This window comes from Allobosea sp. 10L422 (assembly GCF_056395345.1).
This window is the reverse complement of the sequence record NZ_JBFTJI010000011.1, coordinates 57672-169687: the sequence shown is the minus strand read 5'-3', so window position 1 is coordinate 169687 and position 112016 is coordinate 57672. Positions and strand designations below refer to the sequence as shown.

Below are 112016 nucleotides of genomic sequence, written 5' to 3'. Positions count from 1 at the left end.
AGCGTCAAGAAGGAAGGCACGCTGGTCGAGATCACGTTCCCGCCCCAACGCGTGCTCGCGAGCTGAGGCCGCCGCCCGGCTCCCACGTCGACCTCTCAGGCGCGCGACGACGCCTGAGGGATCCATTGTGCACTGCACTTTCCACAATCTGTCCGGAGTGATATCGAGCTGGAGCGCGACCCCACGGAAGGCTGACGGAGCCGTTCCCGAGAGCGAGGATACCCACGCGTCGCATCATGCGCGTCCGGCAACTGACCCTCACACAGTCTGCGCTCGCAGCGATCGGGCTTGTGCTCGCCTGCTCCATGATGCTGGGAGCGAGCCTGCTCTGGCATCATTACGGCGCGCTCAGCAGCAGCGCCCGCACGCTCGCCCGCCTCGACGCCTTTCGGGTGGTGCTCGATGCCGCCTACCATGTCTCGGCCGAGCGAGGCCCAACCAATTCGGCTCTCGGGCGCGAGCCGACGGAGCCGGACCCGGTGCGAGAGCGGCTGCGAGCCTTCCGAACGTCGAGCGACGCCGCGATCGCGCGGATCCCGGCTTCGCTCGCTCCCGATGTCGCGCCTATGCGCGCGCAACTCGACGGCGCTCGCGGGCAGGTCGACGCTCTGCTGGCGCGTCCGCTGACGCAACGTGACCACGATGCCGTGGAAAAGGCGATCTTCTCGATGTTCGCCGTTTACGACGCGACCCACCCGCTCACCAATGCCGCGATGGACAAGCTTCTGGCAGGCGATTCAGCGCTGATCGGCCAGGCTCTGGTGGCCTATATGCTCGGCGAGCTTCGCGACTATGCCGGCCGTCTGGGCTCCTATCTGGTCATTTCGATCGTGCGCGGCGAACCGCTGGCCGGCCCGTCGCAAGCCGCCTTCGACCAGGTGCGCGGCCGCGTCCTCGAGCTGTGGCGGCTCACCAGCTCGCAAACCAGCACGCGTGCGGCTCCGCTTGTCGCTCAGGCTCATCAGGCCACCGAAGAGCTCTTCTTCAACCAGGGAATACGGTTGCTCGACGACACGCGGCAGCAGCTCGACGCGGGCCGATATCGCGGAACGCCGGAATCCTTCACCGATGTGCTCGTGCCGAGCTTCCAGCCTATCGGGCAATTGCGCGACCGCTTCATCGCTGCTGTCGCCGACCGCTTCAATGCAACCTATCGCCATGCCCGGGCGGATTTCATCGTTGCGGCCATCGGCATGGCGCTGGTGGTCGCGGTCGAACTGGCGCTGCTGTTCGTCAGCCGGCGCTTCCTTTTCCGGCCGCTCATGCTTGCGCGCGCCCGCGTCGTCGATTTGGCGAACGGCAGGTTGCACCAACCCGCCGCGCCGGGCCAGCTGCGCAGCGAGATGCGGGACCTGTTCCAGGCGCTGGAAACCCTGCGTCGGCGGCTGATCGAACGCGAGCAGCTCGACACCGAAAGACTGCGGCTGACGGCCCGCCTCCGGCGCCAGGCCGACACCGACGGGCTGACCGGCGTCATGAACCGCGGCGCCCTCGAAAGACTCGTCGAGCGAATCGCTCGTACATCCAAAAAGGACCGGCAGATCGGGCTCATCTTGCTCGACATCGATCACTTCAAGGCTATCAACGACGAGCTCGGCCACATTGCCGGCGACGCCGCCCTGCGGGCGCTCGCCCAGCGCCTACAGGACGGACTGCGCGAGGAGGACGTCATCGCCCGCTTTGGCGGGGAGGAGTTCGCCGTCCTCGTCCTGGATGGCAGCGCGGCCGATCCCGACATGCTCGTCGAGCTGGCCGAGCGGCTTCGGCGTCTGATCGAAGCCGAGCCCGTTCTGCTCGATACCGGCGCGGAGGTCGCGATCACCGCGAGCATCGGCATCGCCGCCGCCAGCGTCGGGCCGGAGATGTGGCCGGAGTTGCTGGAGGCTGCCGATGCCGCGCTCTACCGCGCGAAGCGGGAAGGCCGCAACCGCGTGGCGACGGCGGGCTGACCCCCTCCGGTTACAGCAGGGTGCCGGTCAGGATCGCGGCAGCGACGCCGAAATAGATGACTAGGCCGGTAACGTCGACGAGCGTCGCCACGAAAGGCGCCGAGGCGCTGGCGGGGTCGAAGCCCAGCCGCTTCAGCGCGAAGGGCAGCATCGAGCCGGCAAGCGAGCCGAAGGTGACGATGCCGACCAGTGCGCCGCCCACCGTCGCGGCGACCAGCATCCAGTGCGGCCCGTAATCGTAGAGACCGAGCCACTGCCACACCATGATCCGAACCACGCCGATCACGCCGAGAATGGCGCCGAGCGTGAGACCGGTCGGCAATTCGCGTAGCGCAATCCGCCACCAATCCTTCAGCGTGACCTCGCGCAGCGCTAGCGCGCGGATGATCAGCGAGGTCGCCTGCGAGCCGGAATTGCCGCCCGAACTCATGATCAGCGGGATGAACAGCGTCAGCACGATCGCCTTCTCGAGCTCGCCCTCGAAATACTGCATGACCGAGGCGGTCAGCATCTCGCCGACCAGCAGGATCGAGAGCCAGCCCGCGCGCTTGCGGATCATCGAGAGGAAGCTGATCTCGTTATATGGCTGGTCGAGCGCCTCCATGCCGCCGAGCTTCTGCACGTCCTCGGTCGTCTCGGCGATCATCGCGTCGATGACGTCGTCGAAGGTAACGATGCCGATGATGTGCTCGTCCGCATCGACGACCGGAACGGAGAGCAGGTCGTATTTCGTGATGAGCCGCGCCACGTCCTCGCGATCGACCTCGGGCGCGACGGTGATCGGCTTGTGCGCCGGGACGACCGACTCGACCGGCGCCTCGGGATCGCCGGCGATCAGGCGCCGCAGCGAGACCGCGCGCACCAGCTTGCGCGTCACCGAATCGAGCACGTAGATCGCGTAGACCGTCTCGCGCGAGCGCTCGACGCGGCGGATATGATCGAGCGTTTGCTGCACCGACCAGTTGCTGGGCACGCTGACGAACTCGGTCGTCATGATCGAGCCGGCACTGTGCTCGGGATAGGCCAGCAGCTTCTTGAGATCGGAGCGGGTCTGGCGGTCGATGCGGCCGCTCAAACGCTGACGTGTCTCCTCGTCGAACTCCTGGAAGACGTCGGCCGCGCGGTCCGCCGACATGGCGGAGAGCAGCGCACCGGCGCGCTCGTCCGCCAGCATCGCCAACGCTTCGGCCGCAGCGGTAAATTCGGGCTGATCGAGCACCTCGACGGCGCGGTCGAAAGGCAGTTCCGCCAGGACATGGGCGATCGTCGCCTCGTCCTGTTCGTTCAGCGTCTCGACGATGTCGGCGACGTGCTCTTGCGCCAGCGTCTGGGCCAGCGTCACGGCGAGGAGGTCCGTCGTGGCGACAGTATCATTCATGGCTCTATTCCTTGCGATCGGGCCGTCAGGGCCGGATCGCAGGCGAGCCGGGTAACCCGGTCAGGCGCGCGAGGCGGCGGCAGACGGCTTCGACTGTCGGCTGGGACTGTCGCTTGGCATCGGGTCGGGGTTTCCTGTGAGCAGCCGGCCGCGAAGGCCGGAAGCAGGAGGCCAATGCACCCGCCAAACGCCTGCGTCAAACGGTTTTTTCGATGCCGCGACCGAGGCATCCCGCATTGGCGCGACGCCAGCGTGCGCCTAAGGTCGCTGCGACGGAATCGGCCTGCTCGCCGGATCAGGTCGCCCGCACGCCATCTCTCACCGGAATCCCGCCGATGTCCCTGACGATCTACGGTTGCTATCGTTCACGCGCGACGCGCGTCATCTGGCTCGCCAACGAGCTTGGCCTGCCCTTCACGCATGTGCCGGTTATCCAGGCCTATCGCGTGCCGGATCAGAACGCACCCGGCGTGCCGCTGCACACCCGCAGCGCCGAGTTCCTGAAGATCAATCCGAACGGCCACATCCCGAGCATCGACGATGACGGCTTCAAGCTGCACGAATCGCTGGCGATCAATCTCTATCTCGCGCGCAAGCATGGCGGGCCCCTGGCACCGCAGAACGCACAGGAGGAAGGCCTCGCGGTGATGTGGTCGCTCTGGGCGGCGACGGAGTGCGAGACCCATGCGCTCAACCTGCAGTTCCACCTTGCCGCCTATCCGCCGGAGAAGCGCAGGCCGGAGCTGGTCGAGGCGGCCCTTGCCGCCCTGCCCGGCCCCTTCGCGGTGCTCGACAAGACGCTGGCCGAAGGCAACGGCTATGTCATGGGCGGCCGCTTCACCGTTGCCGATATCAATGTCGCGGAGATCATCCGCTATGCGAAGCCGGCGACGCAGCTCTTCGACGCCGCGCCGCGCGTCAAGGCCTGGCTCGATGCCTGCCAGGCGCGGCCGGCCTTCAAGGCGATGTGGCAGGCGCGCGACGCCGAAGCCGCCTGAGACAGGAAACGGGTGGAGCACGAGCCGGGGCGAGCCTATCGCTCCGGCTCGTTCCTTTTTCAGCAGGTTCGCCATGTCCGCCTCCCCCGCCGCGCAGCCTGCCATGGATCTCAGCGACTGGCTGCTGCTCCTGCTGCTCTCGCTGCTGTGGGGAGGCGCCTTCTTCTTCGGCAAGATCGCCGTCGCCGAATGGCCGCCGCTGGCCGTGGTGCTTGCGCGCGTCGGCATGGCTGCAGCGGCGCTGCTTCTGGTCGTCCGGATTTCGGGATTGTCGATGCGTGTCGGCAGGCCGATGTGGCTCGCCTTCTTCGGCATGGGCTTGCTCAACAATCTCATTCCGTTCGGGCTGATCTTCTGGGGACAGACCCAGATCGCCAGCGGCCTCGCCTCGATCCTCAACGCCACGACGCCGCTCTTCGGCGTCGTCGTCGCCCATCTCTTGGGCCAGGACGAGAAGGCAACGGGGCTCAAGCTCGCCGGCGTGGGCGCCGGCATCGTCGGTGTCGCGATCCTGATGGGCCCCGATGCGATCGGGGGGCTCTCGGGAGCGCTGCTGCCGCAACTCGCCTGCCTCGCCGCCGCCCTGTCCTATGCCTTCGCGGGCCTGTTCGGCCGGCGCTTCCGCAGCCTGCCGCCATTGGTCACGGCCGCCGGTCAGGTCAGCGCGACCACGCTGATGACCATTCCGCTGGTGATCCTCTTCGACCCGCCCTGGCTGCTGCCCGCACCACGCGCCGAGGTCATGTTCTCGCTTATTGGGCTCGCGCTGCTCTCGACGGCTCTCGCCTATGTCATCTTCTTCCGGATCATGCGCCGCGCCGGCGGCACCAACGCCATGCTGGTGACGTTCCTGATCCCGGTCAGCGCCATTCTGCTGGGTTCGCTGTTCCTCGGCGAGGCACTGCAGCCGCGGCACTTCCTGGGGATGGCGGCCATCTTCGCCGGGCTTGCCCTGATCGACGGCAGGCTGTTTCGCATGAGGCGCACGCGGCCGGCATGAGCCCGAAGAGTTTATTGCCAAAAAATTATGAATTACGGTAGGGTCGACTTGTCGGCTGGAGGCGCTAAGGGCACGTGCCACTGACAGAGATATCGCGGGAAGCGATACTGGGGAACAGGGGACGGCCATGGATGTGCGGCAACTGCGATGTTTCATCGCGGTCGCGGAAGAGCTGCATTTTGGCCGCGCGGCCGAGCGGCTCGGCGTCGCGCCTCCTGCCCTGTCGCGCCAGATCAGCGCTCTCGAGGACGAGCTCGGCGTCAGCCTGCTGACACGGACCACCCGCCAGGTCGCGATGACCCGCGCCGGCTTGATCATGCTCGAGGAGGCCAAGGGCATCCTCGTCAAGATGGAGCACGCTTCCCGCGCCGTGCGCGAGGCCTCGCTCGCCTCGGGCAAGGTCCTGCGCGTCGGAGCGATCGACGCGGCCTCCTCCAGCTTCGTCCCGGAAGCGCTGGTGGCCTTCCGGGCCCGCTTCCCGGGCATCGAGATCAAGTTCGTCGAGGCGATGACGGCCGCACTCGTGCAAATGCTCGAGTCCGGCAAGCTAGACCTCGCGCTGACCCGTCCGCCGCGCAAGCCGACGGACTGCGCCTTCGAGATCCTGCGGGTGGAGCGCCCGCTCGTGGTGCTCAACGAGGCCCATCCGCTCGCCGCCCGCGAACACCTGACGATGCTCGATCTCGTCGGCGAGCCCTTCGTGGTGCCGTCCAAGCGCATCCGGCCCTACGCCTATGATCTGGTCATGGCTTATTTCGAAAGCGTCGGCGCGGTGCCGAACGTCACCATCGAGGCGACCGAGAAGCCGGCGATGATGTCCGCGGTGGCGGCCGGGCTCGGCATGGCGCTGGCGCCGGACTGGGTCTCGCGCCTCTCCTTCCCCGGCGTGACGATGCGGCGTCTGCGCGGCGCATTGCTCGATCCGCCACCGCCGGGCGCACTGGTCGGCGTCGCCTGGCGTCCCCAGCAGAAATTGCCTGCACGCGACGATTTCCTTGCGATCCTGCGGGAAAGCGTGACCTTGCTCGACGAGCGCCACAGCGTCCTCACCCCTTCCCCCAAAACGCAGAAGCGGAACACCCGCCCCGGATCGCCAGTCGGAGGAGCCTGATGAGTCTCAATCAGATAGAACGGGCGCAGGGTTTGCGCATAAGATCGACGCAGGATTTGGCCGGCGGCCTGTTCATGGTGGTGCTGGCGATCGGTGCCTACATCTTCGCCTGGGATCTTCCGGTCGGCACGCTGCGCCAGCTCGGTCCCGGCATGCTGCCGAAAGCCTTCGCGGCCATCTGCGGCGCGCTCGGCATCATGCTGGCCGTCGCCTCGCTGCGCTACAACGGCGAGAGCCTCTCGGGCTGGTCCTGGAAGGGCATCTTCTTCGCGCTCGGCGGCGCCTGCCTGTTCGGGCTGACCATCCGCGGCTTCGAGTTCGGCCCGATCCAGATCCCGGCACTCGGCCTGCTCGTCTCCGGGCCGCTACTCATCTTTTTCTCAGGGCTGGCGGCAGATGACCGCAAGTTCAAGGAGCTGCTGATCTTCGCGTTGGCGATGTCGGCCGCCTGCATTCTTCTCTTCAAATACGCGTTGAGCCTGCCGATCCCGCTCGCGCCCTGGCTACTGGGTATCTGAGCGATGATGGATACGCTTGCCCATCTTTCGCTCGGCTTCGGCGTCGCGCTGACGCTCAAGAACATCGCTCTCTGCTTCGTCGGCTGCCTTGTCGGCACACTGATCGGCGTCCTACCCGGCGTCGGGCCGATCGCGACGATCTCGATCCTGCTGCCGATCACCTTCGGCCTCGATCCCACCGGCGCGCTGATCATGCTCGCGGGCATCTACTACGGCGCGCAGTATGGTGGCTCGACCACCGCGATCCTTGTCAATATCCCGGGCGAGGCGACCTCGGTCGTTACCACACTCGACGGCCACCAGATGGCCAAGCAGGGGCGTGCGGGCGTCGCGCTGGGCACCGCGGCGCTCGGCTCCTTCTTCGCCGGCTGCGTCGCGACCCTGTTCATCGCTGCGCTCGGCGCGCCACTGACCAAGATGGCGCTGCTCTTCGGCCCGGCGGAGTATTTCTCGCTGATGGTGATGGGCCTGTGCTTCGCGGTGGTTCTGGCGCGCGGCTCGATCCTGAAGGCCTTCTGCATGATCATGCTTGGCCTGCTGTTCTCGACCGTCGGCACCGATCTCGAGACGGGGCAGGAACGCCTGACCTTCGGCATACCGGCGCTCTCCGACGGCATCGACTTCTCGGTGCTCGCGATGGGCGTGTTCGGCTTCGCGGAAGTGCTGCGCAACCTCGAGAGCCCCGAGGCGCGCGACGTCGTCAAAAACAAGATCGGCCGGCTGCTGCCGGGCTGGGAGGACATCAAGCAATCGGCGGCGCCGGTACTGCGCGGTACCTTCATCGGCGGCATCCTCGGCATCCTGCCGGGCAATGGCGCCGTACTCGGCCCCTTCGCCAGCTATACCGTCGAGAAGAAGATCGCCAAGGATCCCTCGCGCTTCGGCAAGGGCGCGATCGAGGGCGTGGCGGGGCCGGAATCGGCCAACAATGCCGGCGCCCAGACCGCCTTCATCCCGCTGCTCACCCTCGGCATCCCGCCGAATGCGGTGATGGCGCTGATGGTCGGCGCGATGACGATCCACGGCATCATTCCCGGCCCGCAGGTCATGACCCGCAACCCCGAATTGTTCTGGGGCATGGTCGCCTCGATGTGGGTCGGCAACCTCATGCTGCTCATCATCAACCTGCCGCTCGTCGGCATGTGGGTGAAGCTGCTGCAGGTGCCATACCGGCTGATGTTCCCGGCGATCCTGATCTTCTGCTGCATTGGCATCTACTCGGTGAACAACCAGCCGCTCGACGTCGCCTTCACGGCGCTGTTCGGCCTGTTCGGCTACCTGCTGATCAAGCTCGGCTTCGAGCCCGCCCCGATGCTGCTCGGCTTCGTGCTGGGCAAGCTGATGGAGGAGAAGCTACGGCAGGCGCTGATCATCTCGCGCGGCTCGTTCTACACCTTCATCGACTATCAGAACCGGCCGATCTCGCTCGGCCTGCTGATCGTCGCCGTCCTCGTGCTCGCGATCGCTCTGCTGCCTGCGATCTCGAAGAAGCGCGACGAAGTCTTCACCGAATGACGGGGTTGCCGCCCCGGCGCCAACCCCATCAATTTCATTTCAAGCAATCTCTGGGAGGAATGCTGATGAAGAAGTTCGTTCTCGGCCTCGTCGCGGCAGCGGCGCTGGCCTTTACCGGCAGCGCGCAGGCGCAGGGCTATCCGACGAAGCCGATTACCATGATCGTGCCCTTCGCGGCCGGCGGCCCGACCGACATCATCGCCCGCATCGTCGCCGACCACATGTCCAAGACGCTCGGCCAGCAGATCGTCATCGAGAACGTCGCAGGCGCCGGCGGCACGACCGGCATCGCGCGCGCCGTGACGGCCGCGCCCGATGGCTACACCATCGCGATGGGCCATCTCGGCACCTTCTCGGCGGCGCCCGCCACCTATCCCGGACTGAAATACGACCCAATCAACGGCATGCAGACGATCGGGCTCGCCGGCGGCACGCCGATCCTGATCGTGGCGCGGAAGAGCTTCGAGCCGAAGGACCTCAAGGCGTTCGCCGACTATGTGAAGGCGAACCCGGACAAGGTGAACGAAGCCCATGCCGGGCTCGGCTCGGTTTCCTGGACCACCTGCACCCTGCTCAAGGGCGTCCTCGGTACGCCGAAGATCAACGCCGTCGCCTATCGCGGCACGGGTCCTGCCCTGAACGACCTCGTCTCCGGCCAGGTCGACTTCATGTGCGACCAGATCGTCTCCGTTGCCGAGCAGGTCCGCGCCAACACCATCAAGGCCTATGCCGTCGCCTCGGCCCAGCGCTCGCCGGCCCTGCCCGATGTTCCCACCACCAAGGAAGCCGGCCTGCCCGACTACCAGATCGAAGCCTGGAACGGCATCGCCGGCCCGAAGGGCATGCCGAAGGAGGCCGTGGACAAGCTGGTCGACGCGCTGAACAAGGCGCTCAACGACGAAGGCACCAAGAAGCGCCTGCTCGACCTCGGCACCGTTCTGCCGACGGCTGAGGAGCGCACCCCGGCCGGCTTCGCCACGCTGATCAAGCGCGATGCCGACAAGTTGACGCCTGCTCTCTCGGCCGCCCCGAAGCAGTGAGGCCAACCCAGTTCGATCGTCTTCGCGGCGGGCCTCGTGCCCGCCGTTTTCATTTTGAGCGATAATCTGCGCCCGATGGGCGAACCCGCCGCCTTCCGCAATGAACTGACAAGTCATTGCTGCGGCTCATCTTCTCGCCGACGATCGCAAACGTTAACATCTCGTGACCCCATTTTTGGGGAACTGTTTCGGCTTGCTGCAGTTTTCCTTCCCGAAGTTCACTTCGAAAGGAGAAAGCCATGATCAAGAAGCTCGCTCTTGTTGCCGCGTTGACCATTACGCCTGCCGTTGCCTTCGCCCAGAGCCAGCCTTCGGGCGGTGCGGTCGGTGGCGCGACCAGCGGTGCGGCGGCCGGTGCGGTTGGCGGCGCTGTGGTCGGCGGCCCGGTGGGCGCTGTCGTCGGCGGCGTCGGCGGCGCCGTGGTCGGCGCGATCGTCGGCGATGCTGCCGAGCCCCGCTTCCGCACCTATGTCGTCGAGCAGCGCGTTCCGTCCTATAGCTATGCCGAGCCGGTGGCTGTCGGCACCGTCCTGCCGGCGCAGGGCGTCGTCTATCACCGCGTACCGGCCGAGTACGGAGCGTCCGCCTCGCGCTACAACTACACGGTGGTGAACGATCGCACCCTGATCGTCGARCCGCAGACGCGCCGCGTGGTCCAGATCATCCAGTGACGCCAGTCTCTACGGAATGGCCCGCCTCGGCGGGCCATTCTCGCTTTTGTGATCGCCGCGGCACGGAACTGCCGCAGAAGGCGCGCATTCTGGCTTTGGGGCTAGGCAGTTATCGGAGGTCGATCATGATCAAGCGGATTCTGTTGGCTGCGGCTTTTGCAGCCATTCCCGCAACCGTTTTCGCACAAAGCATGGGGCCTATCATCCGCGACCCCGCAAGCGGCGGCTTCACTCATGACCCGGCCCTTGTCGGCACCGAGACGAACATGATGCCGTTCGACGTCTTCGCGCCACCTCTTCGGCGGGATCCCGCCGGCGGCACGATGATCAACGACGACGCAGGCTTCCGGAACTATGTGACGGCGCAGCATATGCGGTCATATCGCTATGGCGAACCGGTCGTGATCGGCACGGTGCTACCGGCGCGCGGCATGGTCTATCGCAATGTGCCCGCGGCATATGGCGCACCCGGCTATCACTACACGATCGTGAACGGCGAAGCCGTCGTCGTCGAGCCGCGCACCCGCCGCGTGGTCGAAATCATCGAATGACGCTGGATTGCCGCGCGTCCGGCCGGACGCGATGACGGCGATCAATCCATTGTTGTCGCATCGATTCCGAAAAGTGACGTCCACTTTTCGCCCGGTGCGAAGGCCGGAAAGGCCCTTGCCCGTGGCGGCATGGGCCTTCCCGGTGCTCAGCGCGTACCGAACATGCGATCGCCTGCATCCCCGAGACCCGGCACGATGTAGCCGTGATCGTTGAGGCGCTCATCGATCGCGGCGGTCCAGATTCGGACATCGGGGTGCGCGCTGCGCAGATGAGCGATGCCTTCGGGCGCCGCCAGCAGACAGACGAACCGCAGATCCCGGGCGCCCCGCTCCTTCAGACGCTCCACCGCCGCCACGGCGGAATTGGCGGTCGCGAGCATCGGGTCCATCACCACGATCATGCGGTCTGCGATGTCGGATGGAGCCTTGAAATAATACTCGACCGCCTGGAGCGTATCGGGATCGCGGTAGAGGCCGATATGGGCGACGCGCGCGGCCGGCACCAGCTCCAGCATGCCGTCCAGGAAGCCGACGCCCGCCCGCAGGATCGGCGCGAAAACCATCTTCTTGCCAGAGATGACCGGCTGCATCGACTTCTGCAGCGGCGTCTCGATCTCGATCATCTCGGTCGGGAGATCGCGCGTCACCTCATAGCAGAGCAGCATGCCGATCTCATTGAGAAGCTGGCGGAAGCTCTTGGTGGAGCGGTCCTTCTCGCGCATCAGCGTCAGCTTGTGGCGGACGAGCGGGTGATCAACGACGGTGACGCCGTCCTGGCTCGAAGTCATACGCCGGCTACCCCTTTTTCTCTCGAAACTCTGCTCGTCAAAATACCGTGCCATCGCTGACAATGGTCAAGGGCGGACCGCCATCCACACGCTTTTCACGCGCGATCCGCCGGCCGGCAGCCCAGGTACCACCTTCGAGCACCTTGGCGAGCGGCAAATCCTCGCGTGAGCGGCCGAGGCGCTTGCGGATCAAGAGTCCGATTTCGTCGAGCAGCGCCACCGTCAAAGCTCGCCATTCGACGACCAGCGGCGAGGAAACCTCATGCGCCTTCGCCCGATCCGCCTCGTCCTTGAGCGCGATCACGCCGCTATCCAGAAAGAGCCCGCCATTGCGGTATTCGGGCAGGCCGGTGAGATCGTCAATGTCGATGACGGCGATGCCGGCCCATTGCAGCGGTTCGATCAGCGAGTAGGTCAGCCATTGCGACAATTTGTGGAAAGGCACGAGCCCTTCCGTGACCTCGCCCGGCGCGATCAGGGGATGGCGCCAGGTATCGCCGAGCGCAACACCAGCGAGCGTCAGGCGCGAGGGCCAGATGCCGCCGAAGGTCGCGAGCACCTCGCCGAGCATATGCGCAGCTCGCAGCGTGCCGGTGTCGGCGGCAGCTGCGAAACGGCCGAAGAGTTCGCCGGGGCGCGACAGGCCCTGTCGCTCCAGCTCTTCGCCGAGGCGGTTGAGCAGAGCGGCCCGCCCCTCCAGCGCCAAGAGCGGATTGTCCGGACCCACCTGAAAACCTTGTGCCAGCGTCGCCGCATCGAGCCGCTTCAGCCCTGCGGCGTCGGCGCGAAGCGGATCGGCAGGATCGCTGGAGAACAGGCCGGCGGCGAACATGTCGAGCGAAGCCAGCGCCAGCCCCTCGGACCGGCCGATCTCGCGGCCCGTAGCAGGATCGCGGTAGCGCCAGTCGGGGCCCGCACCGGCATCGAGCAGGACGCTGACCACGGCAAGATCATAGGCAGCGCGGCCGCGAGCGGCGGAGTCCGCGAAGCCGGCGGCCTGATCGAGCCGTTGCCAGCGATCATCGCCCGCGACGACGAAGTGGCGCCAGCGCGCATGGAAGGGGATTTCGAGCGTGGGATAGTTCGCCCGGATTGTCTCAAGCACATAGTCGGCGCAGGCTTCCAGCCGCTCGGTCTGGACGCTGAAATGCAGCAGCTGGCCGGCAAGCCCGAGCTCCAGCATCTCCCGCGCGCGCTCGCGGACGGCAGCAGGTTTCAACAGGGCGCGGAACGCCTCGGTATCGCGGTCGGGCATCGTCAACTCGGGTAGATGCGGGGCAGGATCAGAACTTCTCGAGGCCACGGCCGACGGTGGCCTTGAGCGCATTGTCGCCGGGTGTGCCGTCCGGCGAATAATAGCCCGCAGCCTTCTTGGCCTCGATCTCGACCGATGCGTCGGGCGGGATCAGCTCAGGCGGGATCGCGACGCGCTCGCCGATGGTGATGCCGCTCTCGACCATGGCGTCATATTTCATGTTCGACATGGACATCAGCCGGTCGATATGGGTGACGCCGAGCCAGTGCAGCACATCCGGCATGAGCTGCTGGAAGCGGGCATCCTGCACGCCGGCGACGCATTCGGTGCGCTCGAAATAGGTCGCGGCGGAATCGCCGCCCTCCTGGCGCTTGCGCGCGTTGTAGACGAGGAACTTGGTGACTTCGCCGAGCGCCCGGCCCTCCTTGCGGTTGTAGACGATCAGGCCGACGCCGCCGCTCTGCGCTTCCCGCACGCATTCCTCGATGCCGTGGATGAGATAGGGCCGGCAGGTGCAGATGTCCGAACCGAAGACGTCTGAACCGTTGCACTCGTCATGGACGCGGCAGGCGATGCGCTTCTTTGGGTCGGCGAGCGCGGAGACCTCGCCCATGACATAGGCGGTGATCGAGCCGATCGGCGGCAGGAAGACCTTGAGGTCCGGCCGCGTCACCAGCTCGGGATACATGCCGCCGGTCTGCTCGAAAAGCGTGCGCCGCAACTCGTTCTCGGTGGCGCCGAAGCGCTCGGCGATGCCCGGCAGATACCAGACCGGATCGACCGCGATCTTGGTGACGGAGATGTCGCCCGACGGATGCAGGATGTTGCCGTCTGCGGCGAGGCGATGCGCGCCCATGGCGGCGAGAATCTCGGGCAGGTTGAGCCTGGCCTTGGTGATCGCGATCGAGGGGCGGATGTCGATGCCCTCCCCGATCAGCTTGCCGAAATCCTTCGCCACGGTATGGCCGAAGGGATCGAGCGAAACGATCTTCTTCGGATCGGCCCATTGCGGCTGCGGCGAAATCTCGGCCGTCGGATAGGTGTTGGTCAGGTCCGGGCGCTGCGAGGGGTTCATCGCACGGGCCGAGATCGCCAGCGCGCGGTAGACCGAATAGGAGCCGCCATGGGCGCCGATGACGTTGCGGTCGGCCGGGTTGGTGGTCGAGGCGATGATCGGGCCGCGCTCGGCGGCGGTGGGGGCGCCCCACCGGATCGGGAAGCGCACGGCAGCGCTGCCGGGCTCGGGATGGGAGGTCAGCCTGATATGGCCGTTACGGTTCGGCGCGTTCATCGCAGGTCTCGCCCTGAAACAGGAAGGGCCCCGGGACGGGAGCGTCCGGGGCCCTCTGGACCTCAAGAAGTCTGTACCAGCGCGTGGACGCCGTCAATCGCCTTAGAAAACAGCGAGATAGCGCAGCAGAGAGATGATGCCGATCACAATGACGATGATCTGCACGACATTCTTGATCTGCCCGTCGAGCGGCAGCATCCGCACGAGATAGAGCACAAGGCCGATCACGAGAACGGTGATCAGCAGCGAAATCAGAATGGACATGCTTTCAGCCCTTTATCTCGGCCGGTGGCCGGCCCCCCGGGAGCCCTGCCGCGACGGATTCGCGACCTGTCAGCCCCGCCGAGAGAACGTTGCAGGGTGGGAATAGGTTCCGGTGCGGGGTTTGCCGGCGAAGGAGACGGGGCGGTTTCCGAATGAACGCGGGGCCGCAAACGAAGACCCCTCTCCCGGATGGGAGAGGGGTAGGGGTGAGGGAAGGACGGAAAACCAGTCCGGCACGGAACCAACCGCAGCTGCGGAGAGGGCAAGGGCGACCGACGGCAGGCCCTCACCCCTACCGCGCCTTATCCTGCGATGCGGTCGAAATCCGCCACGGCTCGTGTCGCCTGACGGAGTTGGTTGAGCAGCTTCAGGCGGTTGGCACGCTGGGCCGGATCGGGATCGTTGACCGTGACCTTGTCGAAGAAGGCATCGACCGCCGGGCGCAGTTCCGCCAGCGCGGCCATCGCGCCCTCATAGTCTTCGGCGGCGACGGCAGCCTCGGCCTTCGGCGTCGCCTGCGCCAGCGCGACGGCGAGCGCCTTCTCCTCGATCAGGCCGGCTTCTGCAATCAACTGCAATTCGGGCGCCGCGGAAAAAGCGCCCTCCCCGTCCTTCTTCTCCTCGGCCTTGAGGATGTTGGCGGCGCGCTTGTAGCCCGCGAGGAGGTTCTTCCCGTCCTCGGTGTCGAGGAAGCGGCCGAGCGCGGCGACGCGGCGGGTGATGAGGAGCAGGTCGTCGTTGTCTGACGGGCCGTCGCCGATCACCGCATCGACAAGGTCATGCCGCGCGCCGCGGTCGCGGAGCATGATTTTCAAACGGTCGTGGAAGAAGGAGAGGAGATCATAGGTTTCACTCCAATACCAACGAGATCCTGCCCATTTGATGTAGGTCTCGATGCCCACCGCACGGGCTCGAGCACTTTTAAAAGAGTGCAAAGCTTCTTCCGCGTCCAGCTCTACCAGCTTTGCAGCGAGAGCTTCTAGTTCGGCAGTCTTCTCCGAAACACCAGCAACCATCTTGCTGGTGCGAAGCGGATTGAGGACTGGCATAAGCCCCAGCCGCACCCCGTTCTCAACCACCAGCCGGATCACGCCCAGCGCCGCGCGACGCAGCGCATAGGGGTCCTTGCTGCCGGTCGGCTTCTCGTCGATGGCCCAGAAGCCCACCAGCGTGTCGAGCTTGTCGGCCAGCGCCACCGCAACCGAAACCGGATCGCTCGGCACACGGTCGGACGGGCCGAGCGGCTTGTAGTGCTCCTCGACCGCAGCGGCGACCGAAGCGTCCTCGCCCTGCAGCTCGGCATATTTCCGGCCCATCAGGCCCTGCAATTCCGGGAACTCGCCGACCATCTCGGTCGGTAAATCGGCCTTGGCGAGCTTGGCGGCGCGCTCGGCCTTCCCCGGGTCGGCGCCGACGATCGGCGCCAACTCCTTCGCCAGCGCGGCGATGCGCTGGACGCGCTCGCCCTGCGTGCCGAGCTTGGCGTGGAAGACGACGCCGAGCTTGTCGAGCTTGGCCATGCGCTGGTCGAGCGGTTTTGCGAGATCGAGCCCGAGCTTTTCGGCGCTCTCCTTGAAGGTGTCGAGGTCGGGCAGCGAGCCGCGATCGGTCTGCCAGAAATAGGCGGCGTCCGAGAGGCGCGCGCGGACGACGCGGCCATTGCCCGCGGTGATCGCCGCGCCGCCGTCGCTGGCGAGGAGGTTCGAGACCAGGATGAAGCGATTGGCGAGATCGCCTGTCGCCGGGTCGCGCAGCACGAAGCATTTCTGGTTGGCGCGGATGGTGGCGCGGATCGCTTCGCCGGGGATGTCGAGGAAGCGCTCCTCGAAGGAGCCCATCAGCACGACCGGCCATTCGACGAGGCCGGCGACCTCCTCCAACAGCCCCTCGTCCTCGACGAGRTCSAGCCCYTGCGCGAAGGCGAGGTTGCGGGCGTCGGTRAGGATGATYTCCTTGCGCCGGTCGGCATCGAGCACGACCTTSGCCTTCTCCAGCGAGGTCACGTAATCGTCGAGACGCTTCACCGTGATCGGGCCGGGCGCATGGAAGCGGTGGCCGTAGGTCGTGTTGCCGGAGACGATGCCGTCGACCTCGAAGGGCACCACCTCCGGGTCCTCGGTCTCGGCGCCGAAGGTGCAGAGGATGGAGTGCAGCGGGCGCACCCAGCGCAGGCTGGCGCCGGCCGCCGAAGCCTTGCCCCAGCGCATCGATTTCGGCCAGGGGAAGGCGCGGATCACGGCGGGGACGATCTCGGCGATGGCCTGAACCGTTTCCTGGCCGGGCTTCTCGATGATCGCGACGTAGCTGTCGCCCTTCTTCGGATCGCTGACGATGGTCGCTTGGTCGAGCGAGGCAAGGCCGGCAGCCTTGAGGAAGCCCTGCACGGCGGCATCGGGCGCGCCGACGCGCGGGCCCTTGCGCTCCTCGCGCACGTCGCGGCCGCGCACCGGCAATCCGGCGATATGCAGCGCGAGACGGCGCGGCGTGACGAAGGCCTTGGCGCCCTCATAGACGAGGCCGCGCTCGACCAGCGCATCGGTGACGAGCTTCTTGAGGTCCTCACCGGCCTTGCGCTGCATGCGCGCCGGGATTTCCTCGGAGAAGAGTTCGAGCAGGAGATCGGGCATCAGATTGCTCCCCCGCCGGCGGTCTTCAGCCAGGCCGCGCCGCAGGCCTTGGCGAGCTCGCGCACGCGCAGGATGTAGCTCTGCCGCTCGGTGACCGAGATCACGCCGCGCGCATCGAGCAGGTTGAAGATGTGGCTGGCCTTGATGCACTGATCATAGGCCGGCAGGGCAAGTTGGTGGCGAGGCTGGTTGTCGCCAGACGCCGGCTCACCGGCAGCGAGCAGCGCCTTGCACTCGGTTTCGGCGTCCGTGAAATGCTGGAACAGCATCGCGGTGTTGGCGTGCTCGAAATTATGCCGCGAATATTCCTGCTCGGCTTGCAGGAAAACGTCGCCATAGGAGATGCGGTCCTCGCCATCGAGGCCGTTGAAGTTGAGGTCGTAGACGTTCTCGACGCCCTGGACAAACATCGCCAGGCGTTCGAGACCATAGGTCAACTCGCCCGCGACCGGCGCGCATTCCACGCCCGCGACCTGCTGGAAATAGGTGAACTGGCTGACTTCCATGCCGTCGCACCAGCACTCCCAGCCGAGCCCCCAGGCGCCCAATGTCGGGCTCTCCCAGTCGTCCTCGACAAAGCGCACGTCATGCAGGCCGAGATCGACGCCGATCGCCCTAAGCGAGTCGAGATAGAGCTGCTGCAGATCCGGCGGCGACGGCTTCAGGATGACCTGGAACTGGTAGTAATGCTGCAGCCGGTTGGGGTTCTCGCCGTAGCGGCCGTCCTTTGGGCGGCGCGAGGGCTGGACATAGGCCGCCTTCCACGGCTTCGGCCCGAGCGCGCGCAAAGTCGTCGCCGGGTGGAAGGTGCCGGCGCCGACCTCCATGTCGTACGGCTGCAGCACCACGCAACCTCGCTCGGCCCAGAAGCGCTGCAAGGTCAGCAGCAGCCCCTGGAAGGAGCGGGTCGGGTCCATCGCCGGGGAAGAAGCCGGGATGCTGGAAAGCGAATGTGGCGCGGGGGCGGACAAGATGCCTGCAACCTTCCGATAACAAGGGAATTGCGGGGTGATTAGGGTTCGGACCGATCAGGGTCAAGCGCAGGCCGGAACCGCAGCCGGACAGATTTCGTTCATAACCCGTCTGCTAACCACGAGACGCCGCATGATCAGCAATGTTCGGGGGCGAGCATTGGATCGATGAGCAGCGGCTGAATAATGAAGGAGTTATAGCCCATGTTGACAACCCGCATCATTGCCGCCGCCTTTGGCGCGGCAACCTTGCTCGGTGCCGCCATGAGCAGCGCCCCCGCTTCCGCTGTTCCGATTTCGGCTGGCACGGCGTTGGGCTCAGGCGCCGAGACCGGTCTCGTCCAGCAGGCCTGGCACCAAGGCCGCCCGCATTACGGCCCGGGCCGACCGCATGTCCGTCGCTGCTGGACCGAATCCCGCCGCGTCTGGAATGGCCGCCGCTGGATCGTGCGCCAGCAGCGCATCTGCCGCTAAGACGGCCAACCGCCTCGATGAAGGCAAGCTGAACGGCGCGGTTTCGCGCCGTTCAGGTGTGACGGCCTAGCTTCGCACAAGGGACGACAAGTCAGCCATCGGCACGGCCGGCGGCAATCGATGGAGAACACGATGTTCCGGACAACGCTTCTCGCCGCTGCCGTGACAGGCGCGCTCGGCGGCTTCGCCATGATGGCCGCCCCGGCCTCGGCAGCACCGGTCGCCGCTCCCGCCGGCCAGACGGCGCAGGCCGGCCAGGGCCTGATCGAGCAGGCTCAATATTACTATCGCGGCCCGCGCCGGAATTATGGCCCGCGCCCCTATTATCGTCCGCGCTGCTTCTGGTCGGAACGGCGGGTGTGGAACGGCTGGCGCTGGGTGGTCCGCCCGGTGCGGGTCTGCCGCTGAGGTTGACGCATTGCAGCCATGATTCGCGGCTCAATGAAGGCTCGCTGAACGGCGCGGTTTCGCGCCGTTCAGGTTAAGGGGGATAGTTTCCCCTCCCATGGACGGCGTTGGTCAGCGCAAGGCGAGACCGTCGACGCCATCGCACGGAGGATATCATGTTCAAGACGATGCTTTTCTCCGCCGTGACGGCCGGCGCGCTGGGCATTGCAGCCCTCACCGCCGCCCCGGCTTCCGCGGCGCCGGTCGCGGCTGCGCCGAAGGTCGATCTCGCAGGCGGCATGGTGCAACAGGCGCAGTACTATTACGGCCCGCGCCGCTATTATGGCCCGCCGCGCCCCTATTACGGCCCGCCGCGCTACTACGGCCCGCGCCGCTATTACGGTCCGCGCTATTACGCGCCGCCGCCTCCGCCGCCGATCTTCGCGCCGCCGCCGCGCTACTACTGGTAAGAGTCGAGGCGCGCCCGCCCACGATGCACGGCCTCGCTCTCGGCCGTGAACCGGCCATCAGGTTCATTGATCACGAAAGCCGGCAGCAGCTCTGCCGGCTTTCTGCTGTTCAGCACCGCCGTGACGATAACGCGAATCGCTGGCTTGTCGGCGACGCCGTAGACCGGCCGGATCGCGACGGCACCGAAGCCGGAGGCGAGGCCGGCGAGCAGATCGGGCAGCGCCTCGGCCCGATGGATGATCGCGAGCAGGCCGCCCGGCTTCAGAGCCCGCCGCGCGGCACGTAGCCAGGGCCCAAGATCGCTCTCCGCCACATGGGCCGCCCGGCGGTTGGCAGTCGGCGAGGCACGCGTCCCGCCCTGCGGATAGAAAGGCGGGTTCATCGCGACCGCGTCGCAGGAAGCCGGCTTCAGTCCCGCCACTTGCAGTTCGGCCGCCGGCGCTGTGACGTCTGCCGCGATGACAATCCCGCGATCTGCCATGCCATTCAATGCCAAGTTCTGCGTCGCCAGAGCCGCCAGTTCCGGGTCGCGCTCCAGCAATGCGATCCGCAATGCCGGCCGCAGCAGCGCAGCCGCGAGCGCCACCGTCCCGACGCCCGCGCCGATATCGAGGAGCGTTCCGCCATCGAGCACGGGCAGCGCAGCCGCGAGCAGGATGGCGTCGGTGCCGGCGCGGTGGCCCTTGCGCGGCTGGCGCAGGCGAAGCCGGCCGTCGAGCAGCCGATCCTCGACGATTTCACCCAACGCAAACGGCGTCTCCACCTCACTCATTGCGCAGCTCGGCTCCGTAGCCGGCTTCGACCAGAAGGGCCCGCGCCCGGCGCTTATCCGCCTCGCGCACAAGGAGCCGGCGTGGAAAGGCGCCGGTCATGCCCTCGAGGGCGCTGATATGCTGGTCTGCGATCAGGCAATCGAGCCCGGCCGATTCCAGCAGGGCCTCGACGGCGCCGAGCAGGATGAGGTCGTTGGTGCGCATGAGTTCGTGCATCGCCCCATGGAGCCCAACCCGCCCCCTTCGCGCAAGCTGCGGCGTCGCGACGGTTTGCAGGGGCTGGCGTCCCATGCAACGGTTGTGGCATGGCTGGCGCGCGTCGTGCCGGCGCAGGGATCGGACTCGGAGTGCTTCTGTGGGTGTCGTCGTCTCCCTTGAGGAACGGGAATCGAATCAGGCGAGCATCGAGCCGCTGGTCGCGTTGACGCGTGCCGATGTGGAGCGGGTCAATGCGATGATCCTGTCGCGCACCGGCTCCGAGGTCACGATGATCCCGGAGGTCGCGAACCACCTGATCTCCTCCGGCGGCAAGCGCCTGCGGCCGATGCTGACGCTCGCCATGGCCGATCTCTGTGGCTATCGGGGCGAAGGCCATGTCAAGCTCGCGGCTTCCGTCGAGTTCATGCACACCGCGACGCTGCTGCACGACGATGTCGTCGACGAGAGCGACATGCGGCGCGGCAAGCTCGCCGCCCGCATGCTCTGGGGCAACGAAGCCAGCGTGCTGGTCGGCGATTTCCTGCTGGGCCAGGCCTTCAAGATGATGGTCGAGGTCGGCTCACTGCGGGCGCTCGATATTCTCTCCACGGCCGCGGCGGTCATCGCCGAGGGCGAGGTTCTGCAACTCTCCGTCGCCAAGAACACCGAGACGACCGAGGACGAGTATCTCTCGGTGATCCGCGGCAAGACGGCCGAGCTCTTCGCCGCCGCCTGCGAAGTCGGCCCGGTGATCGCCAATTCCTCGAAGGCGGACGCCGCCGCCTGCCGCAGCTACGGGCTCAATCTCGGCATTGCCTTCCAGCTCATCGACGACGCGCTCGACTATGGCGGCGTCGCGGCGAAGCTCGGCAAGAACACCGGCGATGATTTCCGCGAGGGCAAGATCACCCTGCCCGTCGTGCTCTCCTTCCGCCGCGGCGACGAGACAGAGCGCGCCTTCTGGAAGCGCACGCTTCAGGACGGCGAGATCCGCGAGGGCGACCTGGAAGAAGCACGGGCGATCATGCGCCGGCACAAAGCACTCGACGACACCATCGCGCGCGCCGAGCATTATGCCCGCATGGCCAAGGATGCGCTTGGCCTGTTCCCAGCCTCGCCGATGAAGCAGGCGCTCAACGCCGCTGTCGATTTCTGCGTGGCGCGGGCGCACTGAGGCGGCATAGGTCCGGGCCTTGACCCGTCCCTCTCAGAAACCAGCCTTTTTCTGGGAGAGTTGCTCGGGGCAAGCCCGAGCATGACGGACGACGTCAGCGCAGCAGAGTCGGCTTCGCCCACCAGCCCGGCTGTGTCTTTGCCAACGCTCGTGACGCATCGGCGCTAGCCCTGCAATCGTCGAACAGGGCGAAGCAAGTCGCGCCGGAGCCGGACATGCGCGCCACTCGGCAGCCCGGCAATTCCGCTAGCCGCTCGAGAACGAGGTCGATCACGGGTGCGACATGCCTCGCCGGAGCCGCCAGATCGTTATCGGAAGCTGCGAGCGCGTGGTGGAACGCCCCTGTCGACACAGAATCAGGCGCGGTGCGCGAGACCGCGATCTTTTGCCCCGGTGTCAGGCCCAGAGCGCGGAACACCGCGGCCGTCTCGACCGGAACGCCCGGGTTGACCAGCACAGCGAAGAGTGGCGGCAGGCGGAGCACCGGCCCAAGCCTCTCACCGATGCCGGCCATCAGCCGCGCCCGCGATTCGAGGCAGACCGGCACGTCGGCGCCGATCTTTGCCGCGATGTCCAGCAGGACCTGATCGGTTTGAGCGATGCCGTTCAGCCGCGCGACGAGGCGCAACGCCGCGGCCGCGTCAGCCGAGCCGCCACCGATCCCCGAAGCGACAGGCAGTCGCTTGACGAGATGGAAGCGCCCCAGACGCAGGCCTGGACGGGCGGTCGCGAGCGTCCGCGCAGCACGCAGGACGAGGTTGTCGTCCGCGTCAGACAGCCCCGCCGCGCGCGGGCCGGTGATCGACAGAGATAGCGGCGCATCCGGCTCCAACGTGAGCTCGTCACCAACCCCGGCGAAGGCAACCAGGCTTTCGAGCTCGTGATAGCCGTCCGCGCGCCGGCCCAGGACCCGCAGGTCGAGATTGACCTTGGCGCGCGCACGCGTCGTCAGCGGTAGAGCCACGGCCGCTCCCGGTTCAGCCCGGCGACGGGATCGGCGTCAGCCGCCGTCCTTCTTGGCGTCGTCGGTCACGTTGGCGGACGGGCCTTCCAGCCCGTGCTCGATCTTGCGTTGGATCTTCTCGAGATCCTCCGGCTCGGGCTTGAGATCGCGCGCGTGATTCCACTGGAACTTCGCCTCGAGCTGGCGGCCGGTGCGCCAATAAACATCGCCGAGATGGTCGTTGATCACCGGGTCCGAGGGGCGCAGCTCAGCCGCGCGCTCGATCTCGCGCGCGGCATCCTCATAGCGCCCGAGCCGGTAATAGGCCCAGCCGAGCGAGTCGATGATGTAGCCGTCGCGCGGACGCAGCTCCACGGCGCGGCGCAGCATGCCCAGTGCCTCGTCGAGCTTCAGATGCTTGTCGACCAGCGAATAGCCGAGATAGTTCAACACCAGCGCGCGCTCGCGGCCGAGCGGATCGGGCAGGAGTTCAAGAGCCTTGCGCAGATCGGCCTCGGCCTCCGGCCAACGGTTGATGCGTTCCCGGGCGATGCCGCGGAAATAGTACAGATCCCAGTTGGCGCGGCCGGGGGACGCGAGCTTGTCGATGGCCTTGTCGTAGGCGGCGGCCGCCTCGGCGAACTGCTTGCGCGAGCGATAGATGTTGCCGAGCGCCGCGAGCGCATCGACATCGTCCGGCCGCTCGGCGATGACCTTCTCCAGGTGCTTCACCGCCTCATCGGGCTTGCCTAGGTTCTCCAGCGCGAGGCCCGCCTGGATCTCGGCGTTGGACCGCAGCGGCGAGGAGGCCGGCATCTTGTCATAGACCGCGACCGCGTCCTCGGGCTGGCGAGCCCGCTCGAGGATGTCGCCCAGCGTCAGGATGGCGAGGTCATGGCCGGGATCCAGGTAGATCGCCATGCGCAGATAGAGAAGCGCTGCGGCTTCGTCGCCCTGCCGGTTGCCCGCGCTGGCGAGCCCGTAGAGAACTTCGGCCGCGCCCTGCTGCGCGGTCTGGATCTGACGCGGCGGTGCCTCCTTCTTCGACACCAGCGACATGCCTTCGCGGATGATCGGATGATTCGGCAGCAGCCGGTCGAACTCGGCGTAAGTGACTGCCGCGCCGGCAAAATCGCCGCTGCGGGCCTGGAAGCGCGCCCAGAGGTCGACGAGGCGCAACGTGGTCTTCTCGGCGTCGTAGGCGGCCTTCAGCCGCTTTTCGGCCTCGGCCTTGCGCCCGGCTGCGTCGAGAATCAGGCCGGCATGATAGTCGCGGAAGAGGTTGTAGGAGGGCTCGCCCTTCAGACGCTCCAGCGTCTCGATGGCGCGCTTGGCGTTACCCGATCCAAGGTAGGACCAGGCGGAGAGCAGCGTCGCCGTGATGTCGGCCGCCCGGCCGCGACCGCCGCGCTGGAGGTGATTGCGGGCGGTCTGGTAGCTCTTCTGCTTGATCGAGCGGATGCCGATGACGAGCTGCGCCAGGCCATTGCTCGGATCCTGCTGGATCAGCTTGTCGGCGGCGCGGAAGGCGTCAGGCATGGCGCCATCGGCGAGAAAGGCGACGAAGGCGCGCTCCAGCAACTCGCTGTTGCGCGGATCTTCCCGCACGGCTTCGCGCAGATAGACCGAGGCCGCGCCGAGATCGCGCGAGGCGCCCGCCACGATGGCGGCGAGATAATTCCCTTCGAGGCTGTCGGCTGGCTCCAGCGAATCAGACGAACGCGGCGCGGTCGCTCCCTGGGCCGCAGCGGCCACGGGCAAGACCATCAACAACGACAAGGCAGCAGCCGTACCGGAGGCACGCACCTTCTTCAGAAATGTCACGACTGCTGTTCTCCCTCGGTCCGCCGCCCAAATGCTCCGGGCGCTCCTTCGGCGGACCGTGATGGCTCGCGTAGGCCGCCAAGATGGCGGTTTCCGGGCGGGCGGGCAAGCGGGGCCCTGCGCGAATGCGGCGGCTTCGTAGCGGCGGCGCAACAGTCCCCGAAGACCCGTTTTTCCCGGAGGCGTACAGCGAGAAAACATTGTCCGCCGGCACAAGGATAGCGACTCTCTATCTCCCCTGCTTGCAGCTCAGGCAGCGATCATTGTCGGGACCGTTCCGAGGATGAAGACTGATCTGAACTCTGCCGCAACGGCTCTTCTCTTCGGCTTCGCCGCGGACAAGCCGGAGCCGGCAGCTCCGGCCGTGCGCAAAGGCCGAACCACCATTTCCAAGCATGAAAGGGCGCACCTCGCAGCGCGCCCTTGTTCGCAGGACTCTCAGAGAGAGCCGATCACATATTCGCGTAGCCGGGCCCGCCGCCGCCTTCCGGCACCGTCCAGGTGATGTTCTGGGCGGGGTCCTTGATGTCGCAGGTTTTGCAGTGGACGCAGTTCTGCGCGTTGATCACGAAGCGCGGATTGCTCTTCGTCTCGGCATTCTCGTAGACGACCTCGTAGACGCCTGCCGGGCAGTAGAGCCGTGCCGGCTCGCCATAGACAGGCAGGTTCTTCGCGATCGGAACCGACGGATCGGTCAGCTTCAGGTGAGCCGGCTGGTCTTCCTCGTGATTGGTCGAGGAGAGGAAGACCGATGACAGCTTGTCGAAGGAGATCTTGCCGTCCGGCTTCGGATAGGTGATCGGCGTCACCTCGGCGAGCGGCTTCAGCGTCGCGTAGTCGGGCTTTCCGTGCTTCAGCGTGCCGAAGGGCGACCAGCCGAAGAGCTGGTTCAGCCACATGTCGACGCCGCCGAGCCCGATGCCGATGAGCGTGCCGAACTTCGACCAGAGCGGCTTGACGTTGCGGACGAGCTTCAGGTCCTTGCCGATGGCGCTGTCTCGCCAACTCGTCTCGATCTCGACGACCTCGTCATGGCTGCGGCCCGCCTGGAGCGCCGGCACCAGCTTCTCGGCCGCCAGCATGCCCGACAGGATGGCGTTGTGGCTGCCCTTGATGCGGGGAACGTTGACGAAGCCCGCGGCGCAGCCGATCAGCGTGCCACCCGGGAAGGTCAGCTTCGGCACCGACTGGAAACCGCCCTCGGTGATGGCGCGCGAGCCATAGCCGATGCGCTTGCCGCCCTCGAAAGTGTCTCGGATCAGCGGATGGGTCTTGAAGCGCTGGAACTCGTCGAAGGGCGAGAGAGTCGGGTTCTGGTAGTTCAGATGCACGACGAAACCGACCGAGACCAGATTGTCGTCGAAATGATAGAGGAAGGAGCCGCCGCCGGTGCCATTGTCGAGCGGCCAGCCGAAGGAGTGCTGGACCCGGCCCTTGTGGAACTTCTCCGGCTTGACCTGCCAGAGCTCCTTCAGGCCGATGCCGTATTTCTGCGGCTCGCGGCCGGCGTCCAGGCCGAATTTCCTGATCGCGATCTTGGAGAGCGAGCCACGCGCGCCCTCGCCCAGCAGCGTGTAGCGGCCGCGCAGCTCCATGCCGCGGGTGAAGCGGTCCGAGACGGTGCCATCCTTGGCGATGCCCATGTCGCCGGTCGCGATGCCGGCGACAGAACCGTCCTCGTTGAACAGCAGCTCGGCGGCGGCGAAACCGGGATAGATCTCGACGCCGAGCGCCTCTGCGCGCGCACCCAGGAACTTCGCGACCAGCCCGAGCGAGCCGACGAAATTGCCGTGATTGTTCATCAGCGAGGGCATGCCGAAATTCGGCAGGCGAAGACCGCTCGGCTGGGTCAGGAAATAGAAGACGTCTTCCTTGACCTCTGTGGTCAGGGGGCGCTCGGGATCGTCGCGCCAGTCGGGCACCAGACGGTCGAGGCCGATCGGATCGATGACGGCGCCGGAGAGGATATGGGCGCCGACCTCGGCCCCCTTCTCGACCACGACGACCGAGATGTTCTCGTCGAGCTGCTTCAGCCGGATCGCAGCCGCCAGACCAGCAGGACCGGCGCCGACGATGACGACGTCATAGTCCATGCTCTCGCGCGGTTCGCTCTGCGCTTCCTTGAGATCCATCCTGCCCTCCGCCTTGGCAACCCGCGTCGCGCGATTAGTTTATATATGAACTATTATGCCGACTCGTTCAACGCTCGGCTTCCGTCCAGTCTGGACCCCTCTATCCAAGTGCCCGTTCCATTTTGCAACTGCGTTGGCTCGCGAAGCGGCGTTGCAGCGTATAGGATGCGGCCATGAGCCTGTCCGATACAGCCGGCCCCGACGCGCCAGACCCTTACGAGATTTTGAGCTGGTACGCCGAGATGGGCGTGACCGAGGCGCTCGACGAGGCGCCGCGCAATCATTTCGCCGAGCCGCCCCCCTCCGCCGGCGCCGGCCAACCTCGCCTGCGCTCGTTGCCGGGCCGTCCGGCCGCTCCCGCCCGGCCGATCGCGGCGGCCGCCACGGCGCCCGACGACGCAACCCTCAACGCCCGCGCGCTGGCCCGCGAGGCGCGCACGCTCGACGAGTTGAAGGAAGCGCTCGCGAAGTTCGAAGGCTGCGCCTTGAAGGCGACAGCCAAGAATCTCGTCTTCGCCGATGGCAACCCGGAAGGCCGGGTGATGATGGTAGGCGAGGCGCCGGGCGCCGATGAGGACCGGCTAGGCTTCCCCTTCGTCGGCCGCTCCGGCCAATTGCTCGATCGGATGCTGGCCTCGATCGGCCTCAGCCGCCAGAACGACGTCTACATCGCCAATCTCCTGCCCTGGCGTCCGCCGGGCAACCGCACGCCGACGCCGCAGGAGGTCGCGATCTGCCTGCCCTTCATCCAGCGCCAGATCGAGCTCGCCGACCCCGACATCCTGGTCTGTGTTGGCGGCCCCTCGGCGCAGGGGCTGCTCGGCTTCAGCGGCATCCTGCGCTCGCGCGGGCAATGGGTGGAATACGATACCGGCTCGCGCCGCATTCGCGCCATTGCGACGCTGCACCCGGCCTATCTCTTGCGGCAGCCGCTGCAAAAGCGCCTCGCCTGGCGCGACCTGCGCGCGCTCAAGGCTGCGCTCGCATAGGCTCCCGGAACCGAAGTCGGGCCGCCAAATGCGGTGATGGAGGAACCGGAAATCTCGCCAAAGTCCCACTTCGAAATCTCGGTTTCCGGCAGCAGCTCCGCATCACGAGGCCCCGAATGGCCGGAATCATGCGCGGTCGATCAATTTGAAGCGATTGCCCCGCGGCCAAGGCATGAGAAATAGCCGTTTCCGGCGATTTGCGATATAATATCACTTGATTTTGCAGCGGCCTGCGCGGTGAACCAATGCGTGGAGGCTGACCATGGCTGTCATCGATCTTGGCGCCGGCATACTGTCCGAGCAAGAGCATGATAGGCAACTGCGGCGTGCCATCGTCGCAAGCACAATCGGCACCGCAATCGAATGGTATGATTTCTTCCTGTACAGCACGGTGACCGGTCTTGTCTTCGCGCGGCTGTTCTTCCCGCGATCGGAGCCGCTCGTCGGCACGCTCGAGGCCTTCGCCATCTATGCGGTCGGTTTTGTCGCCCGGCCGATCGGCGCGGCGATCTTCGGCCATTATGGCGACCGCATCGGCCGCAAATCGACGCTGATCGCCACGCTCATGCTGATGGGAATCGCGACATTTCTCGTCGGGCTCGTCCCGACCTATGAGAGCATAGGCATCTGGGGCGCAATCATCCTGACGGTGCTGCGCTTCATTCAGGGCGTCGGGGTGGGCGGTGAATGGGGCGGCTCCGTGCTGCTCTCGATGGAATGGGCGCGGACAGCCGATCATCGCGGCTTCATCGCATCCTGGCCGCAGTTCGGGGTGCCTTGCGGCCTGTTCCTCGCCAATCTGGCTGTCCTCGCCTTCAGCTGGCTCTCCGGCGACCAGTTCCTGACCTGGGGCTGGCGCATTCCGTTTCTGCTGAGCCTCGTGCTCGTCGCGATCGGCCTCTGGATCCGGCTCGGCATCATGGAGACGCCGATATTCCGCAGGCTCGTCGCCGAGAACAAGGTCGAGCGCGCGCCGATGCTGGAGGTGGTTCAGCGCCACCCCAAGGAGATTCTGCTCTGTGCGTTGCTACGCATGGCTGAGCAGGCGCCCTTCTACATCTTCACCGCCTTCATCTTCGCCTACGGCGTCGGGACGCTGAAGGTCTCGCGCGATTTTCTGCTCGTCGCCGTGCTGGCGGCCTCGGTCCTGTCCTTCGTCTCGATCCCGCTCTTCGGCCACATCTCCGATCTGATCGGACGCAGGCGCATGTATATGATCGGCGCTGCGGCGACCGGCGCCTTCGGTTTCATCTATTTCGGGATGCTCAACACCGGCTCGGCGCTGTTGATCTTCCTGGCCATCGTGATCTCGCTGGTGCCGCATGACATGATGTATGGACCGCAGGCGGCACTGATCGCGGAATCCTTCACCGGCCGCCTGCGCTATAGCGGCGCCTCGCTCGGCTATCAGCTCGCCTCTGTGATCGCCGGCGGCCCGGCTCCGCTCATCGCCGCCTGGCTGTTTGCCAAGTATGGAACGGCCTATGCGATCGCCTTCTACATTCTCGCCTGCGCAATCCTGAGCCTGATCGCGACAGCCTTGATGAAGGATTATACCGGCAGGGATATCGAGGGCGAATACGAGTAGAGGCAACGTCTCCGCGCGCCCAGAGAACCATTCCGTTTGGGTGCAACAGTGCGCGCAGTTCCGCGCCGGGACGGTTGCACGCCGAGGTTGCAGGCCCCCTCCCCTGCGACATCACGACCGGCGACTGCGACATCCGCGCCTCTCGCCCAGCCTCGGATTTGACTAATCTGGCCGAGAGCGACGATGCTGCCTTCGGCAGGATCGTTTCAAGCCGCCCCGAGGCGGTAGCTGGCCGGAGTCTTGCGATGGAAATCGACGCTTTTCAGCTTTCACGCATCCAGTTCGCTTTCACCGTTTCATTTCACATCGTCTTTCCAGCCTTCACCATCGGGCTATCCGCCTATATCGCGACACTGCTCGGCCTCTGGTTGAAGACGGGCGACCAGAAGTTTCATCTGCTCGCACGCTTCTGGACCAAGATCTTCGCCGTATCCTTCGCGATGGGCGTCGTCTCCGGCATCGTGCTGTCCTATCAGTTCGGTACCAACTGGAGCCGGTTCTCGACGGCCGTCGGCAACGTGGTCGGCCCGCTGATCGGCTACGAGGTGCTATCGGCCTTCTTCCTCGAGGCCTCCTTCCTCGGCGTGATGCTGTTCGGATGGAAGCGCGTGCCGCCCTGGCTGCACTTCACCTCGGCGGTGATCGTCGCGGGTGGCACGGCGCTCTCGGGCTTCTGGATCCTCTCGGCCAATAGCTGGATGCAGTATCCGGCTGGACACGAGGTGCGCGACGGCATCGCCTATCCCGTCGACTGGGTGAAGATCGTCTTCAATCCGACATTCCCGCTGCGCTTCGCCCATATGATGACCGCGGCCTATCTGACGACCGCCTTCGTCGTGCTGGCGACCGGCGCGCGCCATCTGCTCGCCGGGCACCGCACAGAATCGGCCAAGACGATGGTGCGGATGGCGATCCTGATGATCGCGCTGACGGCGCCGCTGCAGGCGGTGATCGGCGATTTCCACGGCCGCGACACCGCGACCTACCAGCCGGCCAAGCTGGCCGCGATCGAGGCGCATTGGGATTCGTCCAAGCCCGGCGCCCTCGTGCTCTTCGCCTGGCCCGACGAGAAGGCCGAGCTCAATCGCTTCGAGGTCTCGATTCCCGGCGTCGCCAGCCTGGTCACCCATGGCAGCATGAATGCGCTCTTCCCGAGCCTGAAGGATTTTGCCGTGCAGGACCGGCCGCCGGTTCTCATCCCGTTCTTCGCCTTCCGGGCGATGGTCGGGATCGGCGTGCTGATGATCCTGTTCGGCTGGATCGGCGCCTGGCTCTGGCGCAAGGGCACAGTGTTCGAATCGCGGCGCTGGCTCTGGATCGCCCAATACACCTGGCCCGTCGGCTTCCTTGCCATCCTCTCGGGCTGGTTCGTCACGGAAGTGGGCCGCCAGCCCTGGCTCGCGACGGGCATCATCCGCTCGGCCGATGCCGTCTCGCCGGTGACGACCACCCAGGTCGCGATCTCGCTCTTCCTGTTTGTCTGCGTCTACTCGGTGGTGTTCACGGCGGGCATCCTCCTGATCAACCGCCTGATCGACAAGGGACCGGACGAGATCGCAGGCCCGGACGCGCCCGAGCAACCCTCGAAGCGCACGCTCAAGGCCGTGCAGGGCGAAGCCGCCACCATCTTCGGCGACGGCCAGCCCGGCGACGACAAGATCCAGCCGGCGATCTGAGGAGCCACGACGATGGAATGGTATCTTCCGGTCATCTGGGCCGTGCTGATCGGCACCGCCGTGATGCTCTACGTCGTGCTCGACGGTTTCGACCTCGGCATCGCCATCCTGTTCCCGACGACGAAGGACGAGGGCGAGCGCGACCAGATGATGAACTCGGTCGCCCCGTTCTGGGACGGCAACGAGACGTGGCTGGTGCTGGGCGGCGGCGGCCTCTGGGTCGCCTTCCCGCAGGCCTACGCCATCATCATGCCGGCCTTCTACATCCCGATCACGCTGATGCTGCTGGCACTGATCTTCCGCGGCGTCGCCTTCGAGTTCCGCTGGGTGGCCAAGCCGCATCACCGACGCTGGGACTTCGCCTTCTGGCTGGGTTCGGCCGTCGCTGCCTTCTCGCAGGGGCTCGTGCTCGGCGGGCTGATCCAGGGCGTCACCGTCAAGAACGGCCAGTTCGCCGGCGGGCCGCTCGACTGGCTGACGCCGTTCACGGTGATGTGCGGAGCCGGTGTCATCGTGGGCTACGCCCTGCTCGGCGCGACCTGGCTGCTCTACAAGACCGACGGCCCCGTCGCCGAACGGGCCCGGCGGCAGGCGAAGATCCTGTTGCTGGGCCTCCTGGCCTTCGCGGCGCTGGTCTCGCTGTGGACGCCCTATGCCCACCCGCGAATCGCCGAGCGCTGGTTCACCCCGGCCAATCTCGTCTGGCTCTGGCCGTTCCCGCTGCTGACGGCGCTGTGCGGCTACCTCGCCTGGCGGCGGCTGCATGGCGCGCATGAGTTCACGCCCTTCGCGTTGACCGTCGCGATCTTTCTGCTCTGCTTCGTCGGGTTGTCGATCTCGAACTTCCCCTATCTGGTGCCGCCCGACATCACGATCTGGGACGCGGCGGCCGCACCCTCCTCCCATATCTTCGTGCTGATCGGCGTCGCTTTCCTCCTGCCGATGATCCTGTTCTATACGGCCTTCGTGTACTGGACCTTCCGCGGCAAGGTCAGGGTCGACAGCGGCTATCACTGAGTGAGAGGATAACGATCAGGCTTCGTTCAGGCGGGGCCTGCAAAGACGACTTGAGTTCCCCGCATCTCCCGGCGAGATTGCGGGGCGTTTCGTCGAGGAACCGTCCATGCAGTGGGAAGACTATCGCCAGTCCGAGAATCTCGAGGACCGGCGCGGCGGCGGCGGTGGCGGCGGTTTCGCCGGCATGCCTGGCGGGCGCGGCGGCATCGGCATCGGCACCATGGTTGTGCTCGGCCTTCTCGGCTGGGCGCTCGGCATCGATCCCCGCCTGCTGATCGGCGGCGCCGAAATGATCGGCGGCATTGGCGGGCGCGAGCAGACGCAGGAAACCCGCCGCTCTTCCGGCCCGCCGCAGGACCAGATGGGCCGCTTCGTCTCGGCCGTGCTGGCGCAGAACGAGGACGTCTGGTCGAAAATCCTGCCGCAGCAGGCCAATATCCGCTACCAGCCGCCCCGGCTCGTGCTGTTCTCCGGCGTCGACCGTTCGGGCTGCGGCACGGCGCAATCGGCGATGGGGCCGTTCTACTGCCCCGTGGACAAGAAGGTCTATCTCGACACCTCCTTCTTTCAGGAGATGCAGCGCAAGCTCGGCGGCGGCGGCGACTTCGCCTATGCCTATGTGATCGGGCACGAGGTCGGCCACCACGTCCAGAACCTGCTGGGCATCCTGCCCAAGGCCAACCAGATCCGCGAGCGTTCCTCCGAGCGCGATTCGAACGCGATCTCGGTCAGGATCGAATTGCAGGCCGACTGCTTCGCCGGCGTCTGGGCGCATAATATCCAGGCGATGGGCCGGATCGACCAAGGCGATATCGAGGAAGCTATCCGCACCGCCTCTGCGATCGGCGACGACAAGCTCCAGCGGGCGGCGCAGGGCGTAGTCGTGCCGGATTCCTTCACGCACGGCTCGTCGGCGCAGCGGACGAAGTGGTTCAACACCGGCTTCCAGTCGGGCTCGCTGCAGAGCTGCGACACCTTCCGGAACCCCGTATAGGCATTCGCACACGGATCCTTCGAACAGCCGAGCCGGTGAGCCGACGCCGGCGATCAGGCGCCGGGCGCGATCAGGATATCGGCCCGGACCGTGCCCAAGATCGTCTCGGCCGTGCTGCCGATCACCGCTTCGGCAAAGCCACCCTGCCCGTAGCGGCCGACGACGACCAATTCTGCTCCGGCCGCGGCGCGGCAATGCTCGATGGCCGCGGCGGCATTGCCCTCGACGCTCTGGGTGCTGAGCCGCGTGATGAGGCTCTCGGGAAGCTTTGCCGCGTCGAGGAAGGCCTTCATCCCGGCCTCGGCCTCCGCGCGGAGGAAATCGCCCTTGCCTTGAAAATCGGTCCTGGGGCCGGGGCCGGGATGGGCATGAACCAGCAGGAGGCGCGCCTGCGGAAACAGTTCCGCAGCCGCCAGCAGAGCCCGGCGCGAGCCCTCCGAGAAATCCGTGCCGACGACAATCGTGCCGTAAGGGCGATCGGCGCGCCGGCGGACGATCAGGACCGGAACAGCCGCCCTGCGAACGATATAGTCAACGGCCGTCCCGACAACGTAGTCGCGGACGTCGTTGTAGCGCGCGACGCCGGTCACGATCAGTCCGCTGCCCCGCTCGGCGGCGACCTTGGCCAGCACGTCCGGCAACGAACCGTTACGGACCAGCAGTTCCGCCTCGCCGGCCGCCGAGGGCAGCTCCTCGCGCCAGGCCTCGGCCGCAAGACCGGCGCTCCCCTGCTCCGTCGCATTCGTGACATGCAGGATCGCGAGCTTTGCCTGCCATCCGCGCGCCAGCAGCACTGCGCGTTCCGCAGCCCTGTCGGTGCGCGAGGACAGATCGCTCGCCAGAAGAATCTCGCCCGGTATCGTCATATCAGCCTCCCGACGCCTCCAGCTTAGGAGGCACGCGGCCCGATGTCATGCCGCCTCGGACACCGCCCTACCCTGCGCGCTCGCGCCACACCGGCAGGCGCTGCGGCGCCTGGTCGAGGCGCCCTTCCAGGACCATCGCCTTCGGCAACACGAGCCCGGACCGGAGCCTGCGCCCGGCGAAGGACAGCGCGACGCGCTCGCGCAGCGCAGCGCCGACTGCGTGAAGCGGTATCAGGGCCGGCAGATCCGGCGTGAGCAACAGATAGCGCTCCACCACCAGCGCCCAGTGCGCCTGCGGCACGTCGCCGGCCTCGAACAGCACGAGCCGATCGCCGCGCGCCGCGGCCGCCCCACCCTGCCAGGCCGCGGCCGGGCCGGTGCGCAGATAGCATGCGCCGGTCGTGTCCGCGGCACGCTCGAAATCGGGAGCGCCGACCGTATCCACGATCACCGCATGACCGAGCAGCCCTTCCGCCACCGCCGGGATCAGCACGGCCAGCGTGGCGGCGAGAGCTCGTGGGGAACCATCGGCGCGGATCACGGCTGTGAGCATACGCAAGGTTCTATGCCGCAGCGCAGCACGCCGCAATCCGGCTCTTGCATTTTGTTCTTGTTATGTTCACTCTATCCGAGATCACAAAATGCCGATTCCCGGCAGTGAACCGGTTCGAAAGCCATGCCACAGGCCAGACCCACCGAAAGGCCCTATCCATCGGCCCAGCCGCTGCGGCGGCACGACAGGGAGCCGACCATCTCGGCGCCAGTCGTCGCGCCGGCCGACCCGCTCGCCTATGCCGGCCACCGCATCGACCCGGAACGACGGCGCGGGCGGGGCGCCACCGTCAATCCGGGAGGGCGCTACGAAGCGGAGCAGCGCGTCACCGAGGATGATGGCTGGGGCTCGCTGGAAGAGTTGCCGCCGTTCAAGACCGAGATCGCCTATGAGAAGGCGCGCAACATCATCACGCGCAACGACTCGCCGGACATCTCCTTCGACCGTTCGATCAATCCCTATCGCGGCTGTGAGCATGGCTGCGTCTACTGCTTCGCGCGGCCGACCCACGCCTATCTCGGCCTCTCGCCCGGCCTCGACTTCGAGAGCAAGCTGACGGCGAAACCCGACGCCGCGGCACTGCTGGAGAAGGAACTCTCCTCTCCTTCCTATCAGCCGCGCACCATCGCGATCGGCACCAATACCGACGCCTATCAACCGATCGAGAAGAAGCTGAGGATCATGCGCCAGATCCTGGAAGTGCTCTCGAAGTTCAACCACCCGGTCGGCATCGTCACCAAATCGGCCCTGGTCCAGCGCGACATCGATATCCTCGCCCCGATGGCCGAGAAGGGCCTGGTCAAGGTCGCGCTCTCGGTCACGACGCTCGATCCCAAGACGGCGCGGGGCATGGAACCGCGCGCCGCCTCGCCGCCGAAGCGGCTCGAGACGATCCGCAAGCTGTCGGAAGCCGGCATCCCGGTGACGGTGCTGGTTGCGCCCATCGTACCGGCGATCAACGAGCATGAGATCGAGCGAATTCTGGACGCCGCCAAGGCGGCGGGCGCGCAGGAGGCCGGCTATGTGCTGCTGCGGTTGCCGCTCGAGGTGCGCGACATCGTGCAGGAGTGGTTGCTGACGCATCATCCCGACAAGCTTCGGCATGTGATGTCGCTGATCCGCTCGACCCGCGGCGGCAAGGATTATGATTCGCAATGGGGACAGCGCATGGTCGGCTCAGGTCCCTATGCCTGGATGATCGGTCGGCGTTTCGAGCTTGCGGCCGAGCGTATCGGCTTCAACACGGCGCGCCGGAGGCTGCGCACCGACCTGTTCGTAAGGCCCGAGAAGGAAAAGGCGCAGCTGAGCCTGTTTTGAATGGACACGCGCGGAGGTCGTACCGGGCGCAACGAAGCGTAGAACCGCGATCCATTCCGGAGCGCCTCTGATTGCCGGAGCGCCTCTGATTGAAGGCTTGGGCATGGATCCCGGATCGGCGCCGCCCATGGCAGATTGTCCGGGATGATGGTGGAGGAGGACGACAGCGGTCTAGCTCGCGGCGGCACTCTGTTGCATAAGCCCGCCATGCCCGCTGATTTCAGCCGCGAGACACACGCCATCGCTAACGCCCTCTGGCCGCTGGCCGGCATTGACGAGGTTGGGCGCGGGCCGCTCGCCGGCCCGGTCGTGGCGGCGGCCGTCATCCTCGATCCGGCCCGCGTGCCGCATGGGCTCGACGATTCGAAGAAGCTGCCGGCACCGATCCGCGAGGAGCTCTTCGGCGAGATCATGGAGCGGGCGCTTGCAGTGGCTGTCGCCAGCGCCACAGCGGTCGAGATCGACGCGCTCAACATCCGACAGGCGACGCTGCTGGCGATGCGCCGGGCGATCGCCGCGCTGCCGCTGGCGCCGCTGCATGTGCTGGTCGACGGCAACGATCCGCCGCAGATGAGCTGTAGCTGCGAGGCGATCATTCAGGGGGACGGTGCCGTGGCCTCCATTGCGGCCGCATCGATCGTCGCCAAGGTGACGCGCGACCGAATGATGGCGCGGCTGTGCCGGCGCTATCCGGCCTATGGTTTCTCCGGCCATGTCGGCTATGCGACGCCGCAGCATCGCAAGGCCATCGCCGAGCACGGCCCCTGCCCCGAGCACCGCTATTCCTTCGCCCCGGTGAAGGGCGTCTGGTTCCGGTAAGGATTGCCTGGCGTCATTCTCGGGTGAAGCGAAGCCCGGACCCGAGAATCTCAGACAGAAGGAGGCCCCAGGGCCGTCCTCGGCAGGAGATACCGGGTCAAACCCGAGCATGACGGGAACCCTGCCAGATTGCCCTAGCGGCAATCCGCGGGTTAACGCCCGTTTACGAATTTCCCTTGTTTGCCAACGAGCTAGGCAAAATCTGCAGCCCCAAAACGGGACGCATTTTTTTCAAAGCGGAAACCCGGCCTTTACCCTGTCCGGCCAATATCGCGCTCGTTGAAGTTGCGTAACGGTCTTGGCGTCATGGGTATCTCGCGTACCGGGACCGCCAGCGCTCCCGTCCGGATTCAGGTTTCGCGTACCGGACGGCCAGCGCTGGGGGCTCGGATGAAGGCCAGGAGCCTTCCCGAACAAATCGGCGTTCCGCAGGAACTGCCGCTCGATCAGATCCTCGTCGGCGACTGCGTCGCGGCGATGAACGCCTTGCCGCCGGCAAGCGTCGACCTGATCTTCGCCGATCCGCCCTATAACCTCCAGCTCGGCGGCGATCTGCGCCGGCCCGACGACAGCCTCGTCGATGCCGTCGACGACGACTGGGACAAGTTCGCCTCATTCGCCGATTACGACGCCTTCACGCGCGCCTGGCTTGCCGCCGCGCGCCGCGTGCTGAAGCCGGACGGGGCGCTGTGGGTCATCGGCAGCTACCACAATATCTTCCGCGTCGGTGCGACGCTGCAGGATCTCGGCTTCTGGATGCTGAACGACATCGTCTGGCGMAARGCCAAYCCGATGCCGAACTTCCGYGGCCGGCGCTTCACCAACGCSCATGAGACGCTGATCTGGGCGGCGCGCGGCGAAGCTTCGAAATACACCTTCCACTACGAAGCGCTGAAGGGCGGCAATGACGACCTGCAGATGCGCTCCGACTGGTATCTGCCGCTTTGCACAGGCGATGAGCGCCTGAAGGACGCTGGCGGCGCCAAGGTGCACCCGACGCAGAAGCCGGAAGCCCTGCTTGCCCGCGTCCTGCTCTCGGCCTCCAATCCTGGCGACGTGATCCTTGATCCGTTCTTCGGCACCGGCACGACCGGCGCCGTCGCCAAGGCGCTCGGCCGCCATTTTATCGGCCTCGAGCGCGATGCGACCTATGCCAAGGCTGCGCGCGAGCGCATCGCCGCGGTGACGCCGCTGGCGCCGGAAGCCTTCTCCACCGCGCCCTCCAAGCGCAGCGAGCCGCGCGTGCCGTTCCTCAGCCTGGTCGAAGCCGGGCTGGTGAAGGCCGGCGAGACCGTCCATGACGAGAAGCGGCGCCACAAGGCCGTTATCCGCGCCGACGGCACGCTGATCCTCGGCCCTGCCGTGGGCTCGATCCACAAGGTCGGCGCGCTGGCACAGGGCCTACCGGCCTGCAATGGCTGGACCTTCTGGCATGTCGAGCGCGAAGGCGGGCTGACCGTGCTCGACGCGCTGCGCGGCGAGATCAGGGCGCAGATGGCGGCGGGCTGACCGCCCGCCGGCCAAAACTCCTGCCATCATTCGTTCAGAGGATGCGCGCGCCGGCTGCGCGCCCACTCTGGCTCGTGAGATCGTAGCGGGGCTGTCATGGCCACCATCCTGAAGAACGGCTCCCGCGGCGCTGAGGTCAAAAAGCTTCAGGACGATGACGATGACCTATCGCGTCTTCGAGCGGTAGAGCCCCGCGCGCTCGACGACCTTCAGCATGACGCTCGGCAGCGGCTCGCCGGCAAGATTCGCCAGCTTTGTGAAGCGCATGCCAGCGGGAGCTAGAGTCCGCTCCGGAACGCTGCCGGTGAACACCGTCAGTTCCAAAGGGAAATGCGTGAAGACGTGGCGCACCGGCTCGGCCAGCCGGGTCCAGCGCAGGGGCAGCGGCGCATCCTGCGCGGCGCCGTCAAGCTCGTAATCGGCGCGCCATTCGCTGGTCGGCACCTCAGCCATGCCGCCAAGCAACCCCTTGGCGGGGCGCGTGCGCAGCAGGATGGCCCCATCGGCACGGGTCAGGACGAAGGCAGCGCCGTAGCGGATCTTGCCCGCCTTCTTCGCCGCCTTGCGCGGAAAGCTCTCCTGCATGCCGTCCGCCCGCGCCCGGCAGGGATCGCGCCAGGGGCAGAGCCCGCAGGCCGGGTTGCGCGGCATGCAGATGGTCGCGCCGAGATCCATCAGAGCCTGCGCGAAATCGCCGGGCCGATCGATCGGCAGCATCGCCAGAACCTTCTCCCGGATCAGCGGCCGCGCGCCCGGCAGTTCATCGGCGATGGCGAAGAGCCGCGTCATGACGCGCTCGACATTGCCGTCGACGGCCGCGGCCGGCCGGTCGAAGGCGATGGCGGCGACCGCTCCGGCCGTGTAGGCGCCGATGCCCGGCAAGGCCCGCAGCCCCCCCTCCGTATCGGGGAAGCGACCGCGGTGATTCTCGGTGACCGCGCGGGCGCAGGCGTGGAGATTGCGGGCACGGGAATAGTAGCCGAGGCCGGCCCAGGCCTGCATCACATCCTCGGAAGGCGCTTCGGCAAGGGCCTTTACGGTCGGGAAGCGCGCCATGAAGCGCTCGTAATACGGTTTGACCGCCGCGACCGTGGTCTGCTGCAGCATGATCTCGGAGGCCCAGACGCGATAGGGATCAGGGCGCTCGCCCGCCACGGCGCGCCAGGGCAGCGCGCGGCGATGGCGGTCATACCAGGCGAGCAGATCGACCGCGCGGGCCATCGGAACGGAGGCGTCCATGCGCCGGGTTTAGCGCGAGGAGCCGACGTCGCGAAAGGCCGAACAGTCGCTGGGATCGAAAACGGGCGTCAGTCATTGCGCCCCGGTCCCGCTTTCGCGGAGCCGGATCATTTCTGTCCTCGGCCTTCTGACTTTCCGCGGCCGCATAGCGGCCGGTCTCGACCACGCGCCTCAGTAGGGGTGACGATCCGTCTTGTTGGTCCACGCCGCATAGGCTTTGAGACCAACCTCTCGCTCGAAGTTCTCGGTCACCCTGATCCGCCTGTCGCCCCACGGCTTGGCGAAATCCTCGTATTGGAACGCGTCGTCGAAGCCGATTGCGCTGGTGTCCTTCAGGCTGGCGGCAAAATAGACGTGGTCGATGCGAGACCAGTAGATCGCGCTCATGCACATCGGGCAGGGCGCGCCGTTGATGTAGATCTCGCATCCCTTGAGCATGCGCGCGCGCTCTGGCACCGGATCGGGAGAGCCTGCCTCGCGCGGGATCATTTCCAGGATCGTGCCGGCACCGTATTCGCTGCCCAGCAGCGCCTTGGGATTGAGGCGGGCCGAAGCATCCATGATCGCGGTGACTTCGGCATGGAGGACGGGAATGCCGGTGAGGAGCACGCGGTTCTGGCCGCGTCCGATGATTTCACCGTCTTTGACGATAACGGCGCCGAAGGGACCGCCCCATCCCTTCTCAACCGATTCGATCGCGAGCCGCGTCGCCTCTTCCATGAATTTCCGCTTTTCCGGCGAAGGCGTAGCGGCGACAGCTTCGACGGCAGGCAGCGCCATCGCACCGGCAGCGCTCAATGCGACGGCCGCCGTGAAGAACTGGCGGCGGTTCGGATCATCGGGCGCATCGCAGCCGAGGGTATGAACAGTGGCGCAGGAGCAATTCGGCATCGCATTCGAACCTTCAGGCGTAGGCCCAACTCAAGCCGAGTACGTCACCGCCCTCGGCGACAGTTCCCGCCGGACCTGCCATTGCGGCATTTAGCGCTGAAATGCTGTAGGCGAGTTAATTTCAACTGTCAGTTTCAACCCGGTGAGGCAGAAATGGCCACGCGTTCGGACATGATGATGCCCCGCGCCGCGCAATCGACTTGCCAGGCCGCCGCCCGCTCGCGCAAACTGAGCCATGGCCGCAAAGCACCTCGCAGAGCTGATCGACGACTGCATCGCGCCCGCGCTCGCCGCGCAGGGCTTCGCGGGGCGTGCCGTCGTTTCGCTCTGGCCTGAGATCGTCGGCGAGAGGCTGGCGGCGCGCTCGCGCCCGCTCAAGATCGACTGGCCGCGGCGCCGGCCCGCCCCTGGCGAGGCGACCGAGCCGGCAACGATGGTCGTGCGCGTCGAAGGCGCTTTCGCGCTGGAGATGCAGCAGCTCGGCCCCTTGGTGATCGAGCGGGTCAACACCCATCTCGGCTGGCGCGCCGTCGGCAAGCTCGTGCTCAAGCAGGGGCCGGTCGCCCGGCCCGTGGCGCCCAAACCGGCGCCGAAGCTCAACGAGGAAGCAGCGGCGCGGATCGACGAGCAGGTCGCCTGCGTCGCTGACGAGGGCTTGCGCGAAGCGCTGGCGCGGCTCGGCCGGGCCGTCGCACTCAGTGCGAAAACGCGAGACCATGACACGGCTTCGTGAGCAATGCGCGCAGCGGCACGATGTGCTCTTGCCACAATCGCGCTGGCCTCTATAGAGCGATTCATCGCATTTGCTTCAAGCGAACGGGTGTCCGCTTCGCTTGAAAATACTCAAGCTCCGCAACCGCTTTTGGACCTTTCGGGGATTGCTCACGATGACGAACAGGCGACAGCTCCTGACCGGCGCAGCCGGTATCGCGGCCGCCGCGCTCGCCGGCGTTAACGCCGTGCGGGCACAGACCAAGCTTCCCGATGCCGGCCCGCTCGGCGATGTCTGGCTGGGCTCCCCCGACGCCAAGGTCACGATCGTCGAATACGCCTCGATGACCTGCTCGCACTGCGCGCATTTCCACGAGACGACCTGGCCGGAGCTGAAGAAGAAATACATCGACACCGGCAAGGTGCGCTTCACGCTGCGCGAGTTCCCGCTCGACCCGCTGGCGACGGCCGGCTTCATGCTCGCGCGCTGCAACGGGAACGACAAGTTCTACCCGATGACGGACCTGCTCTTCGCGCAGCAACGCAACTGGGCCTTCACCGAGAAGCCGGTGGACGCGCTGGCCACGCTGGTCAAGCAGGCCGGTTTCACACAGGAATCCTTCGAGGCCTGCTTGAAACGGCAGGATATCTATGACGCCGTCACAGTCGTGAAGGATGGCGGGGCCAAGGCTGGCGTGGATTCGACGCCGACCTTTTTCATCAACGGGCAGAAGCGTTCCGGTGCGCTCTCGATCGCCGAGTTCGACAAGATCCTGGAGCCGCTCCTCGCCAACTGAGGGGCCTCCCATCCGCTTGCGCTCCCAGCGCGAGGCAGTCATCTCAGCCCTCTTCCTGAGGAGCCGCGCAGCAGCGTCTCGAAGGATGAGGGCTGAGGCTTTTCAGGCCGGCGCGGTGGCACCATGCACCTGACGCGCCTCAAGCTCGCCGGCTTCAAGACTTTCGTCGAGCCGACCGAGTTCCTGATCGAGCCGGGGCTGACCGGCATCGTCGGGCCGAATGGCTGCGGCAAGTCCAACCTCGTCGAAGCCCTGCGCTGGGTGATGGGCGAAAGCTCGTTCAAGAACATGCGCGGCTCGGGGATGGACGACGTCATCTTCGGCGGCTCGAACGAGCGCCCGGCCCGCAACATGGCCGAAGTTTCGCTCACCCTCGACAACAGTGACCGCAAGGCTCCGGCCGCCTTCAACGAGGCCGAAGTCCTCGAAGTCACCCGCCGGATCGAGCGCGAGGAAGGCTCGACCTACCGCATCAACGGCAAGGAGGTGCGGGCCAAGGACGTGCAGCTCCTCTTCGCCGATGCCGCGACCGGCGCGCGCTCCCCGGCCCTCGTGCGGCAAGGGCAGATCAGCGAGATCATCTCCGCCAAGCCGCAATCGCGCCGGCGCATCCTGGAAGATGCCGCCGGCATCGCCGGCCTGCACAGTCGCCGCCATGAGGCCGAGCTCAGGCTGCGCGGCGCCGAAGAGAACCTGACCCGGCTGGAGGACGTGCTCGGCGAGATCGACGGGCAGATCGACGCCCTGCAGCGGCAGGCGCGGCAGGCCGGGCGCTACCGCAGCCTTGCAGGCGACATCCGACGCGCCGAGGCGATCCTGGCGCTGATCGCGCTGCACGATGCCCGCGCCCAGGAAGCGCAGGCATCGCATGTGCTCGAAGAGGCGGTGCGAGGCGTCGCCGACCAGACCGGCATTCAGGCCGAGGCCGCCAAGCGGCAGGCCATCACAGCCCATGCGATGCCGGCATTGCGCGAGGGCGAGGCGACTGCCGCAGCGGCGCTGGTTCGGCTGAAGCGCGGCCTCGACGAACTCGAAGCCGAGAATCGCCGATCGCGACAGCGAACCGAAGATCTCGGGCGCCGTCTTGCGGAACTGCAGGCCGATCTCGCAAGGCAGGAAAATATCGGCCGCGATGCCGCCGAGAGCCTCGCGCGGCTGTCGGAGGAGGATGCCGCACTCGCCCGCGAGGGCGATGGCGCCGGATCGGGCGCCGAGGCCGCGACGGCAGCGCAGCGCGAGGCCGAAGCAGCCCTCGCAGCGGCTGAGGCCGAGCAGGCCAGCGCGCAGGCAGCTTTGTCCGATCTCGCCGCCAGACGCGATGCGCTGGAGCGTTCCTTGCGCGAAGCGCGCGAGCGGCAGGTCCGCGCCGGCGGCGAGCGCGACAAGCTGCGCCGCGACCTCGAAGCGCTCGATGCGTCCGATGCGAAGACGTTGCTCGACAGGCTGCGCGAAGCTCTTGCGACGGCTGAGAAGGCGGCCAAGAGAGCGGAATCCGATGTCGGGGCGGCACGCGAAGCTGTCGCGGCAGCACGCGAGCGCGAAGCGGCGCTGCGCGGTCCGCTTGCCGAGGCCGACCGCAGAGCCCAGCGGCTCGACACCGAGATCGGCACACTGCGCAAGCTGCTTGCCCCGGCAGCGGGCTATCGCTGGCCGGCGATCCTCGAAGCCGTCAGCGTCGCCAAGGGCTACGAGGTCGCGCTGGGTGCCGCGCTCGGCGACGATCTCGACGCCTCGACCGAAGCGGCCGCCCCGGCACATTGGGACGATACCGGAGCAGGAAGCGGCGACCCTGACCTGCCGACAGGAGCCGAATCGCTGCTTGCTCATGTCCAGGCCCCCGCCGCCCTGAGGCGGCGGCTCGCGCAGATCGGCGTCGTCGCGCGCCAATTGGGGGACGCCCTCCGGCGAGAGCTGAAGCAGGGCCAGATCCTGGTCTCGCGCGAAGGCGATCTCTGGCGTTGGGACGGCTTCGCCAGCGCAGCCGACGCTCCCTCCCCCGCCGCCAGACGGCTTTCCGAGAAGAATCGCCTCGTCGATCTTGAGCGTGAGGCGAAGGCCGCGCGCGAGGCGGCGGAGACCGCCCGCCGGGTTCTGGACGCCGTCGGCGCCGAGGCGCGCGCGGCTGCGCAGGCGGAAACCGCCGCGATCGAGGTCTCGCGGCTGGCGCGCCGGAGCGTCGATCAGGCGCGCGAGCAGCTTGCGGTCGCCGAGCGCAAGGCGGCCGAGACCCTGGTCAAGCGTTCAACCCTGGCCGAAGCGATCAAGCGGCTCGGCCAGGCCGTGTCCGAGGCCTCTCAGCAAGTGGCGGTGCAAGAAGCAGGGCTTGCCGCCCTGCCCGCCTCCGCCGCGCTGGAAAACACGCTGCTCAAGGCGCGGGTGGTGCTGGGCGAGGCCCGCGCCGCCGCCTCCGACGCCCGCGCCCGGGTCCAGACCCTGGCCCGGGAAGCCGAATTGCGGATGCGGCGCCGCGCCGCGATCGCCGCCGACGTCAAAGCCTGGAAGGAGCGCGCGGCAGCCAGCCTCCAGAGCGCCGAAGAGACACGGCACCGGATCGACGTCGCCAGCACCGAGCAGAGGACGTTGCTGGAAGCGCCCGACACCTTCCTGACCGAGCGGCGCCGCCTCCTCGCCGAGATCGAGCAGGCGGAAGGTGCTCGCCGCGAGGCAGCCGACCGGCTTGCCTCCGGCGAAACCGCGCTGGCGGAGGCCGACCGGCAGGCGCGCATCGCCCTCGAAGGGCTGTCCGGCGCGCGCGAGCGCCGCGCCTCGGCGGAAGCAAGGCTCGAAGCCGCCCGCCAGCGCGTCGCCGACATCACCCGCCAGATCGAAGACGGGCTGGAAACCGGCCTCGACGGCCTGCAGGCCATCGCCGGAATCAAGCCTGGCGACGCGCTGCCGGAGCCGGAAACGGTCGAGCGACGGCTCGCCAACCTCAAGGGCGAACGCGAGCGACTTGGCGCCGTCAATCTGCGGGCCGAGGATGAATTGACCGAGGTGAAGGCCAAGCGCGAGGGACTTTCCGGAGAGCGCGACGACCTGACCGAGGCGATCCGCCGGCTGAGGCAAGCGATCGGAGCGCTGAACCGCGAGGGGCGCGAGCGGCTGCTTGCCGCCTTCGAGATCGTCAACAGCCACTTCCAGCGGCTCTTCGGCGTGCTGTTCGGCGGCGGCGAGGCGGAGCTCAAGCTGGTGGATTCGGAGGATCCGCTCGATGCCGGGCTCGAGATCTTCGCCCGCCCCCCCGGCAAGAAGCCGCAGGTGATGACGCTGCTCTCCGGCGGCGAGCAGGCGCTGACGGCAACCGCGCTGATCTTCGCGGTGTTCCTGACCAACCCCTCGCCGATCTGCGTGCTCGACGAGGTCGACGCACCGCTCGATGACGCCAATGTCGAACGCTACTGCGATCTGCTCGCCGAYATGGCSCGAAACACTGAAACRCGCTTCATYYTSATCACCCACAACCCSATCACCATGGCGCGSATGGAGCGGCTSTTCGGCGTGACCATGGCCGAGCGCGGCGTCAGCCAGATGGTTTCGGTCGATCTGGCCACCGCAGAGCGCATCCGCGACGCCGGCTGAGGGCGCCGTTCTCCCGGCTGAAAAAATGCCACAATCGGCACCGCATTGCGGCAAGAATGTCGCACTTAGCCCGAATTTCTAAATATTCCAATATGTTAGGTGTTATCCACGTGCCTTGACAGCGCCGGGGGCTGTCAATAAAGGAGGCCGTGCTGACGACGGCTCGATGCGCGGGTTTGGTCGTGGTTATAGTGGTTTTTCGCTGGATCGCGGCGTAAACGCGGTCAAGACGGAGGCCAAGACCATGTCCGAACCCGACCCAAACGCCTCAGACTCGGAGTTGCGCGCAAGACTGGGTTCCCTGAAGTCCGCGATCAAACGGGCGGAAGAGAACGAAAAGCCGGGCGCGAGCCCGGCTGGAGAGGACAAGGCCCTCGCGGGCGCGATGTCCTCAGGCTTTCGCGCCGCGACGGATCTCGCAGGCGGCATCATCGCGGGCGCCCTGATCGGGTACCTCGGCGACCGGTGGCTTGGAACGTCCCCGTTCCTGCTGATTGCCTTCATGGCGATCGGAACCATCGCGGGCTTCAGATCCGTCTATCGGCTCGGTTCGCGCCCGACCTCACGGTCGAACGGCGATCCGAAGAAAGATTGACCGAAGAGGCGGCCCGCAAAGCCGCGCGACGAGGGACAGAACCATGGCGGCTGGCGGCGGAATCGATCCGATCCACCAATTCCACATCAACCCGATCGTGGAGCTGAAGCCGTTTGGCCTCGACCTGTCCTTCACCAACACCTCGCTGTGGATGGTGATCGTGCTCGCCGTCGTCTCCGCGATCATGATCTACGGCTCGAGCCAGCGTGCGGTCGTTCCCGGCCGGCTGCAATCACTCGCCGAGATGATGTATGAGTTCGTCGCCTCGACCATGACCGGCGTCATGGGCAAGGAGGGGCTGAAGTTCTTCCCCTTCGTGTTCTCGCTGTTCACCTTCGTGCTGGCGAGCAACCTGCTCGGCCTGCTGCCCGGCTCCTTCACCGTCACCAGCCAGATCATCGTCACCGCCGCCCTGGCGCTGCTCGTCATCAGCATCGTGGTGATCTACGGCGTCGTGAAGCATGGCACGCATTTCTTCGGCCTCTTCGTGCCGTCGGGCGTGCCCGGCTGGCTGCTGCCCTTCATGGTGCTGATCGAGGCGGTCTCCTTCCTGTCGCGGCCGGTTTCGCTCTCGCTTCGTCTGTTCGGCAACATGCTCGCCGGCCACATCGCGCTCAAGGTCTTCGGCGGCTTCGTCGTCGTGCTGCTGGGCTCTGGCGCCGCGCTGAACTACGCCATCGCGCCGCTGCCGCTGCTGCTGGCGGTGGCCCTCACCGCGCTCGAGGTTCTGGTCGCGGCCCTGCAGGCCTATGTCTTCGCGATCCTGACCTGCGTCTATCTCAACGACGCGCTGCATCCCGGCCACTGAGCCCAAGCCGCGCTCGCAAAAGTTCAACCCGCCCTTTAGCCTTCCACACTGGAGAAACATCATGGATCCTGTTGCAGCCAAGTTCATCGGCGCTGGTCTCGCTTCGCTCGGCATGGGCCTCGCCGCCATCGGCGTCGGCACCATCTTCGGCAACTTCCTCTCGGGCGCCCTGCGCAACCCGTCGGCTGCTGACGGCCAGTTCCCGCGCGCCTTCATCGGCGCGGCGCTCGCCGAAGGTCTGGGCATCTTCGCGTTCGTCGTCGCGCTCGTCCTGCTCTTCGTGGTCTGACGCTTCACGTCGATCGCGTTCCCGTCGCGCGCGCCGGCCCTGCTTCGGCCACGTGCGCGGCGCTTCCTTTTCTCTGCGCTGAAAGGCACCCCATGCCGGTTCGATCTTCAGGGTTCGTCGGACAAGGATGGCCGGTGGCTGTCGCCTCGTTCGCCACTCTGCTGGCTGGCGCGGCGCAGGCTGCCGAGCAGCAACACGGCCTGAGCGGCGAGAAGGCGTCTTTCCCGCCCTTCGACCCGGCTCACTTCGCGAGCAACCTGTTCTGGCTCGCCATCACCTTCGCGGCTCTCTACTGGCTGATGTCCAAGGTCGCGCTGCCGCGCCTCGGCTCCATCCTGGAAGAGCGCGCCGAGACGATCGGCCGCGATCTCGACCAGGCCACCCAGATGCAGGCCAAGGCCGAGGACATGGCGCAGGCCTATGAAAAGGCTCTCGGCGAAGCTCGCAAGAACGCCCAGGGCATCGCCCAGACGGCGCGCGAGACGGGCGCGAAGGCTAGCGAGGCCCAGCGCCACGCTACCGAGGCGGAGCTTGCTGCCAAGCTTGCCCAGGCCGAGGCAACCATCGCCAAGACCAAGGTCAATGCCATGAGCAATGTGCGCGATCTCGGCGGCGACATCGCTGTCGCCATCGTCACCAAGCTCACCGGTCAGGCTCCCAGCGCCAGCGAGGCGTCGGCGGCTGTCGACCAGGCCCTGACGCGCGGCTGAGGAGAGATCAGATGGATACTTTCTGGGTCGGCGTCGCGCTCGTCATCTTCCTCGCCATTCTCGTCAAGTTCGGCGTGCCGGGCATGATCGTGAAGGCACTCGACGCGCGCGGCGAGAAGGTCGCGCAGGAGCTGGCGGAAGCCCGCCGCCTGCGTCAGGAGGCCGAGAAGCTGCTCGCCGAGTACGACGCGAAGCGCAAAGCCGCCGAGGCCGAGGCCGCCGAGATCGTCTCTTCCGCCAATGAAGAGGCCAAGCGCCTCGCAGCGGAAGCCGAGGCCAAGCTCGCCGATTTCGTCGCCCGCCGCACGAAGTCCGCGGAGGAGAAAATCGCACAGGCCGAGAGCCAGGCCGAGGCCGAGGTTCGCGCCGCGGCTGCGGAGGCTGCCACCAAGGCGGCCGAGACCATCCTGCGCGGCCAGATGGCCGGCAAGGCCAGTGACGCCGCCTTCGCTGCTGGACTCAACGAGGTCAAGGCCAAGCTCAACTGAGCTTCGGTTGATTGGATAAGATCTGACGCCGCGCTCCCGAGGAGCGCGGCGTTTTTCGTTCAGGGATCAACGAAGATCGAGCGTCGTGCTCGCGCTTGCCCCGAGCATCTCATGCCGAAGGAGGCTCTCGCGCCTGTTCCGGCCCGAGATTCTCGGGTCTTCTCCTTCGCTTCGCCGAAGAATGACGGCAGGTGCCGCCTTTCAGTTGCTCGCGGTCGCCGCCGGAGCCGGGGCGTTGCGCGCCGCCGTCACGGGCGCCACCGCCGGCCGCGCCGGCGGCTCTGACGCCACCTTCGGCTTCGGCTTGCGTGGCTGAATCGTCGAGGTGACGATGCCCTGCGGCGTGTCGAGCCCATAGATGTCGTCGCGGAACTGGACCTGCCCGTCCGCCCCCTGCCAGCCGGTCAGATAGACCCAGGCGACCGGCACCGACTTCTTGAGCGGGATGTTCTTGCGCTCGCCCTTGGCGATCTCGTCCTCGATCCCCTGCCGGGTCCATTCCGAGCCTTCCAGCAGCCAGGCGGCGAGATCGCGCACACCCTCGATGCGGGCGCAGCCGGAGGAGTTGAAGCGTACGTCGTTGCGGAACAGCGTCTTCTTCGGCGTGTCATGCATGTAGACAGCGTCGCCATTCGGCATGTCTATCTTGAGCTGGCCGAGCGAATTGGTCGGCCCGGGCTCCTGACGCACGTAGAAATAGGGATTGGTCAGGGCCGCCCAGTTGACGCTCTTCGGGTCGATTTCCTTGTTCTCGGCTCCGAGCAGTTTCATGTTCGACTTGGCGATGAAGCCCGGATCCTTGCGCATATGCGGGATGACGTCGGCCTTCACGATCGACATCGGCACCGTCCAGTACGGGTTCAGGTTGACCGAGGTGATGTTGGCCTGAATAACCGGCGAAGGCCGGTCCGGGCGGCCGACGATGGCGAGATGGCGCTGGGCGACCGTACCGTTCTCGACCGCCTCGACGCTGGCGCCGGGGATGTTCACCACGACATAGCGGCTGGCGAAGTTGAAGCCGTTGCCCTTGAGCCGCTCCAGCGTCGCGGTGAGTTGGTTCAGGCGCGCCTCGACAGGCGTGTTCATCGCCTTGAGCGTGAGGCGCCCGACCGTCCCGAGATCCGACAGGCCGTGGCGGCGCTGGAAGCGCTTCACGGCCTCGGTCACGTTGGCATCGTAGGTGTCGCCCGCCACGGCCTCGGGCGCGAGATCGCCGCTGGCGAGCAGGCGCTGCTTCAGCGCGACGACATCGGCACCTTGCGAATCCGGCTTCAGGGTGCTGGCGCTGCCGGGCACTTTGGGCCAGCCGCCGCGATTGGCGACATCCTCATGGGCAATCAACGCCTCGAGCGTGCGGTCATAGGTGTTCGGGCCGTAGCTCGGCTCGTTCGCACGCACGATCGCCGTCGAGGCCAGCAGAAGCGCGGCCGCCGCAGCGAGGATGGAGGGACGCATAGACATGAAAACCCCCGGGCCGCACAGAGCGGCACCGGGGGATCATTCCGCGACATAGTCAAGGAAGGCTTAAGAAGCGAGCAGCGCCCTTCACTATGCTGACGAATATCGTCAGGACGGATGAAGCGCCTACTCGGCGGCTTCCTTGACCGGCGCCGGCTTCTCCCATTTCAGCACGGGCTGGCGGGCGGCGCGGGTCTCGTCGAGGCGGCGGATCGGAGCGTGATGCGGTGCGCTGGTGAAGCGCTCCTTGTCGTTGCCCTTGGCCGCCATGGCGAGATCGCGCAGTGTGGCGATGAAGAGATCGAGCGCAGCCTTCGATTCCGACTCGGTCGGCTCGATCAGCATGGCGCCGTGCACGACGAGCGGGAAATAGACCGTCATCGGGTGGTAGCCCTCGTCGATCATCGCCTTGGCGAAATCGAGGGTCGAAACGCCCGAACCCTTCAGCCACTCATCGTCGAACAGCACCTCATGCATCGACGGGTGGTCCGGGAAGGGCAGCGACATCAAATCGGCGAGGCCGGCGCGGATGTAGTTCGCGTTCAGCACCGCATCCTCGGAAGCCTGGCGCATGCCGTCCGAGCCGTGGCTGAGCATATAGGCGAGCGCGCGGACATACATGCCCATCTGGCCGTGGAACGCGGTCATCCGGCCGAATGGCTTGTTGCCGGCGGGCGCTTCCCCGCGCGTCTCGATCAGATGCGGCTTGTTGTTCTCGACATGGATGAAGGGCACGGGCGCGAAGGGCGCCAGACGCTCGGAGAGCACGACCGGGCCTGCGCCGGGACCGCCGCCGCCATGAGGCGTCGAGAAGGTCTTGTGCAGGTTGATGTGCATGGCGTCGACGCCGAGATCGCCGGGACGGGCCTTGCCGACGATCGCGTTGAAGTTGGCACCGTCGCAGTAGAAATAGGCGCCGGCCTCATGCATCGCCGCAGCGATCTCGACGATCTCAGGCTCGAAGATACCGCAGGTGTTCGGGTTGGTCAGCATGATCGCGGCAATGTCCGGCCCGAGCAGGGCTTTCACATCCTCGACCGCGACGGTGCCGTCGGGACGCGCCGGAACCGCCTTCACCGAGAAGCCGATCAGGGCCGCAGTCGCCGGGTTGGTGCCATGGGCCGATTCGGGGACGAGCACGACATTGCGGGTCGCGCCCTCGCCCTTCGCCGCGATCGCGGCCTTGATCGCCATCATGCCGCAGGCCTCGCCATGGGCGCCCGCCTTGGGCGAGAGCGCCACCGCCGGCATGCCGGTCAGCGTCATCAGGTAGCGGGAAAGTTCAAGCATCAGCTCGAGTGCGCCGGGCACGGTCGAGAGCGGCTGCAGCGGATGCACGTCGGAGAAGCCCGGCAGCCGCGCCACCTTCTCGTTGAGGCGGGCATTGTGCTTCATCGTGCAGGAGCCGAGCGGGAAGAGCCCGGTGTCGATACCGTAGTTCTTCTGGCTGAGACGCACAAAGTGGCGCATCGTCTCGGGCTCGGAGAGGCCGGGAAGGCCGATCTCGCCCTGGCGGGCATGCTTGCCGAGCCGCGACTTGAACGGGGCCGGCTTGTCGATGTCGACGCCGGTCGCCTCATGATGGCCGATCTCGAAGATCAGCGGCTCGATCTGCTGGAGAGCCTTGTTGCCGGTGAAGGTAAGGTGCTCTTGGTGCGAGGCCTCGCCGGCCTGGGTGGGACGTCCCTGACGGTTCAGCATCACAGCACCTCCACGAGCGCCGCCACGAGGGCCGCCCGGTCTTCATCGGTATTCACCTCGGTCGAGGCGATGATCAGCAGGTCGTCCAGCCCGGCTCCGGGCAGAAGGCGCGAGACGGGGACGCCAGCCAGGATGCCCTTGGCAGCCAGAACCTCGACGACCTCGGCGGCCGGCTTCTTCAGCTTCACCGTGAACTCGTTGAAGAAGCTCTCGTTGAGCACGGTGACGCCCTCCACACCCGCCAGCAGGTCGGCGAGCTTCACCGCATTGGCGTGGTTGACTTCGGCGAGACGGGCGAGACCGGTCTGGCCCAGCAGCGTCATGTGGATGGTGAAGGCCAGCACGCAGAGGCCGGAATTGGTGCAGATGTTAGAGGTCGCCTTGTCCCTGCGGATATGCTGCTCGCGGGTCGAGAGCGTCAGCACGAAACCGCGCTGGCCGGTCGAATCGACCGTCTCGCCGCAGAGCCGGCCCGGCATCTGGCGGATATATTTCGACTTGGCAGCGAAGAGGCCGACATAGGGACCGCCGAAATTCAGCGCATTGCCGATCGACTGGCCCTCACCGACGACGATGTCGGCATCCTGCGCGCCCGGGGGCACGACCGCGCCGAGCGAGACGACCTCGGTGAAGACCGCGATCAGCAGCGCGCCATGGGCATGGGCCTTCTCGGCGATCGGCTTGAGGTCGCGCAGATTGCCGAACACGTCCGGCGACTGGACGACGACGCAGGAGACGCTGTCGTCGATCTGAGAGAGTATGTCCTCATTGGCCGAGACGTCGGGCTTGAGCACCACGACCTCGTCATTGGCCATCTCGGAGAGAGTCTCGACCACCGCCGTGTAGTGCGGGTGCAGGCCGCCGGAGAGCACGGCCTTGCGGCGCTTGGTGACGCGATGCGCCATCAGCACGGCCTCGCCGGTGCCGGTCGAGCCGTCATACATCGAGGCGTTGGCAACCTCCATGCCGGTCAGCGCAGCGACCTGGGTCTGGAACTCGAAGAGATATTGCAGCGTGCCCTGCGCGATCTCGGGCTGGTAGGGCGTGTAGCTGGTCAGGAATTCCGAGCGCTGGATCAGGTGATCCACCGTCGCCGGCACATGGTGCTTATAGGCACCGGCACCGACGAAGAAAGGCACGGCCGAGGCGGCGGTGTTCTTGCCGGCCATCTTGCCGAGGACGCGCTCGACCTCGAGCTCACCCTTGGCGCGGGGCAGATCGACCGGGCCCTTCAGCAGCTTGCCGGCCGGCACGTCGCTGAACAGCGCGTCGATATTGGAGACGCCGATCCGCGCGAGCATGTCCTCGCGGTCGGTATCGGTGAGCGGGAGATAGCGCATGGGGGTTCCTATTGTGCTCTGCGCGGTTTTCAACGACGTCATGCTCGGGCTTGACCCGAGCATCTCTTCAACCAGCATCTTCTCGTCACGAGATTCTCGTCACGAGGTTCTCGGGTCGCCGCTTCGCGCTGCCCGAGAATGACGTGGCGCTCGTACTCAGAGCGTCTTGACGTAGTTCTGGTACTCGGCCTCGTTCATCAGCCCGTCGAGCTCGGCCGCGTCCTTGATCCTGATCTTGAGGAACCAGCCCTTGCCGGCCGGGTCCTCGTTGACAGCGCCCGGCGCCGCTTCGAGCTCGGCATTGACCTCGACAACCTCACCGGAAACCGGGGCATAGACCTCGGAAGCGGCCTTGACGCTCTCGACCACCGCGGCCTCGCCGCCCTTGGCCAGCGCCTTGCCCAGGGCCGGGAGCTCGACGAAGACGACGTCGCCGAGCTGCGACTGGGCGTAGTCGGAGATGCCGACGGTGCCGACATCGCCGTCGATGCGGATATATTCGTGGTCCTTGCTGTAGCGGGTCTCGGCCATGGTTTCCTCCTGGCGAAAAATCGAAAATCAGGTCAGCGCTTGTAGCCGTTCGGCACGAAAGGCATCGGTGCCACCACCGCCGGCAGCGGCTTGCCGCGCACGATGAGATTGAGCTTGGTGCCCGGCGCGGAATGGGCCTTGGCGACGTAGCCCATGGCGCAGGGGCCGTTCAGCGTCGGGCCGAAGCCGCCCGAGGTCACAGTGCCAATCACGTCGCCTTCCGGCGTCGCGATCTCCGTGCCCTCGCGAGCCGGGGCACGACCTTCCGGCTTGAGGCCGACGCGGATGCGCGAGACGCCCTCAGCCAGCTCGCGCTGGATGCGCGCGGCGCCGGGGAAGCCGCCCTCCTCGCGACGGCGCTTCTGGATCGACCAGTTCAGCGCGGCCTCGATCGGGGACGTCGTGGTGTCGATGTCGTGGCCATAGAGGCACAAGCCGGCTTCAAGCCGCAGCGAATCGCGGGCGCCCAAGCCGATCGGCTTGACGCTGGCGTCGAGCAGCAGCGTGTCCCAGATCTCGCCGATCTTGGTCGCGGCGGCGGAGATCTCGTAGCCATCCTCACCGGTATAGCCGGAGCGGCTGACATTGGCCTTTATGCCGGCGACCTTCATGGTGCGCGAGGTCATGAAGCCCATCTCGGCGGCTTCCGGCGCGATTTTCGCGAGCGCGGCTTCCGCGCCCGGGCCTTGAAGCGCGATCAGGCCGCGATGTTCGGCGCGGACCAGCTTCACATTGGCCGGCAGGCGCGCCTCGATATGGGCGTAGTCAGCGTCCTTGCAGGCGGCGTTGACGACCAGATAAAGCGCGCCGTCCTCATCGGGATCGATCGAGCGCGTCACCATCAGATCGTCAAGGATGCCGCCGTCATCGTTGAGGAGCTGCGAATAGCGCTGCTTGCCGGGAGCGAGATTGACGATATCGGCGGGAATCAGCGCTTCCAGCGCCTTCGCCGTCGTCTCGTGGTCAGGCCCGATCAGGAAAGCCTGGCCCATATGCGAGACGTCGAAGAGCCCGGCCTTCTCGCGTGTCCAGTTGTGCTCGGTCAGGATGCCCGACGGATACTGCACCGGCATGTCGTAGCCGGCGAAGGGCACCATGCGGGCGCCGAGCGCGACATGGCGGGAATGAAGCGGCGTCTTCAGCGGCGCGGGCGCGCTGGCGGTGTCGGTTGTGGCCTCAAGAGCCTCGGCAGCCATGGCATGCCCCTCCCAGAATCGAGCGCAGGCTCCGGACGGAATCGTCCGGAACGCGCCCCCTCTGTCTTGGGACCTGAGAGATTTCCCCGCCAGCCGTCAGGCCGGACGAGTTACACCCGTCGGTGGGCGGACATCGCTGTCCACCGCTTTCCAGAGCGCCAAGTCCCCAGCGGTCCTTTTGCCTGAGCGTTTCCGGGGCGGTTGCGCCTTCGGCGCCGGCCCTGACGGATCAGGCCCGGTCTCTTCCGCGGGGATATGCGGCTAGGGCAGAGATACAGGAGGCACCGGCCCAGTCAATCCGGGCGGCGCCTTCTTTCACGGCAAATCGGCCTTTAGCGGCGGCGATGGCGCGCCGGAGCGGCAGCGCCGCCCTGGCCCAGACCGACGATGATCTCGACATCGCCCTTGCCGGCCGGCACGACGATGCCGTCCTCGACGAAGGAGAAATCGACACCGCTCTGGCCCGACGGGATCGTGCCGCCGACGCGCGAGCTGCGGCGCGCAACCGTCGTCGTGCCGCGCGTCACCGTCGTGCCCAAGGTCGCGCCGTAGCTGCCCGGGCTCCCCGCCGGGCCAAGGAGCACACGGCCCTCGACACCGACCTTGAGACGGAAGCCGCCATTGCCAGTCGGCGTGCATTCGCGCGCGACATTCGTGATCGAAACCTGGTAGCGCAGACCGCTGCTGTCCTGGCCGGCCTGGGCGCGGATGGCGGCGCCGCCATCGGCGATGATCACCTCCGGGCAGACAGTGTCATTCCGGTCCTCTTCCTTCGGCAGCTGGTCAGGCACCGGCGGCTTCGTGGACTGGAACATCAGCATGTTGAGCGCCGTGCTGCCGCCTGACGACGATGAGGAGGAGCCGCACCCGGCGAGGCCCAGGCAAAGCAGCGGCAGGGCGAGCCAGCGGCCCGCAGTCAAAGTCTGGTCGATCAAGGCAGCGCCTCCACGCCGGGGCCGAAGCCGTTGAGCGAGACGGGCACGCCCACCCCCTCCTCCGGCGTCTGGAATACAATGAATGTCGCGCTCTTGCCGCCCTTGAGCTGGCCAAGCAGGTTGTCGTCCATGACGACCTCGGCGACGCAACCAGTCGTCAGGCAGCGCACGAAACCGGCGCGCCCGATGTCCTTGTCGTCGATCTTGAGGCCGAGGCCCGACGGCAGCAGCACGCCGAGCGGCGCGACGACACGCAGGAGCCGGCTCTTCTGATCGGCGGTCTTCAGCACGATGACGAGGAGCGTCAGATTCGGCCGATCCTCGGCCGCGACGTTCTGGACCAGCGCGCATTGCTCCGCCTCGGCGCCGGGCGGCACCTCGCAGCGCATCTGCCAATCGCCATGTGTGGAACGCACCGCACCCTGCGCGAGCGCGGAGCCGGCGTAGAGGCTCGTCCCCATGAGCGCCAGCGCCAAGGCGCCTGCCGCCCCGATGATCCTCTTCATCCCTGCCATCCTTCGAAACCCGTCCAGAAACCGCAGAAGAAGCGCAAGATTCAGGCAAAACGCCGACCGCGCCAGAGAATCCCGCCGCTACTCACATAAAATGCGTTGGGACCATGCAGACCCGGCCCTGTCAAGGCGTGCACGCGGGTGCGGGCGCGGTTCCGTCAAGGCCTCGCGCGATTATGCCGCACAGATGATGATGGACCGTGTCATTGCCCCACTGGCGCAAGCGTGATCTTTGATTTATCGCAATGCCGAAGAACGAGGCGACCTTCGCGGTCGCCCCTTCGTGCGTGGGGCAAAGCCGGTCGGTTCCCATGCAGGTCGATTGAGGAGCATGTCGGATCGATGCGATTTCTGAGCAGGACCTTTGCAACCGCGGCCGTCACGGCCCTTGCCGTCGCCGCGCTGGCGACCGTCCCGGCCGTCGCCGGCACCGGCATGCCTTCCCCCTGGCAGATGAACCTGCAGGGCGCAGCGACCCCCGTCGCCGAGTTCATCCACTGGTTTCATGACTGGCTGAACATCATCATCGGCGTGGTCACGCTCTTCGTGCTGGCGCTGCTGATCTATGTCGTCTTCCGCTTCAACGAGAAGGCGAATCCGGTCCCCTCCAAGACCACGCACAACGCCCTGCTCGAAGTGTGCTGGACGGTGATCCCGGTCCTGATTCTCGTCGTCATCGCGATTCCCTCCTTCCGGCTGCTGAAGCTGCAGCTCGAGGTGCCGCAGGCCGACCTGACCCTGAAGGTCACCGGCAAGCAGTGGTACTGGTCCTATGAATACGCGCAGGACAACGGCGCCTTCGGCTTCGACTCGCTGATGCTGGACGAGAAGCAGCGCGCCGAGGCGATCGCCAGCAAGAAGATCGCCGAGGCCGAGGCCCCGCGCCTGCTCGCCGTCGACAACGAAGCGATCGTGCCGGTCGGCAAAATCGTCCGCGTCCAGGTCACCGGCGCCGACGTCATCCACAAGTTCACGGTGCCGTCCTTCGGCATCAAGATCGACGCGATCCCCGGCCGCCTGAACGAAACCTGGTTCAAGGCCGAGCGCGAAGGCATCTATTACGGCCAGTGCTCGTTCATCTGCGGCCAGAACCACGCCTACATGCCGATCGCCTTCCGCGTCGTCAGCCAGGAGCGCTACGCCGCCTGGCTCGCCGAAGCGAAGCAGAAGTTCGCCAATGCCGAGGATGCGGGCAGCAAGCTCGCCGCCGCGTCCAAGTAATTCGCCGAGGAGACAACACGATGGCAACAGCGGCTCAGCACGCTCACGGCCATGACGAGGCCCATCACGACCACCCGACCGGGTGGCGCCGGTGGCTTCTGTCGACCAACCACAAAGACATCGGCACGCTCTACCTGATCTTCTCGATCATCGCGGGCCTCGTCGGCGGCTTCCTCTCGATCATGATGCGTATCGAGCTGMWGYAKCCCGGCSTGCAGATCTTCGCSAAYGGCCAGAGCTACAACGTSTTCGTCACCGGCCACGGYCTGATCATGATCTTCTTCATGGTCATGCCCGCGGTCATCGGCGGCTTCGGCAACTGGTTCGTGCCGCTGATGATCGGCGCGCCGGACATGGCCTTCCCGCGCATGAACAACATCTCGTTCTGGCTCACCGTCGCAGCCTTCGTGCTGATGATCATCTCGATGTTCATGGAAGGCGCCCCGGGCGCGCATGGCGTCGGCACGGGCTGGACGGTCTATCCGCCGTTCTCGACCGCCGGCCACCCCGGCCCCTCCGTCGATTTCGGCATCCTGTCGCTGCACCTTGCAGGCGCCGCCTCGATCCTCGGCGCGATCAACTTCATCACCACGATCCTGAACATGCGCGCGCCTGGCATGACCATGCACAAGATGCCGCTGTTCGCCTGGGGCGTGCTGGTCACCGCCTTCCTGCTGCTGCTCTCGCTGCCGGTCCTCGCCGGGGCGATCACCATGCTGCTGACGGACCGCAACTTCGGCACGACCTTCTATGATCCGGCCGGCGGCGGCGATCCGATCCTGTACCAGCACCTGTTCTGGTTCTTCGGTCACCCCGAAGTCTACATCATGATCCTGCCGGCCTTCGGCATCGTCAGCCACATCATCTCGACCTTCTCGAAGAAGCCGATCTTCGGCTATCTCGGCATGGCCTACGCCATGGTCGCGATCGGCGTGGTCGGCTTCATCGTGTGGGCTCACCACATGTATACCGCCGGCCTATCGCTCAACACGCAGCGCTACTTCGTATTCGCGACGATGGTCATCGCGGTCCCGACGGGCATCAAGATCTTCTCCTGGATCGCGACGATGTGGGGCGGCTCGATCCGCTTCACCGCCCCGATGGTCTGGGCGATGGGCTTCATCTTCCTGTTCACCGTCGGCGGCGTCACCGGCGTGGTGCTGGCCAATGCCGGCGTCGACCGCTCGCTGCACGCGACCTATTACGTCGTGGCCCACTTCCACTACGTGCTGTCGCTCGGCGCCGTGTTCGGCATCTTCGCGGGCTTCTACTACTGGTTCCCGAAGATGAGCGGCTATGTGATGCCGGACTGGATCGGCCGCCTGCACTTCTGGGTCGCCTTCATCGGCGCGAACCTGCTGTTCTTCCCGCAGCACTTCCTCGGCCTCGCCGGCATGCCGCGTCACTATGTCGACTATCCCGATGCCTTCGCGGGCTGGCATTTCTGGTCGTCGATCGGCTCCTACATCTTCGCCTTCGGCCTGCTGATCTGGCTCTACGGCRTCRTCGTCGCCTTCAGCCGCAAGCAGCTCGCCGGCGACAATCCGTGGGGCGAAGGCGCRACGACGCTGGAGTGGACSCTGTCCTCGCCGCCGCCCTTCCACCAGTTCGAGACGCTGCCGCGCATCACCGGCTCGGACCACTGAGACAAAATGGCGGCGGACCCCACGGTCCGCCGCCGCCCCTCCCCCGAGCGCCTTGCGAGGCGTTCCGGAGACGGGCGGCATCACAACAGCCGCGAACACCCTGCGCCCACGGGCGCCGTTCACAAGAGTACGAAGACGATCCGACTGATGTCTGCTGCGTTCGAAACCCGCACCGACGGCCTGACCACCTCCACCGGCGAGGCGCGCGACTTCTTCGCGCTGCTGAAGCCGCGGGTGATGTCGCTCGTCGTGGTGACGGCGCTGACCGGTATGGCGACAGCCCCGGGCTCCGTGCACCCCGTCCTCGGCTTCGCCGCGCTGCTGGCGATTGCAGTCGGTGCGGGCGCGTCGGGTTGCCTCAACATGTGGTACGACGCCGACATCGACGCGCTGATGAGCCGCACGGCCAAGCGCCCGATTCCGGCGGGCCGGATTCAGCCCTCCGAAGCGCTCGCCTTCGGCCTGACGCTGTCGGTCGGATCCGTGCTGGTGCTCGGCCTGATCGCGAATGCGCTCGCAGCCGGCATGCTGGCCTTCACCATCTTCTTCTATGCCGTCGTCTACTCGATGTGGCTGAAGCGCTGGACCCCGCAAAACATCGTCATCGGCGGCGCCGCCGGCGCTTTCCCGCCCATGATCGGCGAGGCCGTGGTGACCGGCAATTTCGGCTGGCACTCGCTGGTGCTGTTCGCGATCATCTTCCTGTGGACGCCGCCTCATTTCTGGGCGCTGGCGCTGGTCAAGTCCGAGGATTACGCGCGGGCGGGCATCCCGATGATGCCGAATGTCGCCGGCCCCGCCGCGACCCGGCGGCAGATCGTGCTCTATTCGCTGATCATGGCTCCTGTCGCCGTGCTGCCGGCGCTGATGGGCTTCGGCGGCCTGATCTACCTGATCGTCTCGGTGACCACCGGGCTCGCGATGGTCTGGCTCGCGATCCAGGTCTGGCGCCGTACGGAAGGTCAGGCTGCCATCAAGGCCTGCTGGTCCCTGTTCGGCTTTTCGATCGTCTATCTCTTCCTGCTCTTCGCCGTGCTGCTCGTCGAGAACGGTTTTGGCCTGATGTGGGCCCTGCCGAAGGTGATCGGATGAGCGAGCAACACCCCCAGAAGCCGGCACCGGCACCGTTCTCGCCCGAGGATATGGCGCGCCGCCGCCGCCGCTCGATCGCGCTCGCGCTGGTGCTCGGCGGGCTCGTGATCTTCTTCTTCGTGGTGACGCTGGTGAAGACCGGCCCCGCCATCCTGAACCGGCCGCTGTGATGGCGAATCCCGTCCCGCAGAAACCCAAGGGCAACCCGGCGCGCACCGCACTGGTCTGCGTCGGCGTCGCTTTCGGCATGCTTGGTGCGTCCTTCGCGGCGGTGCCGCTCTATGATCTGTTCTGCAAGGTCACCGGCTTCGGCGGCACGCCGAAGGTCGGCACGGCCGGTGCCGGCAAGATCCTCGACCGGACGATGTCGGTGCGCTTCGACGCCAATGTCGCGCCGGGGCTCGGCTGGAAGTTCGAAGCGGAGAGCCCGGAGATCAAAGTCCAGGTCGGCGCGACCCAGACCGTGTTCTACAAGATGACGAATCGCTCGGACCGCACTGTGACCGGCATCGCGACCTACAATATCGCGCCGGACAAGGCGGCCGCCTATTTCGTCAAAATCCAGTGCTTCTGCTTTACCGAGCATACGCTGAAGCCCGGCGAGAGCTTCGAGGCACCGGTGGTGTTCTATATCGACCCCGAAATCGCTGGGAATCGCGAACTCGACGGCGTCCACGCCATCACATTGTCCTATACCTATTTCGCCTCGAAGTCGGGCCAGCCCGTCGCCGAGGACAAGGCTGGCTCCGTCAAGGGTGACGCGGGCAATTCGAAACTGTAGAACGCGCTAGAGCAAATGCGCGGACAAGACGTCGTACGCGGAGACTGAATACGATGGCCGGGGCCCATACGAAGCACCACGACTACCACCTCGTCGATCCGAGCCCGTGGCCGCTCGTCGGCGCCGCGAGCGCGACGATCATGGCGATCGGCGCCGTGATGTGGATGAAGGCGCTGCCGGTCGGCGGCATGCATATCGGCCCGCTCGTGTTCGGCGCCGGCCTGCTCGGCGTGCTCTACACCATGCTCGCCTGGTGGATGGACGTGATCCGCGAGGCCGAGAAGGAAGGCCACCACACCCGCGTCGTCCAGCTCCATCACCGCTACGGCATGATCATGTTCATCGCCTCCGAGGTGATGTTCTTCGTCGCGTGGTTCTGGGCCTATTTCGACGCCAGCCTGTTCTCGGGCGAGACGATCAATTATCTCCGCTACGACTTCACCGGCGGCGTCTGGCCCCCGAAGGGCATCGAGACCTTCGATCCCTGGCACCTGCCGCTCCTCAACACCCTGATCCTGCTGACCTCGGGCACCACGGTGACCTGGGCGCATTATGCGCTGATCAACAATGATCGCGCCGGCCTGAAGCAGGGCCTGTGGCTCACCGTGATCCTCGGCGTCCTGTTCACGCTGTGCCAGGCTTACGAGTATTCGCACGCCACTTTCGCCTTCAAGGGCAACATCTACGGCGCCACCTTCTTCATGGCGACCGGCTTCCACGGCGCCCATGTCATCATCGGCACGATCTTCCTGGCCGTGTGCCTCTACCGGTCCTATCTCGGCCACTTCAAGCCGCAGCAGCATCTCGGCTTCGAATTCGCCGCCTGGTACTGGCACTTCGTCGACGTGGTCTGGCTGTTCCTGTTCGCCTCGATCTATGTCTGGGGCGCCGGCGCGCACGCAGCCGCCGCGCATTGATCACGCGCCGTACCGCGCCCTCGCGGTTCTCGTCTGACGAAAGGCGGCCGCGAGGCCGCCTTTCGCGCTTCGGAGGCTATGATGGCCGGTTCTGAACCCACACCTCCTTCGCCCTACTCGACGGGGCTGGCGGGCCGCTGTCCACGCTGCGGCGAGGGGGCGCTGTTCGACGGCTTCCTCAAGTTGAAGCCGCGCTGCAGCGCCTGCGGCCTCGACTATAAATTCGCCGACTCGGCCGACGGCCCTGCCGTCTTCATCATGCTGATCGCCGGCTTCATTGTTCTGGGAGCGGCGCTCTATGTCGAGATCGCCTATGAACCGCCGATCTGGCTGCACCTCATGATGTGGCTGCCGCTGGCACTGGTCATCTGCCTTGCCCTGCTCAGGCCGATGAAGGGGCTGGCAGTCGCGCTGCAATACGCCAACAAAGCCGAGGAAGGCAGGCGGGCGAAGTGACCGCGCAAACCGCAAGCGACCGGAAACCCGGGCTGCTCCTGCCGACCGTCCTAACGATCATCGGAACGGCGATCCTCTGCATGCTCGGAACCTGGCAACTCCAGCGCATGCAGGAGAAGCACGCCTATATCGAGCGCCTGCAGGCACAAGCCGCCGGAGCGCCCGGCGCGATTCCGCCGAGCGCCGAATGGGCCAAGCTCGATGCAGCGGCGCTCGATCTCTCCCGCGTCGCCGCGAAGGGCACCTATGTCGACGGGCCGATCGCCGGAGTCCGCACCACGATCGCCGCCGGGCCGCCCGGCTCGCGGCAGCTCTCCGGCTTCGGCCGCTGGGTGTTCCAGGGTTTCAGGCTCGCGGATGGCGGCATCATTCTGGTCAATCGCGGCTTCGTGCCGGAAAGCCGCATGGGCCAGATCGGCCCGGCGAGCGGGCCGGACACGGTCACGGGCTTCCTGCGGGCGCCCGAAACCCGCAACAGCTTCACGCCGGAAGACCTGCCGGCGATCCGCGAATTCTACACGCGCGACCCCGCGGCGATCGCCGCGTCCCTCGGCTTGCCGCCGGCGCCGTTCTATCTGGAAGCCGAGCGCGAAGGCGACGGAATGAGGCCGCCGGCAGGGGTGGATGTGCGCGAGCTCATCGACCGCATCCCCGACAATCACCTGCAATACGCCCTGACCTGGTTCGGCCTGGCGCTGACATTGCTCGGCGTCTTCGCCGCCTATGCCTGGCAGGCGCGGAAAGGGTCCGCACCGACCTGATGTCGTTCAGGTTTTGCCGAAACCGCCGGACCGGCCTATAGCATCAAGCTGAGATCACCGAGGCCAAGATCGTGCTGCATGTTTCCACCCGGGGTGAAGCCCCGGCGCTGAGCTTTTCCGACGCGCTGCTGACCGGGCTCGCCCGCGACGGCGGCCTCTATCTGCCGCAAGCCTGGCCGGCGCTCACGAAAACGGAGATCGCCGGCTTCGCCGGGAAGCCCTATACGGCCGTGGCCGAACGCGTGCTCGGCGCGCTGACCGACGGCGACATCGAGAGCGGCGCGCTCTCCGGCATGATCCATCAGGCTTATGCCGGCTTCCGCCATCCGGCCGTCTGCCCGCTGACGCAGATCGGCGACAACCTCTTCGTACTGGAACTCTTCCACGGCCCGACGCTCGCCTTCAAGGACGTCGCGATGCAATTGCTCGGCCGGCTGATGGATCATGTGCTGGGCCAGCGCGGCCAGCGCGCCACCATCGTCGGCGCGACGTCCGGCGACACCGGCGGCGCGGCCATCGACGCCTTCAAGGGGTTGAAGAGCGTCGATGTCTTCATCCTCTATCCGCAGGGCCGCGTCTCCGATGTGCAGCGCCGGCAGATGACGACGGTCGACGCGCCGAACGTCCATGCCATCGCGGTCGAAGGCACCTTCGACGACTGCCAGAACCTCGTGAAGGCGATGTTCAACCATCACGCCTTCCGCGACGAGATCGGGCTCTCGGGCGTCAACTCGATCAACTGGGCCCGCATCGCCGCTCAGGTGGTCTATTACTTCACCTCGGCCGTCTCGCTGGGCGGGCCGGAGCGCAAGGTCTCCTTCACGGTCCCGACCGGCAATTTCGGCGACATCCTCGCCGGCTGGGTCGCCAAGCAGATGGGCCTGCCCATCGAGCGGCTGACCATCGCGACGAACAGCAACGACATCCTGGCGCGGACGCTGGAAACGGGCGTCTACGAGATGCGCGGCGTGGCGGCGACGACCTCGCCCTCGATGGACATCCAGATCTCGTCCAATTTCGAGCGGCTGCTGTTCGAAGCGCATGACCGCGACGGCGCGGCCGTGCGCCGGCTGATGCAGTCGCTGCAGCAATCCGGCCGCTTCGAGATCGCGGACGGACCGCTCCAGCGCATCCGCAGCGAGTTCGATGCCGCCTCCCAAAGCGAGGAGGAGGTCGCCGCCGAGATCAGGAAGAGCTGGACCGAGGCCGGCTATCTGCTCGATCCGCACACCGCGATCGGCGTCGGCGCCGCGCGTCTGGCGCTCAAGCGCGATCCGGCGACGCCGATGATCGTGCTCGGCACTGCCCATCCCGCCAAGTTCCCGGCCGCCGTGAAGGCCGCGAGCGGCGTCGAGCCGGAGCTGCCCGCCCATCTCTCCGATCTGATGGAGCGCAAGGAGCGGGTGACGCTGCTGCCGAACGATCTCGGCAAGGTCGAAACCTTCGTGCGCGAGCATGCGCGCGCCGTTCGGGGAGCGGCAGCGTGAGCGCGACGCCCCCGGTCGAGATCGTCGAACTCGCCGCGCCCGCGCGGAAAGAAGGCGCGCATGACCCCGATGTCCAGCTGACCACCCTGCCCTCGGGCCTGCGCATCGTCTCGCAGCGCATGGACCATGCCGCGACCGTCTCGCTCGGCATCTGGATCGGAGCTGGATCACGCGACGAGCTGCCGCATGAGCACGGCCTCGCCCATCTGCTCGAGCACATGGCGTTCAAGGGCACGGCGCGGCGCAATGCCCGCGAGATCGCCGAGGAGATCGAGGGCGTCGGCGGCGATCTCAACGCCGCGACATCCGTCGAATACACCTGCTACACCGCCCGCGTCCTCGGCACCGATCTCGCACTCGCCGTCGACATCCTCGCCGACATCGTCACTTCGCCGGCCCTCACCGAGGAGGAGCTGAAACGCGAGAAGGGTGTGATCCTGCAGGAGATTTCTGCCGTTCAGGACACGCCSGACGAYCTCGTCTATGACCGCTTCCTGCAGGCGGCCTTYCCSGACCAGCCSMTCGGCCGSCCGATCCTCGGCACGGCCGCGACAGTGCAGAGCTTCACGCCGGATGCGATCCGCGCCTATCTCGCCCGCAACTACCATGCCGGCAATATGGTGCTCGCCGCGTCCGGCGCCGTCGGTCATGACGAACTGGTGGCGCTCGCTCGTGAGCATCTATCGAATCTGCCGGCGCAGCCCGCGGAAGTGCCCGAACGCGAGGCCGGTACATATCGAGGCGGCGAAGCCAGGATCGGCAGCGACGAGGAGCAGGTCCATCTCGTGCTCGGCCTGCCCGGCAAGTCCTTTACCGGCGGCGCGCATTACGCTTTGCAGATCTTCGCCTCGGTGCTGGGCGGCGGGCTGTCATCGCGCCTGTTCCAGGAGGTGCGCGAGCAGCGCGGCCTGGCCTATGCGATCGATGCCTTCCACTGGCCTTTCTCGGATTGCGGCGTCTTCGGCATCGGCGCCGGCACCGCGCCTGAGGATGCGAACGAGCTGATCGAAGTTGCGCTCGGCTGCCTGCGCCAGGCGGCGGAGGATGTCAGCGAGGTCGAGGTGGCGCGAGCCCGCGCGCAGATGAAGGTGGGGCTGCTCGCCTCGCTCGAAAGTCCTGGCGGCAAGCTGGAGCAGATGGCGCGGCAGGTGCTGATCTTCGGCCGGGCAATCCCGCGCGAGGAACTTGCCGCCCGTCTCGACGCGGTCACGCTCGAGGATGTGCGCGCTGCGGGCCGCTCGCTACTCGGCCACCAGCCGACCATCGCGGCGATCGGCCCGATCCACGGTATTCCCGGGGCCAAGCGCCTGCGTCAGGCTGCCCGGGCAGCGGACTGAACGGCGATGGCGCTCTTCCGTTTCCCGAGCGAGCCGCCGAGCCGCCCGTTGATACGGACGCCGAATCTCTATCTGCGTGCGCCGCAGGCCAGCGACTACTCCGCCTGGGCCATGCTGCGGATCGAAAGCCGCGACTTCCTGACCCCCTGGGAGCCGACCTGGAACGAGGACGACCTGACCCGGGCCTCCTTCCGGCTGCGCGCCAAGCGAGCGGCACGCGAAATCGCCAGCGACGAAGCCTATTCGCTGTTCATCTTCGAAGCCCATACCGAGATCCTGCTCGGCGGGTTGACCCTTGGCCTGATCCGCCGCGGCGTCGCCCAGGCCTGCACGCTCGGCTACTGGATGGGCAAGCGCCATGCCGGCAAGGGGCACATGGCCGAAGCCGTGCGCGGCGCGGTGCGCTTTGCCTTCTCCGAGCTTGCACTGCACCGGGTCGAGGCCGCCTGCTTGCCGAACAACGAACCGTCGCGGCGGCTGCTGGAGCGGATCGGGTTCCAGCACGAGGGGCTGGCGCGGGCCTATCTCAAGATCAACGGCGTCTGGGCCGACCATCTGCTCTACGCGGTGCTTTCGGGCGATGCGTTGCCCGGAGCGAAGCCGTGAAGGCAGCGGTTGACCACAGCCACGCTCTGCCTTGCCCTTGCCATGAGCGACCAATAGGGATTTTCGTTCAAGTTCGAATGATTGTCTCCCGCCTGATAGCCGAGCACAGCTTGTCCATTTCCGAGCGCATCCTCCGGATCGGCCTCGCCGTCGCCGGCCTTGCCGTGTGGTTCAGTTTCGCGACCGTGACGCCAGCCAGCGCCGTCGATGCGGTGCGCGTCCCGGTCGATGTGCCGGTGATTGATCTCACCAATGTCGTCGAGCGCAACAAGTCGGACGGCGACGTCATCCAGATCTCGACCGCGCCGGGGCCGGACGGCATCGTCCGCCGCATCGCGGTCAGGGCGCGCGAATCGGGCGCCCGGCCGGACTGGATCGTCTTCGCGCTGACGAACGATTCCGATGAGCAGATCGACCGGCTGCTGGTCGCGCCCTTTCACCGGCTGATCGGCTCCGGCGTTGTCTGGCCCGATCTGGGCGACAAGCGCATCGAGGCGGTGACGGCGAGCCAAGGCCTCTCGCCTGACCGCGAAGCCAGCCCCGACGCCGATGTCTTCCTGATCACGCTCGACCCCGGCACGACCGTGACCTTCGTAGCCGAGCTGAAGTCTCCGAACCTGCCGCAGCTCTATCTCTACGAGTCGGAAGCCTATCGCCAGAAGACCAACGGGCTGACGCTCTACAAGGGCATCATCATCGGCATCGCCGGCCTGCTCGCGCTCTTCCTGACCATCATCTTCGTGGTCAAGGGCGCGGTGATCTTTCCGGCTGCCGCGGCGCTCGCTTGGGCGGTCCTTGCCTATGCCGGCCTCGATTTCGGGTTCTTCCAGCGCCTTTTCCCACTCACGCCCGCGATCGAGCGCATCTACCGGGCGGGCGCGGAAGTCGTGCTTGCCGCGACGCTGCTCGTTTTCCTGTTCGCCTATCTCAACCTGTCGCGCTGGCATGTGCGCTATGGCCATGTCACGGCGATCTGGATCATCGGCCTTGCCGGCCTGATCGGCCTTGCCGTCTTCGACGCGCCGATGGCATCCGGCATCGCGCGCATCTCGATCGCGGCTGTCGCGGCGATCGGCTTCATCCTGGTCGTGCATCTGGCGACGCATGGCTACGAGCGGGCGGTGATGCTGATCCCGACCTGGTTCCTGCTCGCTGTCTGGGTCACCGCCGCGAGCTTCACGGTCACCGGGCAGTTCCAGCGCGACCTCGTGGCCCCTGCCCTCTTGGGCGGCCTCGTGCTGATCGTGCTGCTGATCGGCTTTACCGTGATCCAGCACGCCTTCGCCGGCGGCGCGATCTCGCAGGGGCTCGTCTCCGACACCGAGCGGCGGGCGCTGGCGCTTTCCGGCTCCGGCGACCTCGTCTTCGACTGGGACGTCAGCTCCGACAAGGTCTTCGTCTCGCCGCAGATCGAGACGCTGCTCGGCCTGCCGAAGGGCTCGCTCGAAGGCTCGGCCGCACGCTGGCTGGAGCACATGCATGTCGCCGACCGTGACCGCTACCGCGTCACGCTCGACGCCGTGCTGGAGCAACGCCGCGGCAAGCTCAACCTCGACCTGCGCCTGCGCTCCGCCAACGGCGCCTATCACTGGTTCAACGTCAAAGCGCGGCCCGTCATCGGCTCGGACGGCGAAGTCATCCGCGTCATCGGCACGCTCTCCGACGTCACCGAGCAGCGCACGGCACAGGAGCGGCTGCTGCACGACGCCGTCCATGACAACCTGACCGGGCTTCCCAACCGCAAGCTGTTCCAGGACCGKCTSGGCGCSATCTTCGGYTTCWSCCGCGCCGACGACAATATCCGCCCGACSGTRMTCGTCATCGAYRTMGACCGCTTCAAGCAGGTCAATGAATCGGTTGGTTTCTCAGCCGGCGACTCGATCCTGCTGACGCTGGCACGGCGCCTTGGCCGGCTGCTCAGGGCGCAGGACACACTCGCCCGCATCGGCGGCGACACCTTCGCGATGATCCTGGTCTCGGAGCGCGATCCCGAGCGCGTCCTCGCACTGGCCGAACTCGTGCGCCGGGCCGTCTCGACGCCGATCACCTATGCCGAGCGGGAGATCGTGCTGACCCCCTCGATCGGGCTCGCCCTGTTCGACCCCTCGCCTGCTGCCCGCAAGGACGATGCGCTGAAGAACGCCGAGCTCGCCATGGCCCATGCCAAGCGCCAGGGCGGCAACAAGATCGAGATCTTCGTTCCGGCGATGCGGACCGACCGCAACGACAGGCTCGCACTGGAGAGCGACCTGCGCCGGGCGATCGAGCGCAACGAGATCCAGGTCATGTACCAGCCGATCGTCCGGCTGGAGGACCGCACCATCGCCGGGTTCGAGGCGCTTGTGCGCTGGGACCACCCGCGCGAGGGSCGGYTGMTGCCGCAGGACTTCCTCGCCATCGCCGAGGAAACCGGGCTGATCGTCGATCTCGGCGTCTATGTGATGGACAAGACGGCCCGCGAGCTCGAAGCCTGGCAGGCGGCACTCGAAGTCGACCCGCCGATCTTCGCCAGCGTCAATGTCTCCAGCCGGCAGTTGCTGCGCCACGACCTGCTGCACGATGTGAAGACCGTTCTCGGGCGGCGGCGCGTGCTGCCGGGCACGCTCAAGCTCGAAATCACCGAAAGCCTGGTGATGGAAAACCCGGAATATGCGGCGCAGATGCTGCAGCGCATCCGCGACCTCGGCGCCGGTCTCTCGCTCGATGATTTCGGGACGGGCTATTCCTCGCTGTCCTATCTGCAGCGCTTCCCCTTCGACACGATCAAGATCGACCAGAGCTTCGTGCGCCAGATGGGCAATGGCCGCCCGCCGGTGATCCTGCGCTCGATCGTGCAGCTCGCCTCCGATCTCGGCATGGATGTCGTGGCCGAGGGCGCGGAGAGCGAGTCCGATGCCATCGAGCTCTACCAGATCGGCTGCCAATACGCGCAAGGCTACATCTTCGGCCAGCCGATGACCGCGGCCGAGGCGCGGCGCCTGATGGGGGCGACGGCTGCGGCGGCGACAGAGATGGCGTAGGCGGCCGAGCCATCGAGCGGGCAGAAGGCCTGAGGTCCAAAGACGGCTGAACGCGGCGCTCGCCGTCAGGATCGGGCTTGTCCCGACCAGCCACGTCTTCATTCTTCGAGTGCGATGTTCAAAACGCGGATGCTCGCCACAAGGGCGAGCATAACGGAAACGGAATCAGCGCCGTGTCCTTGGGTTGCGGGGCCTTGGCCCATGTCCTTGGGTTGCGGGTCCCTGGCTGGCGCGAGGCCCCGGAATGACCGGAGCTGGCAGCTCAGGCGTGGCCGGCGTCCCGGGAGAGGAATGCAGGTTCGATCCCAAGCTTGTTGAGCGCCCGCTGATACTTCGTCTCGATGCTCTCGTCGAACAGCAAGCCGGGATCGGCCGGGCAGTGCAGCCAGCCATTCGACTGGATCTCCGCCTCGAGCTGTCCAGCGGCCCAGCCGGCATAGCCGAGAGCGAGGACGGCATTTTCCGGTCCGCTACCGATGGCGATAGCTCTGAGGATATCGAGCGTCGCCGTCAGGCAGATGCCGTCGTCGATCGGCAGCGTTGCCGATTCGAGGAAGAAATCCGCCGTATGCAGCACGAAGCCGCGCTTGGTCTCGACCGGGCCGCCGCGCAGGACCTGCATGCGCTCGGCGCTGCTCGGCAGCCGGATGATCTCCTCGGACGGAATGACATCGAGCTGAACGAGCAGATCCGGAAACTTGGTGTCGCCGGCCGGCTTGTTCACGATGATGCCCATGGCGCCATCCTCGGAGTGGGCGCAGACATAGACGACGCTGCGGCTGAAGCGCGTGTCGGCCATCCCGGGCATCGCGATGAGGCACTGCCCGTCCAGATAGCTGCGGCCGCCGAGGCGGGGTTGTGAGCCGATCTTCATCCCCCGTATGCTAGGCGCTGTCGGGGAGGCTCGGCAAGGCTCGATGTGAGCGGGCGCCTCCGGCTTCGCGCAAACCCGACATCCGCGCCGCGTCCAAGCGATGCGCGGGGGCGGTCCTTCGTTGCGGCATCGCGATTGCGCCCCATTTGCGCGCAAGAATGAAGGTTGCGGGAGCCAATTCAGGACGTGAGACGCAGGTTTTGTTCGCTTTTCGGTTTCGCAATGGATAATGCAGGGTCGTGAACCGCATTTTTTCCCTGCTGGCCATGATGCCTCTCGCGCTCGGCGCCGCCGCGCACGCGCAGGAGGCGCCGACCGAGGCCGCGATGTCGCCATGGTCGGCGAGCGAGCATGCGAAGCTGCGCCTGATCGCCGGCCCGACCACTGCGACGGGCAAGCAGCGCGTCGGCGTCGAGATCGTCATGTCTCCGGGTTTCAAGACCTATTGGCGCAGCCCCGGCGAGTTCGGCGTGCCGCCGAACTTCGACTGGTCGGGCTCGACCAATATCGGCGGGCTCGATGTGCGCTGGCCCGTTCCGGAGCGATTTCAGGATTCGGCCGGCTACTCGATCGGTTATGTCGGGGAAGTCGTGATTCCGATCTCTGTCCAGCCGGTCGATCCGTCCCGGCCCGTCCTGGTCGTCCTCAAGCTCGAATATGCCGTCTGCGAGAAGATCTGCATCCCGGCCAAAGGCGAGGCCAGCCTGTGGCTCGAGCCGGGCGTCACGACCGTGACATCGCCGCGGCTGGAGAGTTTCGAGGCGCGCGTGCCGGTATCGGCGAAGCCCGGCCCGCAAAAGGAGAAGACCTCGATCCTCGAGGCCAAGCTTGACGACACCGTCGTCGATCCCGGTCTCAGGCTCGTCCTGCAGCCGCCCCCGGAGGGCAAGATCGAGGACATCTTCGTCGAGGGGCCCGGCCAATGGTCCTTCGGTAAATCCCGGCTGACGCCGCAGGGCGACGGCACGGTTGCCGCTCAGATCCGCATCAACGAGCGGCCGAAGAGCGCTGCCGGTCCCGTCCCCCTGATCTTCACCGTTCGCGGGACGCCCAAGCCCGTCGAGATACGGCTCGAACTCGACATCCCCGCCGGCAAGCCCTAATCCCTGAGGCGAAGCGGCCTTCCCGCCGCGGGCTTCACGGAGAAAGACGCAATGACGATCCAGGTGGGTGACAAGCTTCCGCAGGCGACGTTCCGCATCATGACCGTCGATGGCCCGGCTGCCAAGACGACCGAGGACCTGTTCAAGGGCCGCAAGGTCGTGCTCTTCGCCGTGCCCGGCGCGTTCACGCCGACCTGCCACAAGAACCATCTGCCCGGCTATCTGGCCAAGGCCGATGAGATCAAGGCCAAGGGCGTCGACGCCATTCTGGTGACCTCGACCAACGACGTCTTCGTGCTCGACGCCTGGTCGAAGGCGACCGGCGGCGCCGGCGTCATCGAGTTCCTTTCCGACGGTAACGCCGATTTTGCCACGGAAATCGGCCTGTCGATGGACGGCTCGGGCTTCGGCATGGGCACGCGCTCGCGGCGCTATTCGATGCTGGTCGAAGACGGCGTCGTGAAATCCCTCAACGTCGAGGAAGCCGCCGGCAAGGCCGACGCCTCCGGCGCCGAGACGATGCTCGGCCAGCTCTAAGGCTTGCCGGCCGCCAATTGCAGAGCCCGCGCGAGGTCATCGCGCGGGCTTTTCTGTTGGGCTGTGTGTGCCGAGGCGGCCAACGCGGCGAATGCCCGACATGGGCGGGACGCCGCCTTATGGGCACGCGTATTGTTACTGTTACGGACTTCCTCGCGATGCCGCCTGGCGGCAGGATGGCGCGCGGTGCCTAAACCGCGGCAGACGCCGAGGCAACCTAAGATCCAGAATCCGAGAATAGCATTGTTCAAGCCTCTGATGGCCATCTGCTTGACTTTTTAAGTTCAAGATTATGGAGGAGAAGGCAATATGACTGTTAAATCGGTCGAACAATTTGCGACCCCTAAAGAAGGCCCCGATATCAACCGGCGGAACATCTTGCTCTCGGGCTCGGCTCTTGTTGCCGCGGCGACCGGCCTTGGCGCCAGCGCTCAGGCGCAGCAGCCCGCTCCGGCGCCTCAAGCCGCCGCACCGTCCGGGCGCCGCCCCAACATCCTGGTGATCTGGGGCGATGACATCGGAACATGGAACAAACAGCCGCGGCATGATGGGCTACATGACCCCCAACATCGACCGGATCGCGCGTGAAGGCGTGTCGTTCACGGATTATTACGGGCAGCAAAGTTGCACCGCGGGCCGCGCGGCCTTCATCGGCGGAAACGTGCCGGTCCGTACCGGCATGACCAAGGTCGGCCTGCCCGGCGCCGCCGAGGGCTGGCAGAAGACCGATGTCACCATGGCGACGGTGCTGAAATCGCAGGGCTATGCGACCGGTCAGTTCGGCAAGAACCATCAGGGTGACCGCGACGAGCATCTGCCGACCCAGCACGGCTTCGACGAATTCCTCGGCAATCTCTACCACCTCAATGCCGAGGAGGAACCGGAGAACCCCGACTACCCGAAAGACCCCGAGTTCCGGAAGAAGTTCGGGCCGCGCGGCGTGATCAAGGCCTCCGCCGACGGCAAGATCGAGGACACCGGGCCGCTCACGAAGAAGCGGATGGAGACGATCGACGAGGAGACGCTGGCGGCAGCGAAGGACTTCATCCAGCGCCAGGTCCGTGCCAACAAGCCGTTCTTCACCTGGTGGAATGCGACGCGGATGCATTTCCGCACGCATATCAAGCCGGCGAGCCGCGGCAAATCCGGGCAGGACGACTATTCCGACGGCATGGTCGAGCACGACGGAATGGTCGGCGAACTGCTGAAGCTCGTCGACGATCTCGGCATCGCCAACGATACCATCGTCTTTTACTCCACCGATAACGGCCCGCACTACAACACCTGGCCCGATGCCGCCACGACACCATTCCGTAGCGAGAAGAACTCTAACTGGGAGGGTGCTTACCGCGTTCCTGCCTTCGTTCGCTGGCCGGGCAGGTTCCCTGCGGGCACGACGCTGAACGGCATCTTCGCGCATGAAGACTGGTTGCCGACCTTCGCGGCAATCGCCGGGGAGCCCGAGATCAAGGACAAACTCCTGAAAGGCGTGCAGCTCAACGGGCGCAACTACAAGAATTACATCGATGGCTATAACCAGTTCGACTACTTGTCGGGCAAGGTGAAGGAGTCGCCGCGCAATGAATTCTGGTACGTCAATGATGACGGACAGGTCGTTGCGGCCCGCTATCAGGACTGGAAGGTCGTGTTCCTCGAGAACCGAGGCGAGGCGTTCGGCGTCTGGCGCGAGCCCTTCACTGAGCTGCGCGTCCCCCTGCTCTTCCACCTGCGCCGCGACCCGTTCGAGAAGGCGCAACACAATGCCAACGTCTACAATGACTGGTTCCTGGAGCGCGTCTTCGTCATCGTTCCGATTCAGGGTCTCGCGGCCAAGTTCCTGCAAACCATGAAGGATTACCCGCCGAGCCAGACGCCGGGTTCGTTCAATCTGACGAAGATCGAGTCCCAGCTCCGAAGCGCGGCGGGCGGCGGCTGACCGCGCATACGTTCTCCCGAAGCGGCGTGGCTAGCGTCCGCTTCGGGTCGGTCGGGAGCGGACGCTCAGCATTTTGGTCTCTGGATTTCAACTGGGGTGTCAGTCGCCTGTTGAGCGAGGCACGAATGCCCCTGAGTGCCCTCGGGGGCTGGAACTCCATCGAGGAGCACAAAGCGAGCCGAATGGGCACCATAGAGTCCGGCGGGAAATCGCATTTTGCTATGGATGAGGAAGGCGCCGCTCCGGTTGCGGGTCAGCACTCCCTTTTGCACGAGCTGGATCAAACCGAGCTGGCTGGGCAGCACCTCGTAGGCTGTGACGGGCTGCACGGCCACGACGGTTGAAGGATCAATCGCGACAACACCGCCTGGGAAGAAGGAAAAGGCGCCATCGAGGAGCGAAGGCTCAACCTTGCTGAAGTCAATCCCCGCGACTGGGCTGCCAAGCTTTGCCGCGGCCGCCCGCGACTTTGTAGCCTCCGGCGGCATCTTGACGGTGCCGGATGGGACTGAGAAGCCGGACACTTCGTATTGGGCTGCCACGACAGGTTCCTTGCCCGTCTCTCGGCGCACGATCGCGACTGCTGCCTCGGGGCCTTTGGACTGACTGAAAGCCGTCTTGGAGCCGTTCGGCATAGTCTGACTGAAATACGGCAGGCATCCCGTATGAGGCATGAAAACCATCTTATCGGCTCCTACCCCTTTTGCCCCGACCAGAGGGTTTTTCCCGGATGCGGAACCGGGCCCGGCTGAGCTGGAGCTGAGAACGACGCGTTCGAGGCGCTGGGTCGCTCCGGTGAAATCCCAGATGACGCCGCCGTAAGTGCTTATGACGACATAGAGAGGCTGCTCGCCCGGCTCGACCTGAATGGAGCCCGCACCGATCGTCACATCCTGCGAGCCGATGGTCGCTGTCGACACCGAATCCGTTTCGTATGCCGACAGGAGCACAACCTTTGCCCGTTCGGACGCCTTGGGCATCAGGCAAGCTCCACGCGTGGCGATCGCCTGGCGGTCCTCTGCAGCTTTGCGCTCAGCTTGGAGGCCGGCCACGACAACACCGTATTCCTCCGGCGAAACCGTACCGTTCCCGTCGACGTCGAGCGATTTGATCAGCTCCGTGGCTTTCTCGGTGAAGCGCTGCAGATCGACACTACGGGCGTCGCCTCCAAATGCTGCAATGGCATCGCGGGTCAGCACGGGAAGGCCATACAGGTCGGCCGGCTTAGTTCCCGTTGGAGCGGCACCCGCCTCCACCCATGAGACCTTGCCATCACGATCCGTATCGGCATCTTGGAAAGACTTAAGATCGCGCTCCAGTCGCTCTCGACGGCTGGCGAGGAGGTGCCCCGCGTCGAAACGCGTATCGTACTTGTACCTCGCCTGGAACTCCTCCCGCGTGACGAAGCCATCGCCGTCAGCATCCGCATTCATATACCGTCCGGCGGCGGCAAATTTGGCGTTGGCGCCAAGAAAGGCTTCGTGCAACCCGGCATCGGCCTCATCGATCAGGCCATCGCCGTTGGCATCGAGCGTCATGAACGCTTTCTGTATTTGGGCAGCAGACTTCTCGATCGTCATTCCTGGCAGCACGAGCAAGCTCGCCAATCGTGGCGACAGGTCAGCGCGGGCAGGTTGCGAGAGTGCCGAAGCCGAACCCAGTACCAGGAAGCCTGACAGCAACACGACCAGGGATGAAGCACGAGCTCTATTCAATATTGCCTCCTGAATAGCCTGTTCCTCCGCTTAACAGGCCAAGCTTGAGGCGGGCTTAAAGGGATAGTGGGAGACCTTCGAGGTTTCGGGCATGCTCCGTTTACCGAATACAGGAGAAGCGGCCGTGCTAGCGCGCAGGGTGGACAACTAACTTCCGCTTGGGGTCGAGCGCTGACGGCCCCGCCAACTCGCCGTCCTCCTTTCATGGCTTCTTCCGGGTGTTGATCGATCCGATCGCGGCTTGTCATGAGACAAGGCCCGGCCCCCCGGCTAGCGTCTACGCCGGAGGAAAGCCTGCATGTCCGATATCATCATCCGCCCGCTCGCCGCTGCCGACCGCGTCGCCTGGACGCCGCTCTGGCGGGGCTATCTGACCTTCTACAAGGCGACGCTGCCGCCCGAGCTCGACGAGATTACCTTCAACCGGCTGACCGGCGGTCAGGAGCCGATGGGCGGCTTCATCGCGCTGCAGGGCGACAAGGCGCTCGGCATCACCAACTGGGTGATCCACCGCACGACCTGGAGCGAACGGAACATCTGCTATCTGCAGGATCTGTTCACGGTGCCGGAGGCGCGCGGAACCGGCGTCGGCCGCAAGCTGATCGAGGCCGTGAACGCCATGGCGCGGGAGAAGAACTGCTTCCGCGTCTACTGGCAGACGCATGAATCGAACCTGCAGGCGCAGGAGCTCTACGACAAGGTTGCCGACAAGTCGGGCTTCATCGTCTATCGCCAGCCGCTGGCGTGACGAGCAGACAGCCGTCTTCGCATGATCTGACACAAGCCGGGCTGCATAGACGCAGAGGCACGCCTGCGCCTGTGCAATCGCAACGGCCATGCAAGCGCCTATATTGGCAGGAGGCTTGAGCGGACCGCTTTGCAGTGGCCGCCGAGCCGTCCCCTCGCAGGGCGCATCTTGCGCCCGCAGCCAGCGACAGGCGCGTCATGAAGAAGATCGGGTTTCTCTCCTTCGGCCATTGGTCGCCCTCACCGCAATCCGGCACGCGTTCGGCCGGCGATGCGCTACTGCAGTCGATCGATCTCGCCGTCGCGGCGGAGGAATTGGGCGCCGACGGAGCCTATGTGCGCGTCCATCATTTCGCCCGGCAGCTCGCCTCACCCTTCCCGCTGCTGGCCGCGATCGGCGCCCGGACGAAACGCATCGAGATCGGCACCGCCGTGATCGACATGCGCTACGAGAACCCGCTCTACATGGCGGAGGATGCCGGCGCGGCCGACCTCATCGCCGGCGGACGGCTTCAGCTCGGCATCAGCCGCGGCTCGCCGGAACAGGTGATCGATGGCTGGCGCTATTTCGGCCACGAACCGGCCGAGGGCCAAAGCGACGCCGATATGGGCCGCCGCCATGCCGAGGTCTTTCTCGACGTGCTGCGCGGCCAGGGCTTCGCCGAACCGAATCCACGGCCAATGTTTCCGAACCCGCCCGGCCTGCTGAGACTCGAGCCGCATTCCGAAGGCTTGCGCGAGCGCATCTGGTGGGGCGCCGGCTCAAACGCGACCGCCGTGTGGGCGGCGAAGCTCGGCATGAACCTGCAGAGCTCGACCCTGAAGGACGACGAGACGGGCGAGCCCTTCCATATTCAGCAGGCGAAGCAGATCCGCGCCTATCGCGAGGCCTGGAAGGAGGCGGGCCATGCGCGTGAACCGCGCGTCTCGGTCAGCCGCAGCATCTTCGCTTTGGTCGACGATCGCGACCGCGCCTATTTCGGCCGCGGCGACCAGGGTGACGACCAGATCGGCTTCATCGATGAGAACACCCGCGCCATCTTCGGGCGCAGCTATGCAGCCGAGCCGGACAAGCTAGTCAAGGAGCTGGCGAAGGACGAGGCGATCGCCGAAGCCGATACGCTGCTGCTGACCGTGCCGAACCAGCTCGGCGTCGACTACAACGCCCATGTGATCGAGGCGATCCTGAAGCACGTCGCACCGGCGCTCGGCTGGCGCTGAGGGCGATCGTCCGAGCCGAGCCGCGAAGCCGCGTCGGGGCCGCAAGGATCACTTTTCGATGAGCCGCTAGCGCCCCGACTTGAACGGCGCCATGCCGGCGCGCGCCAGCGCGTCGGCGCGCTCGTTCATCTCGTCGCCGGCATGGCCCTTGACCCATTTCCACTCGATCTTGTGGCGGCCGAGCGCCGTCTCGAGCCTCTGCCAGAGCTCGACATTCTTGACCGGCTTCCTGTCGGCGGTCTTCCAGCCGTTCTTCTTCCAGCCGTGGATCCAGCCGGTGATGCCCTGCCGCAGATACTGGCTGTCCGTGTGCAACGCGACGGTGCAGGGCCGCTTCAGGGCCTCGAGCGCGGCGATGGCTGCCATCAGCTCCATACGGTTGTTGGTGGTCTGGGCCTCGCCGCCGGAAAGCTCCTTCTCGACGCCGTTGAAGGTGAGGATCGCCCCCCAGCCGCCGGGGCCGGGATTGCCGGAGCAGGCTCCGTCCGTCCAGACTTCGACAGTATCGCTCACCGCTTCAGCCCGTATTCGCGGGCGTCGACGACGCGCTGGTGGAAGGCGAGCTTGCGGTCGTATTCGAGCGGATCATGCGGCTTGACCAGCGCGCCCGGCGGCACGTTGAGCCAGTCGACGAGGCGCGTGAGCAGGAAGCGCAGAGCCGAGCCGCGGCAGAGCTGCGGCAACGCCTCGATCTCGACCAAGCTCAGCGGGCGGACCGTCTCGTAGCCGGCGAGCAGCGCCTGGCCCTTGGTCAGATTGAACGAGCCGTCTGCCTCGAAGCACCAGGAGTTCAGGCAGATCGCCAGATCATAGGCATAGGCGTCGGTGCAGGCGAAGTAGAAGTCGATCAGGCCCGAAAGCCGGCTTCCGATGAAGAAGACGTTGTTGGGGAAGAGATCGGCATGGATCACGCCGCGCGGTAGGTCCTTGGGCCAGCTCGCCTCATGCACGGCAATCTCCGCCATGACCCGGCGGGCGAGGCCCGGAGAGACCTTGTCGGCATCCGGCCCCGCCTGATGCGCCAGGGGACGCCAGCCGGGCACGGAGAGCGCGTTGACCCGCTCCATGGTGAAATCGGCGCCGGCCTCGTGCATCAAGGCAAGACCGCGGCCGAGTTCCTGGCAATGGGCAGCGGTCGGCCGGCGGACGGAGAGCCCGTCGAGGAAGGTGACGATCGCGGCCGGGCGCCCGGCGAGACGGCCGAGCATCTCGCCGCGGCTATCCTGCACCGGCTGCGGGCAGATCAGGCCGCGGCCTGCGAGATGCTGCATCAGGCCAAGGAAGAACGGCAGATCGTCCGGATTCACCCGCTTCTCATAGAGGGTGAGGATGAAAGTGCCCTGCGTGGTGTGAATCAGGTAGTTCGAGTTCTCAACGCCCTCGGCGATGCCCTTGGCGGAAAGCAGGTCGCCGATGCCATAGCGCGCCACGAAGGCAGCCATCTCGTCATCGGGAACTTCGGTATAGACGGCCAAGATCAGGCTCTCTTGCTCTTCGGTTCATCGCATTTTCTTCACGCGAAGCGGTATCCGCCTCGCTTGAAAATGCTTCTGCTGGCCTTACTCGGCCGCGTTCGGCGCCGCTTCGCCGCGCAATTCGCGCGGCAGCGGGAAGAAGACGTTTTCGTCGGCGGTCGAGACGGTCTCGACGCGGACCTCGTACCGGGCCGCGAAGGCGTCGATAATCTCCTCGACCAGCACCTCGGGCGCGCTGGCGCCGGCGGTGATGCCGAGGCTGCGGATATTGCCGAAGACGGCCCAGTCGATCTCGTCGGTGCGCAGGACGAGCCGGGCAACCGGGCAGCCGGCGCGCTCGGCCACCTCGCGCAGGCGCTGCGAGTTCGAGGAATTGGGCGAGCCGACGACGATCAGCCCGTCGACTTGCGGCGCCACGCGCTTCACCGCTTCCTGGCGGTTCGTCGTCGCATAGCAGATGTCTTCCTTGTGCGGGGCGATCAGCTCCGGGAAGCGCGCTTGCAGCGTCTCGACGATTTCACGGGTGTCGTCGACCGAGAGAGTGGTCTGCGTGACATAGGCCAGCGGCTGGGCGGCTGGCGGGGTCAGCGCGGCGACATCCTCCAGCGTCTCGATCAGCGTGATCGCCCCCTCCGGCAACTGGCCCATCGTGCCGATGACCTCCGGATGGCCGGCATGGCCGACGAGCAGGATGTGGCGGCCGCGCTTGTGATGCACCTCGGCCTCGCGATGCACCTTCGTGACCAGCGGGCAGGTGGCATCGATAGCGAAGAGGTTGCGCGCCTTCGCCGCCGCCGGAACCGCCTTGGCGACACCATGGGCGGAGAAGATCACCGGGCGCGTCTCGTCGGGCACCTCGTCGAGCTCGGCAACGAAGACCGCCCCTTTCCGCTTCAGGGATTCGACGACGTATTTGTTATGGACGATCTCGTGGCGGACATAGACCGGCGCGCCATGCAGAGCGAGTGCCTTCTCGACCGCGTCGATGGCGCGCACGACCCCGGCGCAGAAGCCGCGCGGGGCACAGAGCAGGATGGCGAGCGGCGGCTTGGTCACGCGCGAAATGAACTCCGGATGATGCCGGTCTTCTTTCGGCGGGATGGCGGCGATGTCAAGGAAGCGAAGCGGCGCAGGCCGGACAGCCATGTCGATTGCCTCTCGCAGTCTTGCCGCCGAGCGCCTAGATAGAACCCTGGCCGCCCGCGCAGCAGCTCCGCTTCAGGCCATCGCACGCCCGTTTCCGATCACGAGTTCCGTATGGCCGACGCCACCTCGCATGTCAGCTTCCTGCCGCCGATCCTGACCTTCTGCGCCGCGGCGGTGGTCGCTGTTCCGCTGTTCCGCAAGCTCGGGCAATCGGCGGTTCTGGGCTATCTCGCCGCCGGCATCGTGATCGGCCCCTCGGTCCTGGGCGTGATCAAGGACCCCGACGCCATCCGCAGCACGGCCGAGATCGGCGTGGTGCTGCTGCTCTTTCTGGTCGGCCTCGAATTGCAGCCGGCGCGCCTCTATTCGATGCGCAAGGACATTCTCGGCACCGGCCTGGCGCAAATGGCGCTCAGCGCCGCCGGCATCGGTCTCTTCGGCTGGTATTTCGGCCTGTCCGCCGCAGGCGCGGTCGCGGTCGGCGTGGCGCTGGCGCTTTCCGCCACCTCGATCGCACTGCAGCAGCTCGCGGAACGAGGCGACGCCAGCGAAGCCTATGGCCGGCGTACTTTCTCGATCCTCCTGTTCCAGGACATGGCAATCGCACCCGTCCTGGCGCTCCTGCCCTTGCTCGCCACCACCGGCGGCGCGCAGGCCGGCAGCCCGATGCGCGCGCTCGTCAGCCTCGGCATCGCACTCGGTGCGCTGGTCGCGATCATCCTGGCCGGGCGCTACGTGCTGAACCCGTTCTTCCGCATCCTCGCCAATACCGGCGCGAAGGACGTGATGACGGCTGCCGCGCTGTTGATCGTGCTCGGCGCGGCCCTGCTGATGGAGCATGTCGGCCTGTCGATGGCGATGGGCGCCTTTCTCGCCGGCGTGATGCTGGCCGATTCCCATTTCCGGCACGAGCTCGAAGCCGATATCGAGCCTTTCCGTGGCGTGCTGCTCGGCCTGTTCTTCATGGCAGTCGGCATGTCGCTGGACCTCGAGCTGGTTGCCTCCAATTGGATGTTGCTGGCGGTGGCTGCGCCGCTGCTGGTGCTGTTCAAGATCGCCGTGGTCACCTCGATCCTGCGAATCTCCTGCTCCTCCTGGCTGGAGGCGATCCGGGCCGGTGCCCTGCTCTCGCCGGCCGGCGAGTTCGCCTTCGTGCTGCTGCCGCTCGGCCTTGCGCAGGGGCTGTTGACCCCGTCACAGTCGGCGATGGCGACGGCGCTCGCGGCGATCAGCATGCTGCTCGGCCCGATCGTCGCCAAGCTGATCGATGCGGTGCTGCTTTCGCGCGTCACGCCGGAGACGATGGAGGAGGATTTCGACGGGATCAGCGACAGCCAGGTGATGGTGGTCGGCTTCGGCCGTTTCGGACAGGTAGTGACGCAGGCGCTGCTGCTCCAGCACATCAACATCACCGTGATCGATTCCGACGTCGAGCAGATCCGCGCCGCCGCCCGCTTCGGCTTCAAGGTCTATTACGGCGATGGGACGCGCCTGGACGTGCTGCGTGCCGCGGGCGCCGGCCGGGTCAAGGTGATCTGCGTCTGCATCGACAACAAGGACGCGGCGCTGCGCATCGTCGAGATGGTCAAGGCCGAGTTTCCGCAGGTGCGCGTGCATGTGCGCTCGTTCGACCGCATCCACGCGATCGAACTGATGAAGGCCAATGTCGACTACCAGATGCGCGAAACCTTCGAATCGGCGCTCGGTTTCGGCCGTGTCACGCTCGAGGCCCTCGGCCTGAGCCATGACGAGGCCGATTTCGTGATCGACCACGTCCGCGACCGCGATGCCCAGCGCATGGAGATCCAGTTCAGCGAGGGGATCGCCGCCGCGCTGAACCGTGTGCCGCGCGTGACGCCGGAGCCGATCGTCAAGCCGAAGGGCAAGCCCAAGGCCCTCAATGCCGAGACGGAGCAGGTCATTGCCGATGGCGGGGCCGAGGTCTCTGTCGGCGGCGTCGGAGAGCCCGAGCGGTGAGCAGCTCTTCCACCCGGCCGGCGCAGGCCGCCTTTGTTGAAGGCCCGCTGATGCGCCACGTTGCCGTGATGACGGCGACGGGCTCGATCGGACTGATGGCCGTCTTCGTCGTCGACCTCCTGTCGCTGCTCTATGTCTCCTGGCTCGGGCGCCCCGAGGCCACCGCCGGCGTCGGCTTCGCCACCATCGTGCTCTATCTGATGATCTCGGTGAATGTCGGCCTGATGATCGCGGTCGCCGCCCTGACCTCGCGCAGCATCGGCGCCGGTGACCGCGAGGGCGCGCGGCGCATTGCCGCCTCGACCATGGTCCTGATGGCGCTGGTTGCGCTGGTGCTGTCGTTCGCCGCCCTGCCGCTGCTGCCCTGGCTGCTGCGCACCATCGGCGCGCATGACCAGTCCTATGCGGTCGCCCTCTCCTTCCTGCACATCACCCTGCCCTCAAACGTGCTGATGGCGATCGGCATGGGCTTCTCCGGCGTGCTGCGCGCCGTCGGCGATGCGCGCCGAGCAATGTTCGTGACCCTCGGCGGCGGCATCGCCACCGCCGGTCTCGATCCGCTGCTGATCTTCGGCTTCGGGCTGGGGCCGGACGGCGCGGCGATCGCGATCGTGCTGGCGCGTGTCATCATCGTGGCCATCGGCTTCCACGCGACCGTGGTCGTCCACGGCATGATGGCACGGCCGCGCTTGAGCTGGATTCGCCAGGACAGCGCCCGGACCTTCGCCATTGCCGGGCCGGCCATTCTGACCAACCTCTCCAACCCGATCGCCAACGCCGTCTTCGCAGGCGTCGTCGCCCGCTTCGGCGATGGGGCGGTGGCGGCGCTCGCGATCATGGACCGGCTCGTGCCAGTGGCTTTCGGTGCCGTGTTCGCCCTGTCGGGCGCGGTCGGCCCGATCCTCGGCCAGAACTGGGGCGCGGGGCGCTTCGACCGGATGCGGCGCGGCCTGACAGATTCGGCGATCTTCGCTGGCGGGTGCGTGCTGGTTTCCTGGCTGCTGCTGCTTTCGCTGCGCGGCGTCATCGTCTCCGCCTTCCACGCCGTGGGGCTTACGGCAGAGCTGGTCGAGTTCTTCTGCCTGATCGCCGGACCGATGTGGCTCTTCGTCGGCATGCTCTTCGTCGCCAATGCCGCCTTTAACAATCTCGGCATGCCGTTCCTGTCGACGCTGTTCAGCTGGGGCCGCGCGACGCTCGGCACCATGCCCTTCGCATTCCTCGGCGCGCAGATGGCCGGGCCCAAGGGCGCGCTTGCCGGCTCGGCGCTGGGTGCGGTCGCCTTCGGCGTGCTGGCACTGGTCTTCGCCTATCGCGGCATCGCCCGGCTGGAGCGCGAAGCGCTGCAGCGCCGGGCCACCCTCGATTTGCCAGACAAGGACACCCTGCTATCGTCCGCTCAGGCACGGAACTGAACGCCGGCCTGGGGAGGCATCCATGATGAATCTGTTCGATATCATGCAATCGGCACAGAATGGTCGAGCGGTGCCGAATCTCGCCCAGCAATATGGACTGAGCCTGCAGCAGACCCAGGCCGCGCTTGATGCGCTGCTGCCGGCCTTCTCGATGGGGCTGCAACGGCAGACGCAGGACCCATTCGCCTTCGGCGCGCTGGCCCAGATGATGACGGCCTCGCCCTATGCCCGCTTCTTCGAGGCAGCCGGCAGCGGCATCCCCACCGGTGCGCAATCGGCAGGAAACGACGTGCTGAGCCAGATCTTCGGCTCGCGCGAGGTCAGCCAGGCCATCGCAGCGCAGGCGGCGGCGACCAGCGGCGTCAGCCAAGCGATCCTGAAGCAGATGCTCCCGGTCATTGCAGCGATGCTGATGGGCGGCCTGTCCAAATCGAGCAGCAATGAAGGGCTCGGCGGCATTCTCGGCCAGTTCGCCGAAATGATGCGCGGCCAGATGCCGGGCATGCAGCCCGCGCCGCAGCAACAGCCGCAGATGCCGGCCAATCCGTTCGACGCGATCCTGAAGGGAATGTTCGGGCAGGCGGGAGCCCAGCCGCAGACCAGTCCTCAAGCCAACCCGACGGACCCGTTCGGCGGCGCGCTCGGCCAGATTCTCGGCGGCATGTTCGGTGGCGCGGCCGTTCCGCAAACCGAGCCCACCCCCGCATCGCGCAGCGCGCCGCCGCCGCGCCGCGCGCCCGAGCCGGAGCCCGAACCTGAAGAGGCGCCCTCGTCCTCGCAGGCTCCCGGCCCCGGCTCTATCGGCCTCGACGCGCTCAACCAGATGTTCGAGCACGGCCGCCAGATCCAGGACGATCATCAGAACGCCCTGAAGTCGATCCTCGACGCCATGCTCGGCGGCAGCCAGGGACGCCGCTGAAGCCGGACGGCCGCCGAAAGCCGGAAAGCGCCGGCCAATCCCGACCGGCTGATCAGGCAGGCGTCAGGCGCGCAGCCGTCCTTCGCCGACCTGTGCCGCCATGGCCGCGGCCATGCTGCGCAGTTCGGCAACGCCATCATGCGTGCGGAAACTGGCGACGAGATCGTTGAGGCGCTGGATCTGACTGGCGAGGGCCGTGGCGGAAGCCGCGCTCTCCTCGGCAAGAGCCGCGTTCTGCTGCGTCATCTCGTCCATGTGAGCCACGGCCTGGCTCATCTCGTCGATGCCGTGCGCCTGCTCGGTCGCGGCAGCGGAAATCTCCGAGACCGTGGCAGACACCTTGCCCGAGGCCTCGACGATGCGCTCGAGCGCGGCACCCGCCGAGCGAACCAGACCGACGCCCTGTGCCACCTCCGCGCCCGACTCGGTGATCAGCGCCGTGATGTCCTTGGCAGCCGCGCTCGAGCGCTGGGCGAGCGTGCGAACCTCGGAGGCTACGACCGCAAAGCCCTTGCCGGCATCGCCGGCGCGCGCCGCCTCGACTGCCGCATTGAGCGCCAGAAGATTGGTCTGGAAGGCGATCTCGTCGATCACGCTGGTGATGTCCGAGATCTTGCGCGATGCCGTCTCGATGCGGGCCATGGCATCGACCGCGTCCTGGACGATGGCACCGCCCTTGCGCGCGACATCCATCGCCTCGTCCGCCAGCGCGACCGCCTGTTGCGAGGAATGCGCGGAAGCCTTGACCGAGGCCGCGAGCTCCTCGGTCGTCGCCGCGGTTTCCTCGAGCGAGGAAGCCTGCTCCTCGGTGCGCTTCGAGAGATCGTCGGCGCCGGTGTTGATCTCCAGAGCCGCATTGCCGACGTCGCCGGAGGTCGCCTGGATCGTCCGGATCGTCTCTGCGAGATGGCCGACAGCCAGGTTGAAATCGTCGCGCAGCTTCTCGTATTCCGCGGCAAGTTCTGCATCGATCCGGCAGGTCAGGTCGCCACGCGAGAGCCGATCCAACCCTTCGGCGAGCGCGTCCATCACCTGGCTCTGCTCGGCGGCCAGGCGCACCTGCTCCTGCGAATGGGCGGCGCGCTCTTGCTCGACGAAGCGGCGCTGCGCCTCCGAGGCCTCGCGGCTCTCCGCCGTTTCCGCCTCGAGCCGCTGCACCGCGAGACCATTCTCCTTGAAGACCTGGACGGTCCGCGCCATGGCCCCTAACTCGTCGCGCCGGGCCTGCCCTTCGATCTCGACCGCGTAGTCGCCCGCCGCGAGATCGGCCATCCGTTCCTTGAGCTGATCGAGCGGACTGGTGATCGACAGGCGGGCGAGCATCATCGCGCCGGCAAGCCCGATCAGCGTGCCGACGATGGTCAAAACCAGCATCAGCCAGTCGAGCTGCTTGGCCTGGGTGTCGAGCACCTGAGCCGTCGTCTGCGTATCGCTCTTGATCTCACCGTTGAGCTTCACCGCGTCGGCGATGATCCCCCCGAAAGCCCGGTCGAGCTCGGACATTACCGAGAGCGCCGGCAAATCCTCGTCGCGCGCCGCCTGCTTGGTGACGTCGTCGATCTTGGCCTTGAGCTCGGTGATCCGCCGCGCCAGCACATCGAACTCTGCATGTTTATCGGGGAAGCTGATCTTGGCATTGACCAGCTGCTGCAGCGCGAGATCATAGCCTTTGCGAACATCCTCGATCGCGGTGGCGTTCTGCTTCATGTATTCGGGATAGGCGATCGCCTTGTAGAGATCGCGCAGGATGTAGCTCGTCGCCAGCGTCGACTGCGCCGAATCGAGGATCGCCGTGGCGCGCTGGTCGATCAGATCCGAATACGTTTTCTGGATGCGGGCATATTCCTGGCCGGCATAGATCGCCGTGCCCAATCCGATCATTCCCATGACAATGAGCGGGATCGCGATCTTCGTGCGAATCCGCAGATCCTTGAGGCGCAAAGACAGTTTCATGCCGACAGCCCAGATCCGATGCCGCCGCTATCCGAGCGGCGCGACAGATTTCCGTCGAAATGATGAAGTTTGCGTTATAGCAGCTAAAAGCCGCTCAAATCGCATAAAAAGGGGCGGAAGCACGAAGCTTCCGCCCGCAGGGGCGCTGCTGCCAAGGGGTCAGGCGCAGCGTACAACCGCTAGATCTGCATTGGCGGCCAGCTTCGGCCGTGCCGGAGCATGGAGCTGGGCGTGCTCGCGCCGCGCCGCGGCGGCACCCGCCTGCGCCTCCGAGCGATCCTGAAGCACGGCCGACGGATCCTTGTACCAGGACGTCGCCAGCGCACCGGCAATATCGGAACGCACGAGGCCGATGTCCTTGAGGCCGCGTTCGTCGAGCTCGGTCAGACGCATCACCTCGCGGCGGTGAATGAGGGCACGCACGAGTTGAGCAATCCCGCCGAGACCGGAAATGGCAACGCGCGTGACGCCCGACGAGATGGTCGAGAGCGGCTTCGCGACAAAGGTCATGATCAGCATGACAGCCTCCTGGATCGGAACGGAAGGGAAAGTTGGCTCGGCATCTCCGTCCAGCCCGGACGCGCCATTGACTGGAAAGCTCAGAGAGTGAGCAGACAATAGCGAGGCACTGGTCATCAGCCAAACGAATGGTTATGATGTCTCGCAACACTGATATTGATGAGCAGTGGATGGGGATCGCCAATGGCGCATGTGCTCGATGCCGATCAGCTCAAGACCTTCGTCGCCATCGCCGATACCGGCTCCTTCACCCGCGCCGCCGAGATCGTCTTCAAGACGCAGTCGGCCGTTTCCATGCAGATGAAGCGCCTGGAGGAGCGCGTCGGCCGCCCCCTCTTCGGGCGCGACGGCCGCCATGCCAAGCTGACCGAGGATGGCGAGCGTTTGCTCGACTATGCGCGCCGCATCGTCCGGTTGAATCTCGAATGCGTGGCTTCCTTCGCCGATGCGGATCTGAAAGGCCGCATCCGCCTCGGCGTGCCCGACGACTATGCCGACCGCTATCTCCCGGAGATTCTCGCGCGCTTCGCCCATTCGAATCCACGCGCCGAGGTCACCGTCGTGTGCGAGCCGACGCCGATGCTGGCCGAACGCATCGCGACCGGCGACATCGACCTTGCCATCATCACCCATGTCGAAAGCCGCGGACAGGGCGAGATCATCCGGATCGAGCCGCTACTATGGGTTACCTCGGCGCGCCACGGCGTGCATGAGGAAGACCCGCTGCCCCTGGCGCTCGGCCGGCCGACCTGCAACTGGCGCCAGGCGGCAGTGGACGCGCTGGAGTCGAAGGGTCGCCGCTTCCGCGTCCTCTATGCGAGCTGGAACTCGACGGCTGTCGGGGCGGCCGTCCTGGCGGGCCTTGCGGTTTCGGTGCTGCCGGAAAGCGCGGTGCGGCCGGGCATGCGCATCCTCGGCCCGTCCGAAGGATACGCCACCCTACCCTCGTGCAAGATCGGGCTGCTGCGCACGCGCTTCGACCCTTCGGTGCTGTCGAACGCGCTGGCCGAGCACATCATCCAGAGCCTGGATAATCTGGCGAGCTTCAAGGTGGCGGCAGAGTAGGCCGAGAGCTGCCCGGTCGCAGGCTATCTGGTCAGGCCCGGAATGATCGCCTCGAACAGCACACTGAGGCGTGTGCCGATCAGCGTGGCAGCACCGACGATGCCAATCGAAACCAGGCTGGCGATGAAGGCGTATTCGATCGCGGTGGCGCCACGCTCGTCGCGAAGAAGTCCGGCAAAGCTGGCGGCGATCTGCTTCATACCCTTAGGTTATGCATGAAGTTTCCGCCAACTGGTTAATTTCCACAACAAAATGCGCCGGAAATTGCGATTTCCGGCGTCAGTCCGGCGAGAGGCTACACCGCCAGCTCCGTCATGACGGGCTCGACCCTGCCGTTCCAGGCCGAGCGGAAGCGCTCTTCCAGGAGCTGGGCAAAACTCCGGCGATGCGCCACGATCTCTTGGAGAGGCGCGAGGAAAACGCTCTCGTCCTGGCCCGATGCGTTCTGCCTTGCCCGTCGTGCAAGACCCGCGCGTGAGAGTTCCAGAACCTCGGCGGCGATGTCGTTCAACTTGCGCCCGGCAACCGTCGCTGCAAGCCCCTGCTTCGGAACAGCGTCGCGCAGGGCCTGGCGTTCCTGCGCGCTCCAGCCCTTGACGAGGTCCCAGGCGGCATCGAGAGCCGATTGATCATAGAGCAAACCGACCCAGAAGGCCGGCAGGGCCGCCAGCATTTCGGGCGGGCCGGCATCGGCGCCGCGCATCTCGAGGAAGCGCTTCAGCCGGACTTCCGGGAACAGCGTCGAGAGATGGTTCGCCCAATCCGACATTGTGGCGCGTTCGCCCGGCAGCTGCGGCAGCCGGCCGGCAAGCAGATCGCGGAAGGAAGCACCAGCGACGTCGTGATAGATGTCGTCACGCTTGACGAAATACATGGGTACGTCGAGCGCCCAGTCGACATAGCCCTCATAGGACATGCCCTCGTCGAAAGCGAAGGCGAGCATGCCGGAGCGGGCATTGTCGGTGTCGCGCCAGATCTCGGAGCGCATGGATTGGAAGCCGTTGAGCTTGTGCTCCAGGAAGGGCGAGGAGGCAAAGAGCGCCGTCGCCAGCGGCTGCAGGGCGAGCGAGACCCGGAGCTTGCGCACCATGTCAGCCTCGGTGGAGAAGTCGAGATTGACCTGCACCGTGCAGGTCCGGAACATCATGTCGAGGCCCATCGTGCCGACCTTCGGCATGTAGTTCGCCATGATCTTGTAGCGGCCCTTGGGCATCGCCGGCGTCTCGGCACGGGTCCAGAGCGGCGAGGCGCCGAGTGCGACGAAGCCGATGCCGTGCGGCTCGGCGACCGTCTTTACATCGGCGAGATGGGCGGCGAGCTCGGCCTGCGTCTGATGGATGTCCTCCAGCGGCGCGCCGGACAATTCGAACTGGCCACCCGGCTCCAGGGAGATCGCGCCGCCACCCTCGGGGCCGGCGAGGCCAATGATGTTGCCGGCATCGACGATCGGCTCCCAGCCGAGACGCTGCTGCATTCCTTCGAGCAAGGCGCGGATGCCGCCCGCACCGGCGCGGCCCTCATAGGGAACCGGCGCGAGGTCGCTGCGGTAGAACGGGAATTTCTCGTGTTCGGTGCCGATCCGGAAAGCCGATTCCGGTTTTTCGCCGGCGGCGATCCAGGAGATCAGTTCATCCTTCGAACCGATCGGGGTCGAATCGGACACGTCGCGAGCCATGGGCGCTCCGGCATAACAGGCATTGGCAACCTGCTGGTCCCCGGCGAAAGCCGGCAAGCCGCAGGTTCGGGACGACAGACATAGGCGAGCGCCGCACGCTCGACAACGACCCGGCTCTTGCATTCGCGAAAGGCCGCCCGGCGCCTGCAGCAGATCTCGCTGGGCGTTGAGCCGGCTTTCAGCCGGCCGAGGCGGGGCTTCGCTCAGCGCCGTGGCCAATCCCCGAGCGTGGCCTGGACCAGGGCGAGTGCCGCAACCGCCGCGGTGTCGGCGCGCAGGACCCGGGGACCGAGCGAGATCGGCAAGGTATTGGCGCGCGCCCGGATCAGCCGCCGTTCGGACTCGTCGAAGCCGCCTTCCGGCCCGATCAGCACGGCGAGCGGCGACGGCTGCAGCGCCGCCAGCGCCGCGATCGGGCTCGCCTCCTGCGCTCCCTCGTCGCAAAAGATCAGGAGCCGCTCCGGCGCAAGACCCGCCAGAGCCGCTTCGAGGGACTTTTCCGCCGCGACCGCAGGCAGGCTCAGGATGCCGCATTGCTCCGCAGCCTCGACGACGTTGGCGCGCATGCGGTCGAGATTGAGCCGCGACACCTGCGTGCGCCGTGTGATGACGGGCTGGAGGAACCCGACACCCATCTCGACGGCCTTCTGCGCCATGTAGTCGAGGCGGGCGTGCTTCAGCGGTGCGAAGAGATAATGGAGATCGCTCTCCGGCGGCTGCGGTTTGACCTGCCGGACGAGGGCGAGCGTCGCCTGCTTGCGCCCTTCGGGCACCAGGCGCGCCAGCCATTCGCCGTCGCGCCCATTGAAAATGAGGACGGTGTCGTCGGCTTTGAAGCGCAGGACGTTGAGCAGGTAATTCGCCTGTTCCCGCTCCAGCGGAAGCGCCGTCCCCGACGCGAAGGAGCGGTCGATGAACAGCCGATGGCGGGCGAAATCGGGAACGGACATGTGGGCAGGCGCCTCCGCGACTGATCTTGTCTGTGGAAAGTGGCATGAAAAACGCCACAATCCTGAACTAGCAGCGAGCAGCTCCCGACACAGGAAGAGTAGACTCGCAAGGGTCGTCGCGTTAACAGCGCGAGCTGTTAAGGACATATTTAAGAACCGGCCGGATCGGCCGGCAAGCTGGAGAGGGATATGATGCGGCGCGGATTGGCATGTGGCGTGGTCGCGACGATCGGCCTTGCCGTAGCTTCTGTCATGTCTGCCGCACCGGCCAAAGCCCAGATCTCCGGCTGTGAACAGATCCAGAAGCTGCTCGCCGAGCGTCAGTCGATCGTCGCCAGGCTTCAGGCCACACAGAAGGCCAAGAAGAAGATGACGCCGCAGGATGCCTGCAGCACCTTCGGCCGTCTGGTCAACAATGGCGAGGCCGCGATCAAGTTCGCGACCGCCAACCAGGACTGGTGCCAGATCCCGCCTACCTTCATCGACGGCATGAAGACCGACAACGAGAAGGTCGTGACGTTCCGCACGCAAGCCTGCAACGCAGTGAAGCAGCAGGCCGCGATGCAGCGCAAGGCTCAGCAGCAGGCGCAGGGCGCCAATCCCTTCGGCGGCGCCGATTCGATCACCGGCGGCGCCGGCGGCGGCATGCGCGTCCCGCAAGGCGCGCTCTGACAGGCGAGGGCCGGCCATGCCGGAGCCGACACCACTCCATGCCGGCGCCGGGGCTGACACCGCCCTTCCCGATGCGCTCAAGGGACATTGGGTCGACACACGTGCGCCGCGCGCGACCCGCCCATACCTGAAGCTCGCCCGCATGGAGCGGCCGATCGGCTGGTGGCTCCTGCTCCTGCCCTGCTGGTGGGCGGCCGGGCTCGCCGCGATCGCCGCCGGCCGGCCCTATCCCGACCCCTGGCATTGCCTGCTCTTCCTGATCGGCGCGATCCTGATGCGCGGCGCCGGCTGCACCTTCAACGACATCGTCGACCGGAAGCTCGATGCGGAAGTGGCGCGCACGCGCGGCCGGCCGCTGCCTTCCGGCCAGGTGACGGCCAAGGCGGCGGCGGCGTTCATGGTCGTGCAGTCGCTCGGCGGCTTCGCGGTGCTCTTGCAGTTCAACCACTTCACGATCCTGCTCGGCATCGCCTCGCTCGCGATCGTGGCGATCTATCCCTTCATGAAGCGGATCACGAACATGCCCCAGTTCGTGCTCGGGCTCGCCTTTTCCTGGGGCGGCCTCATGGGTTGGAGCGCTGTGTTCGGGCGGCTCGATCCGCCCGCCTACCTGATCTATGCGGCAGCCATCGCCTGGACCGTCGGCTACGACACGATCTACGCGATGCAGGACATCGAGGACGATGTCATCGCCGGCATCAAGTCGAGCGCACGCTATTTCGGCGACCACACGCGCGAAGCCGTGGCGCTCTGCTTCGGCCTGGCGGTGTCCCTGACGGGCGTCGCGATCTGGCTCGTCGGAGGCGGCCTCTTCGCCTGGCTGGGACTTGCCGCCTTCGCCGGCCATCTCGGCCGCCAGGTCGCGCGCATCGCCGGCGCGAGCGCGCCGGAAGCCCTCATGCTGTTCCGCTCGAACCGCGATGCCGGGCTGCTGCTGGCCGCCGGACTGGCGCTCGACACGATCGGCAGCGCGGCACTGGCCGGCTAGTCGGTCAGCCTGTCGCCTGAAACGATGTTCGGAAGCTCCGTCAATCGGCCGGTCTTGCGGCGCGTCAGGAAACGGGGACGGCGTCCGTTGAGCAGGCCGTGACGACGCCGGATCCGCACGGGTCCAAGCGCAACACGGCCGATCTGCGGGAACGGCTCGCTCACCGCACCATCGGCGGTCTCGAGCAGCAGCGGCAGGCCGCTCGCCCGGCCGAAATCGCGCCAGAGCGCGACGGCATCGGTCTCATCGGCGCAGGCCACCACAATGGAGCGGCCATCGCCAGCCGTCAGAGCCAGCTCGAAGAGCTCGTCGTCTCCCGCCGGGTTTGCCAGACGCAAGGCAACCCCGCGCCAATTGCCCGAGCCGCGCAGAATACGCACGGAGCCCAGGCGTTCGATCGCCGGCGCCACCGGGCGAGCCGGCATCGGGTTGTGCGAAACGATCGCTGTGGTTGTCGATCCGCCGGGAAGACGCGGCGCAAAGCCACCCTCCCCGGCGGCCGGCGTGACGCTGGCCATCGGTTATAACGCCTCTCTCAATCCCTGCTGCAGCGGAGCCCTCTGTCGATGCCGGGGCTCTCGTGCTTGCCATGCGAGATTGGGCGGCAGCCGTGTCCGAGCGCTTAAGGGGTTGGGTTAAAGGATGGTGTTTTCGCCGCTTCGGCGCCCTGACGGGCCGGTTTCCCGTCGGATGCTTGACGGAATCTTTCGCAGCGTGACCGCATTTTCGGCTTGAAACAGCGACTTTTGCGGCCGATACGGAGGGGCATGAGTGCAATGACGCTACCGATCGCGGCCGAGCTGATGAAGGCGGCCTGCGAAAGCTGCCTGGAAGCCGGCACCCTCGCACTCGATCTCTTCCGGCCCGGCGCACAGACGGCGGCACGTACCTGGGCCAAGAGCGGCGGCTCACCGGTGACCGAGGCCGATATCGGCGTCGACACCTTCCTGCGCATCCGTCTCTCTACGCTGCTGCCGGAAGCCGCCTGGCTTTCCGAGGAGACCGTCGACGACGCTCAGCGCCTGACACACCGCTTCGTCTGGGTCGTCGATCCGATCGACGGCACCCGCGCCTATATGAGCGGCTCACCGGACTGGGCGGTCTGCGTCGCGCTGCTCGATGCGGGCACGCCGGTGCTCGGCATCGTTCACGCCCCCGCCTGCGATGCGACCTACACCGCCGTGCGCGGGGCCGGCTCCCGGCGCAGTGGCGAAGCCATCCGCACCTCGCCGGCAACCCGTCTCGCCGGTTCGAAGATAGCCGGGCCCAAGCCCATGCTCGACGCGCTGGCTCAATCCGAGGATTTCGAGCCTGCCGGCAAAATTCCCTCGCTTGCGCTGCGGCTGACGCGGATCGCGGACGGCACGATCGATGCCGGGCTGATCTCGCCGGATGCGCGCGACTGGGATCTGGCGGCCGCGGATCTGGTCCTGAGCGAAGCCGGCGGACTGTTGAGCGATGCGGCGGGGCAATCCGTCGCCTATAACCGACCCAACCCCGTTCACGGGATGCTGATCGCCAGCAACAATGCGCTCGCAAATCCGTTGCGGCATGCTGTCGAGCGGTTGCGCGACGGACGGCCGCAGCCCGTCTGACGTTTTTTTGGAAGCTTGGCGCACGGCCGGCTCGCATGCGCGGCCGGGATGGCTTATTGGGGCGGCGCAAGCCCCCGCAGGAGATATCGATGAGCGTGGAACCGGATCAGAAGCAGCTTCTCCATCTCGTCTTCGGAGGCGAACTGGACTCGCTCGACGGCATCACCTTCAAGGATCTGGCGAAGCTCGACATCGTCGGGATCTTCCCGAACTACGCCAGCGCGCATATGGCCTGGAAGGCCAAGGCCCAGCAGACGGTCGATCAGGCGCAGACGCGCTACTTCATCGTCCACCTCCACCGACTTCTCGACCCGGAAGCGGCCAGGGGCTGAGCCAGCGCAGAATTTCGGCATCAGGCAGATGGGTTTTTCCATCCTCAAGACGCGAATGGCGCAGGAAACGCTCGGCCGATTGCTGGCCGGCTATCTGCGCCTCGTGCAACGTACCAACAAGATCGTCTTCGAACCTGCGGACGCATACGATCACGTTCGGCCGGAGCTGCCGCTCATCTTCGCGATGTGGCATGGCCAGCACATCATGATCCCCTTCGCGCGGCCGGAGTGGATGCCGGCCTGCTCGCTGGTCTCTCGCCATGGTGATGGCGGCTTCAACGCGGTGGCGCTGCGCGAGCTCGGAATCGGCGCAATCCGGGGCTCCGGCGCACGGCCGGGGCACAAGGTCCGCGAGAAGGGCGGGGCCCCGGCCTTCCTCGCCATGCTGCGCCGGCTCGCCGCCGGAGAGACGATGGTGCTGACCGCCGACATACCCAAGCGCGCCCGCGTCGTCGGCCCGGGCATCATTACCCTGGCACGCGCCTCCGGCCGGCCGATCCGCGCGGTCGCCGTCGTCACCAGCCGCCGGATCGACTTCAACAGCTGGGACCGTGCGTCGCTCGGCCTGCCCTTCGGGCGCTGCGCCATCGTCGTCGGCGAGCCGATCCTGGTCGCGCGCGACGCCGACGAGGCCGCGCTGGAAGAAGCGCGCCTCGCGTTGCAGGCGAGCCTCGACGACGTCCACGCCCGTGGCTACGCGCTCGTCGGCAGCCGCGACCCCGGCGCCGGCCTGCGCGAGCAACAGCAAACCGCCGGAGCGCCGGCATGAGCCGCAAGGGCGCGATCTTCAGGGCCTATCGCTACGCGACCGCGCTGCTCGAGCCGGCTGCAGCGGGGCTGCTGCTGATGCGCAAGCGCCGCGGCAAGGAAGACCCGGAGCGGATTTCGGAGCGGCGCGGCTATCCCGGCGTGAAGCGGCCGAACAAGCCGCTGGTCTGGCTGCATGGCGCCAGCGTCGGCGAGACGGTGACGCTGCTGCCGCTGATCGCAAAGCTGCAGAAGCGCGGCCTCGCCGTGCTCGTCACCTCCGGCACGGTGACCTCCGCCAAGCTTCTGGCGGCGCGGCTGCCGGCCGGCGTCATCCATCAATACCTGCCGCTCGACGTCCCCCGCTACATGCGCCGCTTCATGGAGCATTGGCGGCCCGAGCTCTGCCTGATCTGCGAGTCCGAAATCTGGCCGAACCTGTTGATCGAGGCGCATCGCCGCTCGATCCCGGTGGTCATGGTCAACGGGCGGATGTCCGAGCGCTCCTTCGCGCGCTGGTACAAGATGCCGAGGACCTCGCGCTTCCTGCTCTCGTGCTTCGAGGCCTGCCTTGCCCAGTCGCAAGCCGATGCGGAGCGGCTCGCACAGCTCGGAGCGCCGCGCGTCAGCGTCGCCGGCAATCTCAAATTCGACGTACCGGCCCCGCCCGCCGAACCCAACATGCTGGCCATCCTCGACGGCATGACAACCGGCCGGCCGGTCTGGATCGCCGCAAGCACGCATCCGGGCGAGGACGAGCTGGTGCTCGCCGCCCATCTCGCGATCAAGCCCTATTTGCCGAAGCTCCTCACCATCATCGCGCCGCGCCATCCCCAGCGCGGCCCTGACATCGAGGCGCTGGCACAGGCCAATGACGTCGCCGTGTCGCGCCGGGCCGCCGGCGAGAATCCGGAGCGCGACATCGATCTCTATGTCGCCGACACGGTCAACGAGCTCGGGCTGTTCTACCGGCTCTCGCAAGTGGCCTTCCTTGGTGGCTCGCTCGTCGAAGGCATTGGCGGGCACAACCCGATCGAACCCGCCAAGCTCGGCTGCGCGCTGCTGCACGGCCCCTATGTCCACAACAATGCCGAGATCTTTGCGGCCTTCGACGCGGATGGCGGCTCGCGCTCCGTCCCCGACGCGCAGACGCTGGCCGGCGCAGTGCATCGCTGGCTGAGCGACCCGGCAAGCGCCCGCCAGGCAGCCCGGGCCGCGGCGCAGACCGCGAGCCAGCTCGGCGGCGCCCTCAACCGCACGCTCCATGCCATCGAGCCCCTGCTGATGCGCGCCGCGCTCGAACAGCGTGAGCCCACGGCCTGATGCCGAGCGCGCCGCGCTTCTGGTGGCAGACGCGCCCGACGCTTGCGGCCACACTGCTGCGGCCGCTCGGCTGGCTCTACGGCTGGATCACGCTGCGGCGCATGCGCCAACCCGGCGCCGAATTGCCCGTCCCCGTCATCTGCATCGGGAACTTCGTCGCTGGCGGTGCCGGCAAAACGCCGACCGCGATCGCCGTCGCGGACATGCTGGCGCGGCGCGGCGAGACGCCCTTCGTCCTGATGCGTGGCTATGGCGGCCGGCTCGCCGGCCCCGTCGAGGTGGATCCCACCGGGCATGCCGCAGCTGATGTCGGCGACGAGCCGATGCTGATGGCGCGCCATGTCCGCACCGTCATCGCCCGCGACCGGCTCGCGGGCGCGCGGCTGGCCCACGGGCTCGGCGCCAGCGTCATCGTCATGGATGACGGGCTACAGAATCCCGCCCTCGCGAAGCGGTTGAGGCTGGCCGTGGTCGACGGAGCAAGCGGCGTGGGCAATGCGCTCTGCCTGCCTGCCGGCCCGTTGCGGGCGCCGCTGGTCGACCAGATCGGCGAGATCGACGCCGCAATCGTCATCGGTGAAGGCGAAGCAGGCCAGCGCGTGGCGGCTGCCGTGCGTGCACAGGGGCACCCTGTCATCAGCGCGCGACTGGAGCCGCTTGCCAGCGCGGCGCAGCAGCTAAGCGAGCGGCAGGTCCTGGCGCTTTCGGGGATCGGCAGGCCCGAGAAATTCGCAGCGACGTTGCGCGAGGCGGGTGCCACGATCGTGGCCGAGCGCGCCTTCGGCGATCACCACCCCTATACGGATGGCGATGTTGCCGAAGCCATCTCTGAAGCCAAGACGCGCGGCGCGCTGATCGCCACGACCGAGAAGGACTGGACCAAGCTTGCCGCCCTCTGGCCCAATGCAGAGGCCGATCGGCTCGTCGTGCTGCCCGTCAGGCTGGTCTTCGCCGAACAAGCGGCGATCGAAAACCTGCTCGCAGACGCGTCAACAGCGGCGGACCGAAAAGTGGAAACCACTCGGAATCCGATGCGATAACAAATGCATAGATCAACATTCACCGCGCCCGACAGGACGCGCGGCGATCTAGGCGCGCCCGGCCCGGCGCAGCCTGAGCATCACGGCTTCCGGTGAAGCATAGGCCTCCTGCCACTCGATCGACCAATAGCGCAGATCCTCCAGCCGGATCGGCGCCGAGGTCACTGCGCAGCGCACGAAGGCGCCGGGCTTCACGACGCGGAACTCGCCGGGGCCGTAATCGATGACCGCCTCGGGGCCGCTCGGAGGGAGACGCTCGCTGATGTTCATCAAATTCGCATCAAATCATTGATCGGGAAACGGAAAGCCGGGATACTCCGCCGCTTGTGATAACCCTCTGGTCGACGATGTCCAGTCTGCAGCGCCTCGCGGCGTGTCTGATGAGCCTTGCACTCCTTGCAGCCCCGGCCGCCATGGCCGCAGGCTACGAGCGCGTGTCGATTCCGATGGACGGAGGCCATCTCGACGGCGTTTTCTATCGCCCGGCAGGCCCTGGCCCGTTCCCGGCCGTCGTCGCCCTGCATGGTTGCGGCGGCCTGTGGCGCGAGCAAGGCAGATTGTCGGTTCGCCATACGGATTGGGGCGAGAGGCTCTCCGCCGCCGGCTTTGCGGTGCTCATGCCTGACAGCTACGGCTCACGCGGGCTCGGTTCGCAATGCGGCGTCAAGGATCTGACGGTGCGGGCCGGGCGCGAGCGCGTGGCCGATGCCACCGCGACGCGGGCCTGGCTGCAGCAGCGCAGCGACATCAAGCCGGGCATGATCTCGCTCCTCGGCTGGTCGGGCGGTGGCTCGACCGTGCTGGCTGCGATCCGCATGGAACGTGCCCCCGCTGACGGCAAGCCCGATTTCAAGCGCGCCGTCGCCTTCTACCCGGCCTGCCGGCTGCAATCGGAATCCCCGTCCTTCTCCGCCCGTCTCCCCCTGCTGATCCTGATGGGGGATGCCGACGACTGGACCCCGGCTGCGCCCTGCGGCTACCTCGCCAAAGCTGCGCAGGCGCGCGGCGAGCACGTCGGCATCGTGCTCTATCCCGGCGTGCTGCATGATTTTGATCATCCGCGTCTCGAGGTCAGGGAGCGCGAGAACATCGCCTATTCCGCGAGCGGCACCGGCAAGGTCACCGTCGGCACCAACATGGCCGCGCGGGAAGATGCGCTGAAGCGCGTCAGCACCTTCCTCAATATGCCCTGATCGTCAGAACAGATCGCCCTGAGTGCCGGTGGCTGGTCCCTTACGCACGGGACGCGAGGCTGAGGGCTTCGCGCCGCCGGGCTCGGTCCCGGAGACTGTGACGCCGAAGCTGCCATCTGCGAGCTGGACCGAGAGAGCCTGCCCTGGCTGGGCCGCTCCGACACTGCGCACCAGTGCGCCCGCCTCGTCGCGGATCAGGGCGTAGCCACGCGACAGCACAGCCTCCGGGCCGAGCGAGCGGATCAGCGCCCAGAGCGAGGCGAGCCGGTCGGCGCGCCGATGCAGCGCCTGGCCGAAGGCGCGCTCGGCCCGTTCCGCCAGCACAATGCCGCGTTCTCGGCGCTGGACCAGGCTCTGGCCGAAGGCATTGCACGCCCGCGCTTCCAGCGTCGCCAGCCGGTCGCGGACATGGGCGATACGTGTGCGTTCGCCGGCGATGGCATTGCCCCTGGCCGCGGCAAGGACGCGACCGAAACCGGCGAGCTCCGCCCGCAGCCGGGCGAGCGCGACGCGGGGCGAACGCGCCTCCAGCCGGCGCGACAGGGCCTGCAGCACCTGTTCATGAGCCCGGGCGTTGCGGGCGAGCGCAGGCGCCAGTCGCGTCGCGGCGAGATCGAGCCGCTGGCGCGGGCCGGAGAGCACCGCTTCGGGGCCCGGAAGCGCGCGGGCGAGCGCTCGCAAATCGCTGCGGCGGCGATCCGACAGGCGGCGCATCGCGCCGGCATGGCGGCGCGACAGATCGGCGACGAAGCTCATCAGTTCGGCCCGCACGGGCACGACCTTCTCGGCCGCGCCGGTGGGCGTCGGCGCGCGCAGGTCGGCCGCGAAATCGATCAGCGTCGTGTCGGTCTCGTGGCCGACCGCCGAGACGAGCGGGATCTCAGAGGCCGCCGCCGCGCGGACCACGATCTCCTCATTGAAGCTCATCAGGTCTTCGAGCGAGCCGCCGCCGCGCGCGACGATGATGATGTCCGGCCGCGGGATGCGCCCGCCTTCCGGCAGCGCGTTGAAACCGGCGATGGCGTTGGCGACCTCGGCGGCGCTGGTCTCGCCCTGCACCCTGACCGGCCAAACCAGGACCTGGCGGGGGAAGCGATCCTCCAGCCTGTGCAGGATATCGCGGATGACAGCCCCTGTCGGCGAGGTCACGACGCCGATGACGGAGGGCAGATAGGGGATGAGCTGCTTGCGCTCCTCGGCGAAGAGCCCCTCCGCCGCAAGCCGCTTGCGACGCTCATCGAGCAGCGCCATCAGCGCGCCGATGCCGGCCGGCTCCAGCGAATCGATGACGATCTGATAGCTCGACTTGCCGGCGAAGGTGGTGATCTTGCCGGTGGCGATGACTTCAAGGCCTTCCTGCGGCCGCGTCTTCAGCCGGCCGAACACGCCCTTCCAGATCACTGCGTCGATCTTGGCGTTGGTGTCCTTGAGCGAGAAATAGACATGGCCGGAGGCGACGGGGCCGCGATAGCCGGAAATCTCACCGCGCACGCGCACGAAGCCGAAGGCGTCCTCGATGGTGCGCTTCAGCGCGCCGGAGAGGTCCGAGACAGACCATTCGGGAGCATTGCCGGTCGGCAGGGGCGATTCGGTGTTCATGACCGGACCATAACGGCCCGGCCCGCACAGCAGAAGCGTTGCCCGCACGGCGCCGGGCGGCTATGCCCAGCCGAGCCCTCATCCTGAGGAGCCGCGGAACGCGGCGTCTCGAAGAATGCTTCAGCGCGCGCTGGAACATCCTTCGAGACGCGCTCCGGCCGAGCGCTCCTCAGGATGAGGGCTGAGCTTCCTGCAATAGAAACCCGGTCAGCGGAGATGGCGCCATGAAGATTCTTCTGATCGGTTCGGGCGGACGCGAGCATGCGCTCGCCTGGGCGATTTCGGCCTCGCCGCTCTGCGACACGCTCTTCATCGCGCCGGGCAACCCCGGCACGGCGCAATGCGGAGAGAATGTCGCGGTCGACGTCGCCGACCACGCCGCCGTCGTCGCCTTCTGCCGATTGCAGGGGATCGACCTCGTCGTGGTCGGCCCGGAAGGTCCGCTGGTCGCCGGCATCGCCGACGATCTCCGCCAGGCCGGCATCAAGGTCTTCGGTCCGTCGAAGGCCGCCGCGCAGCTCGAAGGCTCGAAGGGCTTCACCAAGGAGCTCTGCGCCGAATTCGACATCCCGACCGCCGGCTTCGGCCGCTTCAGCGATGCCGCCTCCGCCAAGGCCTATGTCGCGGACAAGGGCGCGCCGATCGTGATCAAGGCCGACGGGCTTGCCGCCGGCAAGGGCGTGATCATGGCCGAGACGCTGGATGAGGCGAACGAAGCCATCGACATGATGTTCGCAGGCGGGCTCGGGAGCGCCGGGGCCGAGGTCGTGATCGAGGAATGGATGATCGGCGAGGAAGCGAGCTTCTTCGCGCTCTGCGACGGCAGCCATGCGCTGGCGCTTGCCTCGGCGCAGGACCACAAGCGCGTCGGCGATGGCGACACCGGCCCCAATACCGGCGGCATGGGCGCCTATTCGCCCGCGCCCGTGATGACGCCCGCGCTGGAAGAGCGCGTCATGGCCGAGATCATCCGGCCGACGCTCGCCGGCATGGCCAAGCGCGGCACTCCCTTCCAGGGCGTGCTCTACGCCGGGTTGATGCTCACGGCGCAGGGACCGAAGCTGATCGAGTACAATACCCGCTTCGGCGATCCCGAATGCGAGGTGCTGATGCCGCGCCTGAAGAGCGACATCGTGCCGGCGCTGCTCGCTTGCTGCGACGGCGTGCTCGACAATGTCGACCTGCGCTGGCGGGACGAAGTGGCGCTCACCGTCGTGCTCGCGGCCAGGGGCTATCCGGCAAAGCCCGAGACCGGCAGCGTCATCCGCAAGGTCGAAGAAGCCGAGGCGCTGGACGAAGTGCTCGTCTTCCATGCCGGCACCAAGCTGGCGAATGGCGATCTCGTCGCCAATGGCGGGCGCGTGCTCAATGTCGTCGGGCTCGGCAAGAGCGTGCGTGAAGCGCAGGCGCGCGCCTATGAGGCGGTCGACAGGATCGACTGGCCGGAAGGCTTCTGCCGCCGCGACATCGGCTGGCAGGCGGTGAAGCGCGAGCAAGGCTGACAGGACGCCTCGGCCGGAGCTATGCTCCCGGCCATGGCGAACATCGACAGTCTCTTCCCGGGTTTCAAGGCGCATTGGATCGACGGGCCGGTCGGCAAGATCTTCGCGCGCGTCGGCGGCGAAGGACCGCCGCTGGTGCTGATCCACGGCTTCCCGCAAACCCATGCCGAGTGGCACCGGCTGGCGCCGGAGCTGGCGAAGACCCACACCGTCATCTGCCCCGATCTGCGCGGCTATGGCTGGTCGGCCGCGCCGCATGGCGACGGCGGCAAGGCGACCTACACCAAGCGCGGCATGGGCGAGGACATCGTCGCCGTGATGCAGGCGCTCGGCCATCTGCGCTTCGGCGTGATCGGCCATGATCGCGGCGCGCGGGTCGCCTATCGGCTGGCGCTCGACCATCCCGGCCGGGTCGAGCGGCTGGTGCTGCTCGACATCCTGCCTACCGTCTCGATGTGGGAGGGCATGAACGCGGCCCGGGCCATGCAGGTCTATCACTGGACCTTCCTGGCACAGCCGGAACCGATCCCAGAGAATCTACTCAAATCCGATCCCGTCAGCTGGCTCGACCGCACCATCGCGAGCTGGAGCCGGGCGAAGAACCTCGACCTGTTCGATCCGCTGGCCATGCAATCCTACGCGGAATCGTTCAGCGACCCGTCGCGCACGCATGCCGCCTGCGAGGATTATCGCGCCGGCGCCACCACCGACGTCGAGCACGACAAGACGGATCTCACCGCGGGCAAGCGCATCCTCTGCCCGACGCTGGTTCTCTGGGGCGAAGCCGGCATCCCGGCCAAGGGCGCGAGCCCGCTCGAAATCTGGCGAAAGACCTTCGCGCCGCAGGCGGAAGGTCAGGCGATCGACAGCGGACACTTCCTGCCGGAAGAGAATCCGCAGGCGACGCTTGCGGCGCTGAAGCCTTTCCTGGCCCAGGCCGTCGCCTGAGGCCAAGCGCGGAACGGAAGACATGCCACGTTCCAGCAACGCCGACCTCTCGCGAGCCTCCGGCGGCACGCCCGAGATCGCGCTGGTGCTCGGCGCCGGCGGGGCGCGGGGCCTGAGCCACATCGCAGTGCTGGAGGCCTTCGACGAGCTCGGTCTCAAGCCCGCGCGGATCTCCGGCTGCTCGATCGGCGCCATCATCGGCGCTGCCTATGCCGCCGGCCTCTCCGGTCGCGATCTGCGCGAGCATGTGCTTGCGACCTTCCGCGACCGGGCGCGCGCAGTCGCAAGGCTGCTGGAGGCCCGCATCGGCCGCCTTACCGATCTCGTGCGCGGGCTCGGCAACCCCGTCCTGATCGATGGCGAGCGCCTGCTCGACCTGTTCTGGCCGGAAGCCGTGCCCGACCGCTTCGAGGAACTGGCTATCCCGTTCAGCGCGGTTGCGGCGGATTACCACCGCCATGCAGAGGTTATGCTGCATGAGGGGCCGCTGACGCCGGCGGTTGCCGCTTCGCTCGCCATTCCCGGGCTGGTGCGGCCGGTCGCGCTTTGCGGGCGCGTGCTGATCGACGGTGGCGCCATCGATCCCCTGCCCTATCGGGAGTTTCTGGCGCCGGGCCGCGTCGTCGTTGCGATCGATGTCAGCGCACCGACGACGGCGACGAGCGACACGCGCATCCCCGGGGCAATGGAGGCGATCGTCGGCGCCTCGCAGATCCTGACCCGCACGCTGGTCCAGCGCATGATCGAGCAGCAGCCGCCCGATATTCTGATCCGGGCGGGCGCCGACCGCATCGGTGGACTCGACTTCTTCAAGGCGAAAGCGATCCTCGCGGCTGCCGAGCCGATCAAGGACGAGGTCAAGCGAGCGCTGGAGTGGGCTCTCGAACCACCGGGCTGAGCGGCTCCGGCGCATCGCAGCGGAAGCCGGGGAGCGCGTTTTCGAGCACCGCCCTGCCCTCCTCCGTCAGGACGACGGCGCGGCTCTCCTTGCGGCGACGGACCCAGTCCATCTCGAAGCAGCGGCAGGCCAGCGCCGCAGCGAGATGGCCGGCGAGATGCGGGCGGCGCTCGCTCCAGTCGAGGCAGGGGCGCAGCGCCGCACGGCGGCTCCGGCTGCTCGCACCCGGATCGACGCCGAGAGCGGAAAAAATCGCGTTGCCCGACGGCGTCAGCGCATAGCCGCCCTCGCTGACGGCGAGGTGGCCGCCGGCCATCAGCGCGTCATGAATACCGATGCCGAGCCGCCCGGCGAAATGATCGTAGCAGGTGCGGGCCTCGCTCAACTCCGCACCGACACGCGACGGCAGGCGCCGGCTCGTCCCGTCCAAATTGGCCAGAACCATCAGGCCTTCCAGCGCCGCCGCGACTTCCGGCCCGGCCAGCCTGTAGTAGCGATGGCGTCCTTGCACGGCGACGTCGATCAACCCGCCCTGCATCAGCTTGGCGAGGTGACCGCTCGCCGTCTGCGGCGCGACGCCGGCGATCCAGGCGAGTTCCTTGGCCGTCAGCGCACGGCCATCCATCAGCGCGTGCAGCATGTTGGCGCGGGCCGGATCGCCCATCAGATGGGCGATCTCCGCGAGATAGGGGCCGGAATAGCGACTTGGCGTGCTCATCGCCGCATGATGCGCCATCGCCGCCGGGCCGCAAGCGGGAACACTACGGCGCCCGCCGTAGCATCGGGCAGCGACAGTCGGCACAGCCAATGCCACAAGCAGGACATGGACAACACGACTCTCCTCCTCTTCGTCACCGCGACCTTCGTGCTCGCCGGCTTCGTCAAGGGCGTGATCGGGCTGGGGCTGCCGACCATCGCCGTCGGCATCCTCGGCGTGGTGATGGCACCGGCACAGGCGGCGGCGCTTCTGGTGGTGCCCAATCTCGTCACCAATGGCTGGCAGATCACGACTGGCCCGAAGCTCGGCGCGATACTGAGGCGGCTCGCTCCCATGCTGGCCGCCATCTGCGTGGGCACCTGGGCCGGCGCCGGATTGTTGCAGCAGCAAAAGGACGGCACGCCGACACTCTGGCTCGGCCTTGCGCTCGTGCTCTACGCGCTGGTCGGCCTCAAGGCGGCGAAGCTGCGCGTGCCGCCGGGCTGGGAAAGCTGGCTCGGCCCCATCATCGGACTGACGACCGGCGTAGTCACCGCCGCCACCGGCGTCTTCGTGCTGCCGGCCGTGCCCTATCTGCAGGCGCTCGGCTTCGACAAGGACGAGCTGGTGCAGGCGCTCGGCATTTCCTTCATCGTCTCGACGCTCGCCCTCTCCTTCGGCCTGATCGGCGCCGGCGCGCTCAACGGCACCGTCGCCTGGCAATCTCTGCTCGCGCTTGTTCCGGCGCTGGCCGGCATGGGCGTCGGCCAGTTCATCCGCAGCCGCATCTCGCCCGCCACGTTCAAGATCTGCTTCTTCGCCGGCCTGCTGGCGCTCGGTGCCTATTTGTGTTGGCGCAGCCTTGCATAACGGCGCGTATCTTGCTTAAGGACCGGCGGGGGCACATTGCCGGTCTTAACCAAGCGCTAACCATAGGAGCGCAGCGTCGACCGGCCGCAACAGGAGCGCCTGCATGGATGCCTTCACCATGGTCGTCATGGCCTGCGTCACCGGCGAAGCACATTGCGCCACCAGCCGGATCAGCGAGATGGAGTTCACGTCCATCCAAGCCTGCGAAGCCCGGATCGACGACATCACGCGCTCGATGACCAAGGAATTCAGCAAGCGCCCGGAATTCAAGGGCCGGCGGGTGACCTATGACGTCTCCTGCATGGACCGCGCGCAACTTGCGCAGAAGTTCGGCATCGACTCGTCGGACACCTGAGCTGACATCCCCGCGTCATGCGCGGGCTTGACCCGAGCATCTCGGAAACCATTGCCTTCTGGTCCTGAGATTCTCGGGTCTACGCTTCGCTCCGCCCGAGATTGACGCTGGTCGCTACCGCCGCTCGCGGAAGAACTCCCGCAGCAGCGTCGCCGCCTCGGTCTCGCGCAAACCGCCATAGACCTCCGGCACATGGTGGCAGGTCGGGCTCTCATAGAGCCTGACCCCGTTCTCGACCGCGCCGCCCTTCGGGTCGCCCGCGCCGAAATAGAGCCGCCTGATCCGCGCGAAGGAGATTGCCGCGGCGCACATCGGGCAGGGTTCGAGCGTGACGTATAGATCGCAGCCGATCAGCCGCTCGCTGCCGATCTCTTCGCAGGCGAGCCTGAGCGCCAGCATCTCGGCATGAGCGCTCGGGTCCTTCAGCTCCAGCGTGCGGTTGCCGGCGCTGGCGAGGACCGCGCCGTCGCGCACCACCACCGCGCCGACCGGCACCTCTCCGCGCAACGCGGCCGCCTTCGCCTCGTCGAAGGCGAGCGCCATCGCGTCGAACGCGGAGGATGATTGCGGTTTCGACATCATAAACCCCAGCTTTGGCGCTCGCAGCGAGGGAAAGCCTCTGCTACAAGCGCCGGTTATAGCGAATAAGCGAGCCAGGCCTCTCCCGCAAAGCGGTTGTGCTCGGCCGGCTCAGGAGCAGCCATGAAAGACGACGACAACAACAGAGGCCGCGGCCCACGCAAGGGCGGTGGCGCCGGCGGCCGTGGACCCGGCTCCGGTGGCAAAGGCTTCGGCGGCAAGCCCTTCGGCAGCCGCCCCGGCGGTGAAGGCCGTGGACCCGCGCGCGATGGCGAGCGTAAGCCGTTCCGTAGCCGCCCAGCCGGTGACGACCGCCCCGCGCGCGACGGCGAGCGCAAGCCCTTCCGCGGTCATTCGGCTGGCGATGAGCGCCCGGCCCGCCGCTTCGAGCGCCCTGCTGGCGGCGAGGGCGAGGCTGCGCGCCCGCGCCGCTTCGACGGCGACAGGCCGGCCCGCGTCAGGGCCGAGGGCGAAGGCCGCGGCTTCCGCGAACGCTCCGGCGAGGAGCGCCCCCGCCGTCCGGCCCGCACGGGCGAGCGCCCCTTCGCCGGCCGCGACAGGCCGCAGGGCGACCGGCCGCCGCGTGGCGAGGGCCGCGATGGCGAGAAGCGTTTTTCGCGCCCGCGCGCGCCACGCTTCGAAGGCCATGAGGACCGTCCGCGCCGCCCGCGCGAGGATGCGCCCGAGCGCAAGCTGATCACCGCGGAAGAGCCGGAGCGGATCGCCAAGGTGATGGCGCGCGCCGGCGTCGCCTCGCGCCGCGACAGCGAGGCGATGATCGAGGAAGGCCGCGTCAGCGTGAACGGCAGGGTGCTGGAAAGCCCGGCCTTCGACGTGAAGCCGACCGATATCGTGCTGATCGATGGAGAGCCGCTGCCGGCCCGCGAGCGCACCCGGCTGTGGCTCTACCACAAGCCGCGCGGCGTGGTGACGACCAATTTCGACCCGGAAGGCCGGCCGACCGTCTTCGACGTGCTGCCGGAAGACCTGCCGCGCGTGCTCACCATCGGCCGGCTCGACATCAACACCGAAGGCCTTCTGCTGCTGACCAATGATGGCGGGCTGGCGCGGGTGCTGGAGCTGCCGGAGACGGGCTGGCTCAGGCGCTACCGCGTGCGCGCCTTCGGCGAGGTGACGCAGGACGTGCTCGACACGGTGAAGGACGGCGTCACCATCGACGGCATCCAGTACGGGCCGGTGATCGCCCGCTTCGAGCGCCAGCAGGGCTTCAACACCTGGCTGACGGTCGATCTGCGCGAGGGCAAGAACCGCGAGGTCAAGACCGTGCTCGAGCATCTCGGGCTGACCGTGAACCGGCTGATCCGCATCTCCTTCGGTCCCTTCCAGCTCGGCGAACTGGCCGAGGGCGAGGCCGACGAGATCCGCTCGCGCGTGCTGCAGGACCAGCTCGGCACGGAGCTTGCCGCCAAGGCCGGCGCCGATTTCGAGTCGCCGCGCCGCGACGCCCTGCCCGCCGCGCCACGCCCGGCTCCGGCCGGCGACGACCGCCCGCGCCGACGCCGCGACGCCGCCGAGGACCAACATGAAGCGCGCCGCGAGGCTGTGCGCGAGTTGCGCGGCGACAAGCCGTGGACCCGCACCGTCTGGCGCGATGCGGAAACAGAGCCACAGCGCGAGCGCAAGACGCCGCCGCGCCGCGGCGCCGACCCGAAGCTGGAACGGCAGGAGCGCGAGGCTTCCGGTGAGGTCCGGCGCCGGCGCGATACGCCGATCGCCGACCCGAAGGGCCGGCGCGTGCTGGTCGAGCGCGTCGGTGCCCCCGCTCCCGAGGAGCGCGCTGCGCCCGCACCGGACAGCAAGCGCAGGCCGGATCGCAAGCCGCGCCACGAACGTGGCGGCGAGGAGGCTCGCGCACCGCGCTCCTTCGAGCGCTCCAGCGGCGACGAGAGGCCGGCACGGCGCCCGCGCGCCGAAGGCAGCGGGCGCGACCGCGGCGAAGAGCGGCCCTGGCAGGACCGCGCTCCACGCGGCGAGCGCCCGGACCGTGCCCCGCGCGATGGCGCCGACCGCCCGGCGCGTCGCTTCAGCGAGCGACCTGCCGAGGACCGGCCGCGTGGCCGCAGCTTCGGCGACAAGCCCGCCGGCAAAAGCTTCGGTGGCAAGAGCTTCGGCTCTCGCTCCTCCGAGCGGCCGGCCGGTGGCGGACGCCCCTTTGGCGGCAAGCCGAGTGGAGGGCGACCGAGTGGCGACAAGGGACCGCGCCCGCCCGGCCGGGGTCCGCGTCCCGGCGGCAAGCGCGGCTAAGCGATGCGGATCGTCGGCGGACGCCTGGGCGGCCGGCCTCTGGCCGGCCCGAAGCCGGGGATCGGCAGCATCAGGCCGACCTCGGACCGCCTGCGCGAATCCCTGTTCAACGTACTGACTCATGCTTATGGCGACGCGGTCGAGGGCGCCCGCGTGCTCGACCTCTTCGCCGGCACCGGCGCGCTTGGCTTCGAGGCGCTCTCGCGTGGGGCGGGCTTCGCGCTCTTGGTCGATGACGGCACCGAGGCGCGCGGCATCATCCGCGAAAACCAGATGGCGCTGGGGCTTGCCGGCTTCAGCCGCATCTTCCGCCGCGACGCGACAAGGCTCGGCCCGATCACCGGGATGGCGCCCTTTGGCCTCGTCTTCTGCGACCCGCCCTATCGCAAGGGGCTGGGCGAGAAGGCGCTGGTCTCGGCCCGCGAAGGCGGCTGGCTGGAGCCGGGCGCGCTGATCGTGCTGGAAGAGGCTGCGGATGCCGAGATCAGCCTGCCGGAAGGGTTCGAGGAACTGGAGCGCCGGAGCTATGGCGAGACGCTCGTGATCCTGCTGCGGAACTCATAGGTCATAGGTCGTCGCCAATAGGCCGGCGACAGCGAACTTATCCCCAGCTCCTGTTCCGCGCTTAATCTCCGCATCCGCCGCGGAGACCAAGCGCCGGATGCCAATCAGACATTCCATCGAACCCAACGGGCGCGCACGCATAGCCCGCCTCCATGCCGTTGCATGCCAATTGGCCGGCGAGCGCATGATGCGCGCTCTCGCCCGGCTGCAAGCACTCGTCGAGAAGGGCGGGTTCAATCGCGATCAGCCGCGCGTGCCGGCGTGCAGCCCGGAGGTAGGGCAATGGGCGGGCGGCCAGGGCGCCAACCAAAGACAGCCCGGCATCGGCGACAATGGCGGCCCGGCGCTCGACCAAACCAACAATCCGCCCAGCAGCAAGCCGTCGAAGACCCAGGCGGCCAAGACGCTGGCACGGGCGATCGCGCTGCGAGCGCTGAGACCCGCGGGCCGGATCGGCGCTGCCTTGATGGCAATCGAGGTCGGTCACTGGCTCTATACCGAATACCCCTCGATCCGGTCCTATCAGGACGAGCCGAAGACGCTCGCGGAGCTCCAGCAGCAGGCCGGGCAGAACCGGCCGGGTTATGACGACCATCACATCGTCGAGCAGGGCGCGGGATCGCGCGAGGGCTTTCCGCGGTCCGCGATCGACGGCGTCGACAATCTCGTCAGCATTCCGCGATACAAGCATCAGGAGATCACAGGATGGTACGCTACGAAGAATCCCGAATTCGGCAACCTCTCACCGCGAAATTACTTGCGTAACAGGGGATAGGCGGAGCACGTTCAAGTTGGTCATCCGGCCCTCAGGCGTTTCAAGGTGTTGAAATGACCCCATCAAAACTGAAATTGCTTACACTCGAAGAACTCAATCGCCTCTTTGAGCAGCTATGCATCAAGCAATACATCGCCTTGGATCGCAACGAGATCGCCAGCTACAACAGACGCTACGACCAGATTAGAGCAATAGAAGACGAACTGAGATCCCGTCCTGGAGATCAAAGACGGATACTTATGCGGCTATTCGGACACCCGAACATGCAGGTCCGCCTGACGGCCGCTCGCGCCAATCTCGCGGTCGACTACATGGCCGCGCGGCGCGAACTTGAGGCTATTGTCGAGGAGCAGTGGTTTCCGCAGGCCGGCGACGCCGGCATGACGCTGGACAATCTCGATAGCGGCTTCTACCGGCCGAGTTGACGTTCGTGCCAAGCTTCGAGCGCCGCTGTGGACCGGCAGACCTTAGTCCCCGGTCGGCTCATATCTAAGGATGCCCGCTATCCTCGCCCTTGCCCCGGCGCCCATGTCGCGGGGGTGATTGATGCCGTCGTTGACCTGCAGTTCCCGAAAATCAAAGGGGCTGGCGCCATCGACGCAAGCCACGTTCACCCCGAGCTGGCCGGGATTCGAACGGCGCTGGTGATGGGTATAGATGCCACAACCCAGGCAGAAGTAATGCTTCGCCGTCTTGGTATTGAACTGGTACTCGCCGAGAGAATCCTCTCCCGAGACGATCCGGACGCCGCTCGCCGACACGACCACGGCGCCCCGCATGCGGCAGAACGAGCAATTGCAGCGACGCGCGGTGTTCAGGCCGTCGGTCAAGGTCGCTTCGAAGCGGACGCGTTTGCAGTGACAGGCCGCCTGAACAATCATCTCGCCCGCCATCGTCGTCTCCTCGATCGATATCCCGGCGCCTTATAGGCGCTTACCGTCGTCCGAACAGCCGCTCGATATCCGACAGCTTCAATTCGACATAGGTCGGCCGGCCGTGGTTGCATTGGCCGGAATTGGGCGTGATCTCCATCTCGCGCAGCAGCGCGTCCATCTCCTCGGGGCGCATGCGGCGGCCGGCGCGGACGGAGTTGTGGCAGGCCATCGTCGCCAGCACATGGTCGAGCCGGCGCTCCAAAGAGCCGGCCGTGCCGTGCTCGGCCAGCGCATCGGCGACATCGCGGACGAGGCGCTGGAGATTGCCGCCAGCAAGCTGGCTGGGGGCCTCGCGCACCAGCACTGCGCCAGAGCCGAAGGATTCCAGCACGAGGCCGAGGCTTTCGAGCTCGCTGCCCGCCGCTATCAGGCGGTCGGCGTCGACAGGATCGAGCTCGACCACTTCCGGCAGCAGCAGGGGCTGGCGGGCAATGCCGGAGCGAGCGCGCTCGGCCTTCAGCCGCTCATAGACCAGCCGCTCATGGGCGGCGTGCTGGTCGACGATGACGACGCCCTCGCGGGTCTGGGTGACGATATAGGTCTCGTGGAGCTGGGCACGCGGGGCGCCGAGCGGCCGGTCGAGCGCGTCGGGCGAAGGCTCGGCGAGATGCGCGCGGGCGTCCGCGGAGGGCGCGGCGAAATCGGAGAAGCCCGCCTGCGGAGTCGATAATGAGACCGAGGGCGGCGCACTCCAACTCGGCACTGAGGGGAAGCCCGGGCGCGGGATCGCGTTGCCGTTTCCGCCCATCGAGAGGACGGCGCGGAAGGCGTCGAGCGTGCGGGCGCCGCCTGTGGTGGTGGCGCGGTGGCCGGCTGCGGCGAGCGCCGCCTTCAGCCCGGAGACGACAAGGCCGCGGACCAGCGCGGGGTCGCGGAAGCGAACTTCGCTCTTGGCGGGGTGGACGTTGACGTCGACGAGCCGCGGATCGCAGCCGACATCGAGGAAGAGCACCGGATGGCGATCGGAGGGTACGACGTCGGCATAGGCGCCGCGCACGGCCGAGAGCAGCAATTTGTCGCGAACCGGGCGGCCGTTGACGGCGAGATGCACGCCGGCCGAGGTGCCGCGATGGAAGGTCGGCAAACCGGCGAAGCCGAAGATGCGGAAGCCTTCGCGCTCGGCCTCGATCTTCAGTGCGTTCTCTGGAAAGTCGCGGCCAAGCGCCCGGCCGAGACGGCGCAGCAGCCCCTCCTCCCCGATCGGCTCGGCCGGCCAGTCGAAGGCGCTGACGTGCTCGCCCTCCAGCGAGAAGCGGATTTCGGGATGGGCGATGGCGAGGCGCCTGAGCATCTCGGAGACGGCCTGCGCCTCGGCGCGGTCGCTCTTCAGGAATTTGAGGCGGGCCGGAGTGAAGATGAAGAGGTCGCTGACCTCGATGCGGGTCCCGACTGCCGCGGCAACGGGACGGACGACGCCCTTCTCGCCGGCCTCGACGACGAGGCCCGAGCCCTGCGGCGCATCATGCCGGCGCGTCGCAATGGAGAGCCGCGCCACCGAGCCGATCGAGGGCAGCGCCTCGCCGCGGAAGCCGAGCGTGCCAATGGCAAAGAGGTCGCCCTCCGGCAGCTTGGAGGTGGCGTGTCGCTCGACGGCGAGTTCCAGGTCCTGTGGCGTCATGCCGGCGCCGTCGTCGACGACGCGGATCAGTTCGCGCCCGCCGCCGATAATGGTCACGGCGACCGAACTTGCGCCGGCATCGATGGCGTTCTCGACCAGCTCCTTCACGGCCGCAGCCGGCCGCTCGATCACCTCGCCAGCGGCGATGCGGTCGACCAGGACGGGATCGAGGCGGCGGACGTTCATGGGTTCAACGTGTTCTTTCGGCCGCGAGCACCTTGCCCGTCATTCTCGGGCGGAGCGCAGCGCAGACCCGAGAACCTCTTTCCGCAGCAAGAGGCTCCCGAGCCTTCATGTCATGAGATGCTCGGGTCAAGCCCGGGCATGACGCGTCTGCGCCGTAGAACCGCGACTCAAGCCCGCCCTTCGGCAAGATAGCGCTTGGCGAGAAGCTTCGCCTCCTCCACCGCCGGCTGGTCGAAGGGATCCACCCCCATCGCGTAGCCGGTGAGGATCGTCTCCAGCATGAAATGCATCAGCATCTCGCCATGGCTGGTCTCGTCGATCCGCTCGACATGGAAGCGGCGCACAGCGCAGCCGTTCTTGGCGAAGGTATCGA

The 112016-nt window shown here is 66.7% G+C and carries 108 protein-coding genes, 1 pseudogene and 1 riboswitch (2 of these 110 cut by a window edge); of the genes and pseudogenes, 68 read left to right on the top strand and 41 right to left on the bottom strand.

Features of this window, described 5'->3' with window-relative positions; all coding sequences use genetic code 11:
* Window positions 1–66 carry the 3' portion of a sensor histidine kinase gene (locus AC1DEZ_RS20620; protein ID WP_476780568.1) on the top strand. 2880 nt of this gene lie to the left of the window's left edge, so the window shows 66 of its 2946 coding nt (coding positions 2881–2946); its start codon lies beyond the left edge, outside the window; the stop codon is at window positions 64–66.
* Window positions 67–236: 170 nt separating this feature from the next.
* Window positions 237–1949, top strand: coding sequence for a GGDEF domain-containing protein (locus AC1DEZ_RS20615; RefSeq protein WP_441510956.1), 1713 nt, complete (start codon window positions 237–239; stop codon window positions 1947–1949).
* 10 nt (window positions 1950–1959) lie between these two features.
* Here the strand turns inward: AC1DEZ_RS20615 and mgtE are convergent, their stop codons facing one another.
* Window positions 1960–3327 carry a magnesium transporter gene (mgtE, locus tag AC1DEZ_RS20610; RefSeq protein ID WP_441510955.1) on the bottom strand — a complete coding sequence of 456 codons (1368 nt, stop codon included), beginning with the start codon at window positions 3325–3327 and terminating at the stop codon, window positions 1960–1962.
* A gap of 335 nt (window positions 3328–3662) precedes the next feature.
* Between mgtE and AC1DEZ_RS20605 the strand changes: the two genes are divergently transcribed.
* The 8 genes from AC1DEZ_RS20605 (at window position 3663) to AC1DEZ_RS20570 (ending at window position 10731) form a co-directional block, all read left to right on the top strand.
* Window positions 3663–4325 (top strand): glutathione S-transferase family protein, encoded by a 663-nt coding sequence (locus AC1DEZ_RS20605; protein ID WP_441510954.1) that lies wholly within the window; start codon window positions 3663–3665, stop codon window positions 4323–4325.
* A gap of 73 nt (window positions 4326–4398) precedes the next feature.
* On the top strand, window positions 4399–5325 hold the full coding sequence (locus AC1DEZ_RS20600; RefSeq protein ID WP_441510953.1) for a DMT family transporter: 927 nt from the start codon (window positions 4399–4401) through the stop codon (window positions 5323–5325).
* A 127-nt stretch (window positions 5326–5452) separates the two neighbouring features.
* A complete protein-coding gene (locus tag AC1DEZ_RS20595) occupies window positions 5453–6436 on the top strand; it encodes a LysR family transcriptional regulator (protein WP_441510952.1) in 984 nt (327 codons plus the stop codon).
* Window positions 6436–6954: a tripartite tricarboxylate transporter TctB family protein gene (locus AC1DEZ_RS20590; RefSeq protein WP_441510951.1), complete on the top strand. Its 519-nt coding sequence runs from the start codon at window positions 6436–6438 to the stop codon at window positions 6952–6954. The genes AC1DEZ_RS20595 and AC1DEZ_RS20590 overlap by 1 nt, the downstream gene beginning before the upstream one ends.
* A 3-nt stretch (window positions 6955–6957) precedes the next feature.
* Window positions 6958–8469 (top strand): tripartite tricarboxylate transporter permease, encoded by a 1512-nt coding sequence (locus tag AC1DEZ_RS20585; protein ID WP_441510950.1) that lies wholly within the window; start codon window positions 6958–6960, stop codon window positions 8467–8469.
* A 65-nt stretch (window positions 8470–8534) separates the two neighbouring features.
* Complete coding sequence (locus AC1DEZ_RS20580) at window positions 8535–9509, top strand: tripartite tricarboxylate transporter substrate-binding protein (protein WP_441510949.1); 975 nt, start codon at window positions 8535–8537, stop codon at window positions 9507–9509.
* Between the two features lie 239 nt (window positions 9510–9748).
* Entirely contained in the window at window positions 9749–10180 is a 432-nt protein-coding gene (locus AC1DEZ_RS20575; protein ID WP_441510948.1) for a DUF1236 domain-containing protein, read from the top strand.
* A 125-nt stretch (window positions 10181–10305) separates the two neighbouring features.
* A complete protein-coding gene (locus AC1DEZ_RS20570; RefSeq protein ID WP_441510947.1) occupies window positions 10306–10731 on the top strand; it encodes a DUF1236 domain-containing protein in 426 nt (141 codons plus the stop codon).
* Between the two features lie 146 nt (window positions 10732–10877).
* Here the strand turns inward: AC1DEZ_RS20570 and upp are convergent, their stop codons facing one another.
* The 6 genes from upp to AC1DEZ_RS20540 all read right to left on the bottom strand — a co-directional run bounded on the left by upp (window position 10878) and on the right by AC1DEZ_RS20540 (window position 17873).
* Window positions 10878–11519, bottom strand: a complete 642-nt coding sequence (gene upp, locus AC1DEZ_RS20565) for a uracil phosphoribosyltransferase (RefSeq protein WP_441510946.1) — start codon at window positions 11517–11519, stop codon at window positions 10878–10880.
* 37 nt (window positions 11520–11556) lie between these two features.
* A complete protein-coding gene (locus AC1DEZ_RS20560) occupies window positions 11557–12774 on the bottom strand; it encodes a URC4/urg3 family protein (RefSeq protein ID WP_441510945.1) in 1218 nt (405 codons plus the stop codon).
* Between the two features lie 28 nt (window positions 12775–12802).
* Window positions 12803–14065: a GTP cyclohydrolase II gene (locus AC1DEZ_RS20555; RefSeq protein WP_441510944.1), complete on the bottom strand. Its 1263-nt coding sequence runs from the start codon at window positions 14063–14065 to the stop codon at window positions 12803–12805.
* A gap of 102 nt (window positions 14066–14167) precedes the next feature.
* Entirely contained in the window at window positions 14168–14329 is a 162-nt protein-coding gene (locus AC1DEZ_RS20550) for a Thivi_2564 family membrane protein (RefSeq protein ID WP_091855869.1), read from the bottom strand.
* Between the two features lie 302 nt (window positions 14330–14631).
* The gene (gene glyS / locus AC1DEZ_RS20545; protein WP_476780567.1) at window positions 14632–16956 is read right to left on the bottom strand and encodes a glycine--tRNA ligase subunit beta; all 2325 of its coding nucleotides are present in this window, start codon (window positions 16954–16956) and stop codon (window positions 14632–14634) included.
* Window positions 16956–17873, bottom strand: coding sequence for a glycine--tRNA ligase subunit alpha (locus AC1DEZ_RS20540; protein WP_441510942.1), 918 nt, complete (start codon window positions 17871–17873; stop codon window positions 16956–16958). Before AC1DEZ_RS20540 ends, glyS begins: the two co-directional genes overlap by 1 nt.
* Window positions 17874–18131: 258 nt before the next feature.
* Here AC1DEZ_RS20540 and AC1DEZ_RS20535 point away from each other — a divergent pair, with 258 nt between their 5' ends.
* The 3 genes from AC1DEZ_RS20535 (at window position 18132) to AC1DEZ_RS20525 (ending at window position 19258) form a co-directional block, all read left to right on the top strand.
* Window positions 18132–18401, top strand: a complete 270-nt coding sequence (locus AC1DEZ_RS20535; RefSeq protein WP_441510941.1) for a hypothetical protein — start codon at window positions 18132–18134, stop codon at window positions 18399–18401.
* A gap of 132 nt (window positions 18402–18533) precedes the next feature.
* Complete coding sequence (locus AC1DEZ_RS20530; protein ID WP_441510940.1) at window positions 18534–18809, top strand: hypothetical protein; 276 nt, start codon at window positions 18534–18536, stop codon at window positions 18807–18809.
* A gap of 155 nt (window positions 18810–18964) precedes the next feature.
* Window positions 18965–19258 carry a hypothetical protein gene (locus AC1DEZ_RS20525; protein WP_441510939.1) on the top strand — a complete coding sequence of 98 codons (294 nt, stop codon included), beginning with the start codon at window positions 18965–18967 and terminating at the stop codon, window positions 19256–19258.
* On the opposite strand, the gene AC1DEZ_RS20520 is transcribed toward AC1DEZ_RS20525, so the two are convergent.
* Together AC1DEZ_RS20520 and AC1DEZ_RS20515 are read right to left on the bottom strand one after the other, a co-directional pair.
* Window positions 19249–20031 carry a tRNA1(Val) (adenine(37)-N6)-methyltransferase gene (locus AC1DEZ_RS20520; RefSeq protein ID WP_441510938.1) on the bottom strand — a complete coding sequence of 261 codons (783 nt, stop codon included), beginning with the start codon at window positions 20029–20031 and terminating at the stop codon, window positions 19249–19251. The genes AC1DEZ_RS20525 and AC1DEZ_RS20520 overlap by 10 nt on opposite strands.
* The gene (locus AC1DEZ_RS20515; RefSeq protein ID WP_476780566.1) at window positions 20024–20248 is read right to left on the bottom strand and encodes a putative signal transducing protein; all 225 of its coding nucleotides are present in this window, start codon (window positions 20246–20248) and stop codon (window positions 20024–20026) included. The genes AC1DEZ_RS20520 and AC1DEZ_RS20515 overlap by 8 nt, the downstream gene beginning before the upstream one ends.
* Before the next feature lie 139 nt (window positions 20249–20387).
* Between AC1DEZ_RS20515 and AC1DEZ_RS20510 the strand changes: the two genes are divergently transcribed.
* Complete coding sequence (locus AC1DEZ_RS20510; RefSeq protein WP_441510936.1) at window positions 20388–21404, top strand: polyprenyl synthetase family protein; 1017 nt, start codon at window positions 20388–20390, stop codon at window positions 21402–21404.
* A 94-nt stretch (window positions 21405–21498) separates the two neighbouring features.
* On the opposite strand, the gene AC1DEZ_RS20505 is transcribed toward AC1DEZ_RS20510, so the two are convergent.
* The 3 genes from AC1DEZ_RS20505 to AC1DEZ_RS20495 all read right to left on the bottom strand — a co-directional run bounded on the left by AC1DEZ_RS20505 (window position 21499) and on the right by AC1DEZ_RS20495 (window position 26303).
* Complete coding sequence (locus tag AC1DEZ_RS20505; RefSeq protein ID WP_441510935.1) at window positions 21499–22368, bottom strand: 4-(cytidine 5'-diphospho)-2-C-methyl-D-erythritol kinase; 870 nt, start codon at window positions 22366–22368, stop codon at window positions 21499–21501.
* A gap of 36 nt (window positions 22369–22404) precedes the next feature.
* The gene (locus AC1DEZ_RS20500) at window positions 22405–24171 is read right to left on the bottom strand and encodes a tetratricopeptide repeat protein (protein WP_441510934.1); all 1767 of its coding nucleotides are present in this window, start codon (window positions 24169–24171) and stop codon (window positions 22405–22407) included.
* Window positions 24172–24623: 452 nt separating this feature from the next.
* Window positions 24624–26303, bottom strand: a complete 1680-nt coding sequence (locus tag AC1DEZ_RS20495) for an electron transfer flavoprotein-ubiquinone oxidoreductase (RefSeq protein WP_441510933.1) — start codon at window positions 26301–26303, stop codon at window positions 24624–24626.
* A gap of 173 nt (window positions 26304–26476) precedes the next feature.
* On the opposite strand from AC1DEZ_RS20495, the gene AC1DEZ_RS20490 reads away from it, so the two are divergent.
* The 5 genes from AC1DEZ_RS20490 to ypfJ all read left to right on the top strand — a co-directional run bounded on the left by AC1DEZ_RS20490 (window position 26477) and on the right by ypfJ (window position 32567).
* Window positions 26477–27292 (top strand): uracil-DNA glycosylase, encoded by an 816-nt coding sequence (locus tag AC1DEZ_RS20490; protein ID WP_441510932.1) that lies wholly within the window; start codon window positions 26477–26479, stop codon window positions 27290–27292.
* 262 nt (window positions 27293–27554) lie between these two features.
* Window positions 27555–28880, top strand: coding sequence for an MFS transporter (locus tag AC1DEZ_RS20485; RefSeq protein ID WP_441510931.1), 1326 nt, complete (start codon window positions 27555–27557; stop codon window positions 28878–28880).
* A 245-nt stretch (window positions 28881–29125) separates the two neighbouring features.
* Window positions 29126–30556, top strand: coding sequence for a cytochrome ubiquinol oxidase subunit I (locus AC1DEZ_RS20480; RefSeq protein WP_441510930.1), 1431 nt, complete (start codon window positions 29126–29128; stop codon window positions 30554–30556).
* Between the two features lie 12 nt (window positions 30557–30568).
* Complete coding sequence (cydB, locus tag AC1DEZ_RS20475) at window positions 30569–31573, top strand: cytochrome d ubiquinol oxidase subunit II (RefSeq protein WP_441510929.1); 1005 nt, start codon at window positions 30569–30571, stop codon at window positions 31571–31573.
* A 106-nt stretch (window positions 31574–31679) separates the two neighbouring features.
* On the top strand, window positions 31680–32567 hold the full coding sequence (ypfJ, locus tag AC1DEZ_RS20470; protein ID WP_441510928.1) for a KPN_02809 family neutral zinc metallopeptidase: 888 nt from the start codon (window positions 31680–31682) through the stop codon (window positions 32565–32567).
* Between the two features lie 53 nt (window positions 32568–32620).
* Here ypfJ and AC1DEZ_RS20465 read toward each other — a convergent pair whose 3' ends face one another.
* Window positions 32621–33433 carry a universal stress protein gene (locus AC1DEZ_RS20465; RefSeq protein WP_441510927.1) on the bottom strand — a complete coding sequence of 271 codons (813 nt, stop codon included), beginning with the start codon at window positions 33431–33433 and terminating at the stop codon, window positions 32621–32623.
* 67 nt (window positions 33434–33500) lie between these two features.
* On the bottom strand, window positions 33501–33992 hold the full coding sequence (locus AC1DEZ_RS20460; protein ID WP_441510926.1) for a hypothetical protein: 492 nt from the start codon (window positions 33990–33992) through the stop codon (window positions 33501–33503).
* A gap of 117 nt (window positions 33993–34109) precedes the next feature.
* On the opposite strand from AC1DEZ_RS20460, the gene AC1DEZ_RS20455 reads away from it, so the two are divergent.
* The 3 genes from AC1DEZ_RS20455 (at window position 34110) to AC1DEZ_RS20445 (ending at window position 37631) form a co-directional block, all read left to right on the top strand.
* Window positions 34110–35303 (top strand): PA0069 family radical SAM protein, encoded by a 1194-nt coding sequence (locus AC1DEZ_RS20455; protein ID WP_441510925.1) that lies wholly within the window; start codon window positions 34110–34112, stop codon window positions 35301–35303.
* Window positions 35304–35510: 207 nt separating this feature from the next.
* Window positions 35511–36122: a ribonuclease HII gene (locus AC1DEZ_RS20450; protein WP_441510924.1), complete on the top strand. Its 612-nt coding sequence runs from the start codon at window positions 35511–35513 to the stop codon at window positions 36120–36122.
* A gap of 306 nt (window positions 36123–36428) precedes the next feature.
* Window positions 36429–37631 carry a site-specific DNA-methyltransferase gene (locus AC1DEZ_RS20445; protein ID WP_441510923.1) on the top strand — a complete coding sequence of 401 codons (1203 nt, stop codon included), beginning with the start codon at window positions 36429–36431 and terminating at the stop codon, window positions 37629–37631.
* A gap of 165 nt (window positions 37632–37796) precedes the next feature.
* Here AC1DEZ_RS20445 and mutY read toward each other — a convergent pair whose 3' ends face one another.
* Window positions 37797–38870: an A/G-specific adenine glycosylase gene (gene mutY, locus AC1DEZ_RS20440; protein ID WP_476780565.1), complete on the bottom strand. Its 1074-nt coding sequence runs from the start codon at window positions 38868–38870 to the stop codon at window positions 37797–37799.
* Window positions 38871–39041: 171 nt separating this feature from the next.
* Window positions 39042–39590 (bottom strand): nucleoside deaminase, encoded by a 549-nt coding sequence (locus tag AC1DEZ_RS20435; RefSeq protein WP_441510922.1) that lies wholly within the window; start codon window positions 39588–39590, stop codon window positions 39042–39044.
* 406 nt (window positions 39591–39996) lie between these two features.
* Here AC1DEZ_RS20435 and AC1DEZ_RS20430 point away from each other — a divergent pair, with 406 nt between their 5' ends.
* The 8 genes from AC1DEZ_RS20430 to AC1DEZ_RS20395 all read left to right on the top strand — a co-directional run bounded on the left by AC1DEZ_RS20430 (window position 39997) and on the right by AC1DEZ_RS20395 (window position 47738).
* Window positions 39997–40494 (top strand): DUF721 domain-containing protein, encoded by a 498-nt coding sequence (locus AC1DEZ_RS20430; RefSeq protein WP_441510921.1) that lies wholly within the window; start codon window positions 39997–39999, stop codon window positions 40492–40494.
* A 154-nt stretch (window positions 40495–40648) separates the two neighbouring features.
* Window positions 40649–41269, top strand: a complete 621-nt coding sequence (locus AC1DEZ_RS20425; protein WP_441510920.1) for a DsbA family protein — start codon at window positions 40649–40651, stop codon at window positions 41267–41269.
* Between the two features lie 123 nt (window positions 41270–41392).
* A complete protein-coding gene (locus AC1DEZ_RS20420; protein ID WP_476780564.1) occupies window positions 41393–44848 on the top strand; it encodes a chromosome segregation SMC family protein in 3456 nt (1151 codons plus the stop codon).
* 244 nt (window positions 44849–45092) lie between these two features.
* Window positions 45093–45443, top strand: a complete 351-nt coding sequence (locus AC1DEZ_RS20415) for an AtpZ/AtpI family protein (RefSeq protein ID WP_441510918.1) — start codon at window positions 45093–45095, stop codon at window positions 45441–45443.
* Window positions 45444–45486: 43 nt separating this feature from the next.
* Window positions 45487–46251: a F0F1 ATP synthase subunit A gene (locus tag AC1DEZ_RS20410; protein ID WP_441510917.1), complete on the top strand. Its 765-nt coding sequence runs from the start codon at window positions 45487–45489 to the stop codon at window positions 46249–46251.
* A gap of 61 nt (window positions 46252–46312) precedes the next feature.
* A complete protein-coding gene (locus AC1DEZ_RS20405) occupies window positions 46313–46540 on the top strand; it encodes a F0F1 ATP synthase subunit C (protein WP_038360954.1) in 228 nt (75 codons plus the stop codon).
* Between the two features lie 134 nt (window positions 46541–46674).
* Window positions 46675–47250, top strand: a complete 576-nt coding sequence (locus tag AC1DEZ_RS20400; RefSeq protein ID WP_441510916.1) for a F0F1 ATP synthase subunit B family protein — start codon at window positions 46675–46677, stop codon at window positions 47248–47250.
* 11 nt (window positions 47251–47261) lie between these two features.
* The gene (locus AC1DEZ_RS20395) at window positions 47262–47738 is read left to right on the top strand and encodes a F0F1 ATP synthase subunit B family protein (RefSeq protein WP_441510915.1); all 477 of its coding nucleotides are present in this window, start codon (window positions 47262–47264) and stop codon (window positions 47736–47738) included.
* A gap of 201 nt (window positions 47739–47939) precedes the next feature.
* Here AC1DEZ_RS20395 and AC1DEZ_RS20390 read toward each other — a convergent pair whose 3' ends face one another.
* The 7 genes from AC1DEZ_RS20390 to AC1DEZ_RS20360 all read right to left on the bottom strand — a co-directional run bounded on the left by AC1DEZ_RS20390 (window position 47940) and on the right by AC1DEZ_RS20360 (window position 55414).
* Window positions 47940–49199, bottom strand: a complete 1260-nt coding sequence (locus tag AC1DEZ_RS20390; RefSeq protein ID WP_441510914.1) for a L,D-transpeptidase family protein — start codon at window positions 49197–49199, stop codon at window positions 47940–47942.
* Between the two features lie 123 nt (window positions 49200–49322).
* Window positions 49323–50897, bottom strand: coding sequence for an aminomethyl-transferring glycine dehydrogenase subunit GcvPB (gene gcvPB, locus AC1DEZ_RS20385; RefSeq protein WP_441510913.1), 1575 nt, complete (start codon window positions 50895–50897; stop codon window positions 49323–49325).
* Complete coding sequence (gene gcvPA / locus AC1DEZ_RS20380) at window positions 50897–52237, bottom strand: aminomethyl-transferring glycine dehydrogenase subunit GcvPA (RefSeq protein ID WP_441510912.1); 1341 nt, start codon at window positions 52235–52237, stop codon at window positions 50897–50899. Before gcvPA ends, gcvPB begins: the two co-directional genes overlap by 1 nt.
* Before the next feature lie 156 nt (window positions 52238–52393).
* The gene (gene gcvH / locus AC1DEZ_RS20375; RefSeq protein ID WP_441510911.1) at window positions 52394–52768 is read right to left on the bottom strand and encodes a glycine cleavage system protein GcvH; all 375 of its coding nucleotides are present in this window, start codon (window positions 52766–52768) and stop codon (window positions 52394–52396) included.
* 32 nt (window positions 52769–52800) lie between these two features.
* On the bottom strand, window positions 52801–53964 hold the full coding sequence (gene gcvT / locus AC1DEZ_RS20370; protein WP_441510910.1) for a glycine cleavage system aminomethyltransferase GcvT: 1164 nt from the start codon (window positions 53962–53964) through the stop codon (window positions 52801–52803).
* 160 nt (window positions 53965–54124) lie between these two features.
* A riboswitch (glycine riboswitch) is annotated at window positions 54125–54222 on the bottom strand.
* A 74-nt stretch (window positions 54223–54296) separates the two neighbouring features.
* Window positions 54297–54899 carry a hypothetical protein gene (locus AC1DEZ_RS20365; RefSeq protein ID WP_441510909.1) on the bottom strand — a complete coding sequence of 201 codons (603 nt, stop codon included), beginning with the start codon at window positions 54897–54899 and terminating at the stop codon, window positions 54297–54299.
* Window positions 54896–55414, bottom strand: a complete 519-nt coding sequence (locus tag AC1DEZ_RS20360; RefSeq protein ID WP_476780563.1) for an invasion associated locus B family protein — start codon at window positions 55412–55414, stop codon at window positions 54896–54898. The genes AC1DEZ_RS20365 and AC1DEZ_RS20360 overlap by 4 nt, the downstream gene beginning before the upstream one ends.
* A gap of 339 nt (window positions 55415–55753) precedes the next feature.
* On the opposite strand from AC1DEZ_RS20360, the gene coxB reads away from it, so the two are divergent.
* The 12 genes from coxB (at window position 55754) to AC1DEZ_RS20300 (ending at window position 68735) form a co-directional block, all read left to right on the top strand.
* The gene (coxB, locus tag AC1DEZ_RS20355) at window positions 55754–56632 is read left to right on the top strand and encodes a cytochrome c oxidase subunit II (protein WP_441510907.1); all 879 of its coding nucleotides are present in this window, start codon (window positions 55754–55756) and stop codon (window positions 56630–56632) included.
* A 20-nt stretch (window positions 56633–56652) separates the two neighbouring features.
* A complete protein-coding gene (gene ctaD / locus AC1DEZ_RS20350) occupies window positions 56653–58278 on the top strand; it encodes a cytochrome c oxidase subunit I (protein ID WP_476780562.1) in 1626 nt (541 codons plus the stop codon).
* A 147-nt stretch (window positions 58279–58425) separates the two neighbouring features.
* Entirely contained in the window at window positions 58426–59370 is a 945-nt protein-coding gene (locus AC1DEZ_RS20345; protein WP_441510905.1) for a heme o synthase, read from the top strand.
* Window positions 59367–59540 (top strand): hypothetical protein, encoded by a 174-nt coding sequence (locus tag AC1DEZ_RS20340; RefSeq protein ID WP_441510904.1) that lies wholly within the window; start codon window positions 59367–59369, stop codon window positions 59538–59540. Before AC1DEZ_RS20345 ends, AC1DEZ_RS20340 begins: the two co-directional genes overlap by 4 nt.
* Complete coding sequence (locus AC1DEZ_RS20335) at window positions 59540–60151, top strand: cytochrome c oxidase assembly protein (protein ID WP_441510903.1); 612 nt, start codon at window positions 59540–59542, stop codon at window positions 60149–60151. Before AC1DEZ_RS20340 ends, AC1DEZ_RS20335 begins: the two co-directional genes overlap by 1 nt.
* 53 nt (window positions 60152–60204) lie before the next feature.
* On the top strand, window positions 60205–61068 hold the full coding sequence (locus AC1DEZ_RS20330; protein ID WP_441510902.1) for a cytochrome c oxidase subunit 3: 864 nt from the start codon (window positions 60205–60207) through the stop codon (window positions 61066–61068).
* A gap of 81 nt (window positions 61069–61149) precedes the next feature.
* A complete protein-coding gene (locus tag AC1DEZ_RS20325; protein WP_441510901.1) occupies window positions 61150–61524 on the top strand; it encodes a DUF983 domain-containing protein in 375 nt (124 codons plus the stop codon).
* On the top strand, window positions 61521–62285 hold the full coding sequence (locus tag AC1DEZ_RS20320) for an SURF1 family protein (protein ID WP_441510900.1): 765 nt from the start codon (window positions 61521–61523) through the stop codon (window positions 62283–62285). The genes AC1DEZ_RS20325 and AC1DEZ_RS20320 overlap by 4 nt, the downstream gene beginning before the upstream one ends.
* Window positions 62286–62356: 71 nt before the next feature.
* Window positions 62357–63772, top strand: a complete 1416-nt coding sequence (gene thrC, locus AC1DEZ_RS20315) for a threonine synthase (protein ID WP_441510899.1) — start codon at window positions 62357–62359, stop codon at window positions 63770–63772.
* Window positions 63773–63792: 20 nt separating this feature from the next.
* Window positions 63793–65109 carry a M16 family metallopeptidase gene (locus AC1DEZ_RS20310; protein ID WP_476780572.1) on the top strand — a complete coding sequence of 439 codons (1317 nt, stop codon included), beginning with the start codon at window positions 63793–63795 and terminating at the stop codon, window positions 65107–65109.
* A 6-nt stretch (window positions 65110–65115) separates the two neighbouring features.
* The gene (locus AC1DEZ_RS20305; RefSeq protein WP_441510898.1) at window positions 65116–65715 is read left to right on the top strand and encodes a GNAT family N-acetyltransferase; all 600 of its coding nucleotides are present in this window, start codon (window positions 65116–65118) and stop codon (window positions 65713–65715) included.
* Between the two features lie 77 nt (window positions 65716–65792).
* On the top strand, window positions 65793–68735 hold the full coding sequence (locus AC1DEZ_RS20300) for an EAL domain-containing protein (protein ID WP_476780561.1): 2943 nt from the start codon (window positions 65793–65795) through the stop codon (window positions 68733–68735).
* Between the two features lie 262 nt (window positions 68736–68997).
* On the opposite strand, the gene AC1DEZ_RS20295 is transcribed toward AC1DEZ_RS20300, so the two are convergent.
* Window positions 68998–69609, bottom strand: a complete 612-nt coding sequence (locus AC1DEZ_RS20295; RefSeq protein ID WP_441510896.1) for a YqgE/AlgH family protein — start codon at window positions 69607–69609, stop codon at window positions 68998–69000.
* A 239-nt stretch (window positions 69610–69848) separates the two neighbouring features.
* Between AC1DEZ_RS20295 and AC1DEZ_RS20290 the strand changes: the two genes are divergently transcribed.
* The 3 genes and pseudogenes from AC1DEZ_RS20290 to AC1DEZ_RS20280 all read left to right on the top strand — a co-directional run bounded on the left by AC1DEZ_RS20290 (window position 69849) and on the right by AC1DEZ_RS20280 (window position 73185).
* On the top strand, window positions 69849–70712 hold the full coding sequence (locus AC1DEZ_RS20290) for a protein-disulfide reductase DsbD domain-containing protein (RefSeq protein ID WP_476780560.1): 864 nt from the start codon (window positions 69849–69851) through the stop codon (window positions 70710–70712).
* A gap of 51 nt (window positions 70713–70763) precedes the next feature.
* Window positions 70764–71249: a peroxiredoxin gene (locus AC1DEZ_RS20285; RefSeq protein ID WP_441510894.1), complete on the top strand. Its 486-nt coding sequence runs from the start codon at window positions 70764–70766 to the stop codon at window positions 71247–71249.
* 309 nt (window positions 71250–71558) lie between these two features.
* Window positions 71559–73185, top strand: a pseudogene (locus AC1DEZ_RS20280) (arylsulfatase).
* Window positions 73186–73250: 65 nt separating this feature from the next.
* Here the strand turns inward: AC1DEZ_RS20280 and AC1DEZ_RS20275 are convergent.
* Window positions 73251–74765, bottom strand: a complete 1515-nt coding sequence (locus AC1DEZ_RS20275) for an EF-hand domain-containing protein (RefSeq protein WP_476780559.1) — start codon at window positions 74763–74765, stop codon at window positions 73251–73253.
* 433 nt (window positions 74766–75198) lie between these two features.
* On the opposite strand from AC1DEZ_RS20275, the gene AC1DEZ_RS20270 reads away from it, so the two are divergent.
* A complete protein-coding gene (locus AC1DEZ_RS20270; protein WP_441510892.1) occupies window positions 75199–75648 on the top strand; it encodes a GNAT family N-acetyltransferase in 450 nt (149 codons plus the stop codon).
* Window positions 75649–75845: 197 nt separating this feature from the next.
* On the top strand, window positions 75846–76868 hold the full coding sequence (locus tag AC1DEZ_RS20265; RefSeq protein ID WP_441510891.1) for an LLM class flavin-dependent oxidoreductase: 1023 nt from the start codon (window positions 75846–75848) through the stop codon (window positions 76866–76868).
* 66 nt (window positions 76869–76934) lie between these two features.
* Here AC1DEZ_RS20265 and rnhA read toward each other — a convergent pair whose 3' ends face one another.
* The 3 genes from rnhA to ispH form a co-directional block, all read right to left on the bottom strand.
* Window positions 76935–77381, bottom strand: a complete 447-nt coding sequence (gene rnhA / locus AC1DEZ_RS20260) for a ribonuclease HI (protein ID WP_441510890.1) — start codon at window positions 77379–77381, stop codon at window positions 76935–76937.
* Window positions 77378–78343: a homoserine kinase gene (locus tag AC1DEZ_RS20255; RefSeq protein ID WP_441510889.1), complete on the bottom strand. Its 966-nt coding sequence runs from the start codon at window positions 78341–78343 to the stop codon at window positions 77378–77380. The genes rnhA and AC1DEZ_RS20255 overlap by 4 nt, the downstream gene beginning before the upstream one ends.
* A gap of 84 nt (window positions 78344–78427) precedes the next feature.
* Window positions 78428–79489 carry a 4-hydroxy-3-methylbut-2-enyl diphosphate reductase gene (ispH, locus tag AC1DEZ_RS20250; protein ID WP_441510888.1) on the bottom strand — a complete coding sequence of 354 codons (1062 nt, stop codon included), beginning with the start codon at window positions 79487–79489 and terminating at the stop codon, window positions 78428–78430.
* A 111-nt stretch (window positions 79490–79600) separates the two neighbouring features.
* Between ispH and AC1DEZ_RS20245 the strand changes: the two genes are divergently transcribed.
* The 3 genes from AC1DEZ_RS20245 to AC1DEZ_RS20235 are packed head-to-tail and all read left to right on the top strand — an operon-like array spanning window position 79601 to window position 83800.
* Complete coding sequence (locus AC1DEZ_RS20245; RefSeq protein WP_441510887.1) at window positions 79601–81466, top strand: monovalent cation:proton antiporter-2 (CPA2) family protein; 1866 nt, start codon at window positions 79601–79603, stop codon at window positions 81464–81466.
* A complete protein-coding gene (locus AC1DEZ_RS20240; protein ID WP_441510886.1) occupies window positions 81463–82881 on the top strand; it encodes an MATE family efflux transporter in 1419 nt (472 codons plus the stop codon). The genes AC1DEZ_RS20245 and AC1DEZ_RS20240 overlap by 4 nt, the downstream gene beginning before the upstream one ends.
* 22 nt (window positions 82882–82903) lie before the next feature.
* Window positions 82904–83800 (top strand): DUF937 domain-containing protein, encoded by an 897-nt coding sequence (locus AC1DEZ_RS20235; protein WP_441510885.1) that lies wholly within the window; start codon window positions 82904–82906, stop codon window positions 83798–83800.
* Window positions 83801–83863: 63 nt separating this feature from the next.
* On the opposite strand, the gene AC1DEZ_RS20230 is transcribed toward AC1DEZ_RS20235, so the two are convergent.
* Together AC1DEZ_RS20230 and AC1DEZ_RS20225 are read right to left on the bottom strand one after the other, a co-directional pair.
* Window positions 83864–85753, bottom strand: coding sequence for a methyl-accepting chemotaxis protein (locus AC1DEZ_RS20230; protein ID WP_441510884.1), 1890 nt, complete (start codon window positions 85751–85753; stop codon window positions 83864–83866).
* A gap of 159 nt (window positions 85754–85912) precedes the next feature.
* Entirely contained in the window at window positions 85913–86272 is a 360-nt protein-coding gene (locus tag AC1DEZ_RS20225; protein WP_441510883.1) for a DUF1127 domain-containing protein, read from the bottom strand.
* 183 nt (window positions 86273–86455) lie between these two features.
* Here AC1DEZ_RS20225 and AC1DEZ_RS20220 point away from each other — a divergent pair, with 183 nt between their 5' ends.
* Window positions 86456–87337 carry a LysR substrate-binding domain-containing protein gene (locus AC1DEZ_RS20220; protein ID WP_149130562.1) on the top strand — a complete coding sequence of 294 codons (882 nt, stop codon included), beginning with the start codon at window positions 86456–86458 and terminating at the stop codon, window positions 87335–87337.
* 23 nt (window positions 87338–87360) lie between these two features.
* Here AC1DEZ_RS20220 and AC1DEZ_RS20215 read toward each other — a convergent pair whose 3' ends face one another.
* The 3 genes from AC1DEZ_RS20215 to AC1DEZ_RS20205 form a co-directional block, all read right to left on the bottom strand.
* Window positions 87361–87537, bottom strand: a complete 177-nt coding sequence (locus AC1DEZ_RS20215) for a Flp family type IVb pilin (RefSeq protein ID WP_441510882.1) — start codon at window positions 87535–87537, stop codon at window positions 87361–87363.
* A gap of 95 nt (window positions 87538–87632) precedes the next feature.
* Window positions 87633–89012: a glutamate--cysteine ligase gene (locus AC1DEZ_RS20210; RefSeq protein WP_441510881.1), complete on the bottom strand. Its 1380-nt coding sequence runs from the start codon at window positions 89010–89012 to the stop codon at window positions 87633–87635.
* A 203-nt stretch (window positions 89013–89215) separates the two neighbouring features.
* Window positions 89216–89962, bottom strand: coding sequence for a 16S rRNA (uracil(1498)-N(3))-methyltransferase (locus tag AC1DEZ_RS20205; protein ID WP_441510880.1), 747 nt, complete (start codon window positions 89960–89962; stop codon window positions 89216–89218).
* A gap of 189 nt (window positions 89963–90151) precedes the next feature.
* On the opposite strand from AC1DEZ_RS20205, the gene AC1DEZ_RS20200 reads away from it, so the two are divergent.
* Both AC1DEZ_RS20200 and ubiA read left to right on the top strand, forming a co-directional pair.
* Entirely contained in the window at window positions 90152–90634 is a 483-nt protein-coding gene (locus tag AC1DEZ_RS20200; protein ID WP_441510879.1) for a hypothetical protein, read from the top strand.
* A 16-nt stretch (window positions 90635–90650) separates the two neighbouring features.
* Window positions 90651–91622, top strand: coding sequence for a 4-hydroxybenzoate octaprenyltransferase (ubiA, locus tag AC1DEZ_RS20195; protein WP_441510878.1), 972 nt, complete (start codon window positions 90651–90653; stop codon window positions 91620–91622).
* Here ubiA and AC1DEZ_RS20190 read toward each other — a convergent pair.
* A complete protein-coding gene (locus AC1DEZ_RS20190) occupies window positions 91619–92140 on the bottom strand; it encodes a DUF6101 family protein (RefSeq protein WP_441510877.1) in 522 nt (173 codons plus the stop codon). The genes ubiA and AC1DEZ_RS20190 overlap by 4 nt on opposite strands.
* A 249-nt stretch (window positions 92141–92389) precedes the next feature.
* Between AC1DEZ_RS20190 and AC1DEZ_RS20185 the strand changes: the two genes are divergently transcribed.
* The 5 genes from AC1DEZ_RS20185 (at window position 92390) to lpxK (ending at window position 96659) form a co-directional block, all read left to right on the top strand.
* Window positions 92390–93217 (top strand): 3'(2'),5'-bisphosphate nucleotidase CysQ, encoded by an 828-nt coding sequence (locus tag AC1DEZ_RS20185; protein WP_441510876.1) that lies wholly within the window; start codon window positions 92390–92392, stop codon window positions 93215–93217.
* Window positions 93218–93306: 89 nt separating this feature from the next.
* Entirely contained in the window at window positions 93307–93549 is a 243-nt protein-coding gene (locus tag AC1DEZ_RS20180) for a DUF4170 domain-containing protein (RefSeq protein ID WP_441510875.1), read from the top strand.
* Between the two features lie 28 nt (window positions 93550–93577).
* Complete coding sequence (locus AC1DEZ_RS20175) at window positions 93578–94318, top strand: lysophospholipid acyltransferase family protein (protein WP_441510874.1); 741 nt, start codon at window positions 93578–93580, stop codon at window positions 94316–94318.
* Window positions 94315–95619, top strand: coding sequence for a 3-deoxy-D-manno-octulosonic acid transferase (locus AC1DEZ_RS20170; RefSeq protein ID WP_441510873.1), 1305 nt, complete (start codon window positions 94315–94317; stop codon window positions 95617–95619). The genes AC1DEZ_RS20175 and AC1DEZ_RS20170 overlap by 4 nt, the downstream gene beginning before the upstream one ends.
* Window positions 95619–96659 (top strand): tetraacyldisaccharide 4'-kinase, encoded by a 1041-nt coding sequence (gene lpxK / locus AC1DEZ_RS20165; RefSeq protein ID WP_441510872.1) that lies wholly within the window; start codon window positions 95619–95621, stop codon window positions 96657–96659. Before AC1DEZ_RS20170 ends, lpxK begins: the two co-directional genes overlap by 1 nt.
* Window positions 96660–96707: 48 nt before the next feature.
* On the opposite strand, the gene AC1DEZ_RS20160 is transcribed toward lpxK, so the two are convergent.
* Window positions 96708–96929: a DUF2093 domain-containing protein gene (locus tag AC1DEZ_RS20160; RefSeq protein ID WP_441510871.1), complete on the bottom strand. Its 222-nt coding sequence runs from the start codon at window positions 96927–96929 to the stop codon at window positions 96708–96710.
* Between the two features lie 110 nt (window positions 96930–97039).
* Here AC1DEZ_RS20160 and AC1DEZ_RS20155 point away from each other — a divergent pair, with 110 nt between their 5' ends.
* Window positions 97040–97852 carry a dienelactone hydrolase family protein gene (locus AC1DEZ_RS20155; protein WP_441510870.1) on the top strand — a complete coding sequence of 271 codons (813 nt, stop codon included), beginning with the start codon at window positions 97040–97042 and terminating at the stop codon, window positions 97850–97852.
* Between the two features lie 3 nt (window positions 97853–97855).
* On the opposite strand, the gene xseA is transcribed toward AC1DEZ_RS20155, so the two are convergent.
* Complete coding sequence (gene xseA / locus AC1DEZ_RS20150; protein ID WP_441510869.1) at window positions 97856–99451, bottom strand: exodeoxyribonuclease VII large subunit; 1596 nt, start codon at window positions 99449–99451, stop codon at window positions 97856–97858.
* 224 nt (window positions 99452–99675) lie between these two features.
* On the opposite strand from xseA, the gene purD reads away from it, so the two are divergent.
* The 3 genes from purD to AC1DEZ_RS20135 are packed head-to-tail and all read left to right on the top strand — an operon-like array spanning window position 99676 to window position 102799.
* A complete protein-coding gene (gene purD, locus AC1DEZ_RS20145) occupies window positions 99676–100953 on the top strand; it encodes a phosphoribosylamine--glycine ligase (RefSeq protein WP_441510868.1) in 1278 nt (425 codons plus the stop codon).
* A gap of 33 nt (window positions 100954–100986) precedes the next feature.
* A complete protein-coding gene (locus AC1DEZ_RS20140; protein WP_441510867.1) occupies window positions 100987–101901 on the top strand; it encodes an alpha/beta fold hydrolase in 915 nt (304 codons plus the stop codon).
* 22 nt (window positions 101902–101923) lie between these two features.
* The gene (locus tag AC1DEZ_RS20135; protein ID WP_441510866.1) at window positions 101924–102799 is read left to right on the top strand and encodes a patatin-like phospholipase family protein; all 876 of its coding nucleotides are present in this window, start codon (window positions 101924–101926) and stop codon (window positions 102797–102799) included.
* Here AC1DEZ_RS20135 and AC1DEZ_RS20130 read toward each other — a convergent pair.
* The gene (locus AC1DEZ_RS20130; protein ID WP_441510865.1) at window positions 102759–103517 is read right to left on the bottom strand and encodes an ArsR/SmtB family transcription factor; all 759 of its coding nucleotides are present in this window, start codon (window positions 103515–103517) and stop codon (window positions 102759–102761) included. The two genes, AC1DEZ_RS20135 and AC1DEZ_RS20130, sit on opposite strands and share 41 nt — an antisense overlap.
* A gap of 105 nt (window positions 103518–103622) precedes the next feature.
* Here AC1DEZ_RS20130 and AC1DEZ_RS20125 point away from each other — a divergent pair, with 105 nt between their 5' ends.
* Window positions 103623–104366, top strand: a complete 744-nt coding sequence (locus AC1DEZ_RS20125) for a sulfite exporter TauE/SafE family protein (RefSeq protein WP_441510864.1) — start codon at window positions 103623–103625, stop codon at window positions 104364–104366.
* A 103-nt stretch (window positions 104367–104469) separates the two neighbouring features.
* On the top strand, window positions 104470–104721 hold the full coding sequence (locus AC1DEZ_RS20120) for a hypothetical protein (protein ID WP_441510863.1): 252 nt from the start codon (window positions 104470–104472) through the stop codon (window positions 104719–104721).
* 114 nt (window positions 104722–104835) lie between these two features.
* Here AC1DEZ_RS20120 and AC1DEZ_RS20115 read toward each other — a convergent pair whose 3' ends face one another.
* Window positions 104836–105300, bottom strand: a complete 465-nt coding sequence (locus tag AC1DEZ_RS20115; RefSeq protein ID WP_441510862.1) for a nucleoside deaminase — start codon at window positions 105298–105300, stop codon at window positions 104836–104838.
* A 123-nt stretch (window positions 105301–105423) separates the two neighbouring features.
* Between AC1DEZ_RS20115 and AC1DEZ_RS20110 the strand changes: the two genes are divergently transcribed.
* From AC1DEZ_RS20110 to AC1DEZ_RS20095, 4 genes are all read left to right on the top strand, one after another.
* Complete coding sequence (locus AC1DEZ_RS20110) at window positions 105424–107565, top strand: pseudouridine synthase (RefSeq protein ID WP_476780558.1); 2142 nt, start codon at window positions 105424–105426, stop codon at window positions 107563–107565.
* Between the two features lie 3 nt (window positions 107566–107568).
* On the top strand, window positions 107569–108129 hold the full coding sequence (rsmD, locus tag AC1DEZ_RS20105; RefSeq protein ID WP_441510860.1) for a 16S rRNA (guanine(966)-N(2))-methyltransferase RsmD: 561 nt from the start codon (window positions 107569–107571) through the stop codon (window positions 108127–108129).
* Window positions 108130–108313: 184 nt separating this feature from the next.
* Window positions 108314–108904 carry a hypothetical protein gene (locus AC1DEZ_RS20100; RefSeq protein WP_441510859.1) on the top strand — a complete coding sequence of 197 codons (591 nt, stop codon included), beginning with the start codon at window positions 108314–108316 and terminating at the stop codon, window positions 108902–108904.
* A gap of 53 nt (window positions 108905–108957) precedes the next feature.
* Window positions 108958–109329: a DUF2019 domain-containing protein gene (locus AC1DEZ_RS20095; protein ID WP_441510858.1), complete on the top strand. Its 372-nt coding sequence runs from the start codon at window positions 108958–108960 to the stop codon at window positions 109327–109329.
* A 42-nt stretch (window positions 109330–109371) separates the two neighbouring features.
* On the opposite strand, the gene AC1DEZ_RS20090 is transcribed toward AC1DEZ_RS20095, so the two are convergent.
* From AC1DEZ_RS20090 to AC1DEZ_RS20080, 3 genes are all read right to left on the bottom strand, one after another.
* The gene (locus tag AC1DEZ_RS20090) at window positions 109372–109797 is read right to left on the bottom strand and encodes a GFA family protein (protein WP_441510857.1); all 426 of its coding nucleotides are present in this window, start codon (window positions 109795–109797) and stop codon (window positions 109372–109374) included.
* A 40-nt stretch (window positions 109798–109837) separates the two neighbouring features.
* The gene (gene mutL / locus AC1DEZ_RS20085) at window positions 109838–111643 is read right to left on the bottom strand and encodes a DNA mismatch repair endonuclease MutL (RefSeq protein WP_441510856.1); all 1806 of its coding nucleotides are present in this window, start codon (window positions 111641–111643) and stop codon (window positions 109838–109840) included.
* A 167-nt stretch (window positions 111644–111810) separates the two neighbouring features.
* A protein-coding gene (locus AC1DEZ_RS20080) for a glucose-6-phosphate isomerase (protein WP_441510855.1) crosses the window boundary here: on the bottom strand, window positions 111811–112016 show its 3' end. It continues 1120 nt past the right edge of the window; 206 of the gene's 1326 nt are visible here — the last part of the coding sequence; its start codon lies beyond the right edge, outside the window; it ends in the stop codon at window positions 111811–111813.

Bases quoted from the DNA above. Each gene is read 5' to 3' on its own strand.
- AC1DEZ_RS20615 (WP_441510956.1), top strand. From the start codon at position 237: ATGCGCGTCCGGCAACTGACCCTCACACAGTCTGCGCTCGCAGCGATC.
- mgtE (WP_441510955.1), bottom strand. From the start codon at position 3,327: ATGAATGATACTGTCGCCACGACGGACCTCCTCGCCGTGACGCTGGCC.
- AC1DEZ_RS20605 (WP_441510954.1), top strand. From the start codon at position 3,663: ATGTCCCTGACGATCTACGGTTGCTATCGTTCACGCGCGACGCGCGTC.
- AC1DEZ_RS20600 (WP_441510953.1), top strand. From the start codon at position 4,399: ATGTCCGCCTCCCCCGCCGCGCAGCCTGCCATGGATCTCAGCGACTGG.
- AC1DEZ_RS20595 (WP_441510952.1), top strand. From the start codon at position 5,453: ATGGATGTGCGGCAACTGCGATGTTTCATCGCGGTCGCGGAAGAGCTG.
- AC1DEZ_RS20590 (WP_441510951.1), top strand. From the start codon at position 6,436: ATGAGTCTCAATCAGATAGAACGGGCGCAGGGTTTGCGCATAAGATCG.
- AC1DEZ_RS20585 (WP_441510950.1), top strand. From the start codon at position 6,958: ATGATGGATACGCTTGCCCATCTTTCGCTCGGCTTCGGCGTCGCGCTG.
- AC1DEZ_RS20580 (WP_441510949.1), top strand. From the start codon at position 8,535: ATGAAGAAGTTCGTTCTCGGCCTCGTCGCGGCAGCGGCGCTGGCCTTT.
- AC1DEZ_RS20570 (WP_441510947.1), top strand. From the start codon at position 10,306: ATGATCAAGCGGATTCTGTTGGCTGCGGCTTTTGCAGCCATTCCCGCA.
- upp (WP_441510946.1), bottom strand. From the start codon at position 11,519: ATGACTTCGAGCCAGGACGGCGTCACCGTCGTTGATCACCCGCTCGTC.
- AC1DEZ_RS20560 (WP_441510945.1), bottom strand. From the start codon at position 12,774: ATGCCCGACCGCGATACCGAGGCGTTCCGCGCCCTGTTGAAACCTGCT.
- AC1DEZ_RS20555 (WP_441510944.1), bottom strand. From the start codon at position 14,065: ATGAACGCGCCGAACCGTAACGGCCATATCAGGCTGACCTCCCATCCC.
- AC1DEZ_RS20550 (WP_091855869.1), bottom strand. From the start codon at position 14,329: ATGTCCATTCTGATTTCGCTGCTGATCACCGTTCTCGTGATCGGCCTT.
- AC1DEZ_RS20540 (WP_441510942.1), bottom strand. From the start codon at position 17,873: ATGGACCCGACCCGCTCCTTCCAGGGGCTGCTGCTGACCTTGCAGCGC.
- AC1DEZ_RS20535 (WP_441510941.1), top strand. From the start codon at position 18,132: ATGTTGACAACCCGCATCATTGCCGCCGCCTTTGGCGCGGCAACCTTG.
- AC1DEZ_RS20530 (WP_441510940.1), top strand. From the start codon at position 18,534: ATGTTCCGGACAACGCTTCTCGCCGCTGCCGTGACAGGCGCGCTCGGC.
- AC1DEZ_RS20525 (WP_441510939.1), top strand. From the start codon at position 18,965: ATGTTCAAGACGATGCTTTTCTCCGCCGTGACGGCCGGCGCGCTGGGC.
- AC1DEZ_RS20520 (WP_441510938.1), bottom strand. From the start codon at position 20,031: ATGAGTGAGGTGGAGACGCCGTTTGCGTTGGGTGAAATCGTCGAGGAT.
- AC1DEZ_RS20515 (WP_476780566.1), bottom strand. From the start codon at position 20,248: ATGCACGAACTCATGCGCACCAACGACCTCATCCTGCTCGGCGCCGTC.
- AC1DEZ_RS20495 (WP_441510933.1), bottom strand. From the start codon at position 26,303: ATGGATCTCAAGGAAGCGCAGAGCGAACCGCGCGAGAGCATGGACTAT.
- AC1DEZ_RS20490 (WP_441510932.1), top strand. From the start codon at position 26,477: ATGAGCCTGTCCGATACAGCCGGCCCCGACGCGCCAGACCCTTACGAG.
- AC1DEZ_RS20485 (WP_441510931.1), top strand. From the start codon at position 27,555: ATGGCTGTCATCGATCTTGGCGCCGGCATACTGTCCGAGCAAGAGCAT.
- AC1DEZ_RS20480 (WP_441510930.1), top strand. From the start codon at position 29,126: ATGGAAATCGACGCTTTTCAGCTTTCACGCATCCAGTTCGCTTTCACC.
- cydB (WP_441510929.1), top strand. From the start codon at position 30,569: ATGGAATGGTATCTTCCGGTCATCTGGGCCGTGCTGATCGGCACCGCC.
- ypfJ (WP_441510928.1), top strand. From the start codon at position 31,680: ATGCAGTGGGAAGACTATCGCCAGTCCGAGAATCTCGAGGACCGGCGC.
- AC1DEZ_RS20465 (WP_441510927.1), bottom strand. From the start codon at position 33,433: ATGACGATACCGGGCGAGATTCTTCTGGCGAGCGATCTGTCCTCGCGC.
- AC1DEZ_RS20455 (WP_441510925.1), top strand. From the start codon at position 34,110: ATGCCACAGGCCAGACCCACCGAAAGGCCCTATCCATCGGCCCAGCCG.
- AC1DEZ_RS20450 (WP_441510924.1), top strand. From the start codon at position 35,511: ATGCCCGCTGATTTCAGCCGCGAGACACACGCCATCGCTAACGCCCTC.
- mutY (WP_476780565.1), bottom strand. From the start codon at position 38,870: ATGGACGCCTCCGTTCCGATGGCCCGCGCGGTCGATCTGCTCGCCTGG.
- AC1DEZ_RS20435 (WP_441510922.1), bottom strand. From the start codon at position 39,590: ATGGAAGAGGCGACGCGGCTCGCGATCGAATCGGTTGAGAAGGGATGG.
- AC1DEZ_RS20430 (WP_441510921.1), top strand. From the start codon at position 39,997: ATGGCCGCAAAGCACCTCGCAGAGCTGATCGACGACTGCATCGCGCCC.
- AC1DEZ_RS20425 (WP_441510920.1), top strand. From the start codon at position 40,649: ATGACGAACAGGCGACAGCTCCTGACCGGCGCAGCCGGTATCGCGGCC.
- AC1DEZ_RS20415 (WP_441510918.1), top strand. From the start codon at position 45,093: ATGTCCGAACCCGACCCAAACGCCTCAGACTCGGAGTTGCGCGCAAGA.
- AC1DEZ_RS20410 (WP_441510917.1), top strand. From the start codon at position 45,487: ATGGCGGCTGGCGGCGGAATCGATCCGATCCACCAATTCCACATCAAC.
- AC1DEZ_RS20405 (WP_038360954.1), top strand. From the start codon at position 46,313: ATGGATCCTGTTGCAGCCAAGTTCATCGGCGCTGGTCTCGCTTCGCTC.
- AC1DEZ_RS20395 (WP_441510915.1), top strand. From the start codon at position 47,262: ATGGATACTTTCTGGGTCGGCGTCGCGCTCGTCATCTTCCTCGCCATT.
- AC1DEZ_RS20390 (WP_441510914.1), bottom strand. From the start codon at position 49,199: ATGTCTATGCGTCCCTCCATCCTCGCTGCGGCGGCCGCGCTTCTGCTG.
- gcvPB (WP_441510913.1), bottom strand. From the start codon at position 50,897: ATGCTGAACCGTCAGGGACGTCCCACCCAGGCCGGCGAGGCCTCGCAC.
- gcvPA (WP_441510912.1), bottom strand. From the start codon at position 52,237: ATGCGCTATCTCCCGCTCACCGATACCGACCGCGAGGACATGCTCGCG.
- gcvH (WP_441510911.1), bottom strand. From the start codon at position 52,768: ATGGCCGAGACCCGCTACAGCAAGGACCACGAATATATCCGCATCGAC.
- gcvT (WP_441510910.1), bottom strand. From the start codon at position 53,964: ATGGCTGCCGAGGCTCTTGAGGCCACAACCGACACCGCCAGCGCGCCC.
- AC1DEZ_RS20360 (WP_476780563.1), bottom strand. From the start codon at position 55,414: ATGGCAGGGATGAAGAGGATCATCGGGGCGGCAGGCGCCTTGGCGCTG.
- coxB (WP_441510907.1), top strand. From the start codon at position 55,754: ATGCGATTTCTGAGCAGGACCTTTGCAACCGCGGCCGTCACGGCCCTT.
- AC1DEZ_RS20345 (WP_441510905.1), top strand. From the start codon at position 58,426: ATGTCTGCTGCGTTCGAAACCCGCACCGACGGCCTGACCACCTCCACC.
- AC1DEZ_RS20340 (WP_441510904.1), top strand. From the start codon at position 59,367: ATGAGCGAGCAACACCCCCAGAAGCCGGCACCGGCACCGTTCTCGCCC.
- AC1DEZ_RS20335 (WP_441510903.1), top strand. From the start codon at position 59,540: ATGGCGAATCCCGTCCCGCAGAAACCCAAGGGCAACCCGGCGCGCACC.
- AC1DEZ_RS20330 (WP_441510902.1), top strand. From the start codon at position 60,205: ATGGCCGGGGCCCATACGAAGCACCACGACTACCACCTCGTCGATCCG.
- AC1DEZ_RS20325 (WP_441510901.1), top strand. From the start codon at position 61,150: ATGGCCGGTTCTGAACCCACACCTCCTTCGCCCTACTCGACGGGGCTG.
- AC1DEZ_RS20305 (WP_441510898.1), top strand. From the start codon at position 65,116: ATGGCGCTCTTCCGTTTCCCGAGCGAGCCGCCGAGCCGCCCGTTGATA.
- AC1DEZ_RS20295 (WP_441510896.1), bottom strand. From the start codon at position 69,609: ATGAAGATCGGCTCACAACCCCGCCTCGGCGGCCGCAGCTATCTGGAC.
- AC1DEZ_RS20285 (WP_441510894.1), top strand. From the start codon at position 70,764: ATGACGATCCAGGTGGGTGACAAGCTTCCGCAGGCGACGTTCCGCATC.
- AC1DEZ_RS20275 (WP_476780559.1), bottom strand. From the start codon at position 74,765: ATGACGATCGAGAAGTCTGCTGCCCAAATACAGAAAGCGTTCATGACG.
- AC1DEZ_RS20270 (WP_441510892.1), top strand. From the start codon at position 75,199: ATGTCCGATATCATCATCCGCCCGCTCGCCGCTGCCGACCGCGTCGCC.
- AC1DEZ_RS20265 (WP_441510891.1), top strand. From the start codon at position 75,846: ATGAAGAAGATCGGGTTTCTCTCCTTCGGCCATTGGTCGCCCTCACCG.
- ispH (WP_441510888.1), bottom strand. From the start codon at position 79,489: ATGGCTGTCCGGCCTGCGCCGCTTCGCTTCCTTGACATCGCCGCCATC.
- AC1DEZ_RS20245 (WP_441510887.1), top strand. From the start codon at position 79,601: ATGGCCGACGCCACCTCGCATGTCAGCTTCCTGCCGCCGATCCTGACC.
- AC1DEZ_RS20235 (WP_441510885.1), top strand. From the start codon at position 82,904: ATGATGAATCTGTTCGATATCATGCAATCGGCACAGAATGGTCGAGCG.
- AC1DEZ_RS20230 (WP_441510884.1), bottom strand. From the start codon at position 85,753: ATGAAACTGTCTTTGCGCCTCAAGGATCTGCGGATTCGCACGAAGATC.
- AC1DEZ_RS20225 (WP_441510883.1), bottom strand. From the start codon at position 86,272: ATGCTGATCATGACCTTTGTCGCGAAGCCGCTCTCGACCATCTCGTCG.
- AC1DEZ_RS20220 (WP_149130562.1), top strand. From the start codon at position 86,456: ATGGCGCATGTGCTCGATGCCGATCAGCTCAAGACCTTCGTCGCCATC.
- AC1DEZ_RS20215 (WP_441510882.1), bottom strand. From the start codon at position 87,537: ATGAAGCAGATCGCCGCCAGCTTTGCCGGACTTCTTCGCGACGAGCGT.
- AC1DEZ_RS20210 (WP_441510881.1), bottom strand. From the start codon at position 89,012: ATGGCTCGCGACGTGTCCGATTCGACCCCGATCGGTTCGAAGGATGAA.
- AC1DEZ_RS20205 (WP_441510880.1), bottom strand. From the start codon at position 89,962: ATGTCCGTTCCCGATTTCGCCCGCCATCGGCTGTTCATCGACCGCTCC.
- AC1DEZ_RS20200 (WP_441510879.1), top strand. From the start codon at position 90,152: ATGATGCGGCGCGGATTGGCATGTGGCGTGGTCGCGACGATCGGCCTT.
- ubiA (WP_441510878.1), top strand. From the start codon at position 90,651: ATGCCGGAGCCGACACCACTCCATGCCGGCGCCGGGGCTGACACCGCC.
- AC1DEZ_RS20190 (WP_441510877.1), bottom strand. From the start codon at position 92,140: ATGGCCAGCGTCACGCCGGCCGCCGGGGAGGGTGGCTTTGCGCCGCGT.
- AC1DEZ_RS20185 (WP_441510876.1), top strand. From the start codon at position 92,390: ATGAGTGCAATGACGCTACCGATCGCGGCCGAGCTGATGAAGGCGGCC.
- AC1DEZ_RS20180 (WP_441510875.1), top strand. From the start codon at position 93,307: ATGAGCGTGGAACCGGATCAGAAGCAGCTTCTCCATCTCGTCTTCGGA.
- AC1DEZ_RS20175 (WP_441510874.1), top strand. From the start codon at position 93,578: ATGGGTTTTTCCATCCTCAAGACGCGAATGGCGCAGGAAACGCTCGGC.
- AC1DEZ_RS20170 (WP_441510873.1), top strand. From the start codon at position 94,315: ATGAGCCGCAAGGGCGCGATCTTCAGGGCCTATCGCTACGCGACCGCG.
- lpxK (WP_441510872.1), top strand. From the start codon at position 95,619: ATGCCGAGCGCGCCGCGCTTCTGGTGGCAGACGCGCCCGACGCTTGCG.
- AC1DEZ_RS20160 (WP_441510871.1), bottom strand. From the start codon at position 96,929: ATGAACATCAGCGAGCGTCTCCCTCCGAGCGGCCCCGAGGCGGTCATC.
- AC1DEZ_RS20155 (WP_441510870.1), top strand. From the start codon at position 97,040: ATGAGCCTTGCACTCCTTGCAGCCCCGGCCGCCATGGCCGCAGGCTAC.
- xseA (WP_441510869.1), bottom strand. From the start codon at position 99,451: ATGAACACCGAATCGCCCCTGCCGACCGGCAATGCTCCCGAATGGTCT.
- purD (WP_441510868.1), top strand. From the start codon at position 99,676: ATGAAGATTCTTCTGATCGGTTCGGGCGGACGCGAGCATGCGCTCGCC.
- AC1DEZ_RS20140 (WP_441510867.1), top strand. From the start codon at position 100,987: ATGGCGAACATCGACAGTCTCTTCCCGGGTTTCAAGGCGCATTGGATC.
- AC1DEZ_RS20135 (WP_441510866.1), top strand. From the start codon at position 101,924: ATGCCACGTTCCAGCAACGCCGACCTCTCGCGAGCCTCCGGCGGCACG.
- AC1DEZ_RS20130 (WP_441510865.1), bottom strand. From the start codon at position 103,517: ATGAGCACGCCAAGTCGCTATTCCGGCCCCTATCTCGCGGAGATCGCC.
- AC1DEZ_RS20125 (WP_441510864.1), top strand. From the start codon at position 103,623: ATGGACAACACGACTCTCCTCCTCTTCGTCACCGCGACCTTCGTGCTC.
- AC1DEZ_RS20120 (WP_441510863.1), top strand. From the start codon at position 104,470: ATGGATGCCTTCACCATGGTCGTCATGGCCTGCGTCACCGGCGAAGCA.
- AC1DEZ_RS20115 (WP_441510862.1), bottom strand. From the start codon at position 105,300: ATGTCGAAACCGCAATCATCCTCCGCGTTCGACGCGATGGCGCTCGCC.
- AC1DEZ_RS20110 (WP_476780558.1), top strand. From the start codon at position 105,424: ATGAAAGACGACGACAACAACAGAGGCCGCGGCCCACGCAAGGGCGGT.
- rsmD (WP_441510860.1), top strand. From the start codon at position 107,569: ATGCGGATCGTCGGCGGACGCCTGGGCGGCCGGCCTCTGGCCGGCCCG.
- AC1DEZ_RS20100 (WP_441510859.1), top strand. From the start codon at position 108,314: ATGATGCGCGCTCTCGCCCGGCTGCAAGCACTCGTCGAGAAGGGCGGG.
- AC1DEZ_RS20095 (WP_441510858.1), top strand. From the start codon at position 108,958: ATGACCCCATCAAAACTGAAATTGCTTACACTCGAAGAACTCAATCGC.
- AC1DEZ_RS20090 (WP_441510857.1), bottom strand. From the start codon at position 109,797: ATGGCGGGCGAGATGATTGTTCAGGCGGCCTGTCACTGCAAACGCGTC.
- mutL (WP_441510856.1), bottom strand. From the start codon at position 111,643: ATGAACGTCCGCCGCCTCGATCCCGTCCTGGTCGACCGCATCGCCGCT.